Source organism: Chryseobacterium sp. KLBC 52 (genome assembly GCF_003347605.1).
In the GTDB taxonomy this organism is placed as follows: domain Bacteria; phylum Bacteroidota; class Bacteroidia; order Flavobacteriales; family Weeksellaceae; genus Chryseobacterium.
The window spans coordinates 1-115,343 of record NZ_QDFZ01000018.1; the positions used below are offsets into that span (position 1 = coordinate 1).

At 36.6% G+C, this 115,343-nt stretch carries 106 protein-coding genes and 1 tRNA gene (1 of these 107 running past the window's edge); 40 read left to right on the plus strand and 67 right to left on the minus strand.

The genetic code is table 11. The features are described 5' to 3' along the window. Nucleotides 1–1,252: 1,252 nt before the first annotated feature. From DDF69_RS17670 to DDF69_RS17700, 7 genes are all read right to left on the minus strand, one after another. A complete protein-coding gene (locus tag DDF69_RS17670) occupies nucleotides 1,253–1,579 on the minus strand; it encodes a VanZ family protein (RefSeq protein ID WP_317048659.1) in 327 nt (108 codons plus the stop codon). 25 nt (nucleotides 1,580–1,604) lie between these two features. After that, nucleotides 1,605–1,982: a glycine cleavage system protein GcvH gene (gene gcvH / locus DDF69_RS17675; RefSeq protein WP_047098621.1), complete on the minus strand. Its 378-nt coding sequence runs from the start codon at nucleotides 1,980–1,982 to the stop codon at nucleotides 1,605–1,607. A 107-nt stretch (nucleotides 1,983–2,089) separates the two neighbouring features. Further along, on the minus strand, nucleotides 2,090–9,121 hold the full coding sequence (sprA, locus tag DDF69_RS17680) for a cell surface protein SprA (RefSeq protein WP_114821944.1): 7,032 nt from the start codon (nucleotides 9,119–9,121) through the stop codon (nucleotides 2,090–2,092). 57 nt (nucleotides 9,122–9,178) lie between these two features. Continuing rightward, entirely contained in the window at nucleotides 9,179–9,763 is a 585-nt protein-coding gene (gene ruvA, locus DDF69_RS17685; protein ID WP_114821945.1) for a Holliday junction branch migration protein RuvA, read from the minus strand. A gap of 228 nt (nucleotides 9,764–9,991) precedes the next feature. Beyond that, a complete protein-coding gene (locus tag DDF69_RS17690) occupies nucleotides 9,992–12,277 on the minus strand; it encodes an NADP-dependent malic enzyme (RefSeq protein WP_114821946.1) in 2,286 nt (761 codons plus the stop codon). Between the two features lie 16 nt (nucleotides 12,278–12,293). Further along, nucleotides 12,294–13,145, minus strand: a complete 852-nt coding sequence (locus DDF69_RS17695) for an ATPase (protein WP_114821947.1) — start codon at nucleotides 13,143–13,145, stop codon at nucleotides 12,294–12,296. A gap of 85 nt (nucleotides 13,146–13,230) precedes the next feature. Continuing rightward, the gene (locus tag DDF69_RS17700; protein WP_062672483.1) at nucleotides 13,231–13,494 is read right to left on the minus strand and encodes a hypothetical protein; all 264 of its coding nucleotides are present in this window, start codon (nucleotides 13,492–13,494) and stop codon (nucleotides 13,231–13,233) included. Between the two features lie 355 nt (nucleotides 13,495–13,849). Between DDF69_RS17700 and DDF69_RS17705 the strand changes: the two genes are divergently transcribed. The 7 genes from DDF69_RS17705 to DDF69_RS17740 all read left to right on the plus strand — a co-directional run bounded on the left by DDF69_RS17705 (nucleotide 13,850) and on the right by DDF69_RS17740 (nucleotide 24,182). After that, on the plus strand, nucleotides 13,850–14,308 hold the full coding sequence (locus DDF69_RS17705; protein ID WP_114821948.1) for a GtrA family protein: 459 nt from the start codon (nucleotides 13,850–13,852) through the stop codon (nucleotides 14,306–14,308). Between the two features lie 3 nt (nucleotides 14,309–14,311). Next, a complete protein-coding gene (locus tag DDF69_RS17710) occupies nucleotides 14,312–15,049 on the plus strand; it encodes a lysophospholipid acyltransferase family protein (protein WP_114821949.1) in 738 nt (245 codons plus the stop codon). A 30-nt stretch (nucleotides 15,050–15,079) separates the two neighbouring features. Beyond that, nucleotides 15,080–16,525, plus strand: coding sequence for an MFS transporter (locus tag DDF69_RS17715; protein ID WP_114821950.1), 1,446 nt, complete (start codon nucleotides 15,080–15,082; stop codon nucleotides 16,523–16,525). 94 nt (nucleotides 16,526–16,619) lie between these two features. Further along, nucleotides 16,620–17,576, plus strand: coding sequence for a DUF3810 domain-containing protein (locus tag DDF69_RS17720; RefSeq protein WP_410494294.1), 957 nt, complete (start codon nucleotides 16,620–16,622; stop codon nucleotides 17,574–17,576). 1,234 nt (nucleotides 17,577–18,810) lie between these two features. Continuing rightward, on the plus strand, nucleotides 18,811–20,325 hold the full coding sequence (locus DDF69_RS17730; protein WP_114821953.1) for a vitamin K epoxide reductase family protein: 1,515 nt from the start codon (nucleotides 18,811–18,813) through the stop codon (nucleotides 20,323–20,325). 190 nt (nucleotides 20,326–20,515) lie between these two features. After that, a complete protein-coding gene (locus DDF69_RS17735) occupies nucleotides 20,516–22,711 on the plus strand; it encodes a peptidase domain-containing ABC transporter (RefSeq protein WP_114821954.1) in 2,196 nt (731 codons plus the stop codon). A gap of 172 nt (nucleotides 22,712–22,883) precedes the next feature. Next, on the plus strand, nucleotides 22,884–24,182 hold the full coding sequence (locus tag DDF69_RS17740) for an HlyD family secretion protein (protein ID WP_114821955.1): 1,299 nt from the start codon (nucleotides 22,884–22,886) through the stop codon (nucleotides 24,180–24,182). Between the two features lie 417 nt (nucleotides 24,183–24,599). Here the strand turns inward: DDF69_RS17740 and DDF69_RS17745 are convergent. The 7 genes from DDF69_RS17745 to greA form a co-directional block, all read right to left on the minus strand. After that, nucleotides 24,600–24,673: transfer RNA gene (locus DDF69_RS17745), tRNA-Met, on the minus strand. Nucleotides 24,674–24,717: 44 nt separating this feature from the next. After that, nucleotides 24,718–26,010 (minus strand): TlpA family protein disulfide reductase, encoded by a 1,293-nt coding sequence (locus tag DDF69_RS17750; protein WP_114821956.1) that lies wholly within the window; start codon nucleotides 26,008–26,010, stop codon nucleotides 24,718–24,720. A gap of 61 nt (nucleotides 26,011–26,071) precedes the next feature. Further along, a complete protein-coding gene (locus DDF69_RS17755) occupies nucleotides 26,072–26,293 on the minus strand; it encodes a signal peptidase (RefSeq protein WP_082001925.1) in 222 nt (73 codons plus the stop codon). Nucleotides 26,294–26,298: 5 nt separating this feature from the next. Further along, a complete protein-coding gene (locus tag DDF69_RS17760) occupies nucleotides 26,299–28,275 on the minus strand; it encodes a T9SS type A sorting domain-containing protein (protein ID WP_114821957.1) in 1,977 nt (658 codons plus the stop codon). Between the two features lie 74 nt (nucleotides 28,276–28,349). Beyond that, nucleotides 28,350–29,537 carry an ATP-dependent Clp protease ATP-binding subunit ClpX gene (gene clpX, locus DDF69_RS17765; RefSeq protein ID WP_114821958.1) on the minus strand — a complete coding sequence of 396 codons (1,188 nt, stop codon included), beginning with the start codon at nucleotides 29,535–29,537 and terminating at the stop codon, nucleotides 28,350–28,352. 68 nt (nucleotides 29,538–29,605) lie between these two features. Then, nucleotides 29,606–29,995, minus strand: coding sequence for an HIT family protein (locus tag DDF69_RS17770; protein WP_047429226.1), 390 nt, complete (start codon nucleotides 29,993–29,995; stop codon nucleotides 29,606–29,608). A 57-nt stretch (nucleotides 29,996–30,052) separates the two neighbouring features. Further along, a complete protein-coding gene (gene greA, locus DDF69_RS17775; protein WP_034695856.1) occupies nucleotides 30,053–30,523 on the minus strand; it encodes a transcription elongation factor GreA in 471 nt (156 codons plus the stop codon). Between the two features lie 109 nt (nucleotides 30,524–30,632). Between greA and DDF69_RS17780 the strand changes: the two genes are divergently transcribed. The 3 genes from DDF69_RS17780 (at nucleotide 30,633) to DDF69_RS17790 (ending at nucleotide 33,474) form a co-directional block, all read left to right on the plus strand. Continuing rightward, nucleotides 30,633–31,088, plus strand: a complete 456-nt coding sequence (locus DDF69_RS17780) for a hypothetical protein (protein ID WP_114821959.1) — start codon at nucleotides 30,633–30,635, stop codon at nucleotides 31,086–31,088. A gap of 9 nt (nucleotides 31,089–31,097) precedes the next feature. Then, a complete protein-coding gene (gene dtd / locus DDF69_RS17785; protein WP_114821960.1) occupies nucleotides 31,098–31,547 on the plus strand; it encodes a D-aminoacyl-tRNA deacylase in 450 nt (149 codons plus the stop codon). A gap of 268 nt (nucleotides 31,548–31,815) precedes the next feature. Next, nucleotides 31,816–33,474: a S8 family peptidase gene (locus DDF69_RS17790; RefSeq protein WP_114821961.1), complete on the plus strand. Its 1,659-nt coding sequence runs from the start codon at nucleotides 31,816–31,818 to the stop codon at nucleotides 33,472–33,474. Nucleotides 33,475–33,556: 82 nt separating this feature from the next. On the opposite strand, the gene DDF69_RS17795 is transcribed toward DDF69_RS17790, so the two are convergent. From DDF69_RS17795 to DDF69_RS17860, 14 genes are all read right to left on the minus strand, one after another. Further along, nucleotides 33,557–34,069: a hypothetical protein gene (locus tag DDF69_RS17795; protein ID WP_047383035.1), complete on the minus strand. Its 513-nt coding sequence runs from the start codon at nucleotides 34,067–34,069 to the stop codon at nucleotides 33,557–33,559. A gap of 60 nt (nucleotides 34,070–34,129) precedes the next feature. After that, the gene (locus DDF69_RS17800; RefSeq protein WP_114821962.1) at nucleotides 34,130–34,669 is read right to left on the minus strand and encodes a hypothetical protein; all 540 of its coding nucleotides are present in this window, start codon (nucleotides 34,667–34,669) and stop codon (nucleotides 34,130–34,132) included. Between the two features lie 54 nt (nucleotides 34,670–34,723). Further along, a complete protein-coding gene (locus DDF69_RS17805) occupies nucleotides 34,724–35,428 on the minus strand; it encodes a DUF1361 domain-containing protein (RefSeq protein WP_114821963.1) in 705 nt (234 codons plus the stop codon). Nucleotides 35,429–35,434: 6 nt separating this feature from the next. Continuing rightward, the gene (locus tag DDF69_RS17810; RefSeq protein WP_114821964.1) at nucleotides 35,435–36,805 is read right to left on the minus strand and encodes a DUF4173 domain-containing protein; all 1,371 of its coding nucleotides are present in this window, start codon (nucleotides 36,803–36,805) and stop codon (nucleotides 35,435–35,437) included. A gap of 44 nt (nucleotides 36,806–36,849) precedes the next feature. Beyond that, a complete protein-coding gene (locus DDF69_RS17815; RefSeq protein WP_114821965.1) occupies nucleotides 36,850–37,164 on the minus strand; it encodes a hypothetical protein in 315 nt (104 codons plus the stop codon). Between the two features lie 12 nt (nucleotides 37,165–37,176). Beyond that, nucleotides 37,177–37,662 carry a Coq4 family protein gene (locus DDF69_RS17820; protein ID WP_114821966.1) on the minus strand — a complete coding sequence of 162 codons (486 nt, stop codon included), beginning with the start codon at nucleotides 37,660–37,662 and terminating at the stop codon, nucleotides 37,177–37,179. 25 nt (nucleotides 37,663–37,687) lie between these two features. Next, on the minus strand, nucleotides 37,688–37,984 hold the full coding sequence (locus DDF69_RS17825) for a hypothetical protein (RefSeq protein WP_114821967.1): 297 nt from the start codon (nucleotides 37,982–37,984) through the stop codon (nucleotides 37,688–37,690). A gap of 30 nt (nucleotides 37,985–38,014) precedes the next feature. Beyond that, nucleotides 38,015–38,305, minus strand: coding sequence for a hypothetical protein (locus tag DDF69_RS17830; RefSeq protein WP_114821968.1), 291 nt, complete (start codon nucleotides 38,303–38,305; stop codon nucleotides 38,015–38,017). A 64-nt stretch (nucleotides 38,306–38,369) separates the two neighbouring features. Next, nucleotides 38,370–38,660 carry a winged helix-turn-helix domain-containing protein gene (locus DDF69_RS17835; RefSeq protein ID WP_114821969.1) on the minus strand — a complete coding sequence of 97 codons (291 nt, stop codon included), beginning with the start codon at nucleotides 38,658–38,660 and terminating at the stop codon, nucleotides 38,370–38,372. A 94-nt stretch (nucleotides 38,661–38,754) separates the two neighbouring features. Further along, nucleotides 38,755–39,339 (minus strand): hypothetical protein, encoded by a 585-nt coding sequence (locus DDF69_RS17840; protein WP_162800960.1) that lies wholly within the window; start codon nucleotides 39,337–39,339, stop codon nucleotides 38,755–38,757. A 35-nt stretch (nucleotides 39,340–39,374) separates the two neighbouring features. Further along, a complete protein-coding gene (locus DDF69_RS17845; protein ID WP_114821971.1) occupies nucleotides 39,375–39,992 on the minus strand; it encodes a hypothetical protein in 618 nt (205 codons plus the stop codon). 160 nt (nucleotides 39,993–40,152) lie between these two features. Then, nucleotides 40,153–41,655, minus strand: a complete 1,503-nt coding sequence (locus DDF69_RS17850) for a RagB/SusD family nutrient uptake outer membrane protein (RefSeq protein WP_114822035.1) — start codon at nucleotides 41,653–41,655, stop codon at nucleotides 40,153–40,155. A gap of 10 nt (nucleotides 41,656–41,665) precedes the next feature. Further along, a complete protein-coding gene (locus tag DDF69_RS17855; RefSeq protein ID WP_228412037.1) occupies nucleotides 41,666–44,635 on the minus strand; it encodes a SusC/RagA family TonB-linked outer membrane protein in 2,970 nt (989 codons plus the stop codon). A 441-nt stretch (nucleotides 44,636–45,076) separates the two neighbouring features. After that, complete coding sequence (locus tag DDF69_RS17860; protein ID WP_114821973.1) at nucleotides 45,077–45,841, minus strand: enoyl-CoA hydratase/isomerase family protein; 765 nt, start codon at nucleotides 45,839–45,841, stop codon at nucleotides 45,077–45,079. A gap of 256 nt (nucleotides 45,842–46,097) precedes the next feature. Here DDF69_RS17860 and DDF69_RS17865 point away from each other — a divergent pair, with 256 nt between their 5' ends. Both DDF69_RS17865 and DDF69_RS17870 read left to right on the plus strand, forming a co-directional pair. After that, complete coding sequence (locus tag DDF69_RS17865; RefSeq protein WP_114821974.1) at nucleotides 46,098–46,649, plus strand: phage tail protein; 552 nt, start codon at nucleotides 46,098–46,100, stop codon at nucleotides 46,647–46,649. Nucleotides 46,650–46,685: 36 nt separating this feature from the next. After that, nucleotides 46,686–47,507 carry a T9SS type A sorting domain-containing protein gene (locus DDF69_RS17870; protein WP_114821975.1) on the plus strand — a complete coding sequence of 274 codons (822 nt, stop codon included), beginning with the start codon at nucleotides 46,686–46,688 and terminating at the stop codon, nucleotides 47,505–47,507. 82 nt (nucleotides 47,508–47,589) lie between these two features. Here the strand turns inward: DDF69_RS17870 and DDF69_RS17875 are convergent, their stop codons facing one another. Together DDF69_RS17875 and DDF69_RS17880 are read right to left on the minus strand one after the other, a co-directional pair. Further along, entirely contained in the window at nucleotides 47,590–48,276 is a 687-nt protein-coding gene (locus DDF69_RS17875) for an SMUG2 DNA glycosylase family protein (protein ID WP_114821976.1), read from the minus strand. A 2-nt stretch (nucleotides 48,277–48,278) separates the two neighbouring features. Beyond that, on the minus strand, nucleotides 48,279–49,049 hold the full coding sequence (locus tag DDF69_RS17880) for a DUF4241 domain-containing protein (RefSeq protein ID WP_114821977.1): 771 nt from the start codon (nucleotides 49,047–49,049) through the stop codon (nucleotides 48,279–48,281). A gap of 234 nt (nucleotides 49,050–49,283) precedes the next feature. Between DDF69_RS17880 and DDF69_RS17885 the strand changes: the two genes are divergently transcribed. Beyond that, complete coding sequence (locus tag DDF69_RS17885; RefSeq protein ID WP_114821978.1) at nucleotides 49,284–49,961, plus strand: CPBP family intramembrane glutamic endopeptidase; 678 nt, start codon at nucleotides 49,284–49,286, stop codon at nucleotides 49,959–49,961. A gap of 58 nt (nucleotides 49,962–50,019) precedes the next feature. Here DDF69_RS17885 and DDF69_RS22120 read toward each other — a convergent pair whose 3' ends face one another. The 20 genes from DDF69_RS22120 to DDF69_RS17985 form a co-directional block, all read right to left on the minus strand. After that, nucleotides 50,020–50,181 (minus strand): bacteriocin-like protein, encoded by a 162-nt coding sequence (locus DDF69_RS22120; protein WP_156121380.1) that lies wholly within the window; start codon nucleotides 50,179–50,181, stop codon nucleotides 50,020–50,022. 281 nt (nucleotides 50,182–50,462) lie between these two features. Next, on the minus strand, nucleotides 50,463–50,969 hold the full coding sequence (locus DDF69_RS17890) for a transposase (RefSeq protein ID WP_228412038.1): 507 nt from the start codon (nucleotides 50,967–50,969) through the stop codon (nucleotides 50,463–50,465). Between the two features lie 138 nt (nucleotides 50,970–51,107). Then, a complete protein-coding gene (gene paaZ / locus DDF69_RS17895; protein WP_114821979.1) occupies nucleotides 51,108–53,603 on the minus strand; it encodes a phenylacetic acid degradation bifunctional protein PaaZ in 2,496 nt (831 codons plus the stop codon). Nucleotides 53,604–53,712: 109 nt separating this feature from the next. Beyond that, nucleotides 53,713–54,540: an alpha/beta hydrolase gene (locus DDF69_RS17900; RefSeq protein WP_114821980.1), complete on the minus strand. Its 828-nt coding sequence runs from the start codon at nucleotides 54,538–54,540 to the stop codon at nucleotides 53,713–53,715. Nucleotides 54,541–54,598: 58 nt separating this feature from the next. Beyond that, complete coding sequence (locus DDF69_RS17905) at nucleotides 54,599–55,177, minus strand: transposase (RefSeq protein WP_114821981.1); 579 nt, start codon at nucleotides 55,175–55,177, stop codon at nucleotides 54,599–54,601. 88 nt (nucleotides 55,178–55,265) lie between these two features. Beyond that, entirely contained in the window at nucleotides 55,266–55,859 is a 594-nt protein-coding gene (locus tag DDF69_RS17910; RefSeq protein ID WP_114821982.1) for a transferase hexapeptide repeat family protein, read from the minus strand. 96 nt (nucleotides 55,860–55,955) lie between these two features. Beyond that, nucleotides 55,956–57,161, minus strand: a complete 1,206-nt coding sequence (gene pcaF / locus DDF69_RS17915) for a 3-oxoadipyl-CoA thiolase (protein ID WP_114821983.1) — start codon at nucleotides 57,159–57,161, stop codon at nucleotides 55,956–55,958. 111 nt (nucleotides 57,162–57,272) lie between these two features. Then, nucleotides 57,273–57,686: a PaaI family thioesterase gene (locus tag DDF69_RS17920; protein ID WP_114821984.1), complete on the minus strand. Its 414-nt coding sequence runs from the start codon at nucleotides 57,684–57,686 to the stop codon at nucleotides 57,273–57,275. Between the two features lie 9 nt (nucleotides 57,687–57,695). Then, nucleotides 57,696–58,004: a hypothetical protein gene (locus tag DDF69_RS17925; protein ID WP_114821985.1), complete on the minus strand. Its 309-nt coding sequence runs from the start codon at nucleotides 58,002–58,004 to the stop codon at nucleotides 57,696–57,698. Between the two features lie 270 nt (nucleotides 58,005–58,274). Beyond that, entirely contained in the window at nucleotides 58,275–59,408 is a 1,134-nt protein-coding gene (locus tag DDF69_RS17935) for a 3-hydroxyacyl-CoA dehydrogenase NAD-binding domain-containing protein (protein ID WP_114821987.1), read from the minus strand. Between the two features lie 79 nt (nucleotides 59,409–59,487). Further along, nucleotides 59,488–60,288 carry an enoyl-CoA hydratase/isomerase family protein gene (locus tag DDF69_RS17940; protein ID WP_114821988.1) on the minus strand — a complete coding sequence of 267 codons (801 nt, stop codon included), beginning with the start codon at nucleotides 60,286–60,288 and terminating at the stop codon, nucleotides 59,488–59,490. A 142-nt stretch (nucleotides 60,289–60,430) separates the two neighbouring features. Further along, entirely contained in the window at nucleotides 60,431–60,895 is a 465-nt protein-coding gene (paaD, locus tag DDF69_RS17945; protein WP_034695803.1) for a 1,2-phenylacetyl-CoA epoxidase subunit PaaD, read from the minus strand. 3 nt (nucleotides 60,896–60,898) lie between these two features. Then, nucleotides 60,899–61,708, minus strand: a complete 810-nt coding sequence (locus DDF69_RS17950) for an alpha/beta hydrolase (protein ID WP_114821989.1) — start codon at nucleotides 61,706–61,708, stop codon at nucleotides 60,899–60,901. A 6-nt stretch (nucleotides 61,709–61,714) separates the two neighbouring features. Next, nucleotides 61,715–62,464: a 1,2-phenylacetyl-CoA epoxidase subunit PaaC gene (gene paaC / locus DDF69_RS17955; RefSeq protein WP_114821990.1), complete on the minus strand. Its 750-nt coding sequence runs from the start codon at nucleotides 62,462–62,464 to the stop codon at nucleotides 61,715–61,717. A gap of 101 nt (nucleotides 62,465–62,565) precedes the next feature. Beyond that, nucleotides 62,566–62,847 carry a 1,2-phenylacetyl-CoA epoxidase subunit PaaB gene (gene paaB / locus DDF69_RS17960; RefSeq protein ID WP_062672207.1) on the minus strand — a complete coding sequence of 94 codons (282 nt, stop codon included), beginning with the start codon at nucleotides 62,845–62,847 and terminating at the stop codon, nucleotides 62,566–62,568. Nucleotides 62,848–62,863: 16 nt separating this feature from the next. Continuing rightward, nucleotides 62,864–63,466: a hypothetical protein gene (locus DDF69_RS17965; protein ID WP_114821991.1), complete on the minus strand. Its 603-nt coding sequence runs from the start codon at nucleotides 63,464–63,466 to the stop codon at nucleotides 62,864–62,866. Between the two features lie 7 nt (nucleotides 63,467–63,473). Then, nucleotides 63,474–64,412: a 1,2-phenylacetyl-CoA epoxidase subunit PaaA gene (gene paaA, locus DDF69_RS17970; protein ID WP_062672210.1), complete on the minus strand. Its 939-nt coding sequence runs from the start codon at nucleotides 64,410–64,412 to the stop codon at nucleotides 63,474–63,476. Nucleotides 64,413–64,526: 114 nt separating this feature from the next. After that, nucleotides 64,527–65,612 (minus strand): 2Fe-2S iron-sulfur cluster-binding protein, encoded by a 1,086-nt coding sequence (locus tag DDF69_RS17975; protein ID WP_114821992.1) that lies wholly within the window; start codon nucleotides 65,610–65,612, stop codon nucleotides 64,527–64,529. Continuing rightward, complete coding sequence (locus tag DDF69_RS17980; protein WP_114821993.1) at nucleotides 65,612–66,928, minus strand: phenylacetate--CoA ligase family protein; 1,317 nt, start codon at nucleotides 66,926–66,928, stop codon at nucleotides 65,612–65,614. Before DDF69_RS17980 ends, DDF69_RS17975 begins: the two co-directional genes overlap by 1 nt. Before the next feature lie 243 nt (nucleotides 66,929–67,171). Next, complete coding sequence (locus tag DDF69_RS17985; protein WP_114821994.1) at nucleotides 67,172–67,750, minus strand: TetR/AcrR family transcriptional regulator; 579 nt, start codon at nucleotides 67,748–67,750, stop codon at nucleotides 67,172–67,174. A gap of 371 nt (nucleotides 67,751–68,121) precedes the next feature. On the opposite strand from DDF69_RS17985, the gene clpB reads away from it, so the two are divergent. From clpB to DDF69_RS18025, 9 genes are all read left to right on the plus strand, one after another. Beyond that, on the plus strand, nucleotides 68,122–70,716 hold the full coding sequence (gene clpB, locus DDF69_RS17990) for an ATP-dependent chaperone ClpB (RefSeq protein WP_114821995.1): 2,595 nt from the start codon (nucleotides 68,122–68,124) through the stop codon (nucleotides 70,714–70,716). Between the two features lie 137 nt (nucleotides 70,717–70,853). Beyond that, the gene (locus tag DDF69_RS22125) at nucleotides 70,854–71,006 is read left to right on the plus strand and encodes a hypothetical protein (protein WP_162800961.1); all 153 of its coding nucleotides are present in this window, start codon (nucleotides 70,854–70,856) and stop codon (nucleotides 71,004–71,006) included. A gap of 203 nt (nucleotides 71,007–71,209) precedes the next feature. Further along, nucleotides 71,210–71,749, plus strand: a complete 540-nt coding sequence (locus tag DDF69_RS17995) for a hypothetical protein (RefSeq protein ID WP_114821996.1) — start codon at nucleotides 71,210–71,212, stop codon at nucleotides 71,747–71,749. Nucleotides 71,750–71,802: 53 nt separating this feature from the next. After that, nucleotides 71,803–72,417, plus strand: coding sequence for a hypothetical protein (locus DDF69_RS18000; protein WP_228412039.1), 615 nt, complete (start codon nucleotides 71,803–71,805; stop codon nucleotides 72,415–72,417). Between the two features lie 107 nt (nucleotides 72,418–72,524). Then, nucleotides 72,525–73,181, plus strand: a complete 657-nt coding sequence (locus DDF69_RS18005) for a sensor histidine kinase (protein WP_228412040.1) — start codon at nucleotides 72,525–72,527, stop codon at nucleotides 73,179–73,181. Beyond that, entirely contained in the window at nucleotides 73,178–73,819 is a 642-nt protein-coding gene (locus tag DDF69_RS18010) for a response regulator transcription factor (protein WP_114821999.1), read from the plus strand. The genes DDF69_RS18005 and DDF69_RS18010 overlap by 4 nt, the downstream gene beginning before the upstream one ends. Nucleotides 73,820–74,068: 249 nt before the next feature. Further along, entirely contained in the window at nucleotides 74,069–75,073 is a 1,005-nt protein-coding gene (locus DDF69_RS18015) for a zinc metalloprotease (RefSeq protein WP_114822000.1), read from the plus strand. A gap of 391 nt (nucleotides 75,074–75,464) precedes the next feature. Further along, complete coding sequence (locus DDF69_RS18020; RefSeq protein WP_114822001.1) at nucleotides 75,465–76,478, plus strand: zinc metalloprotease; 1,014 nt, start codon at nucleotides 75,465–75,467, stop codon at nucleotides 76,476–76,478. 108 nt (nucleotides 76,479–76,586) lie between these two features. Then, nucleotides 76,587–77,996 carry a phosphatase PAP2 family protein gene (locus DDF69_RS18025; RefSeq protein WP_114822002.1) on the plus strand — a complete coding sequence of 470 codons (1,410 nt, stop codon included), beginning with the start codon at nucleotides 76,587–76,589 and terminating at the stop codon, nucleotides 77,994–77,996. A gap of 190 nt (nucleotides 77,997–78,186) precedes the next feature. Here the strand turns inward: DDF69_RS18025 and DDF69_RS18030 are convergent, their stop codons facing one another. Further along, on the minus strand, nucleotides 78,187–80,052 hold the full coding sequence (locus DDF69_RS18030; protein WP_114822036.1) for a M1 family metallopeptidase: 1,866 nt from the start codon (nucleotides 80,050–80,052) through the stop codon (nucleotides 78,187–78,189). Between the two features lie 106 nt (nucleotides 80,053–80,158). Next, nucleotides 80,159–82,528 (minus strand): outer membrane beta-barrel family protein, encoded by a 2,370-nt coding sequence (locus tag DDF69_RS18035; RefSeq protein ID WP_114822003.1) that lies wholly within the window; start codon nucleotides 82,526–82,528, stop codon nucleotides 80,159–80,161. Nucleotides 82,529–82,764: 236 nt separating this feature from the next. Here DDF69_RS18035 and DDF69_RS18040 point away from each other — a divergent pair, with 236 nt between their 5' ends. Next, a complete protein-coding gene (locus DDF69_RS18040) occupies nucleotides 82,765–84,087 on the plus strand; it encodes a sensor histidine kinase (RefSeq protein ID WP_114822004.1) in 1,323 nt (440 codons plus the stop codon). Next, nucleotides 84,077–84,763, plus strand: a complete 687-nt coding sequence (locus DDF69_RS18045) for a response regulator transcription factor (RefSeq protein ID WP_114822005.1) — start codon at nucleotides 84,077–84,079, stop codon at nucleotides 84,761–84,763. Before DDF69_RS18040 ends, DDF69_RS18045 begins: the two co-directional genes overlap by 11 nt. Before the next feature lie 4 nt (nucleotides 84,764–84,767). Here the strand turns inward: DDF69_RS18045 and DDF69_RS18050 are convergent, their stop codons facing one another. From DDF69_RS18050 to DDF69_RS18090, 9 genes are all read right to left on the minus strand, one after another. Next, nucleotides 84,768–85,595 (minus strand): endonuclease/exonuclease/phosphatase family protein, encoded by an 828-nt coding sequence (locus tag DDF69_RS18050; RefSeq protein WP_114822006.1) that lies wholly within the window; start codon nucleotides 85,593–85,595, stop codon nucleotides 84,768–84,770. Between the two features lie 66 nt (nucleotides 85,596–85,661). Continuing rightward, complete coding sequence (locus DDF69_RS18055) at nucleotides 85,662–85,865, minus strand: hypothetical protein (RefSeq protein WP_114822007.1); 204 nt, start codon at nucleotides 85,863–85,865, stop codon at nucleotides 85,662–85,664. Further along, entirely contained in the window at nucleotides 85,862–87,124 is a 1,263-nt protein-coding gene (locus DDF69_RS18060) for a S8 family peptidase (protein ID WP_114822008.1), read from the minus strand. The genes DDF69_RS18055 and DDF69_RS18060 overlap by 4 nt, the downstream gene beginning before the upstream one ends. 11 nt (nucleotides 87,125–87,135) lie before the next feature. Next, the gene (locus tag DDF69_RS18065; RefSeq protein WP_114822009.1) at nucleotides 87,136–87,714 is read right to left on the minus strand and encodes a hypothetical protein; all 579 of its coding nucleotides are present in this window, start codon (nucleotides 87,712–87,714) and stop codon (nucleotides 87,136–87,138) included. Continuing rightward, the gene (locus tag DDF69_RS18070; RefSeq protein WP_114822010.1) at nucleotides 87,714–88,409 is read right to left on the minus strand and encodes a hypothetical protein; all 696 of its coding nucleotides are present in this window, start codon (nucleotides 88,407–88,409) and stop codon (nucleotides 87,714–87,716) included. The genes DDF69_RS18065 and DDF69_RS18070 overlap by 1 nt, the downstream gene beginning before the upstream one ends. A 15-nt stretch (nucleotides 88,410–88,424) precedes the next feature. Further along, nucleotides 88,425–89,312 (minus strand): DUF2589 domain-containing protein, encoded by an 888-nt coding sequence (locus DDF69_RS18075; protein ID WP_202971506.1) that lies wholly within the window; start codon nucleotides 89,310–89,312, stop codon nucleotides 88,425–88,427. Between the two features lie 518 nt (nucleotides 89,313–89,830). Then, nucleotides 89,831–91,771: a M1 family metallopeptidase gene (locus DDF69_RS18080; protein ID WP_114822011.1), complete on the minus strand. Its 1,941-nt coding sequence runs from the start codon at nucleotides 91,769–91,771 to the stop codon at nucleotides 89,831–89,833. A gap of 84 nt (nucleotides 91,772–91,855) precedes the next feature. After that, nucleotides 91,856–92,737, minus strand: coding sequence for an SDR family oxidoreductase (locus DDF69_RS18085; protein ID WP_034695744.1), 882 nt, complete (start codon nucleotides 92,735–92,737; stop codon nucleotides 91,856–91,858). Nucleotides 92,738–92,912: 175 nt separating this feature from the next. Beyond that, entirely contained in the window at nucleotides 92,913–93,323 is a 411-nt protein-coding gene (locus DDF69_RS18090) for a DUF1573 domain-containing protein (protein WP_114822012.1), read from the minus strand. 159 nt (nucleotides 93,324–93,482) lie between these two features. Between DDF69_RS18090 and DDF69_RS18095 the strand changes: the two genes are divergently transcribed. From DDF69_RS18095 to DDF69_RS18105, 3 genes are all read left to right on the plus strand, one after another. Then, nucleotides 93,483–94,736, plus strand: a complete 1,254-nt coding sequence (locus DDF69_RS18095; RefSeq protein WP_114822013.1) for a sensor histidine kinase — start codon at nucleotides 93,483–93,485, stop codon at nucleotides 94,734–94,736. Between the two features lie 12 nt (nucleotides 94,737–94,748). Next, nucleotides 94,749–95,432: a response regulator transcription factor gene (locus DDF69_RS18100; protein ID WP_114822014.1), complete on the plus strand. Its 684-nt coding sequence runs from the start codon at nucleotides 94,749–94,751 to the stop codon at nucleotides 95,430–95,432. Nucleotides 95,433–95,508: 76 nt separating this feature from the next. Further along, nucleotides 95,509–97,806, plus strand: coding sequence for a GH92 family glycosyl hydrolase (locus DDF69_RS18105; RefSeq protein WP_114822015.1), 2,298 nt, complete (start codon nucleotides 95,509–95,511; stop codon nucleotides 97,804–97,806). Between the two features lie 181 nt (nucleotides 97,807–97,987). Here DDF69_RS18105 and DDF69_RS18110 read toward each other — a convergent pair whose 3' ends face one another. Further along, a complete protein-coding gene (locus tag DDF69_RS18110) occupies nucleotides 97,988–99,325 on the minus strand; it encodes a dihydroorotase (protein ID WP_114822016.1) in 1,338 nt (445 codons plus the stop codon). Between the two features lie 101 nt (nucleotides 99,326–99,426). Here DDF69_RS18110 and DDF69_RS18115 point away from each other — a divergent pair, with 101 nt between their 5' ends. The 8 genes from DDF69_RS18115 (at nucleotide 99,427) to ribA (ending at nucleotide 106,476) form a co-directional block, all read left to right on the plus strand. Continuing rightward, nucleotides 99,427–100,854, plus strand: a complete 1,428-nt coding sequence (locus DDF69_RS18115; RefSeq protein WP_114822017.1) for an oligosaccharide flippase family protein — start codon at nucleotides 99,427–99,429, stop codon at nucleotides 100,852–100,854. Nucleotides 100,855–101,007: 153 nt separating this feature from the next. Continuing rightward, entirely contained in the window at nucleotides 101,008–102,024 is a 1,017-nt protein-coding gene (locus tag DDF69_RS18120) for a sugar phosphate nucleotidyltransferase (protein ID WP_114822018.1), read from the plus strand. Nucleotides 102,025–102,127: 103 nt separating this feature from the next. Next, complete coding sequence (locus DDF69_RS18125; RefSeq protein ID WP_114822019.1) at nucleotides 102,128–102,973, plus strand: DUF4292 domain-containing protein; 846 nt, start codon at nucleotides 102,128–102,130, stop codon at nucleotides 102,971–102,973. After that, entirely contained in the window at nucleotides 102,970–104,532 is a 1,563-nt protein-coding gene (locus DDF69_RS18130) for a murein hydrolase activator EnvC family protein (protein WP_114822020.1), read from the plus strand. Before DDF69_RS18125 ends, DDF69_RS18130 begins: the two co-directional genes overlap by 4 nt. A gap of 31 nt (nucleotides 104,533–104,563) precedes the next feature. Further along, nucleotides 104,564–104,776 carry a twin-arginine translocase TatA/TatE family subunit gene (locus tag DDF69_RS18135; RefSeq protein WP_076596910.1) on the plus strand — a complete coding sequence of 71 codons (213 nt, stop codon included), beginning with the start codon at nucleotides 104,564–104,566 and terminating at the stop codon, nucleotides 104,774–104,776. A gap of 15 nt (nucleotides 104,777–104,791) precedes the next feature. Then, nucleotides 104,792–105,406, plus strand: coding sequence for a DUF4254 domain-containing protein (locus DDF69_RS18140; protein WP_114822021.1), 615 nt, complete (start codon nucleotides 104,792–104,794; stop codon nucleotides 105,404–105,406). Next, nucleotides 105,403–105,861, plus strand: coding sequence for a hypothetical protein (locus tag DDF69_RS18145; protein ID WP_114822022.1), 459 nt, complete (start codon nucleotides 105,403–105,405; stop codon nucleotides 105,859–105,861). Before DDF69_RS18140 ends, DDF69_RS18145 begins: the two co-directional genes overlap by 4 nt. Before the next feature lie 18 nt (nucleotides 105,862–105,879). Continuing rightward, complete coding sequence (gene ribA / locus DDF69_RS18150) at nucleotides 105,880–106,476, plus strand: GTP cyclohydrolase II (RefSeq protein ID WP_034695719.1); 597 nt, start codon at nucleotides 105,880–105,882, stop codon at nucleotides 106,474–106,476. Between the two features lie 237 nt (nucleotides 106,477–106,713). On the opposite strand, the gene DDF69_RS18155 is transcribed toward ribA, so the two are convergent. After that, nucleotides 106,714–107,262: a hypothetical protein gene (locus tag DDF69_RS18155; protein WP_114822023.1), complete on the minus strand. Its 549-nt coding sequence runs from the start codon at nucleotides 107,260–107,262 to the stop codon at nucleotides 106,714–106,716. A gap of 115 nt (nucleotides 107,263–107,377) precedes the next feature. Here DDF69_RS18155 and DDF69_RS18160 point away from each other — a divergent pair, with 115 nt between their 5' ends. The 5 genes from DDF69_RS18160 to DDF69_RS18180 all read left to right on the plus strand — a co-directional run bounded on the left by DDF69_RS18160 (nucleotide 107,378) and on the right by DDF69_RS18180 (nucleotide 112,371). Then, a complete protein-coding gene (locus DDF69_RS18160) occupies nucleotides 107,378–109,081 on the plus strand; it encodes a glycoside hydrolase family 3 protein (protein WP_114822024.1) in 1,704 nt (567 codons plus the stop codon). A 26-nt stretch (nucleotides 109,082–109,107) separates the two neighbouring features. Next, nucleotides 109,108–110,256, plus strand: coding sequence for an N-acetyl-alpha-D-glucosaminyl L-malate synthase BshA (gene bshA / locus DDF69_RS18165; protein WP_079240311.1), 1,149 nt, complete (start codon nucleotides 109,108–109,110; stop codon nucleotides 110,254–110,256). A gap of 27 nt (nucleotides 110,257–110,283) precedes the next feature. After that, the gene (locus tag DDF69_RS18170) at nucleotides 110,284–111,540 is read left to right on the plus strand and encodes a DUF2851 family protein (protein WP_114822025.1); all 1,257 of its coding nucleotides are present in this window, start codon (nucleotides 110,284–110,286) and stop codon (nucleotides 111,538–111,540) included. Between the two features lie 93 nt (nucleotides 111,541–111,633). Further along, nucleotides 111,634–111,855, plus strand: a complete 222-nt coding sequence (locus DDF69_RS18175; protein ID WP_034695702.1) for a PspC family transcriptional regulator — start codon at nucleotides 111,634–111,636, stop codon at nucleotides 111,853–111,855. A 3-nt stretch (nucleotides 111,856–111,858) separates the two neighbouring features. Further along, nucleotides 111,859–112,371 (plus strand): GNAT family N-acetyltransferase, encoded by a 513-nt coding sequence (locus tag DDF69_RS18180; RefSeq protein WP_114822026.1) that lies wholly within the window; start codon nucleotides 111,859–111,861, stop codon nucleotides 112,369–112,371. A 53-nt stretch (nucleotides 112,372–112,424) separates the two neighbouring features. Here the strand turns inward: DDF69_RS18180 and DDF69_RS18185 are convergent, their stop codons facing one another. From DDF69_RS18185 to DDF69_RS18200, 4 genes are all read right to left on the minus strand, one after another. Then, nucleotides 112,425–113,159 carry an SIMPL domain-containing protein gene (locus DDF69_RS18185; RefSeq protein WP_114822027.1) on the minus strand — a complete coding sequence of 245 codons (735 nt, stop codon included), beginning with the start codon at nucleotides 113,157–113,159 and terminating at the stop codon, nucleotides 112,425–112,427. A gap of 79 nt (nucleotides 113,160–113,238) precedes the next feature. Next, nucleotides 113,239–114,051 (minus strand): carboxypeptidase regulatory-like domain-containing protein, encoded by an 813-nt coding sequence (locus DDF69_RS18190; RefSeq protein ID WP_228412041.1) that lies wholly within the window; start codon nucleotides 114,049–114,051, stop codon nucleotides 113,239–113,241. Between the two features lie 15 nt (nucleotides 114,052–114,066). Further along, on the minus strand, nucleotides 114,067–114,873 hold the full coding sequence (locus tag DDF69_RS18195) for a hypothetical protein (protein ID WP_114822028.1): 807 nt from the start codon (nucleotides 114,871–114,873) through the stop codon (nucleotides 114,067–114,069). 1 nt (nucleotide 114,874) lies between these two features. Next, a protein-coding gene (locus DDF69_RS18200) for a carboxypeptidase-like regulatory domain-containing protein (protein WP_114822029.1) crosses the window boundary here: on the minus strand, nucleotides 114,875–115,343 show its 3' portion. 278 nt of this gene lie beyond the right edge of the window; the window shows 469 of its 747 coding nt (coding positions 279–747); its start codon lies off the right edge, out of view — the gene reads right to left on this strand; its stop codon occupies nucleotides 114,875–114,877.

A 115,343-nucleotide genomic window follows, 5' to 3' on the forward strand; every position in this document is an offset into this window, starting at 1 on the left:
CTAAAGGCTCTTCTGCGCTGCTGAATGTCTTTCGTTTTTCAGTGGGGCAAAGGTAGAAACTTCATATACTCTACGCAAGTTTATTTAACATAAATTTCATATTCGGAGCGGATTTTACCCTAATCAACTGGAAGGCAGGGTGAAAAATTTTAAACATTTGTTTGGAGGATGGGGTGAGAGCGTGGGAGGGTTGGAGAGTTTGAGCGTTGGAGAGGGTGAAAAGGGATGATTCGGGGTGCGGGATGCGGGGTTTTGGGGTGATGATTGCCCACTGATCTCGCAGATTGACACAGGGAAGATGTTCTTATTATATACATTTATACTATATGGAACGATAAGGGTTGGAGAGTTTCTGTGTTGGAGAGGGTGAAAAGGGATGATTCAGGGTGCGGGATGCGGGGTTTGGGGTGATGATTGCCCACAGATCTCGCAGATTGACACAGAGAAGATGTTTGCTTTTATATTATATATAGAATGGGAAGAATGGGAAATGCTAAAGAATATATTTATATATAATATAGAGTGATAAGATTTAACTCGTATACGATAATTAATTACAATGCTTCGACTCGGCTCAGCATGACACGGCTAATACTAACTGCTAAAAGGCCTTAGACATTATACTGTTATTTTAATTCCTTTAAGACTCTTGTAAAGAAGTTGGGATTCCTGCGGAATGACACAATAGGAATAGAGATTTGTACTCAATACCCNGCCTTAGACATTATACTGTTATTTTAATTCCTTTAAGACTCTTGTAAAGAAGTTGGGATTCCTCCGGAATAACACAAGGGAAATGGAGGTATGTTCGTAACTAACCACTTTCTATAGAAATCAGAAATATGGAGAACGCAATACGAATGTTACTACTCTACCCGACAACCCGAAACCCGAAACTCAATAACCCGAGAACCTCATCATTCATCATTCATCATTCATCATTCATCATTCATCATTCATCATTCATCATTTACAGCTCCTCCCCTAGCCCTGATAGTAATGGTTACCCCGCAGCTTGGGTTGGAGGGTGGGTGGGTTCAGGAGACCCTTCGACTTCGCTCAGGGTGACAGCGTGGGAGTGCGCGGGCGCGAGGAGTATGAATGGATAGCAGGATAAAGCTCCTGATTATTGGGTTGGAGAGTTGGAGGGTTGGAGAGTGATAGAGTTTGGGGTGGTGAGTATTTAAGTCCTTATATAATATAAATATATAAGAAAGGCTTGAAATACGATGGTTGTTTTTTCAACGATGGGTTAAAAGAAACGTTTGATTAATAGCTTATAGGTATAATATCCTAAGAGACATCCAATGGTATCTGCCACGATGTCTAAAGTTTCCATAGATCTGCCTAATCCCATTTCTTCCTGTAAAATTTCGGTGAGGAAAGCATAGAGCAGGATAATCTGAAAAAAGTATGAGAATTTTATTTTGGGAAATGCAGCAACGAAAGAGAAACCCAAAGCTGCAAATATACTAACATGCAATACCTTGTCGATACCGCTGAACATGAACCAATATTCATGGTTTTCTTCTCCTGGCTTGAGAAGCATATAAGTAAGAAATGCCCAATAAATGGGCAGTATCTTACTAAATATTTTTGAAATCTTATCCAATGATTGCTTTGTAATCATCTGCAGAAAGTAACTCTGACTGATCTGCTCCATCAGCAATTTCCAATTTGATGATCCATCCGTCTCCATAAGGATCTGTATTTAACAGTTCAGGCTGATCTTCTAATTCTGAATTAAACTCGATAACTTTTCCTGAGATAGGTAAGAATAGATCTGAAACAGTTTTTACAGCTTCTACACTTCCGAAAACGTCTCCTCCATTAAGATCATCATCTACAGTATCTACATCAACGTAAACGATGTCTCCAAGTTCTCCTTGTGCGAAGTCTGTAATACCGATTGTAGCAACGTTACCTTCGATCTTGATCCATTCGTGATCTTTCGTGTACTTTAATTCTGATGGTGTGTTCATTTTTAAATTTTTATTTTGTACAAATGTATTCAAAAATATAGTAGTTTCAAATATTGGATATAAAAAAAGTCCCTCAAAACTGAAGGACTTTTATGTTTGTATTATTTTTAGAATCCACCTCCGGAATCTCCGAATGTAAATGTGGCTGAGATACCTGCTCTGATTGTAGACAGCGGGAATGCTGTGGAGATCTTATACTTTGAGGTCATCTGTTCATAGAATACTCTCAGATTCAGATTCTCGGAGACATTGTAGTCTGCTGAAAGTTTGATGTTCATCAATCTTTGTCCTCCGGTAACCTGAGCATCATTCAACAGGATATTCATAATGGATGTTTTACTGTCTCTTAATGAAATATCTCCTCTGATATTAAGGTCGCTTCCTTTTCCTCTTGTTCCTCTTCCCCGGATATTGGCTGTTCCCAGTCTGAAGTTTCGTACAATATACCCCAGTCTTACTACATATTCTGTATTGGCATCTTCGGTAAGCGTCTGGTTGACTAATCCCAGTACCATCATTCTGGTTCTGTTGTACTGTATTCCGAACTGCATATTGTTTCTCATGGTAACGTCTACTCCGATAAGTGGTGAGAAAGATTCTACATATCCAACCTGTGCGAATGTATACGGGTTGATCTTATCACCTCCATCCTTGATCACATTACCTGCATTATCTACCGTCTGATAGTATCCTTTCGGGTTTCCATGATAATCTACATTGCTTTGAATACCAGTTGCTGTATAGGTAGCGGTATAAGCATGTAAGATATCAAACTTTGAGAACTGTCCGCTGATCATCGGAATATTTTTTAATCCTGAATAGGTAATTCTCCAGTTTGGCAACGGGAATCCTGCTTTTTTAGGATTAGACATCGGGGTTACAGATTTCCCTTCCATCGCTGCTCTAAAGGCAGGGATCAATACATAGGCATTTCCAATACTATAGTGCTGAGCAAATCCATTGTTATCCAATACTGCTCCCGGACCTCCAAGCTGTTGAGAAAGAGCTCTTGCGTTTTCTCTGATCGCCTGGTACACGGCCTGCCCATCTTTAAATGATGTACTGAGAAGTGTTGTTGTATTGGAATATGTTATCATTTCGCTGGCGAATGTAAAATCCGGATCAGGAACTCCACCATTGGTATAATTAAATCCTGTATGCGAGAAGTTACTGTTGAAGGTATGCAGCACATTAAGATCGACTCTCAGGTCATTCATAGGCATCACCTGTAGATCTGCTCTCAGCTCTTTGGTCGACATTCTTACATACGGATCTGTCATATAATTGGATTCACTCACCCATCCGTTTTCCATTACTGTTCTTCTGATATCTGCCTGTGATCCTAAAAGGAACCCAAGTGTAGGACCTCCCAATGTCTGTCCGTATCCATACCAGTTTGGCGCTGATATTAATCCCGGAAGTACTGTTCCATTCGTTTCGTTATAACTTACGTTTAGCTGTTTGAAAGAAGTTAAGAAGAATGCAGCACTTTGAAGTGGCGTAAGTTTATTCTTAAATTTATATTTCTTATATCGGTATCTGTTCTTCTCCCATTGTTTTGAATACACATTATTCAGAGAGTCCATCTCCTGTCTTCGTTTCTGAAGTTTGGCATTAATATTTTTGAAATAGTTAAACTGGCCAAAGAACTTAGGAAGATCAGCAGAAGCTGTTGCCTGAATCACATTGGTATTCTGTCCCACAGATCCTAAACTTGCGGTCTGATTTGTATTGGGGTCTGTAAATCCAAGCAATGATGTAGATCTCGCCGCCCAGTTATAGGTAAATCCGTATCCCACTTCAGCATCAATGAAATCCAGATAAGGCAGATACTGGAATGGCAGTTTATAATTCAGCTGTGCTCTGTGATTATACAATACCGGTCGTCCTGCTCTGAATACATTTCCGAAGATCGATTTGCTGTCCATCGAATTTACATCCAGATTGTCATTCAACGTTCTGGTTGCGGAGTTGATTTCCAGTTTTAATGATTTTGTAAAATTGAATCCTAATCCATACTGCCATCCAAAGAAGAAGTTTCTGTTTCTGATGGCATCGAAATTACTATTCATATCACCATTAAGGATCGCTTCCACATTTCTGAACTCAAGCTCGTTGTAGTTTCTGTCGATTTCAGTTCTGAAAGAGATTCTTGTAGGAATTGGATTAATATTGAATTCCTTTACCCATCTCAGATACTTCGTAGATTTTGCCGTGTCACTGATCATCTTGTTGAAAGGTTTCAGTACCCACGGTTTAAAGGTGTAATTATAATCAATATACCCTCTCAGATACTGTCTGTAGTTTCTCTTGGTATAGATATCCCTAAAGTAGTCATCGTTATAAACTGCAGTTACTGATACGTTTTCAATATCATAAAATTTAGGCTTTTTATTTGGATTTACTCTTTCCTTATGCATGTTAACGACTCCTATACTTCTCTGTTGAGTATAGGTTCTCGCTACTTTTTTCAATTGCTCTTTGTTTGGTGCCTTATTGAATTCTACGTCGGTATCCAGAGGATTGTACTTTGGATCTTCAATAGTCTGCGAGTAAGAATAGTTTAAAGGAATTTTCACCCCTGTTTTTTCCGGAAGGAATTTATCTACATTGATTGCGGTATTGATACTGAATGCCGACTGAGTAGATTGTGTTCTTTCCGCCGGCTTTGAATCGATATTTCCGAAACCAACCGATGTATAAGAGGCATTGGCATTCACTGTTGCCAGGTCTCCCATATTAAAGTTTAGGCTGGCATTTCCTGCGTATCCGCCATCATTCTCAATTTCAGAAAGACGGATTTCGTTAACCCAAAGAACTCTTGTTATGGTAGAGTTTGTTCTTGGATCTGCATTTCGTACCCCAATCATAATGGTGGTAATATTTCCTAAACTAGGTCTACCTTTGATATAAATATTTTTATAAGGTTCCTGATATCCTGTGTCAACGGTTCTATTTGTAATAGCAACACCAGATTTGTCTCTTCTGATTTTAGCATCTACAAAGTTCTGAACATCAAAATCAACTTCATTTTCCATTGGCCAGATCTCCATAGGAGCTGTTGCTGTAGTAGGAGTCATTCTTAAAGATGATTCATACTCGTAATAGTTATCAGTGGCATCGCTTCCGAAACGGATAAAGAATTTGGTATTCTCATCCAATCCAATCACTCTGTTCAATGGATCATGAGCGTGTACAAACAGCTTCAGCTTTTTGTATCTTCTCATATCCAATGTTGTATTTTTGAATACTCCTCTTGCCTCAGTTTTAAGGTCTTTCACTTTCATGTAAAGTGATGCTTCATTCTGTCTCTGCGCTCCTGCATTTCCACTCAATACCTGTCTGTCAATTCCCGGAGGCAATACATATGGAGGTTGGTTCAAAGCATTTTCTTCAATATTTACACTTCCTATTTCAAAGTTTGGATCTGTCACAGTTCCGGTTCCTTCGTCGGAATTAGGAACATTTACACTGGCAATTTTACTGGTATATTTTCTCCAGTCTGATCTTACAAGATCCATTGTTCCGAATCTTAAGGTAGACGTTTGGTCAAATCCTGCCAGCATTAATCTTGCAAATCTTACGTTGTTCAATACTGCATCTTCGTGTGTTCCTTCAGCTGGATCATAATTCGCTACAGGAATTCTGAACAGGTACCATTTAACATCTGAAGTCTGCCCGTTCTGGAAAGTTGCTTTTACTGTTTTAACATCTACAATATTGTTTGACCCAAGTGACAAACTTGGCTGGTCAAGCTTTATAACATATTGGTTATAGTTTTCAGTCTGATCAAGGTTGTAATCTTTATTGATATCTTCCGCATCCGGAGTTTGAGAAGCTACATTCAGAGAGTTTGCTTCTGAGTTTCCTTCAGGGTTTCTGAAATATTTGTATCGTTCCACAACAGAAGCAGCCTGGCTTCCTGTAAATTTATCAGAAAGATAGAATACGAAGTCATCCACTGCAGGGTCAGCAATATTGGTTACCGGGTTTACAAAAGTATTTCCGAATCTCATTGCTTCCTGGTCAGAAGTAAGACCATCATATCCGGCATCCTGTGTTTTTCTTTCATCTCCTTCTGTAGAGAATGCATATAAAATTGGTGGTTGCTTTGGTTGTGTTCCCCAATTTGAATTCGTTGTAGAAGAAGGATTACCTGGAGTTGGAAGTCCGTTTTCATACTGCATTTTTCCATCTTTCAGAACATCTTCAGAAACGTTCCCTAAGTGAAGTAAAAGTTTTGGATCGGTACCCAGTGTTTTACCATCGGCATATGGGTCCATCATCCAGAATTCAACGTATTCAATATTTGAAGTAACAAAGTTCGGAACACTGATTGATCTCATAATCCCTGCCCATCTGCTTTGTGGTTGTTCTGCCAATGGGTTTACGTTGTAAGGTCCTTTTTCCTTAGGGAAATAAGAGATATCGAAAGTATTCGTAAAGGTTTGTTCTCCTGCTACGAAATCCCGGTTGTTGTAGATCTCTGAATATTGTACTCTTCTGGAAGCGTGGTTGGATACAGACTGTGGTGTAATTCCTGAAGGAGCTTTTCCTCCAACGTTCCAGAATCTAGGGTCGATGTTATACCATGTTAATAATCCTCTTCCATATCCGCTTGTAATATCATCATTTGCCGGTACTGTATTAAACGGCGGCAATGTATTTTTTTCCGGTTTTGAAGCAAGGCTCCATGCTGCCGGTTCTTTTAATGATATTTTAGAAGTTGTTTGTTCAAAGTCGTCAATGTAAGATTGATTATTTGTTCCTTTATTCAATCCAGGCAATAAGTAGGCTGCTTCCATCTTAAAGTTTAAGTTGGATGGAGCTTCCGTTTTTACCATAGGAAGTTTGTTGGTCAATCTTGTAAGATAAGGGGCCTGATTGTTGTACATCAGGTTGATCCCTGCCATGGTATTGTTTACCGCTTCCTGTCCGAAGTTTACTTTCTGGGTCAGTGGAGATTCTGAGTAATTGATTACTGTTCCTCCTAAGATAAAGTTTTCACTGAATCTTCTTTCTAAGTTTAATCCTAAGAATCTTTTTCTTTGGGTATTAAAGGTCAACTGGTTTTCCAGTGAAATATTGATGGCCTGTCCGGACTGTTTTACATTTTCATTAATGATCGTAACCGTACCCAGCATATAATCTACGGTATAGTCTACACCTTCCGTAAGCTGTACTCCGTTTGCTGCCACTTTTACTGATCCCTGAGGGACGTTTACAGCTCCTAAAGAAATACCTTGTCCCTGAACACCTTTATAACGGCCTTCCATGGTATATCTTTGTGAAAGGTTACTGGAGATCGCCTGTTGTTTTTGTTTGGTATAAAGATCCTGAAAAACGTATTGAGGATCACTTGTACCCAATTTTGATTCCAGATATTTACCGAAAGGCTGCACTTTGGTAAAGATGACTCTTCCTGTTTCAGGCCTGATGGTAATCCCGTTCACAAAGTCGAAAATACCGTCTCCTTTACTTCCATCTTTATTATTCTGGATATCGCCGTTCATATTGAGGCGGTCCCAGTTAAATAATTTCAATAAGTTCTGATCTTTCACAGGAGTATCAGGAAGATAATTTACTTTACCCCCTGTTTTTGGATCTCTGTAATATACATTAAGGATAAAGCCATCGGGAGCTACCTGTCCTGCATCGATAGAATAGATATTCTTCATCATCAGATCCCACATGGGAGACTGCGTGTTCACCTTATTGTTTACTCTCAACACTTTGGTAATCAGTACCGGGCTTTCTTCAGAAAATTCCCCAACTTTGTATACTTTATTACTTCCGTTAACTGTATAGGAGTAGGAAACGGCTAATAGCTGCTGATCATTAAGTTTCTGATTTAATGAAATATATCCCAGTTGCGGCTGATAGGTAAATTCGTTAGCATTCAGTTTTCTTGCCTTTGTATTGTAAATGAACTGCTCTCCGTTATCATAAGGAGTGGGATCACCAGGAAGCACTTGTCCCTGGAAAATAGTCCCATAATTCTTTCCTACTTCTCTGGTTCCTGCTACCGATGAAACAGCATCATAAAGACCGTTCAGAGAGTTATCAGGCAACGTAATTCCTCCTGGACCTTCACCAAGGTCTCTGATCCCGATAATACTTTTCTGATACGCCAGGTTGCTGTTCCCCTGATCCAATACCCAGACTTCCATTCTTGTAATATTGATGGTTGAGTTGACCTGCGGATAATTAAGTAAGGCATCATCATATTTGTTCAGGAAATAATGTCCTAAAAAGAAGTGCTGGTTCTCTTCATAGTCAATGGCATTGACTTTAAAATTGTTCATCACACCACCACCCTGTACGACAATATTACGAGCCTCTCCCTGCTGCTGGGAAAGGACTACGGTTCCAAATGTTTTTCCTAACTGGAATTCTGTTTTCACCCCGAACAGTGATTGGGAACCTCGGATAAGACTGGTTGAAAGCGGCATGTTTACATTACCAAATTCAACTCTTTTGATGATTTTATCTTCTCCTCCTTCGTTGGGTTTATCTACATTTCCAAGACCTTTACTCTGAAGATCTTTCCAGCTTCCTTTTGCCTGCCAGACAAGGTTCATTCTGTTTTCAAAAGCAAAACCACTCTGAGTGTCATAATTGGCCTTCAACTGAAGGTTTTCCCCTACTTTTCCTAATAATCCCAGCTGAATTCTCTGATCGATATCAAAGGTAAAACTGGTCCTGTTTTGAGGCAGGATCATTGGGTTATCTATTTTCTGATAAAGTCCTGCAAAATCCAGAGATGCATATCCTGAAGGGATGATTTCAATTTTGTTACCTCCGAAAATGGTTTCGAAAAGTTTGTTATTGATCATCACAGAAGGGATAAGCCCTTTTCTCCTTGCATCTGATTTATCTTTTCTGAAAAGAAGATTGTACTTATCAGATTTGTCCTTATAGTAAGCTCTGGTCTGGCTGGCAAGCATATATTCTTTATACTCTTCCGGAGACATGGCTGTAGGCGGACCTGTAATGGTATTTCCAATTTTGGGATACACATAGTACATCCCGGTTTTAATGTCGTAATAGGCTTCATACCTCGTAGGGTCAGCCACTTCATATTGTTTTCTTATGATCGCTGTGTCTTTCTGCGCCTGTGCAAAAGCACTGACAGACATACACAGGAACGACAGGAACAAAAATATGTTAAGATGCTTAATATTCGCCACCAAATGTTAAATGTTTTTTAAGATTTGTTTAACCAATTCTTCTACCGAGATGCTTGGATTTTGTTTTATAATTTTATCCGCAATCTTCTCGCTCGTTCGTTTAGGAATGCCTAAAACTTCTAATGCAGATAACGATTCTTCCTTGATTTTATTATCCACCATCACAGAAATGTTCGCGTTTGGATCGCTGTATTTCTGTACTTTATCTTTAAGATCTACAATAATTCTTTCGGCAGTTTTTGCACCAATTCCCTTTGCTTTTTGGATCAGTGCACTGTTTCCGGAAAGTATGGCAGAAGCAATCTCATCAAGACTCAATGTTGACAGCAGTATCAGTGCTGAAACAGCTCCCACTCCATTAACGCTTATTAACAGATTGAACATTTCTTTTTCTGAACGTGTGTTAAATCCAAAGAGAAGATGAGCATCTTCACGAATGATCTGCTGAATAAATAGAAAGGTCTGCTGATTCAAAACCAGCGTCTGTGAGGTCATCAAACTGATTCCCACATAGTAACCAACTCCTTGAACATTGATGACAGCGTAGGTAGGCGTAAGTTCTTGAACAGTGCCTTGTAAAGAAAATATCATTATTAATTTTTAAAACTCCCAAATATAGCAATTTAAACTAATTAATGTTTTCATTTGATGTAGGAATGATTTTTAACTTAAATTTTAAATGAGAATTCAAGGAATTAACAGAAAAACAAAAGACTCCAAAATATGGAGTCTTTTTACTATCTGAACACGGTTTACAGTGTCATTTTTTAAATAAGAGGGATGGATTACTGATTTACAGTTACCCTTCAAATCTTTGTATTATTTCTTCTCTCTTCTTTGAGCATCAAGTACAGCAATGGTAGCAAGGTTTACAATCTCATCAACGCTTGAACGCATCTGAAGTACGTGTACCGGCTGTTTTAATCCCATTAAGATAGGTCCGATTACCTGGGCAACTTTCATTCCTCTCAGGATTTTGTAAGAAAGGTTTGCACTTTCCAGATTCGGGAAGATGAATGTGTTGGCAGGTGTAGTTCCTAATTTTGAGAATGGGTAATCGCTCAGGTGGTCTGCATTCATTGCAAAATCCGGCTGGATTTCACCATCCACAACCATTTTAGGGAATTTCTCATGAAGGATACTTACTGCTTTTGCCACTTTTTTAGAAGTTTCAGAGATGGCAGCAAAGTTTTCAAATCCAAGCATTGCAATTCTTGGTTCAATCGCAAAAGATTTTACTGTAAATTCTGCCATTTTAGCAATATTCACAAGATCTTCTGCTGTAGGGTTTTGATTGATAGAAGTATCTGCGAAGAAAATAGGTTTCTTTTCAGACAGAATCATCATCATTGCCGCTACTTTGTCTACTCCTTTATCTTTTTCGATCACTTCTAAAACAGGACGCAAAACGGAAGTATAGTTTTTAGAGAATCCTACGATAAGTCCATCGGTATCACCATGCTTCAGCATCAAAGGTCCGAAATAGTCTCTCTGACGTACATATCTTTTCGCTTTGTACTCGTTCATTCCTTTTCTCTGACGAAGTTTCCAAAGTGTTTCTCTGTATTTTTTTCTGTTTTCTTTCTGATCGTCATCACTTGGATCAATGATCGGAACATCCAGAGTAATTCCGTAACGCTCCATTTGCTCCTTGATGTATTTTTTATCTCCTAAAAGACTTGGGTAAGCAATTCCTTCTTCATAAAGAATCTGAGCCGCTTTCAATACATTGTATTCTTCAGCATTTCCAAGGGTAATTCTTTTCGGATTGGATTTCGCACGGCTCTGCATCATTCTTACCAATCTTTCATCTCTACCCATTCTGTCTAAAAGCTGGTGCTCGTATTCGTCAAAATCCGTAATGGTTTTTCTCGCAACACCACTTTCAATAGCTGCTTTAGCAACAGCGCTTGATACTTTTGTGATCAGTCTGTTATCAAATGGCTTTGGAATGAAGTATTCTCTTCCGAACTGAAGATTCTGAACATTGTATGCCAAAATTACAGCTTCCGGTACCGGTTCTTTTGCAAGATCAGCAATAGCGTGTACCGCTGCCAGTTTCATGGCTTCATTAATTCCTGTAGCCTGCACATCCAATGCTCCACGGAAGATATAAGGGAATCCCAATACGTTGTTTACCTGGTTAGGATAATCACTTCTTCCTGTTGCCATGATCACATCTTTACGAGTCTCAAGAGCAAGATCATAAGCAATTTCCGGATCAGGGTTGGCAAGAGCAAATACGATAGGGTTTTCATTCATGCTCTGTAACATCTCAGGAGTCATTACGTTTCCTTTTGACAATCCTACAAAAACATCAGATCCTTTTACAGCATCTTCTAATGTCTCAATATCTGTATGAGCGATGAAATCTAATTTTTCAGGAGTAAGGTTTTCTCTTTTATGATTGATTACGCCTTTACTGTCACACATCAGGACGTTTTCTTTTTTCAGTCCTAATGAAATATAAAGCTTGGTACATGCAATGGCTGCAGCACCCGCTCCGTTCACCACCATTTTCACTTTATCAATATCTTTATTGGCAATCTGCAGAGAGTTGATCAATGCAGCTGCGGAGATAATGGCTGTTCCGTGCTGGTCATCGTGCATCAAAGGAATATTCAATTCCTCTTTCAGTCTTTGTTCTATATAAAAAGCTTCAGGCGCTTTAATATCTTCCAGGTTGATCCCTCCGAAAGTAGGAGCAATTCCTTTTACAATTTCAATAAATTTATCCGGATCTTTTTCATCGATCTCAATATCAAAAACGTTGATATCTGCAAAGATCTTGAATAAAAGTCCTTTCCCTTCCATTACCGGTTTTGAAGCCTCAGCACCGATGTCTCCCAGTCCAAGTACGGCAGTACCGTTAGAAATTACTGCTACCAGGTTTCCTTTTCCTGTATAATCATATACAGTTTCCGGCTTATCATGAATTTCCATACAAGGAACTGCTACTCCCGGAGAGTAAGCCAATGACAAATCTCTTTGAGAAGAGTGCGGCTTTGATGGGATCACTTCAATTTTTCCTTTGGGTTCTGCTTTATGATAATCTAGCGCTGCCTGGCTAAAGTTCTTTTCGTCACGATTGTTGTTACTTGACATAAAATTTTGTTTTTTGTTAAAGTATGTATTTAATGTGGTAATCTACTAAGCTTTCAATTGGTTTCTGCACAACATGTCCCACATTTAAATTAAGTTCTGCAGCTACAGAACGTAGTGTATTTTCATAATAATAAGCGATGGAACCGATAAAATTGATTTCAGCGTCATTCGCTTCCTCATAAGGAAGAACCTGATATTCGAAGAAACTTTTCATTTCTTCAAAAACCATGTCTTTGAAATAAGGATGATCTTTTCTTTCGATTACAAATTTGGTAAAATTTGCCAGATAGGCATTTGGTCTCGGCGTATGATACATATTTTTCAATGCATCTTCTACGGTAAGCTGATAATCTGCTTCAAATTCTTTATGAAGATCTGCAGGCAGTTTTTTCATAAAATATCTGCGCACCAATTGCTTTCCGATAGCACTTCCGCTTCCTTCATCCCCGATCAGGAATCCTAGTGAAGGCAGTTCTATCTTTACATTTTTACCATCAAAAAAACAGGAGTTTGATCCTGTACCCAGAATGCACACGATAGCAGGCTTCCCACTGTATGCCGCATAAGCCGCAGCCATCAGGTCTTCCTTCACAATAATCTCTGCTTTTCCAAAAACCTTCTTCAACTCTTCTTCTATGGTCTCGCAGTTTTTTTTCACACCGCATCCGGAACCATAAAAAAAGACTTTGGTAATTGAATTTTTAACCGATATCAGATTGCTATTCTTCTGAATTTCAGGAGCGATAAGTTCTCTGTTGATAAAATTCGGATTAAAACCGATGGTTTCTGTTTTCAGAAAAACTTTCTTAAAGTCATCAAGTATTACCCAATCCGATTTAGTAGAACCACTATCTACAATAGCAACCATATTTTAGATTTTAATTTAAGGGTGCTAAATTATGAATTTATCTTCAATTAGCGTTTAAAAACAACTTGGAAGCTGTCTAAAATCATTAATGTTTGATTTGTGTTTTTTTTTCGTTGAATTGTATAAGCCAATCTTCTATTTCATCTTCCAGATAAGAAGTCTGTAATACCATTGCATTGATAAAATCATCCGGTACGGGTTCTCCGCTGGAGTTTTCAAGATTCCACAATTCGTCTGACATATTTTCATACTCTGAATACACTCTTTTGAAGCGGGAATTTTCTTTCTCAAGAGCCTCAATATTTTTCTGTTGAAGCTGGAATTTTCTGTATTTGTTTTGACGTTTCATACAAATATTATTAAAAATTGGGTCATAAAATGTTGGAGTATATGCGCTTAACCAGGCACTACAAGATAGAAAAAACCATCAACACAAGGAGTTGAAAATGAATTTATTATCAGGTCTTAATTACATCATTCTGAATATTAAAATTAGAAATAATTTTTATTAAAAAAAATATTTTAACAACTTTTTTCAGTGTTTAACATATAGTTATAAATTTGCATATTCATATTGTGAAGCCATATAATTATTGGGATTTTAAAACGGCTATTAACAGAAGGGATCCGCTAAAGTGTTTACCTGCTGAGATATCAATCCGCTCATTGTGCTATCCGATATGTACAACCATTATACTCATTACATGAAAGAAATACTCTTACGCCAGAAACAGGTTTTGTTCTTCATCATTGCAGGAGGACTGAGTGCCATTGTAGAAATAGGAAGCTTTAAGATCTTCAGTACCTATCTTCCGCACTTCTTTTTAAAAGAAACCAACTTCTATGGAGTACACTACCCTTTAAGTAACATTTTTTCCACAAGCTGCGGGATTATTACCAATTATTTTCTGAGCATCTGGTTTGTGTTTGAAAGAGGAAAACATTCAAAGAGAAAAGAGTTTGCTTATTTTATGGTGGTTTCCTTTTTTTCAACATTACTCAGCTTAGGTTTTTTCCAGATATTCTACAGTTTCATATTTAAAGATAATATCAATTTATTTTTTTATACCTTGAGCCCGGAAATGATCAGCAAAATTGCAGCAATATTGCTGGTTTCCATTCTGAATTATTCGATAAAGAAGAAAGTAATTTTTAACGGTTAAGCTGTGGCAAAAATTTTAAATTATCTCTGGAGATTCTGGTTGCTTCTGTTGGCATTTTTTCTGACAGTCAGTATCGGAATCCCGGTTTACATTTTATCTTTTAATAAAAAGCATTACAAATACGGTTACAAACTCGTCAGAATCTGGTGTTTCGGCATGTTTTACGGAATGGGCTTCAGATATGATCTGATTAAGCTTTCCACACAGGAAAAAGACAAAAATATACCTTATGTTTTTATTTCCAACCATACTTCCATTATGGACATTATGCTTGTCTGCATTCTCTTCCCTGATCACCCGATATGTTTTGTAGGAAAAAAAGAACTGGTAAAAATTCCGATTTTCGGAACTATATATAAAAGAATATGTGTAATGGTAGACAGAGCAAGTGCAAGAAGCCGTGCCGATGTTTACCGAAGATGTGCCGAGAAGATGGAGGAAGGTAACAGTATTGCGATTTTTCCTGAAGGCGGTGTGCCGGACGACACTTCTGTTATTCTGGATGATTTTAAGGACGGAGCTTTTATGCTGTCTTCAAAACATCATTCTCCTATAGCTGTTTATACCTTTGTGGGACTCAAGGAAATGTTCCCTTTTGAAAACTCAAAAGGCTTCCCCGGAAGAGTAAAGGTATATTTTAATGGAATCATTGAGCCTACAGATTCGCCAAAAGACTTAAAGGCAGAGGCTTATGAGAAAATAAAAAAAACCTTAATCAGGTATTCCGTTGAAAGGAAATAGTTATATTTGTTTGTGAAATCTATAATAAATATGTCAAATTATTCTAAACAAACCAATTGGGCTCAATTCATTCCATTGGTTACTGTATTCTTCTTTTGGGGATTTGTAGCAGCCAGTAATGATATTCTGATCCCAGTTTTTCAAAAAGCCTTCAATCTGTCTCAAACTGAGAGTATGCTGGTACAGATATGTTTCTATGTAGCATATACTGTAGGTTCTTTAATTTATATGCTTGTGTCAAAGAGCCTGAAACAGGATTTGATCAACAAAATCGGGTACAAAAACGGCCTTATAGTAGGACTTTTGATTTCCGCACTGGGAACCCTGTTGTTCTACCCTGCTGCCAATATGCATTCTTTCCCTTTAATGATCTCCGGATTATTTATTGTAGGTTTAGGATTTTCCCTTCAACAGATTGTTGCCAATCCGTTAGCTATTGAAGTAGGTCCTACGGAAACAGGATCTCAGAGATTGACAATGGCTGGAGGGATCAACAATTTAGGAACGACTATCGGACCGCTTATCGTTGCATTTGCTATTTTTGGTTCTGCAAGCGCTGCCAATACGGAAGCGAGTATAGAAAGTGTAAAAGTACCTTACCTTATATTAGGAGCAGCTTTTGCTTTGGTAGCTTTAATGCTTAAATTCTCTTCCCTTCCTGCTGTAACGCCAACGAATACTGAGAATACAGATGATGTAACTCCGGGAGAACACAGAACTTCGGCTTTCCAGTATCCTCAATTGGTAATGGGAATGATCGCCATATTCGTATATGTAGGAGTGGAAGTTTCTACTGCAAGTAACCTTCCTGCTTATATGGAAAAAAATCTAGGATTTGAAACAAAAGATGTAGCTCCTTACATCTCTTTATACTGGGCATCATTAATGATTGGCCGTTGGACAGGTGCTGTAGAAGCATTTGACGTGAATGCCGGATTTAAAAAGATCTTAAGATTCTTAGCTCCTTATCTTGCATTTGGTGTGTTTTTATTCGTGAATGCATTGGCCAAGCATGACCTTTCTCCTTTCTATGTATATGGATTCATCATCATTGCGATGATTATCTGTGATATTTTAAGTAAAGGAAACCCGGCAAGAATGCTTTTAATCTTCTCTCTGGCAGGGATCACCGCTTTACTTATAGGAATGTTCACTACAGGAATGGTATCTGTGTATGCATTTACCAGCGTAGGACTTTTCTGCTCTACTTTATGGCCTTGTATTTTCGCATTGGCAATCAACGGACTTGGAAAGCACACTAACCAAGGTTCAGGATACCTTATCATGATGATTATGGGTGGAGGTATTGTGAGCTTTATACAGGGGTATATTGCGGATATTACCAATATTCATTTCAGTTATATCGTAGGGGTAATTTGTTTTGCTTATCTTGCGTTCTATGCGATCCGTGTGAGTGGTATTCTGAAATCTCAGGGTATTGATCTGGATAAAGTATCTAAAGGTAATGGTCATTAATACTACAACAAACATATATAAGAAAAAGAGATTTTGGGCAGGTGTATTACTTGCCCAATTTCTTTTGTTTTATGGATTCTCAAAATCCAAAGTGATGATTTCTTTTTTTGAAAGTTTTTTTGAATTTCAGAAAGGGACTCATCAGACACTGTTCAGCTGGATTCCGTTTTCTGTTGGAGATTTGATGTATATTCTATTGGGAATATTCCTTTTATACTATTTGATTACTTCATTCAGTAAACAGCGAAGAAATGATTCTCTGATAAGGATTCTTATTATTATAAATGTTTTTTATTTTATTTATCAAATCCTCTGGGGCATGCTGTATTTCCAGACTCCGATTATTAAAAAACTTTCCAGCCAGAAGGAACCCAATATAAATAAGGCAAAAAAATTAGCCCTCGTTTATCTTGAAAAATGCAAGGCAACAAGACAGTCTGTACACGAAGACAGAAACGGCGTATTTGTCATCACCAACCTTACCTCTATACAAAAGGAAATTCTGGATCAGCAGACAAAATTGCCCTCTTATATTTCGGATAAAAAAGCACCTCAAATTCTGGATATCAAGCCAAGTTTATTCAAAAGTGTTATGAGTTTTACAGGAATTCTTGGATATTATAATCCTTTTACAGCCGAAGCTCAGTATAACAGTGAATTACCCCATACATTCATCCCCTTTACAACGGCTCATGAAAGTTCTCATCAGCTGGGTTTTGCCAGAGAGCAGGAAGCTAATTTTGTGGGGTATTTAATAGGCATTCATTCCGGTAATCAGGAGTTAAGATACAGCACTGAGCTTTTCACTTTAAAAAGCCTTTTAAGATTTATTGTGGAAGAAGACCCTCAGTTTGTAAAGAATGTTCTCCTTCAATATTCGCCTGCTATGAAAAGAGACCGTGCTTATGAAAAAAGCTTTGTTTTTCAGCATCAGGGATGGCTGGATGACTTCTTTGGATTTACCAATAATCTGTTTCTGAAAAGTAATCAACAAGAAGGCTCTGTTACCTATTCTTACTTTATTGATCTGCTCTTAAATTATGAATCATAAATAAAAAAAGAATCGTATCAGGCGATACGATTCTAAAAACACAAATGATGAAAAAAAATTTATTACCTTGACTTGTTCCCTCATTCAAGGCGATGTAAAAGTACAACATATTTTATAAATACAAAAACATTTCTATCCTTTTTTAAAACTTTATGAAAACTTTATGATTTTTTAAGTTTTTTTGAGTTCATTTCAGCTTGTTACAAATTACATAAAATAGCGACATTCAATAAACAAAACAAGGTTAAAACGCAGTACAAGCTATAAAAAAACTACAAAACAAAACATTTGTTTAAATAAAAAATATCGCTTTTACACTCTTTTTTCCAATTTTAAAAAATGGAGTTATCATCCGTATTTTATATGATATTTCTAAAAATTCAACTTCAAAAACATCATGAGATGATAAGCAAAAAAGAACGTATTTTTAAAATCCGAACGATTTATTGTCTCAAAATAGGATTTTATACAGTTGTTATTATACCATTTTATCTTCAAAAGCTTTTTACATCATTTATTTTGAAAAAAAATCCCGATCCGAATTAAATTCTTGTGTTGCGTAAAAAGCGGAATTCTGCTCAAACTGTGCCAGCCAATTTAATCTAATTTCTCCTTAACAATCAATAAAAGCACCTCCCAGGCCTTATGTACGTGTTTTTCCAAAAGCATAAGTTACACTCTGTTACGTTTGCATCTTTTCCCTCAAATAAAACATAAATATCAGATAATCAAAACATTATACGAAAAAATTGCGAGTAGCGGATCACAAATAATCCAAAATTGGTCAATTCCGGCATCCTTTTCTTGTGTCATAAAAGCTACAGATGCATCTTTGCTTCAGGTAAAAACACGAAATATACTTTTTTAAAGCAAGGCGTCTGTTACTCCCACAGGTAAAATTTAATGTAAAACTTAACCATGAGAACTTTATAATGCCCGCCTGTGGGAAACCGCCTTCTTTCAATAAACAATAGATTGTATAACCTCTATATTGGTGTTAAAACTTTAGTAAGATCAGGAAACAACATAAATAAATTGCGTTGAACAGGAGATAGAATTTATCATTTATACTATAGCACTACAGGGGTAGGATCTTCTTACAGGCTCTTAATTCCACAAAATAAAATACTGAGGATCAAATAAAATCTACCAACACCCATTTATATCTCACTAATAAAGGAAAATTTTTTTTGTATATTTAAAACATCTGTGTATTTTAGATAAAAATATTAATATGATTTTTGACAAACTAATTAACCACCTAAAACTCGATAAACAGGAATTTATTTTCCAGTTCAATTCCCATCCCAATTACCCATCTGCACTGGCATTCAGTGATACTCTTAACTTTATGGGGGTAAAAAATGATGCTTATGAACTTGACAAAGAATATTGGGATGAACTTCCGGAAGAGTTTATTGCTATTGTGGAAAACTCATTTTCATTGGTGAAAAAGTCAGGAAGCAATTATTCAGTATATTCAGAAAAAGCAAAGACTTTCGGTAAGGAAGAACTTTACAATAAATCAACAGATTTCGTATTGCTGTTCGAGAAAACGGAAAATGCAGAAAACAAACTGGCCTTCAATTTCAAACCGGTTCTTTATCTCATTTTTGCGGCTGTTATAGCTTATTCTTTTCTTAGTCAATCTATTTACGAAGCTATATTCAATATTCTTTCATTAGCAGGCGTTTATATTTCCCTGGAAATTTTCAATCAGAAATTCGGGAATACCTCTACTGTTATTGGAAGTATATGTGGAGGCGGAGGCACTGCAGCAAGTCAGACTGCCAACTCATGTGATAAGATTATCAAACAGGACAAAACCAGTATTCTGGGATTAAAATTTGCAGACTTTTCTCTGATTTATTTTGCTGGACTTGCTATATTAGGATTGTTCTTACCAGCTACAGCTTATATTGTAAAAGGTTTTACATTCGTTTCTGTACTCGCCATCGGATATTCTCTGTACATCCAGGCATTTGTAGAAAAAACATTTTGTAGAGTATGCCTTTTGATTATTTCAATTCTTGTAGGACAAATTGTAATAAGCAGCTTATTTTTTGAGAATCTTTCTTTCAGCGTTGGTGCACTTTTACTGACTGTCATTCTTTGGGCTCTTGTATTTTCTGCAGTTATTTATTTCAACACGCTACTTGAGCAAAAAGAAACACTTCAAAAATCAAATGCGAAAAATCTACGCTTCAAAAGAAATTATGAGCTTTTCAAAAATCAGATGGAGCAAAATCCAAAAATAGAATTCCAGGATACTGAAACTTTTGCTGTTGGAAAAAGAGATGCCAAGCTTCGTATTTCTATCGTTTCCAATCCATACTGTGGTTTCTGTAAAGATGCACATAAGCTTGTTGAAGGTCTTCTGGAAAAATATCCTGAGCATATTTCATTACAGATGAGATTCAATTACAGCCCGGACAGAGCTCCTGAAAATTACACTCAGCTTATCTCAGATTTAACTCATATCTATCATAACAAACCCGAAAAAGAATTTTTACATGCTGTAGAAGAATGGTTTGAAACGAAAGATGAAAGCAAAATCAATGCACTATCCGGAGGAAACGTAAATTCAGAAAATCTGAATCCATTGGTAGAGATGTCCATAGAAAACAGTAACGCAGGATTAAGCTTTACTCCCATCTTCATCATCAATGGATATCAGTTTCCTGACAAGTACGATCGTGAAGATATTTTATTCTTTATTGATGAATTAATAGAAGATGATGAGATCTAGTAAATAAATCTCATTCATTTAAAAATTTCACTATCTTAGGAAAAACAAAATAACCATCTGAAAAGATGTAAAAGAGTAGAAAAACGGTGATTAATGGGACTATTTCCTGTTTACCATTTCATTGAATTATAATTGAATTAAAGCAAAAATGTCGTCATTTATTGACGGCATTTTATAATGAGTAGTAGTTTTGAAAAAAAAGTTTCCTTTTTACAAGCAACCAGATACCAAAGACTGTGGGCCTACATGCCTCAGAATTGTCAGTAAGTATTATGGTAAAAGTATATCCCTGCAGCAGATTCGTAACCTTTCCGAAACAACACGTGAAGGAAGCAGCCTTCTTGGCCTGAGCGATGCCGCCGAAAATCTTGGGTTCCGCTCAATGGGAGTCCAGATTGATTTTAATACCCTCAAGGAAGAAGTTCCTTTTCCATGTGTAGCACACTGGAATAAAAACCATTTTGTTGTTGTCTATAAAATCGACAAAAACAACAAAGTCTATATTTCAGATCCCAGCTATGGACTGATTACTTATACCAAAGAAGAATTCATCAAGTCCTGGATTGGAGAAAATGCCAACGAAAATACAGAAGAAGGAATTGTTCTGATTCTTGAAACAACGCCTGCATTCTTCCAGACAGAGTTTGACGCTGAAGAGAGTAAGGCAAGCTTTACCTTCTTATCCAAATATCTTCTCAAGTATAAAACACTTGTGATACAATTAGCCATCGGGTTATTGGGAGGAAGTTTACTTTCCCTGATATTCCCTTTTCTTACCCAAAGTATCGTAGATGTCGGGATTCAGAATCAGGATATTAATTTTATCTATGTAGTTTTACTTGCTCAGATCATGCTATTTCTGGGAAGAATGGGAATTGAGACCATCCGAAGCTGGATCCTTCTTCACCTTTCTGCAAGAATCAACATTTCGATTATCTCCGATTTCTTTATCAAATTGATGAAACTTCCGATAAGTTTCTTTGATACCAGAATGACAGGAGATATCATGCAAAGAATTAATGACCACCACAGAATTGAGCAGCTTCTTACAAGCTCTTCACTAAATACATTATTCTCATTGGTCAACCTTATTATTTTCAGTATTGTATTATTATTTTATGACTACAGGCTTTTCATCGTCTATCTTGTAGGAGCCGTATTATATATTGGCTGGATCAGTTTTTTCTTAAAAAAGAGAAAAGAGCTTGATTATAAAAGATTCTCTCAGGTATCTCAGGAACAGAGTAAAGTCATTGAGCTTATCAACGGTATGCAGGAAATCAAAATGCATAATGCTGAGAAGCAAAAACGATGGGACTGGGAATTTCTACAGGTAAAACTTTTTAAGATCCGGATAAAATCTCTTTCATTGGAACAATGGCAGTCTGTTGGAGGAAACTTCATCAATCAGATGAAAGATATTCTGGTGAGTTTCCTTTCTGCAAAACTTGTTTTAAGTGGAAATCTTACTTTGGGGATGATGCTTTCTGTTCAGTACATTATTGGACAGCTAAACAGCCCGCTTCTTCAGCTTATCGACTTTATCAAGCAGACTCAGGATGCTAAGATTTCGCTTGAAAGATTAGGAGAAATCCATGATAAAGATGATGAAGAAGATAAAAATGAACAGTATGTCACAGATGTTCCGAAGCAAGATATCGAAATCAAAGATATGTCATTCAGGTATATCGGTTCTGACGTTCCGGTTTTTGAAAACCTGAACCTTACGATTCCTTATCAGCAGACCACAGCTATTGTAGGAGCCAGCGGAAGCGGAAAAACCACTTTATTGAAACTGTTGATGAAATTCTATGATCCGGACCAGGGTGAAATCAGAATCGGAAATACCAATATGAAAAATATTTCTCCGAGATACTGGAGAGATCATTGTGGAGTTGTAATGCAGGAAGGATATGTATTTAATGATACCATCGCCAATAATATTGCGGTAGGTGAAGATCATATAGATAAACAAAAACTGAGACGTGCTGTAGAGATAGCCAATATCAAAGATTTTATTGAAAGCCTTCCTTTAAGTTATAATACTAAGATCGGAAATGAAGGAGTTGGTGTCAGTGGTGGTCAGAAACAGAGACTTTTCATTGCAAGAGCTGTTTACAAATCTCCTGAATATATTTTATTTGATGAAGCTACCTCTGCACTGGATGCCAATAATGAGAAAGTGATTATGGAAAATCTTGAACAGTTCTTTAAAGGTAAAACAGCAGTGGTGATTGCCCACAGACTTTCAACGGTAAGACATGCTGATAAAATCATTGTACTGGATCAGGGAAAAGTAGTTGAAGAAGGAAGCCATGCCGACCTGGTAGATTTAAGAGGGGAATATTACAGACTTGTAAGAAATCAGCTTGAATTAGGCAGCTAATGGTATTTAGTAGAATTCGAAAAGCTTAAATAAAAGACTAATATTAATAATGAAAAATCTAAAATACCCGCCTGATGCAAATACTTCAGCACCGGAATGGGTATGATGGAAACTTTCCATTTATTTAAATTATATTCTCCCTGAAATATTGGAGAAATTTTACCTCAGAACAATGAAAGAAGACGTTTTAGACAATATTGAACTTCGCTCAGAGAGCGTACAGGATATTCTGACCCAGCCACCTCACTGGATGATCCGATGGGGAAATACTGTGATATTTGTGATCCTCCTGTTGATCCTCTTTATGAGCTACATTATAAAATATCCGGAATTTGTACCGGCTCCTATTATTGTAACTTCTCAGAACCCTCCTGAGAAAATAGAAGCACGAACCAGCTCCAAAATTGAAAAAATATTCATAAAAGACCATCAGGAAGTTAAAAAGAATGATGTTCTGATGGTGATGCAATCTGCAGCTAACTATAAAGATATTTTAGAGCTTAAAAAACTGGTAGACTCTATCACCCCTGATAAATTGTATACCTTCCCTATTGCTGAGGCTTCAAGATTTAAACTGGGTGAATTGCAGGGTGAATATAACAGTTTTGCAAAAGCATTTCAGGATGAAGCGCTTTTCACAAGACTGCAGCCTTATGCTCCTGAAAACCTGGCCGCTAATCAAAGCATTTCAGAATATAAAATAAGAATTGCTACTTTGAAACAGCAGAAGAACCTGGAATCTATAAAATATGATCTGACAAAGAAAAACTTCAACAGATCTCAGGAATTATTCAACCAGGGGGTTATTTCCGCCATGGAACTTGAAAACGAAAAGATCAAATATCTTCAGGCTCAGCAAAACCTTGAGAATATTAAAATCTCCATATCCCAAATGGATGAAGGAATTTCCAATCTGAATAAGACCAAAAGCGGAACTGCCATTAATACAGAAAAAGACAGAATTACATACTCTTCACAAACTCTACAACTTCTTGAACAGCTGCGAAAATCTTTAAAACAGTGGGAACTGAACTATCTTGTTATCTCATCCACTGATGGTGTTGCCAGTTTCCAGCAGTTCTTTGGCGAGAACCAGTTTGTAAAGGTAGGTGAACCCATCCTTTCTATTCTTCCTAAAAATAAAGAACAATTAGTGGGCAGAATGTCTGTTCCTACCACGAATTCAGGAAAAATAACACCAGGCGAGAAAGTATTGATTAAACTGGATAACTACCGATTCCAGGAATATGGTATCATCGAAGGAAAGGTACAGAACATCTCTCTGATTCCTGATGATAAAGGAAATTATTATGTAGATGTAATTTTACCAAAAGGATTAAAAACAAGCTACAACAAAACGCTTACATTCGATAAAGAGCTTAGAGGCAGCGCAGAAATTGTAACACAGGATCTGCGGTTGATTGAAAGATTCTTCTATCAGATCAGAAAGCTGCTTGGATACCAGGTTTAATAAGCTTTATTAAAAAATTAACCCCGTTTTACAAATTGTAAAACGGGGTTTTTATTATTTATTTTTAAAATTCCGAGTCATCTGATAATGTTTTGCAGAAGTTCAATCAATCTCATTCGTTTAAACTGCCTGTTACAGCCACAAACTACCTAAGTAAAGGGTTTTATTGCAAAAAATATGATCATTCAAAAAAAGGCAAGAAAACGACGAATATGAGGACAATCATAGCATTAGTTGATCATGAAAATTAAACGAACATTATAATGAAGCAGAAAAAGTATAATTATTCCCTTAATATTCCATCAGAAGAAGGAAATCGTGAAAAAGTAAAATCTAGGTGAAAGAATTAAAAGATAAAGGAGCAACTCTTATAAAAGTAAAAACCGCAATCATTAAATCAATGATTGCGGTTTATTGTAGCGAAGACGGGAATTGAACCCGTGACCTCAGGGTTATGAATCCTGCGCTCTAACCAACTGAGCTACCTCGCCGTTTTGGTGGTGCAAATATAGAAAATATTTCTTTACCTCCAAAATTATTTTACCTTAAAATATTCTAAAACATCTCCAACATGATCTGGTTTGCTGATTATCTTATTGTTAGCATCCAAAATAAAATACGTCGGAGTTGCATGAATATTGTACAAATCTGTGTAAGTACTGTTCCATCCTCTCAATTCTGAATCATTCACCCAAGGAAATGCAGCAATTTTTTGAGTATATGAATTCTTATCTACATCTAAAGACAGCCCTACAATCTGAATATTTTTTGATTTCAGATCATTGTATTTTTCCAAAAGTTTCGGAAGTTCACTTTCACAGTGTGAACATGTGGATGACCAGAAGACAACAACCTTTTTATCTGCTTTAATATCGTGTAATGATTTTGCAGTGGTATTAACAGGTGACTGGAACTTATAATTAGGGAAAACTGCTCCCATTTCAATGTTGGCGTTCGATTTTAATGTAGAAGCAAGCCTGTCAGTGATGGTACATTTAAGATTTTTGGCAAGAGACAGATATTTGCTCTTGTATTCATCCATCTGATAGACATCAAAAATATCAATCAATTCAGACAAAACAGTCTGCCCTCTTGGCGTTTCTACTTTTAGACGGTCTAACAACTTATCTACAGAAGCCGTAACATTGGTATTCCCTCCTGAATTCAGATAAGCTACCAATACAGGTCTCAATAATGATGAGCTTTCCAGCATATCATTTGATTTGTCCAGAAAGTTGATTATTTCTTCCTGATCTACTTTTTTCACGGAATCGGGTGAGTTGGAAAGAAACTTGCTGTAATTCGTATTATAATAAGTAATAAACGGGTGTTGTGTAGCATCAATAGAACTTGAAGCACCAGAAAGTCTCTCAATTTCTGCTTTCAGAGCTTTTCCAAAATCCGTATTGTCTTTGTAATATTCTTTGATCTGTGCCAAAGCCGGCAAAATAAGTTCTTTTTTTTGTGAGCCTTCCTGTTGTTTACTCATCAGATTATTGGCTTCATCCAGATAAGCAACATCCTTTACTTTATTGTTCTGAATATCCAGTTTAAAGTTGACATCTTTATTTTCAGAAATAAAGCTTACGGTATTATTAGAACCCGGAAAATAAACTTTCATCATCCCCATATAATGGCTTGGATATTTAAAAGTCCATATACTATTCTTACTTTGTTCTTTAGTAACAATAATATCTTTTGATCCGTTTAAGGTATATAGAATAGCATCCTTATCTTTAAAGTCTGCCGGAGTCTGAATTGTAACAGTAAATTGAGCCTGCAAAGCCAATGCAGCCAAAACCGCTGATAGCGTATAAATCTTTTTCATAAAGTAAAAATAAAAAAACTCCCCGACTAATCAGAGAGTTTAATATTATTTTAATAAAATTTTATGCTTTTACGCTCTTGTACTTTTTTGTAAAGTAAACAATAAATCCTATTGCTACGATACCCAGTACATATACATACATATCAATTGGTGAGGCAGGTGACCCGGTACCGTTTCCTCCGTTACCTCCTCCTCCCGGGATTGCTGGTTGTGGTGGAGCGGCATTTGCCAGAGATATAGCAAACAGGAAAAATGCCAAGACTAGTTTATTAATAGTTTTCATGTGGTTTATTTTAAGATTTTAGTGTTAACAGTTTCTCCCTTATCAGAAACGATTTTTACAACATATGAATTTTTAACTGAGCCATCTAGCTCGATTACAAAATCTCTGGATGTTTCAACCGCTTTTTTAGAGATTACCAGTTTACCGCTCATATCATAAACTTGAATGTCCGCTTTTTTCCATTTTGGATCGAATCTAACAATGTAATTTGTAATAGACGGATCATAAACAACAAGTGTTCTTGAAACACCAGGAGCTGTTTTATCCACACCTAAAGTAATATTACTTGGTTCACCATAGTACAAGTTAGCTTCTTCATTTGTTACCGCTACAACATCTCCCTGTTTAGCCTGTACCAAATTTCCATTTTCTGCCTGATAGTAGAAACCAATTCCTGAAGATAACTGGTGTGTACCAGCAGGAATAAGTTCTGCATTTTCTCTGATCTCAAACTTATAAGATTTAACCTGGTCAAGTTTATAGTTAACTAACTTAACATTTTTACCTTGGAAGTTATTCTCATTAGCTTCGTTAATATATAACCAATAGTTAGTATAATTATTATCATACCCACCATTTAGTGCTTCTTCGTAAGTACCAATGATTCTAGTACCCGCTGAACTTTGAACTGTTGTAGCTGTAGAAACCTGGTGTCCTGTTGTAAATGATGGAGAAACCACGTAATACGTTCTGGAAATCTCATTACCATTAGCATCAAGACCAATTACCCCAAGCTGTTTCACTGTACTATTTGTACCCTTACCAGCCATTTTAGCTGCATTTACACCATTTGGAGTACCTGCTGTTCTTGCGGTTGATTTGAATCTTCTCAGTGTATTAAAGTCTAAAGTCTGAGCTGTATTGTCTCTTAACTTTATTTTAAACGACTGCATAGGTTTGATAACCATTTTATCTAAGTTCACATCTCCAACTGCCGGAGCTACTCCGTCACCTGTAGCCACATAAGTAACAACCTGTGCTCCTGTAGCATAAGTAGAACCTCCAGGAAGTGTAACAACAGTACCCGGATTATATTCAATACCCCAGATATTTTTTACTGCATTTCCGTCTGATCCTGTAACACTTTCAGTATATCCGATATTAGATAAATCTAGGTTGGTAAGGAAAGGGTTACCGAATTGATAGAAGTTTTGGCCGAATGTTCCGGACCATGGCGTTGTAGTAAATTCAAAGGAATCATCAAGATAAGTGTTATACTTTTCATTGTAAGAATTCACAGCATTACCTCCAGCTCCGAATACAACATTAGAAGGTCCCACGTTAGATTTCCCGGCATTCTGTAATGATACAGCTCCAGCTAACGGAGCATATGGTTTTCCATTAATATTGAAAACCGTTCCTGTTGCAGGTGTGCTTGGATTCCAGTCATTGTTGGACACTTTCAGCATATAATATCCCGGACCGTCAGTAGTAGTAGATGCTAAATTTGTAAAATGTGCAGAAACTGCATTGGCGTTATCCCACTTTAGAATTGGATTGCTGTATCTTCCAGTATTGAAAGTCTTACCAACTTCAGTAGATAAAGAACTTAAAGCCTTACCAGAGAAAGGTAAAGCGACTTGCTGGAAATAATTACCACTTCCATTACTTGTAGTTCGGTATTCTTTGGTTACAATACCTGTAATGTTGGACTGGGATAGTCCATCGATGTACAGCTGGCCATACGTGGAAGTAGCAAAAGAAGCAGGGGTATTAAGTCTTAAGATGATATTTCCGCCATCAGTCTTATCAGCACCGCTGGCATCAATTGTTTTTAAGAGATCCGTACCAGATCCTACAACCATGATATTTCCATGCACGTCCAAAAGGCCATTACCCTTTGTTTGTACACCTCCACCGCTATAAACTAGGGTGCCTTCGCTCACATACATATTAGCATTAGTGTCAACATGACATAGTATCTGCGCCTGAACAGAGTAACTAATTGCTAAAAGACCTATAGCAAATAAACTTTTTCTCATTGTATAAATTATTTGTGTGTTAATACAATCTTCACCCGCAAAGGTATTATTATTTTTCTTAAAAAAAAAATTTTTTATCTATTAATCAAAACATTATCTTCAGTTAAGATGATATCTTTCTCCTCTCCTATTGAAAACATATAGTCTTCTAGAACTTTTTCGGTAGTCCCTCTAAGGCCTCTTGCACCGAGTCCTTTTTCAATAGTTTCCTCTACTATTTTTTCAATAGCTCCGTCTGTAATAACCAAATTTGTGCCATCCATTTTAAAAAGTTCCACAAATTGATTCACGATAGAGTTTTTAGGTTCCTTCATGATTCTTACCAGCGTTTCTTTTGTGAGTTTATCGAGGTAAGTGATGATTGGAAATCTTCCTAAAAGTTCCGGAATTAAACCGAAAGTACGAAGATCAATTGCATTAATATTTGTTAATATATATTCGTCTTCGTCTGTTTTATTTATTTTTTCGGAGCTGAAGCCGATTGCCTGCTTGTTCATTCTTCTTTCGATGATTTCTTTGATCCCATCAAAAGCTCCTCCCGCAATAAATAAAATGTTTTGAGTGTTGACCTGGATATATTTCTGATCCGGGTGTTTTCTTCCTCCTTGTGGCGGAACATTCACAATACTTCCTTCCAGCAGCTTTAACAATCCCTGCTGTACACCTTCTCCTGAAACATCTCTTGTAATACTTGGATTATCTGATTTTCTGGCAATCTTGTCGATTTCATCAATAAAAACAATTCCTTTTTCAGCCTTTTCCACATCGTAATCTGCCACCATCAGAAGTCTAGAAAGAATACTTTCAACGTCTTCTCCTACATATCCTGCCTCGGTTAAAATAGTAGCATCCACGATACAGAAAGGAACATTTAGCTCTCTTGCAATAGTTTTTGCCAGAAGGGTTTTACCAGTTCCGGTTTCCCCGATCATGATGATGTTTGACTTTTCAAGCTCTACTTCTCTGTTTTCGTCCTGAGCGTGAAGCAATCTTTTATAATGGTTATACACAGCAATGGAAAGCTGCTTTTTTGCCTGATCCTGTCCGATCACATACTGATCAAGGAATTCTTTGATCTCTTTGGGCTTTTTAAGCTCTTCCATACTATCAGCAGGTGAATATCCTGTTTTTGATGCACCATCTTTTACGATAGCATGCGCCTGCTCTATACAATTTTCACAAATAAAACCATTCTGGCCAGAAATCAGCATCTGTACTTCATTTCTTTTTCTGCCACAGAAAGAACATTGGTTGGAATTCATATGATATAATATATATGTATATGTTAAAGAAAATCGTAAAAAATTACTTTTTTACGATTTTCTGGTTGTTAAGAATTAATAATTGAGTGTTGAATCTCTGTATATTCTTCGTTCGTTAATTTTAATCTTTCATTTCTGAAATTCATGTCTTCCATCTTATTTAAAGGAATCAGATGGATGTGTGCATGAGGAACTTCAAGTCCTACCACTGCTACTCCTACTCTTACACATGGAACTGCAGTTTTGATCTTCTTGGCTACCTCTTGGGCAAATCCCCAAAGGTTTTTGTATTCTTCACTTTCAAGATCAAAAATCAAATCCACTTCTTTTTTGGGTACTACTAAAGTATGTCCCTTCACCAAAGGCATTGCGTCTAAGAATGCAATAAAGTTTTCATTTTCTGCAATCTTATAAGAGGGAATTTCGCCATTAATGATTTTTGTGAATATAGTGCTCATTTTATCGGAAGTTTGGGTTAGATATTTAGAAGTTCAGAAATAGAAAGGAATATCAGACTATAAAGAGATGTCTAATACTTCAAAAGACAGTTTGTTTCCGTTGGGTAAAGTAATTTCAGCAATTTCGCCAATAGCTTTTCCTAACAAACCTTTTGCGATAGGAGTGTTCACAGAAATCTTTCCTGTCTTCAGGTCGCTTTCGTTATCCGGTACCAATGTAAATACCTGTTCCTGCTTGGTAGCATTATTTTTAAGTTTCACTGTTGTTAAGATTGAAACTTTTGAAGTATCTAATTGGCTTTCGTCTATAATTTTAGAGGTAGAGATTACATCTTTCAGCTTGGAAATTCTCATTTCAAGCATCCCCTGAGCCTCTTTAGCCGCATCGTATTCTGCATTTTCCGATAAATCTCCTTTATCTCTTGCTTCTGCGATCTGCTGAGTAATTTTTGGTCTCTCCACAGTTTCCAACTGTTCCAGCTCAGCTTTCATTTTCTCTAGGCCCTCCTTAGTAACATAGCTTGCCATAATTTTCAAAATTTAGTTTTAGTATAAAAAAATAATCCGACATTTGCCGGACAATGTTTTCGTGTTGTAATCGTTTAATTTTTACAAATATATAAAAATTTAAATTGAAATGAAAAAAACTTTTTCAATCTTATCCATTTTCATTCTATTGATTTTCAGCAATTTAACCATAAACTCTTGTGGAAGCAGAGAAGATACGGTGAACTGCTTCCCCAATGTTCCCATCAATGTATCGCTTAATTTAAACCTTCCTGCTTATTACGCTTTAAACAATATCAACGGCTGGATTTATGTGAACGAGCAGCAGTCGGGAACCAGAGGATTGATTATTGTACGAACAGCCAACGGATTTAAAGTGTACGACAGAAATGCCCCGCATATATGTCCTGGTAACAATACAACTCTTGAGGTAAAAGATAATATTGCCATTGTATGTCCTGAAGATAATACCAGATGGATTTTAAGTACGGGGCAGCCGGAATCAGGCGCAAAAACTTCCCTGCCGCCTAAAACTTATCCTTACAATTACGACGCTGCAAGTAAAATTTTAAATGTTTATTATTAAAAATACAAGATGAAGATCGTTATACAAAGAGTCTCCGAAGCCAGTGTAAAAGTGGACGGAAAAATTGTTGGAGAAATCGGGAAAGGACTTATGCTGCTGACAGGTATTGATGAAAACGATGAAAAGACGGATGCGGACTGGCTTGTACAGAAGGTTTTAAACCTGAGAATCTTTGGAGATGAAGATGACAAGTTAAATCTTTCTGTAAAAGATATTTCAGGAGAAATCCTTTGCATCAGTCAGTTTACACTGATTGCAGATTATAAAAAAGGCAACAGGCCTTCTTTCATAAAGGCAGCAAAACCGGATAAAGCTATACCGCTTTTTGATTATTTTAAAGAAGAAATAGCCAAATCGGGATTAAAAACAGAAAGCGGAATTTTCGGAGCAGATATGAAAGTTTCCCTGGTCAATGACGGACCGGTTACCATTGTGATGGATTCTATCACCAAAAGCTAAGCAGAGAAAAACAAATGTGTAAAATACACTCGGTACGCTTCAATTTATGAAGCGTATTTTTTTTGATATACGGGTATTAAATAATCTTTTTTAAACGTGACAGGTTTTGAAAACCTGTCACGTTTATTTTCGTAAGTAAAGAAATCCTTTACACAAAAGGAAAGAGTGAAAATTTTAAAATTAAATTCACAAAAATGTGATTTGTTTTTATTTTATTGTTATTTTTGATGTAAATCAAAACTGATTCACAACCATTTAACAAAATTATATGAAAACAAAAATCAATCTTTTCGCATTTTTTGCGTTCTGTTCTACATTGTCTTTCGGACAGGACAGCCAGCCCAAAATGGCTAACGATCACAATTCAATTATTTACGTCTGCTTTTCAAAAGGCATCAATTCTGAAAAAACGGCTTTCAGCAGAAATGCTGACCTGGAAAGATTTTCAAGAGAAAACCACATTTCATTTAAGTATGATCTGGATTTTACGGACAGCAAACTCGATGAGATGGCCAGAAGCAGCAAAGCCATCGGTAATTCCGGAGAGTCTGTGGAAAAGCTGAAAAGAATTTATAAGGCTGACATTCCCCTTCAAAACAAAGAAGCTTCAGAAAAAATCATCCACACTCTTGAAAAATTTCCTGAGATAGAATATGTATCTGTAATGAGTGCCGAGCCTATCGAACCACCTTTGGTAAATGCTTTTGTGGCCACTCCTGATCTGGAAAGCCTGCAGACCTATCTGAATGACAATCCGGGAATCAACGCCAAATATGCATGGTCAAGAGGAATCACAGGACAAAATATCCGTGTGCGTGATGTAGAATATGGTTTCTATAAAACTCATGAAATGCTGTCTAACCAAAACTCTATACAACTTGAACCCGGCTATTCTCCGAATGCTGGATTGGCTAATAACAATTACCGCGACCATGGAACTGCTGTAGTAAGTATTTTAGGTTCTATAAAAGACAATATAGGGCTTACAGGAGCTGCTTACAGTGCTTCTGAAATAAAAGGATATATGGAATGGACGACGGTGGGATACAACCGAGCTTCTGCGGTGAGCAGATCTATCAATGCATCTCAGGCCGGAGATATTATATTATACGAAATGCAGACTGGTGGAAAAGACGGTCAGTATTGTCCTGCGGAATATGATAAAGTAATCTGGGATCTTACAAAAGCTGCTACTGATTCAGGAATTATTATCATTGCAGCGGCCGGTAATGGAAATCAGAATCTTGATGACCCGTTTTATGCGACCTACCTTGCAAGAGGAAACAGTGGAGCTATTATTGTAGGGGCCGGATCTCCTAACACTACCCATTCAAAATTAAGCTTCAGTACTTTTGGAAACAGAGTGGATGTTCAGGGTTGGGGAAGCAGTGTGATGGCAGCAGGGTATGGATCTTATGCGAAATATGACAATGATAACAACAGAACTTATAATTATTTCAGCGGTACAAGTTCTGCAACACCGGTGGTTTCATCTGCAGCTATTTTGATCCAGTCTTTCTATCGTCAGACTACAGGTCAGTATTTAACACCTTCAGCAATGAAAAACCTATTAATTTCAACGGGGATTCCTCAGGGAGGAACTGTGACTGGCCAAAAGATTGGTCCTCTTCCTAATGTGAAGAATGCTATCCTTCAGTTAGAAAGTAATTTTGCAGCACCTGTTAAGACTTTACCTTCATTGGAAGTTAAAATTTATCCCAATCCATCAAGCAGTTTCATTGCCATTACAAGCAGTGAAAATAAAAAGCTGGATGTAGAGATTATTAATCTTCAGGGGCGTACGGTGCTTAAAAATTCTGTTGTACCCAATGAAAAAATTGATATTTCACAACTTCCAACAGGGCAGTACATCATCAATATTTATGAGGGCCAGAGAAGAGTTGTTGAAAAATTAACCAAACTCTAAATACAAGATTTTTTATACATTTTACTTCAAACCCTCTTTCAGTAAACTGAAAGAGGGTTTTTGCTATCAAATTATATTGATTTTATTTTGCAGGAACGCTGCTGAAATTAAGCGCTACCTTGATATTCATATCTGAAGAAGTCTGATTCTTCAATTCATAAACGGTTCTTACCGTTAATCCTGAGCTTTTTACAATTTCATCCAGGAATCCGGTATCATTAAGATCCAGATTTAAACTGGAAGAATTGGTCGAGATATTAGAGCGTGAAGCAATCAATCTCTCCCCCGTTCCGTTGGATGAAACGTATATTTTTACGGTTTTGAATGCGCTCAGATTTCCCCCTGAAGGAGACGCCACGGAGATTTTTGCATCTGAAATTCTTACATCTTTAATCTTCGCATTGTTATTTCCTCCGAACCATGTCTGTACATTGGTAGCTGTTGCAGTGGAAGAAACTTCTTTGTCTGCAGGAACTCCCGTAGACACCAAAACATTTGTTGTGTAGGGAAATGTATTCTGAACCAGCGACTGTACGGTTCCGCAACTTACGAGTACAGCTGAGGCGGCCATTGCTGTTAGAACTATATTTTTCATAATTTTAAATTTTAAACTTAAAGATTTAGTTTGCAGAAATTGTACCAAATTGATTCGGTATTATTCCACGGTTACTGTGAAACTTCCTTTGGTATTTCCCGAAGCCATGTTACTTTTTCCGATAATTAACCATACTTCGCCATTTCCGGGTGTATCATAAGTAATTTCTCTTCCAAAAGGTCCGTCATAGTTCCCGTTGGGAAGTCTGATTTGATTGAAACGGATATTGAAATCTTTCTCTTTTGTTGATATTTTCGCTTTGATATTGGGACGGTCGTACCGGGTCAGTTTTAAAATCAAATCCTGATCGTCTTTTGTAAATTCTTCTCCAATGGTAAAAGGTAACTGATTGGCGTCTGCAGTTCTTATAATCTGGCCGTCTTTTTCATCTCTCATTACGCCTTTGCGCAATACTTCTTTAGTGGCCGGAGCATTGTTAATAATTGAATCTTTTTTCCTTAATGCTACAGAATCTTTTTTTACCACAGAGTCCGGCATTTCTGTTACCACTGTAGAGTCCTTCTCCGGAACGTTTGTCACAGCAGGTTCTTTTTTACAGGCAACAATAATCAAAGGAATTAACAATAAGCTTTTTTTCATAATAATTAATTTTAAGAATGGATCAACATGTATGATGCTGCGCTCATTGAAATGCTAAAATTGTTCCAATCCGTTTAATGATTTATTTTCCGGCTGCAATTCTTTTTCGGGATGTGTTCCCGCCCATTTGAATGTAAAGTATATCAAGTTGAGCATTATTCCCATCAAAAGAGTAACACCCCATGTTTTGGTATATTCCATGGGATAGATAAATCTCACCACAATATCCGAGAACAGACCAAAGGGATTATTGAGAACATCCCAGCTATTCCATCTCAAAAACCGGCCGAGATAGACTCCGAAGCTGCTCATGAAAAGAAAGAGGACAACGACCCCGCTGATGATAGTTCTATTCATATAATCAGAAAGTCTTTTTTCAATATCATTAAGACTTATAAAACCACTGATCAGCCCTGTCCAGGCATAGGAAAGAATCACAATGAGGTCATACCAGATCGGTATCTCATTCCTTACTCTGAGGTGAAAAAGATCTGTAAGAATGTAGGGAGAATTGGGAAAGAACAATATCCAGACTATTATAATAAAGATCAGTGAAGTTTTGCTTTTGATACTAAAGGCAAGAATAAAAGAACTTAGTAATAAAGGAATCCATGCCAGAAAAAGATTCCAGTTGAGAAACAAAAACACTTTTGTATCGCTGATATAATATCTGAAAGCTGAAAGGCTGAAACAGAATAGGGTCATCAGTATTAACAATACATTAATTTTAAATCTTGAGGATTCCATTACATTTTTCATGATATTTTATTTGATGGTCTGATAATATAAGATCCTGGAAAGGAATGTTTTGAATGTTTCGTTTTTCACTTTATCCTGTACGGTCTTTTTAAGTTTCTGGTCATTTTTTTCATCCGCATATTTCAGCAGTGCTTTTTCACTGAAGTTGATAGACGTTACATGATAGTTGACCGCAAAATCCTTTCGTTTCATATTCTGAGAAGTAATAAAACCACCCCAGTTGAAGTAACTGCACACAAGGACAGCTCCATAAAAATACCAGATCATTGTATTAACAAGGAAAATATTTCTTTTTTGCTTTTGAATTTTAATAAAAGTCAACGCCAGACCAACTAATGATAAAAGCAGGAAAGCAAATACACCAAGTCTTTTATAGGTAAATCCATAATTAATAATATACTCATAGTTTTTAAGGGCAGCGGAAACCACAAGAACAGCATTGAGGAAAATCCAGATTTTGGCTAAAATTTTCAACAAACCTGCTTTTGGATCAAAATTAAATCCGGATTTAAAGTAGAACATGATCACCAGAATTGCCATTATAATAGACATGATTACAGCATTCACCCTTTCATGGGTTTCTTCGGAAAGCTGAACCGGTGTTTTTAAGGCTTCATAAAATTGTTCATAATTATAGGTAATAATAAAGAACACCAATAAGACATTCAATAAGACAAAAGAGATTACTCCACTCATTCTTTCTGTATCAAGATCAAGAAAAGAATAAGTAGCCTTGGGAATTCTGGAATCTTTACTAAACTCATTATCCAGGACATGATTGTTTTTGTAGATAAGCTTTTCCACCGCATAGTTCCAGTAATTAAAGGCGATAAAAAACCCTAAAACCGAGAGACAGAATACCTGCCAGATATTAAGATCCAGCTCATAATCTGTAAAAAGAGCAGCAAAATGATCACTTCCTGCAGAGTAAATTCCAAAGAAAACAGAAACCAGCACCAGCGGGATCAAGATGAAAGCGAATGTCTTTTGCCATAATCCTGGAATATTCTTCTTAGGCAGCCATTCATCAAAGCTGAAAAAACGGCAGAATGAAGTACAGCAGTTTACGATAAAAACCGGAATTAAAAAGAGAATCTTCAACCTCTTGTTCTTCGATTTATATCCCAGCAAAAGCAGCGAGCTTACCACCGCAATAAAGGATGGAAAATCTCCGAACCAGGCAAATGCAATACTGGACAGGATACTTGTTCCAAAAAGTGCATACAATGTTCTTGTTTTATTCTTTTCCGGTGTTCTAAACAGTGTTAATACGGCATAGACAATTCCAAGAATTCCAAGATTCAGCCCAACATCCTGATCATAAAAGACGATGACAAAGAGAAGGGCTGTAAGAAATATATAATGATGTGTTTTCATGAGGTCAATTATTTGAAGATTGAAAATTTAAAGAATTGAAAGATTTAATGTGGCCAGGTATTGAGATTATCAAAAATTAAGAATAGGGTGAGGTAGAGAAAAGTAATAGGAATATTAAGCAGCAATAGAAGAACAGAATTTCCGTTTCTTTTCTTTTCGGAAACATCACTCAGGTATTCCATCAACTCATATAAAGTGATCAACAGGTTCGTTACAGCAGCAATCACAACGTAATAAAACCCGAATATGATCAGAAATTCAGCTCTTGTGATCCAAAATAAAAGCAACAAAGAGGTACCCAGCAAAAAGGAAATTAAAAATGTTTTTTCTCCCAGCGCACTGAATTTTATTTTTCCCATTATCTTTGGTTTTTAATGAAGAACTACTGTTTCTTTCTGTTGAATAAAGTCTTTCACATGTTCATAATTCTGCCATAGCAATTCTTCAAAGTCCCAATGATGAAAGGTTCTCATATTTTGTCCCTTTTTATAAGCTTTGATATAAATTTTCACATATTCAGGGAGAATAATTGTTCCTAATATGACAGCTGCCAGAAGATGCGCATTGAGTTTACCGTTTCCAAGGAGCAGATACTGCATGGCAATTTCATCTTCGAAGTTGGTTCCACAGCCGGTAATCAGGTGGTGAACATCATGGTTTTCCATCTTTGGGATCATAGAGAAGCCGTGTTTCCTGTAAAATTCTCCCAGTTTTCGGCCTAAGGAATCTTCCTGAAACTCCAGTAGCTGTTTTTCATTGAACTGCCACTGTCTTTTTTTCTTTTTGAAATATTTTCTGTATAATTTTTGAGTTTTATCGTATACAAAAAGCAGGAATCGAACGCGTATTTTTTTCATAATAGTATTGATATATTTATAGATATTAATTGAGATACCCCAAGCCTATAACAGCATAAGTAAATGCGATGGGAATATTGGCTGTCAAAATAAGTATGGCTATCATACATTCTTTAAATCTTGATGTATTTATAACACCATAGGTCAAAAACCCCAATATGCATAATAAATTGACTGGCACTCCGAAAACGATTAGCAAATACCCTGCTCCTGCAAACCAGCTATCTTTTGTAATAAGAGCTCCTAAAAGACAAAGAGTTCCAATTGAAAAAAATATTCCGAATACTGCCTTGCCCAGGTTTATTATTTCTGAATCTTTCATAAGTATTTAGGATTAATCACAAACCAAATTTTAGCTTCCGGCAAACGGACTTCCGAAAATCCCTACTGCCAACTCAAGCCATATCAATGCTATAGCCAACAAAATGAAAATACATATCATCACTTTCTGACTTTGTTTTATAATTCTGTTTCTGACCAGATTGATGAGAAAAGCGGTTGTAAAAAGCAAAGCTGCTGCAATCAGAAAATCGGATCCTGACCAGTTTACTTCTTTAGACACTAGATTTCCAACCCATGGGATACTGAGTAAAGCCAGTGGAAGGGCATAAATTGCGAGTGTTTTTTGTTTTTGTGTTATCATTTTATTTAATTTAAATCTAAAAAGTACTTTGTAATTCAAAGTTAATTTTCAAAAAAATATAGGACTATCGCCCCAATAATTTTTCCAGTGCATTCAAATGTTCCTTAAAAGCCTGTCTTCCACTTTGGGTAACGCGGTAAGAGGTTTTAGGCTTTTTGCCTACAAATTCTTTTTTCACTTCTATATAACCAGCTTTCTCCAATGCATTGCTGTGGCTTGCCAGATTTCCATCGGTTATTTCGAGCAGGTTTTTCATTTCGGAAAAATCAACCCAGTCGTTAACCATAAGAACGGACATAATACCCAGTCTTACACGGCTTTCGAATTCTTTATTGAGCTGATTTATTTTGATCATTTTACTTTATCTTATCTATTCTGGAACAGTCAAAATCTGACTATCTTTTATTTTCTTTACTTCTCTATCAATTCGGCCTGATGTAATTTTATACCTAAAAAATTAATATTAACTTCCATATGTACACCGCTCCAATACTGATAATAAGAGATAACAACATTATCAACAAAGGCCAATAGCCCATAATAGCATTTTTCTTTTCTGAATAAAACTCAGTTGCGTCTACCAGATTGAGTTTTTTATTTACATGTAAGGCACTTAGCTCTTTCTCTGTTTGAAAAGTTTTTACCTCATTTGTTTGTAAATCCACGAAAAAATATTCGTTTTCAAATGTTTTTCCAAAAACGTAATTACCCAATTCTTCTATTTTAGTCACTTGCGAAACCAATGTCAGCCCACTTCCGGTATTAATGCTCGCTTGTTCAGGCAAATCAATAAATAACAGCTGATGAGCATTTTTCAAAGGAACATACCAGGCATCACCTATTCCAACATCCACTTTCTTATTATTAGACACCATGGACAAACCGATAATTCCAACAATATAAAACGTGTACAAAGCTGCAAAAGGAGCTATTAATGCTAATATTATTTTCCGTCTTCTATTTTCTTTTTTGCTGATAAAATAAGTAAAAGTACCACTTATCACCGCAAAGATAAAACTGAGAACAGCAATCATAAAAAGGTGTATAATTATGACGAAACCAATTCCCATTACTTATACTTCTTATGCATGATCAATCCATACACAATATGCAGGACACCAAAACCAATAGCCCAGAACAGCAATCCCCATCCTAAAAAGAACAAAGAAACAAGTCCCAAAATAATCTCAAGATATCCTAAATACTTTACATCCGTTAATGTATATCGTTCTGCGGCTACCAAAGCCAATCCATAAAAAATAAGCGTAGCCGGAGCAATGAAAACAAAAAGATGATGATAAAGAAGCGCGAGACAAAAGATTCCTCCTGCTACCAAAGGCACTGCAAAGGTAATCAAAAGTCGCTTTGTCGTGGCATCCCAGATCTTCAAACCTTTCTTTTTGCTTTTATGGGCGGTAAAAATATAACCACTAAGGACAGCTACAAACAAAATTGCAATCCCAATCAGAACAAGTTCCTTAACCAAGGCAGGCCCCAGAATATTTCTGTCCCCATCAAAATAACTGATTCCTTCTCTCTGAAAAACAAAATACACATATACAGCTCCAATAATAGCCGTTAAACCTGCAACAACTCCGGATAAACCACTTAGCGAAATAAATCTGGAGGACCGTTCCATCATAGAACGGATATGGGATAAGTCTTCGTGATAGTTTTTTGAATCCATAAAAAGAACTTTGAATTACAAAGTTATAATTTATTTTGAATGTACCAACTCTTTATTTTAAATTTTGATAATATTTTTTACAGAAAACCTCATCGTTTACTAAAAAAAAGAGAACCCTACTAAAGCAGGATTCTCAATCATATATTAAAATCTGTACGTGTTACAATGGATTCTGAACAATCAATGGGTTGGCATTGATCTCAGCTCTTGGAATCAGGAATTCCCAACGTAAATCTGTATTAGCTACTGTCATTAAGTTATTGGTTACCACAGAAGAATGGTTGGCACCTGTTCTATCTAAACCTTGATTTAGTCTCTTAAGATCCAGGAATCTGAAACCTTCGCCCCAGAATTCTAGTCTTCTGCTGTCAAGAATTTCTGTAATATAAGCAGCACCTGTTGTAGCAGCACCTGCATAAGATGGATTTCTGTTTTTCGCAAATACATTGAAAACGGCTTTAGAACCGGCTTCATTTCCGGATCTTGCTAAAGCTTCCGCTTCAATAAGGTACATTTCTGCAGATCTCATGTAAGGAACATCTACTCTACTGTCTGCCTGACTTGCTGCAAGAAATTTCTGGCTTGTATAGGGGAATTTCGAATATGTTGAAGGTAAAGCAAGTGCCGTGTGCGCACCTGACGGATCAAAATTCCTGGTTCTTACATCACTAGATGGAAATGAAAGTAATAATTTACTGTTGATCGCTTTTGGAGCCTGACGAATATTCGTAGAGTTAAAGTTCCTTGACATATATGCTCCAAAATTTGAAAATGTATCTCCCTGATCTGCGACAATGGTTGCTCCCCACATCCACTCTCCATTGCCTGCCAAATTATTAAAGCCGGCATTATAGGTAGCATTATCCATCAATGGAAATCCAGCACGAGCTGATTGAGCAGCAGTTACCGCTGCGGGATAATTCCCTTGCGTCAATGCAATTCGAGCCTTTAATCCAAAAATAACTTTATCATTAAAATGTGATTTTGTAGCTCTGGAAACCCCAGCCAATCTGCTTGCCGCCTCATCAAGATCCTTATTGATCTGGGTATACACTTCTTCTACTGTATTTCTGGCTAAAGGAATTTCGTTTGCTACTAATCTGATAGGAACACCAAGTTGAGTATTATTAGTACCAGGCACGTACCTTTTACCATAAATCTGAACCAGCATATAATAACAGAAAGCCCTGAATGCATATGCTTCACCAATTGCTGTTTTGATAGTAGCGGCATCAGCTGCAGTAGGTGCAGGAACAGAAGGACCGTTAGCAATAACCATATTTGCATTTCTGATCAATGCATAATAAAACTGGTAAGGATAAAGATCATTGGAGGCATTATCATTTACCTGATCCTGCCATCTTACTGCTGAGACATACCAGCCATTTCCTGTAGACGGAAAGACAAGGTCATCTCCCAGAGCATCCATTATAATCATAATTCCACCCTGACCATTCTGTCCCTGATCACTTTGTCTGTAATACATATCTCTATGCATTCCATTTATTATGGCCATAAGGTTAGCTGAACTTGAATACGCTGCTTCTTCAGAAGCCGCAGTAGTAGGATCTGTTTCCAGATAATCACTTTCACATGAGACCATTCCTGTAAAGACTGAAAGCACAACAGCCCATTTTATATATTGTTTCGCGATATTTTTCATAATTAATTTTTTAAAAAGATACATTAAATCCAATTGTTACCACTCTGGCCGGAGTATATCTGTTTGATGCAGTACCGTTGAATGCCTGAGCAGGTTCCAGTCCTTTTCTTGCTGTTTTACTCCACAAATTTTCACCAGACACAAGAATCCTTAATCCTGAAACTCCAAGCTGAGATAAAGTTTCCGGACTAAAGCTATAACTTAAAGTTGCTTGTCTGAATGTAAGAAAATCTGAGCTTACCAGCCATCTTGACGAAGCTGCATTTGAACTGGTATATGTTGATGTACTCAAAGCAGGGACATCAGTGATCTGCCCAGGCGTTGTCCATCTGTCGAGAATATCCGTACTTAAAGCTCCACCCTGTGAGTAGCTGGACATCAGAGCAGCATAGTTGGAATCATACGTTTTTCCTCCTAACTGATAGGTAAACATTGCAGATAATGACCATTGTTTATAGGAAATTGTTGTTCCGAAACTTCCAAACAAATCAGGAATTGCTGTTCCGGAATAATCATACTTCGCTTTATTGAAATTGGTAGTAACCTTTTCGCCGTTCACGGTTCTGATATCAGCAGCTGTTGTATTCGCATAGGCATCAGCTACCAGGAATAATGGAGAACCATCAGCCGGATCTACACCGTACCATTGTCTTAACCAATAATCATACACTGAGTGCCCTACAGAAATCTTTTTAGTTCCGTTAATAATTTCCGTTATCCCGTTGGAAAGTTCTGTAATCTGGTTTTTAAGTGTTGATGCATTGGCATTGATATTCCAAACAAAATTTTGCGTTTTAATAACGTCTGCATTAATACTGAATTCAAAGCCACGATTATACATTGTCCCCACATTTCTACTGATCGTATTATCAGGAACTCCGGCAGAAACCGGAAGAGGAACCGGGAAAATAAGATCTTCAGTCACTCTGTTATAATATTCTACAGATCCTGTAATTCTATTATTCAAAAATCCGAAATCAACCCCTACATCGGTTTGCTTGTTAGCCTCCCAGGTAATCGAAGGATCTGCCAGAAACCCAAATAAAATCCCGGGTTCCTGAGCATTATTATATCCTAAAGTATAAGTACTTTTATACATATAATAACTGTCTGTTCTGTCATTTCCTACTTCACCATAAGAACCTCTCAACTTTAATTCACTGATAAGATTAGAATTACTTAAGAACTCTTCTCCTTTCAGTCTCCATCCCGCACCAATTGACCAGAATGAATCCCATCTTACATCTTTGGCAAATCTGGATGAACCATCCCAACGGATAGATCCTGAAAGCAGATATTTTGATTTGTAGTCATAGTTTAATCTTGAAAAGACACCTTCTTTTCTGTAATTGTCTGTACGTGAAGTAAGCGTTGACGGAGTAACAAAGTTAACCAGCTCGTCATTATCATCTACGATCTGGCCTTTTTTATATCCATACAGGTACTCGTACATGAATTTATAATTTTCATGCCCTAAAAGGAATTCAAAATTATGGTCTCCAAATTTTCTTTTATAATTCAGGAGCTGGTTCCAGGTAAAGGTTTGCTCTGTAAAGCTATACTTTTCTGCCGAACCTCCGGGAGCAGCGTCACCAATAATTTTATTTCCGTAGGTACTTCTTCTGTTGTTTCTGATATCATACCCTGCGTTGGTAGACAAAGTAAGATAGGGATCTACTTTGATTTCTGCATAGGCTCTGGAAATAATATAATAATTTTTAGAGAGATCTTTGTTTAAAAGTGTTTCCTGGATTACATTTCTTCCAGCCGCTGCATCAGCGCCTCTGGCACTTCCTGCATCATACACAATATTCCCTGCCGCATCATAAAGGGTAGCGAATGTATTAGGATCATGAGCATAGGGGCTATAGATCGGCCCCATCGTTCTTGTCCATCTGTATGGGTTGATATAAGCAGAATTGTTATCCACCCCTTCTACCGAATTGTTTCCATTGGAAGAGACTCCACTGATACTTGTTCCTAATTTCAGCCAGCTTTTAACCTGCGAATCTACTTTTAATCTCGCTGTAAATCTTTCAAAATCAGATTTGATAAGATATCCGGTTTCGTTGGTATATCCTACGGAAGAAAAATATGTTGTAGTATTACTTCCTCCACTGTAATTCAATTCGTAGTTCTGTCTGAATCCTGTATTCATCAAAGGTTTCTGCCAGTCTAAATCTGTATATTTCAATTTAGCGTTTGGGTTTAATACTCCATCAATAACTAACTGATGAGGATCAACGTCAAATACATTCGTTTTTAGAACCCCTGGTCCGAATGCAGTATTTCCAGTAACCAAAACTATAGAAGCATAATTATTAGCAGCAGCGAGCCCTAATGAGGGATTAGATGCAAATCTTCCATTTCTTAGTGACTCCCAAATAAGCGGATAATATTGGTAAACATTCACTCTGTCATATTCCGGGATCGATCTTCCTACCGCTCCGGTACTCATGCTGAAATTAAAAGAATCTTTTCCTTTTTTCCCGGATTTTGTAGTAATGAGAACCACACCATTAGCAGCTGCAGAACCATACAGAGAGGTAGAAGCAGCATCTTTAAGGATATTGAATGATGCGATATCATTGGGATTAATTGCCGCAAGAGATCCGGTATATATAGTCCCGTCTACTACGTATAAAGGATTTGTTGTAATTCCGTAAGAACCTATTCCACGGATCTGAATACTTGGCGAGCTTCCCGGCTGCCCTGTACCCGTACTTACTTTAACACCGGCACTGGCACCGTCCAGCGCCTGCCCGATACTTGTTATCGGACGGTCAGCAAATTGTTTTGCTTTAACTTCTGTATTGGAGCCAACCATTGTTTCTCTTTTCTGGCTTCCATAAGCAACCACCACAATTTCATCAATCTTAGTATCCTGAGGTATGGTGTCACGTTTAGCCTTTTGGGCTTCTACCATGTGACCTCCTACAAAGAACAGCACAGCAGTACTTAATATTAATTTCATTTTCATATTTAACACATTTTAACAGTATGAACGCAAATATATGTAATAAAAAATGATAAAAAACCAATAAAAAAGAACTTTAATTGAATTCAAAACAATTGATTAATAATTTTAATAAATTATTAATTATCAATTAAAAAAATAAGTTAAAATTCAATTATATGAGTTTAATAAAAATTAAACAATTATTTAAAATAAGTTAAAACACTGTCGATAATATATTAAAATCAATATTTATTTATACTAAAAACATTAAAAACATACAATAAACTAATAATAATTCAATTCCTAAACGCGAGTAAAATATACTATCATTTCTATTTTTTTAAAAAAATCAAACAAGCTGTATAAAAAGACAATAAGGCATAAAAAAACCGTAGAAAACAATTATTCTACGGATCACATCCGGATCAGAATCCAGTTATCTTCCAGCCATTAAAAAACAAATTACTTTGCCCTTAGTCTTTCTTTAATGGACTCAATATTTTTCTTTGCAGAATCTTCAAGAATAAGACTGGCACTCATATGAATTCTTGCCGGCATCAGCTCATTGAAGTGGTCAGTTCCTTCCCATGAAACTTTTTTAATTAGTGCTAGAGCATCGCTGCTTCTAGATGCTAAAGTCTGTAAAAACTTTTCTAACTTTTCATCCATTTCCGCAATAGTATCTGAAACGGAATGATAAACATTATGCTGCTCAGCCCATTCTGCAGATCTGAAGTCTGCGTCTATTGCCATTGCCGAGAATTGTGACTTCCCTATTTTTCTTTCCACATAAGGCCCAATTACAAAAGGTCCGATTCCAAGATTGATTTCAGTAAGTGCCAGCGCTGAATCTTTAGTAGCAAAACAATAATCTGCTCCGCAGGCAATTCCGACTCCTCCCCCGGTAGTTTTCCCCTGAACTCGTACCACTACGATTTTACCGCAGTTTCTCATTGCATTTAAAACTTTAGCGAAACCTCCGAAAAATTTCGTAGAAGCTTCCAGTTCCTCAATGGCTAAAAGCTCGTCAAAACTTGCTCCTGCACAAAACGCTTTCTCACCTGCACTTTTTACTAAAATAGCTTTCACCTCATCTTTTGCTCCTTCTTCAAGAATGGTTTCTGCAAGTTTTTCTAAAATTGCTCCCGGAAGAGAGTTGCTTTTGAGTGTTCCGAAACTGATTTCGGCAATATTATTTTTAATTTCTGATGCTACAAATTCGCTCATTTTTCTTTTTATTGGATTCTTACAAAAATACGAAATACAGCTCGTTCAGAGAAACTTAAAGGACAAATTTTCTTTTGAAACCTGCATATTCCCTCACATTTATTACGTAGAAATACGGAGTTTTTAATTTGGTATTTTCTACTCTAGCACCACCCTGTTATTAATCGTTCCTTTGAACTGAGCATAAATAATCAAAAGGCGGATTCTGAAAAGCCTGCAAGAGAGTAAGAAATTTAAAAACAAAAAACATATTATCATGGACGAGTACATTGGAATTGTAAAATTATTTGCAGGAAATTTCGCACCTAGAGGCTGGATGTTTTGCGACGGAAGTCTGATAAGCATTTCAAGAAATTCTGCCTTATTCTCTATTTTAGGAACAACTTATGGCGGAGACGGTATTACTACTTTCGCTCTCCCTAACTTAAAAGGACGAATGGCTTTAGGAGCAGGAAATGTAAATGCCAACCAGTTTTATCCTTTGGGAGTAGTGTCCGGAACTACACAAAATACACTTTTAGCATCCAATCTTCCAAGTGTAGGAGCAGGATTTCAGCTTAAGGTAGCCAATAAAAATGCCAATTCATCTACTCCCATGGCCACTTCAACAATCGCTATCTCAGGAACACAAGTGGGAAGAGATTTCAATGCAGTACCTAGTTTCGTGAATGATGCTAACCCTGATACGATTATTAATAATCAAAGTATTGCCTTCATAGGACAAAATCTGCCTGTGAATAACATGCCACCATACCTGGGTTTAAATTATATCATTTGTGTTGAAGGTATTTACCCACCAAGAGATTAATATCTATACAATAACCTAACATTTAAAACAAATATCATGAAAAGCACTACTTTTTTAACCATCTGTAGTCTGCTCATTTCAATTTTCTCATTCGGGCAGACCAGTACAGAACAATTTGAGACAGAATCGAACGGGAGTACAAGCTTCACCGATAACGGAGTCATTTTCAATATCATTTCACATGTAAGTGTTTTTGACATTCAGGGGAATTTCCCGGGAACCGGCTGGAGTGGAACATCAAATGATAACCGATACATTGATAACTCCAACGATACTCAATCTCCGCCATCATTCAGTATAAAGACTACTTCCAATTTATTTAAAGTAAACAGATTCTGGATGTATCTTTCTGCTTTGAACCTGGATCTTAACGTAGCAGGAACACTTACTGTAACCGGAAAATTAAGCGGAGTAACAAAATTTACGCAAACAAAAACTACCGGATTTGCAACCAGCTTAGGCAGCACCAATGGATATACTTTGATTGATCTCACCAACTTAAATGGTCAGAATTACTCAAACATTGTGATTGATGAGTTACAAATCACTGCAAACGGAGCTTTCCGATATGTAGGTTTTGATGCCTTTACCTGGGTAAAAGACAGTAATCTTGTATTGGGTACTTCGGAAACTAAAAGCATAAAAAAAGACCTGACTGTTTATCCTAATCCAACCAACGGACCTATTTCTATTACTACAGAAAAAGCCAGTGAAGCCAAAATCTACAACATGGATGGTAAAATGCTGAAAACTATACCAACTCAAAAGGGAAATAATGAAATCAATATTTCAGAGCTTCCAAAAGGAGTTTATATTATTAAAACAGCTACAGAATCTACCAAGATTATTAAAAACTAATTGTAAGAAATTTCACAAGTTCCATATTCCCACAAAGATTCTAATTCATGAATGACAAATCCCTTTCGACGAAGGGATTTTGTCATTTTTTTAAGGCTAAAATGTACTTGTCTATATAAAGCTGTTTTTCTTTCAATTTGTACTGCTGGATATATCTTGGATGTTCCAACACCGTCATTTTATCGAACAATTTTGCTTCTTTATTTAATTTTGAAATAAAATCAGCATTCTTCTTACCCAGAATAAAAACCTCTGATGTATCGAGAGTAAGACTGATATGCTTTTTCAGAGATTCGACCATAAAGTCTTTTACAGCTTCGAAAAGTTTTTTATCATCATAGTAATTAGCATTAAGCCATCCGTTTTTTGTTTTCCTTACGATCGCAAGCGGAAATGGGGAATTGATATAAATATCTTCATAAAAAAGATCAGCTCCACCATAGCCTTCGATCATATCGTACATAAATACGGAAGAAATTTCATGAGTACGGGCAGATTCCATTTTGATTCCGCAGACACTTTCCAATCTTTTGGTATCGGTAAACGGAACTCCGGTTACTCCAGCCCCATGACGGCTTGGATTGATTCCAATGATAAATTTTCTTTGGGACGAATCATTATAATATTTATGATAAAACTTTTGCATTACCATTAATGTTTCAGGATTTTCCAGATACGGATTCAGAACATCAAAACCTTCAGGTAAATTACCTGTATAGTTCAGGTTTTTATTGAACGTAATAACATGGTCTGCAAAAGTTGTATTCATATTTAGTTTTTAGAAAAAATAAAATTTTCAGGCTGATCGTTTTCATCATCATCTTCTTCATCATCGTCACTTAAAGCCAATTCAATATCAATAAATTGAATATATAAACCACATAGCTCTCCATTGTCATCATAAGCAAAATAAACAGGATAACTGCCGTCACCAAAGCCGCTGGCAAACATCGGAATCTGATAGCTGGTACCTGGAACCATCCAGTTGATCCAGTCTCCTGCTTCTCTCTGATTGTTAGGATAATCTTTATAGCTTTGTGAGAAAAGCCCTGCAAAATAATCGTCATAAACATTGTCGACATTTATTTCATCAACAAATTGATCTACAAAAGGAAGCACTTCTTTATCTGCAATACAACCTAAACCGGCATCCACCTCAAAGCCAAAAAAATCTTCGTCAGTCACTCCTTCCAGTTCTTCAATTCCAACCAATGCTTCTCTATAAATAACAGGTTTTTCTTTGGTAAATTCAACTTTTACTACAGCATATCTATCTCCCCAATCTTCAGACTTTACTACAGCAATAGAGACAGGAAAATTGCCTTTCGGAGCCTGAATAAAATAAGGCGATTGATTGGCATTCAGACATACCAATGGATCTCTTACCACCACTTTTCCGGAGGGAAGAGAAACATTTCCAATTTTCATGGTCTCCATTTTCAGCCCCATAATTTCATCAGAAGTAAAATAGGTTTCCAGATCTGTAGGGCAAACCAGAATATCCTTTACTTCTTCCCATTTTTGCATCCAGTTTTCGTTCATTGCTCTCGATTTTATGATTGAATTTTAAAATTAGTACTTTTTTGCAAGAGAAAGAAGAAGTTGAAATTAAGAATCTCTTACAACTTAATTATTCACTTCAATAAATTGCTGATCAAAAAGAAACTGAATCATCATATTTTATCATCCCATTTCCAGGTTTTAATTCATATTATTTTTTTTATTAAATTCGTTTTCAATGAAATAGCAACTTCAGCCAACTAAAACTTTTAACCTATGATCGGAATTATCATTGAGCTTATCATTTCATGGCTTCTCCTTAAGTTTATAGCAAAACAAGATCTTTCTGTTTTAGGATTCAAGCCTAACCCAACCAGGCTGGTTCATTGGAGTACTGGTTTTCTTTTGGCTGCTGCCATTTGCAGCCTTTATCATATCATGACAACATCCTTTATCAATAATAGCTGGATTTTGAATAAACAGTTAACATTCTCTGCTGCATTAATGAGCTCATGGTGGGTTATAAAATCTGTATTGTTTGAAGAATTACTTTTCAGAGGAGCATTGCTTTATCTTGCTATAGAAAAATGGGGAATGACAAAAGCCTGCCTTTTATCTGCTGCCTGCTTCGGAATCTATCATTGGTTTTCTTATAATGCATTCGGAAATCCTTTTCAAATGGGAATTATTTTTGGGATAACCGGCATCTTTGGGTGGATGCTGGCCGTATCTTTTGCTAAAACTCAATCTCTATATCTTCCAACAGGTCTCCATCTGGGCTGGAATTTGTTTAATATTATTGTATTTTCAAACGGTCCGTTGGGCCAGCAAATCTTCATGAAAGCCAATATAAACCATCTGGAAGGAATTCCTTCACTGCTTATCTTTTTGTTTCAGATATTGGCTTTACCACTTTTAATGTATGGATATTTTAAAATTAGGAGCAGATCATAAAAATAAAGCTGCAAACCATGGGACTTGCAGCTTTATGTATGTTTTAAGTTTAAAAAATCTAAGAATCAGCACATATATAACATGCTCTGGCAATATCAGGCCATCTACCAGGAAGACAGCAGCTTCCGGGAGGACAAGGATTAAGGGCACAAGACCAGTTTGGTCCAGAACCTTTAAGAGATCTCAACTCATGTCTTGAAAGTTTTTTTAAGTTTTTCATAGCGGTTTGTTTTGATGTTCTCTCCTACTCTATATGCTTTTCGGATTTCGCCTATTAAAGTTAGTAATTTTAAACAAAAACAAAATAACTAACTGAAATAAAATACATTACAACCAACCAACATCCTTGTCAAGGTTTAAAACCTTGACAAGGGTAAGCTGGACTTTTAAACTAAAATTCGCCATCAAAATCAATGTCTCTTTGATGTGACAATACAAAATTTTCTTTATCATCAAATAATTCAATAATCTCATCTCTTTTCAATAAAGTTTTTGATTTACTTAGAATGGTTTGATAGGAGGAAAATTTATATTTGTAAACTGCCTGATTGAATGATTTTGTGGATTTTGATGAATATAAATTATACTATTAATTAAATATTTATCTGATGTAATCAACTTTCTTTTAAAAGGAGATTCAATAAGAGCACCATGTCTTTTATTTTCTTTATTAAAAGCCTGGGAATAAGAATTGAAAATCCGGGCAAATTGTTTTGAGAAAATATTCTGAGGAGAATGAAGACCATTTTTTAAAGCCTCTCCAAAATTTTGATCTACAATAAAGCTACTCAGTTCTAAATCGGACTTTATCTTAATCAAAAGATGAAAATGATTAGGCATCAGACAATAGGCATATACATCACATACAGGAATAAGAAATTCGCTCACTTTATTGATAAAGTACAAATAATTCCGATCTGATTTAAATATAGCTTCACCATTAATACCACGATTATAAATGTGGTAAAAACAATCTGCTTCAATTGGAGCTGTTCTAATATCTACCATTTCACTTTGTGTTTTTAAACTTTGAAAATATAAAATAATATTACCCTTGTCAAGGTTTAAAACCTTGACAAGGGTAATCGTCCATTAAAAAATCCCTTTCAATTACTGAAAGGGATTTCAAACTTATATTTTCATTAATTAAATCAATCCAAACTGTTGGAAGTGGTGCGTAAAATGCTTTTTGTGCATCAGTTCCCACATTTCTTTATTCAGTTTTCCGAAAACATAATTCATGTGTTCTGCCTGTGGATTTTCTTTATAATAGATCACAAACTTTTTCAGGTTATCCATGAATGATAATTTTGCGGCTTCCAGATTCTTGTGTGTTAGTTCAGGAAGTGAACCGTCCTTCGGAAGGAATGGAGCTGTAAATTCTTTTGGCATTGCTCTGTGGTTGTAAAGAGAGTCCTGCCATTTTTCAAGATTTTCCTCCGGAGTAAAACATTTTTCTGCTTCGGGCTCTCCAAAGCTCACCAATACCGCTTGCTCTAAATGCTCGATCATCTGTTGTGGAGACATTTTTCCCCAAAGAGAAGGTGTTGTTTCTGTTAATCCGTTCAATATTTTCTGAACGTTTTTCACATTCAGATCAATGAAAGGAGATTGTTTTGCCACCAATGTTAAAATTGTTGCTACGCAAACTACCTCATCTCTTTGATTCACTACTTCAACCAACCATTTTACAACACCGGAAGGTATATTTCTTCCTTTTACGCCTCTGTTGATTTTTTCTTTTGCTGTTAAATAAACAGTAATAGTATCTCCGGCGTATACAGGCTTGAAGAAGCTACAGTCTTCCAATCCGTAATTGGCAATAACAGGTCCTTTTTTACCTGAAACAAATAATCCTGCTGCTGCTGAAAGGATGAAATATCCGTGAGCAACAGTTTTATCGAAGATCGTACCTGTTAAACTTGTAGCATCCGTATGCGCATAGAAATGATCCCATGAAACATTGGAGAAGTTAACGATATCCGCGTCAGTAACCGTTCTTCCTGCTGTTTCCAAAGAATCTCCTACTTCTACTTCCTCAAAATATTTCTGGAAAGGATGTTTATCTGAGAATTTTTTCTCTGCTCCCTGCTGGTAGATCTTAGTAATTGCTTTCAACACATCCGGTGATCCCTGAATTGCTGTTTTCTGCAGGAAGAAATGAAGACCGCTCAGTCCGCCCATTTCCTCTCCTCCACCAGCTCTACCAGGACCTCCATGCATTAATGTCGGAAGCGGTGAACCGTGACCAGTGCTTTCTTTGGCGTTATCTCTGTTCAATACAAAGATTCTTCCGTGTTGGGAAGCCATTTTCCATGAAGTTTCTGCGATAAAGTTCTCGTCATGAGAAATAATAGATCCTACCAAACTTCCTTTTCCTCTTTTTGCCAATGCAGCTGCTTCTTCAGCATCTTTATACGGCATTAATGTAGATACCGGTCCGAAAGCTTCTACATCGTGAGAGATATTTTTTTCAAAAGGCTTGTCGTTCAGGAATAATTTCGGGCTCATAAATGCTCCATTTTCATAGTTGGCATCTACAAGCTCGTGTTTTCCGTCATAAACAAGTTCTGTTTCTGATTTTAATAGATTTACTTTTCTTAAAACTTCTTCATACTGCTGTCTTCCTACCAAAGATCCCATTTTGGTTTCTCTGCTTAATGGGTTTCCGATTTTTGTTTGATCCAAAGCTTTAGACAAAGCATTCTGAACGTCACCGATTAAGTGCTCAGGAACAATGATTCTTCTGATTGCAGTACACTTCTGCCCTGCTTTTGTTGTCATTTCGTTACGAACTTCTTTGATGAATAGATCGAATTCCGGAGTTCCGGGCTTTGCTTCCAATCCAAGAATTGAACAGTTTAATGAATCTGCTTCCATGTTGAAACGAACCGCATTTCCTGCAATAGATGGCAGTGATTTTAATTTTCTTCCTGTATTGGCTGAACCTGTGAACAATACAGAATCTCCATCCTGTACATAATCTAAGATATTTCCTGGTTCTCCGCACACTAACTGCACAGCTCCTTCAGGCAAGACTCCACTTTCAATCATATCCTGAAATACCGCATTGGTAAGATAAGATCCGAAAGGAGATGGTTTTACAATAGAAGGAACTCCAGCCAATAAGGAAGTGGATAGTTTTTCCAACATTCCCCATACCGGAAAGTTATAAGCATTGATCTGTACAGAAACTCCTTCACTAGGTGTCAGAATGTGAGTTCCTAAGAAAGTTCCGTTAGCAGAAATTTTCTGAGTGTCTCCATCTACCCAAAATGAAGTATTGGGAAGCATTCTTTTTGCCAATCCGGAATAGGTAAAGAAAGTTCCGAAACCTCCTTCAATATCCACCCAAGAATCTACGTGGGTAGCCCCTGTTTTGTATGATAAATCGTAGTATTTTTTCTTTCTTTCTAACAGATAAAGAGCTACTTTTTTCAGCATTTCTCCACGATCGTAGAAAGTCATTGAAGAAAGGTTTTTATATCCTACGGTTCTTCCGTAGTCAAGAGCTTGTTCAAAATTAAGCCCTTCTGTATCGGAAACAGCTACCTGTTCTCCTGTAACGGCATTGTACAAAGGAACTCCGCTTCCGGTACCATCTACCCATTGTCCGTAGATATAGTTTTTTAACTTTTCCATATAGTTTTTTACTTTTTGCTTTGATTAATCTTTTTAATAATTTCATCTAAACCTTATAGGTCTTTGAGACCTATAAGGTTTAGATCCATATTATTATTTCAGTTACAAATTATTTCGGTTCCTGATAAGGAAACATTTTCACCAATCCTTCATATAAACTTCTGTGAAGAATGGTTGCATGATTGTCTGTTTCCATCATTTTATATTCCAATGTCCAGTTTTTCTTTCCTGCTTTTTTCAAAACATCATAGAAAGCTTCTGCGTCTTTTACCATCACCGGATGTTCACCTTTCCCTACAGAAACATAAACGAATTTTTTAGTATCCGCAGATTTTGAAAGCAGTTGTGGAGCCTGTTTTAAAAGACTTTCGTCATCCCACCACAAACTTGGGCTGATGATAAAATAGTTATTGAACATTTCCGGCTTTTTTAAAAGGATTTCTGTTGCCAAAAGTCCTCCCAAAGACTGACCGAAAAGGTATTTATCTGTAGTTTTAAACTGACTTTCCACATAAGGTTTTAGTTCTTTTTCAACGAATGCAATAAACTTATCAGAATGTCCTGTTGTAGGATAGTCTTTCTGTAAGTCTTTTAAGTCCGTATGAAAGGTAAAATCTCTTTTTCGGTCTACATTAGCAACTCCCACCACAATGGTTTCCGGCATGGAATACATCTGATTAAAGAATTGTACTAGTCCTGTAACGTGAATAAAATCTTCGTTCATACTTCCATCCAATAAATAGATCACCGGGTATGATTTTGTTTTATCATATCCCTGTGGAAGATAAATATTCAGCGTTCTGTCTTCATTTAATGTTTTGGACTTAATGGTCCTCACTTCTCCTATTGTAAGCGGTTTTGTCGTAACAGTCTGTGCTGATAACGTACAGCCCACCGCCAACATTATGCTGCATGCAAGCGCAATTTTTTTAATCATATTTATTTTTGTTAAACCTAACGGGTTTTAAAAACCCGTTAGGTTTGATTATTAGCAATTATTCAAAATTTAAAAAGTCATATTCAACAGTAGACTGATGATAATTTCTAAAAACTTCTACCGAATCAAAATACTGCATGATCTCCTTTCTATTCAATTTACTTTCTTTTTCAGGATTCAAATATGAATTATACGAAGAATGCTTCCATTGATCAATTTTATTTACAAATCCGTGATTAACCGGATTATTATGGATATAATGGAGAACCTTCAATAAATATTTCTCATCAGATATTTTCTTTCGTTTTACCACATTCAGAAAAAGTGCTCCTTTTCTATTATATTTTTTGTTATAAGCTTTAGCATAAGCATTCAATAAATTACCAAAATGCTTCATTAAAAACTGATGTCCATTTTCACTATTCACATCATCAAAATTCTTAAATCTTAACAACAAATGAAAATGATTAGGTAACAGACAATAAGCATAAATATCAGCGACCTGAAGAATATATTTTTCTATCTTTTCCAGAAAAAATTGATAATTTGAGGGTTCACGAAAAATCACTTCAGTCCCATTTACATGAGAGAAAATGTGATAGGTACCTTCAAATTCAAAATTTTCTGTATTAATCATTCTTTTTAAATCTGGTATTTAATTTAAACCCAACGGGTTTTAAAAACCCGTTGGGTTTGATTATCAGCAATTATTTTAAAAATTCATACTATTTTATATCATCCCAGATACTGTAATCCACAATTTTAGTTGGGATCTGCTGAACATATTCTGTAAAAGGTTCGCAAGGCAGAATAGCTTCTTTTCCTTCTCTTGCCAGCTCCTGATATAATTTTGTTCCTTCTGTTTTCCAGTGAATCATTTCGTCAGAAACATCACGGATAATTTTTGCTGGGCTTCCTACCACCAGTTTTCTTGGTTCACATCTGAAATTGGCTGGTACAAAAGCTAGTGCTCCGACGATACTTTCATCACCTATATAGGCTTTGTCCATTACCACGGAGTTCATTCCGATCAGACAGTTTTTTCCGATGTGTCCGGAATGAATAATCGCGCCATGTCCGATGTGTGCTGATTCTTCAAGGATCGTTTCTATATTCGGGAAAACGTGAAGGGTACAGTTTTCCTGTACATTAGCTCCGTCTTTAATGATAATTTTCCCCCAGTCACCGCGAATTACTGCATTGGGACCAATATATACTTCTTCACCTATTTCTACATTCCCGATAATGACTGCCTGCGGATGAATGTAGGCAGAGGCCTTTATAATGGGACGAATCCCGTGGTATGAGTAGATGTTCATATTTTTTAATTTGAAAATCTGAGAATGGGATAATTAGAAAATTAAGAATGTCTTTAAACATTTTCAAATTCTTAAATTACCTCATTTTCAAATTCATTATACTTTTTCAATGACCATTGCATATCCTTGTCCAACACCGATACAAAGGGTACACAATGCATATTTTTTATCCTGCTTCTGAAGTTCCATTGCTGCAGAACCTACGATTCTTGCTCCGGAAACTCCCAGTGGATGACCGATGGCAATTGCACCTCCGTTCGGGTTTATTCTTGCATCGTCATCTTTCAACCCTAAGCTTCTTGTTACAGCCAGTGCCTGTGCTGCAAATGCTTCGTTTAATTCGATGATATCCATATCTTCCAGGGAAAGGTTTAATCTTTTCAATAGCTTTTGGGTAGCTTCTACAGGTCCGATTCCCATGATTCTTGGCTCTACACCAGCTACGGAAGATCCCAGAATTTTTGCTTTGGGTTTCAACCCATATTTTTTAACAGCTTCTTCGCTTGCTAAAATCAAAGCAGCAGCTCCGTCATTCATTCCTGACGCATTTCCAGCCGTTACTGTTCCTTCTTTTCTGAAAGCCGGACGAAGTTTTGCCAAACCTTCCATAGATGAAGCAGGCTTAATGAATTCATCTTTTTCAAAAATGATTGGGTCTCCTTTTCTCTGAGGAATTTCAACTTTTACAATTTCTTCTGCCAGTCTTCCGCTTTCCTGAGCTTTTGTCGCTTTCTGCTGAGACCAAAGGGCAAATTTATCCTGATCTTCTCTGTTGATCTTGTGGATATCTGCTAAGTTTTCAGCAGTTTCTCCCATTCCGTCAACGCCATATAATTCTTTCATTTTTGGGTTGATGAAACGCCATCCGAAAGTGGTATCGAACATCTGGCTGTCTCTACCGAAAGCTGCGCTAGGTTTTGACATTACATAAGGAGAACGCGTCATATGCTCTACTCCTCCTGCAATATAAATTTCTCCTTCTCCTGCAGCAATGGAACGAAATGCATTCGCTACTGCGGACATCCCTGAAGCACATAGTCTGTTGACAGTTTCTCCTCCAATTTTGTAAGGAAGACCAGCTAATAAAAGTCCCATTCTGGCAACATTTCTGTTATCCTCACCCGCCTGATTGGCACATCCGAAAATAACATCCTCAATTTCCTCAACAGGAACTTCAGGATTCCTAGCTACTACTTCTTTAATAACAATAGCAGCAAGATCATCGGCTCTTACTTCTGATAATCCTCCCTGTAGTTTTGAGATGGGAGTTCTGACATAGTCTATGATGTATACGTTGTTCATAATTTTAATTTGAAAATGAGTCAATTTGAGAATTTGAAAAATTCAGGCAAGTAAAGAATTAATGGAGTACAATAATTTTCAAATCACCTCATTCTCAAATTTCCAAATTCTTTATAATTCTGTTACTTTTTTTCCTATTTTGTAAACTGTTCCTACAAATTTTGCAATCAGTTCTTTGTTTTGATTGGTAATCTGAATGTCATAAACAGCTGTTTTTCTCGTATCATTTACCAAGATACTTTCTGCTCTGAAAACATCGCCTTCTTTTCCTGCTTTGGTAAAATTGATGATACAGTTCAATGCCACTGCAGCATCTCCTTTATTGTTGGAAGAAAATGCCAGTGCAGAGTCTGCAAAAGCAAAGGTAACTCCGCCATGAACTGTTTTCAGTCCGTTCAGCATGTCCTTCTTAATTGGCATTTCTATTAAACAGTAATTTTCTTTTACTTCAATCATCTTGATATTCATCCACTGGGAAAAATAATCCTGATTGAACATATAATCTGCTACTTGTCTTGGATTCATTTCTGTTAATTATATGTTTATTATTTCTTCATACAGCTCATCAGATAATCTGTCGTAAACACTCATGGTTTTCCCAAGAATAATCTGCCCGTATGAAAGGTTTTCTGAGTCTGATGAATCTTCAGAGGGATAAGATTCGTCTAAATCAATTCCATTTTCGCTGGCTAATCTTTTGATCAGCTCTTTATATTTTTCATTAAACTTTCCTAAAAGCTCAAGTCTTTCCTGCTCATCAACGGAGGAAGCTTCCTGAGTTAAATACTGTTTCTCAATTAAAAGTCTGATCTCCAGCTCTGCCCTGAATTCATCTATATTCATGAAAATTTATCTCTTTTTCCATTTACTTCATTAAAAATCTTTTGCTGGGATTTTTGACATAATATTTACCATCTTTATCGAACCCCCATACATTTGAGATCTCTCTTAATTGAAATAAATCATAATCTCTTTTATGGATTTTGATTTTGTTCAACCTTCTTAATTTTCGATTGGCATCTCTTTTATTTTCCTTTTCTGTCACTGCAGTTGTAACTCCTGTTATGGGAGTTTTCCTCCTTGACCTACTCATAATAAATATGCTGTTAATCTTTATAGTTTTCTCAGTAAAGGACTTTGTCTGTATCTTTCTTCCTGATATTCTTCATAAAGGCTCTGAAGGGTTTCGGAGATTTTTGCATACCCGATTTCTTTCCCCCAGCTTAATAATCCTTTTGGATAGTTGACGCCTTTCTGCATTGCCAGCTCGATATCTTCATCATTGGCAACTCCTAATCTTTTGGCTTCAACAGCTTCATTGATCAGCATTGAAATGATTCTTAAAAAGATCTGTTGATATAAAGCTTCGTCTTTCTGAGCTACAGGTTTTTCTGCTCCTTCGCTGTAATCGTAGAACCCTTTTCCTGTTTTTCTTCCGTGAAGTTTGGCTTCAGACATTCTTTGCTGTAGTAAAGACGGTTTGTATTTCGGATCGTAGAAATAATCTTTGTAAACTGTAGTTGTTACTGCAAAGTTGACATCCACTCCAATAAGGTCCATCAGTTCGAAAGGTCCCATTTTGAAGTTCCCCAATGTTTTCATAGCATCATCTACCTGTTCCGGTGTGGCGATGTTTTCTTCAACAATTCTCAGGCCTTCTCCATAATAAGGTCTGGCGATTCTATTGACGATGAATCCTGGAATATCTTTGGCAATAACAGGAGTCTTTCCCCATTCTTTCATGAGGTTGTAGATTTTTTCTGCTAATGTTTTTTCTGTTAATAAGGATGGAATGACTTCCACTAAAGGCATTAATGGAGCCGGATTGAAGAAGTGAATTCCGATGAAACGCTCCGGCTTCTTGAGTTCTGCACCCAGAGAGGTGATAGAAATAGATGAGGTATTGGAACTGAGAACACAACTTTCAGAAACATAGTTTTCAAGCTCTGTAAACACTTTGGTTTTGATCTCTTTGTTTTCGATAATGGCTTCTATAATCAGCTCACAATCTTTGAAATCTTTCAATTCCGTAGCAATGGAAATATTAGCTAAAATTTCAGTCATTTTGTCTCCTGAAATTTTTTGTTTATCAACCAATTTGGTCAAGGTTTTTTCCAAACCTACTGTTGCCGTTTCTACTTGTTTTGCGTTGGCGTCGTAAACCCATACTTTGCATCCGTTCGTTGCGGCTACTTGTGCAATGCCGATTCCCATGGTTCCGGCACCGATAATTCCAATATTTTTCATTTTTTTAGATGTTAGAAGCTAGAAATTAGAAGTTAGATTATTGACTAACATCTAACTTCTAAAATCTAATATCTATGATTTATCTTCCTTTATAATTAGGTTTTCTTTTCTGTAAAAAGGCGTTTACTCCTTCAATGAAATCTTCTGTTTCTGCAGCTTCCTGCTGAAGATCACCTTCCAATTCAAGCTGTTCTTTCAACGTGTTGTTATAAGAATTGGCAAATGCTTTTTTCGTAAGCTTGATGGCTGCTGTCGGCATGTTTGCCATTCTTTCAAGGATTTCCATAGATTTCGGAACAAATTCTTCTTCAGTGAACACTTCTGCTACAAGGCCATGCGCTTTGGATTCTTCTGCAGATAATTTTTTACCTGTAAATGCTAAATAATTGGCCAATTGTCTACCTAGAAGTTTCGGTAAGAAGTAAGTTCCTCCTGTATCAGGAATCAAACCGATATTTGAAAATGCCTGAGCAAAATATGCTTTCTCATTCGCTAGAACGAAGTCAGAGATTAACGCCAACATTGCTCCAGCTCCTACTGCAGGACCGTTTACTAAAGCAATAACCGGTTTTTTGCAACGGGTAACTTCCATTACCAATGGATTGTAATAGTCTACCACAATTTTTCTGATGATGTCATGATCATGGTGTTCTTTGCCTACTACAAAAGCTTCGTCCAGATTCTGACCTGAGCAGAATGCTCTTCCTCTTCCGGAAATAGCAACACATCTTACCGTTTCGTCTTCGCTGCACTCTTTAACAAAGTCTCTGAGATCTGATAAAGCCGGCTTAGTAAGGGCGTTCATCGTGTCTGGTTGATTAAGATATGCGATTTTCAGCTTTCCGTCAAAATGCGTTTCAATATCAAGTTGTGTATACATAGTTTTTATTAATTTATTATTTAACAACGCACTAATTTAACAATATAAATTAATGTAACCGTCTAATAATTTAACATTCTAACAATTCCTTCGTTATGCTTTGCATAGCCGTAAAGTTTGTGGTGGATTGATGAATAACTCATCAATGACATTTAAAATAATCAAAAGGTTCCAGGCAGTCTAAACACTGGTAAGATGCCTTACACAAAGTAGAACCAAATCTGCTGATCTGCTTGGTATGCTCGGAACCACAGCGCGGACATTTTTTCGGTTTGCCGATGTGGTGTTCGTCTGCTCCTTTTTCCGGAGGTGTAATTCCGTAAACACGGAGTTTTTCTCTCGCTTCATCAGTAATCCAGTCTGTTGTCCAGATCGGAAACATCTTGGTTACCACTTTCGCATCCCATCCGTTTTCTTTCATCATTTTGATAATATCCTCCTCAATGGTAAACATGGCAGGACAAGCGGAATAGGTAGGTGTAATGATCACCTCACAGGTATTTTCACCTGTAATCTGTGCATCTCTTACAATTCCTAATTCCACAATATCAATGACCGGAATTTCCGGATCAGGAATGGTTTTTAATAAATCTAAAAGCTGATTCATATTTTATTTTTTATCAGAATCAAGAATGGCTTTCATTGCATTCTGATAATCCAAATTATCTGTTATTCCGTTGTGATACTGATCTTTTAATATAATCAGACGATCACCTTTTTTAAAGTTATTTTTAAGCTTTAAAGAGGTTTTATAGTTAATAACCTCATCTTTATCACCATGAAAAATAACGACGGGCGATTGAACGGTTTTTAAATATTCACCAGTCTCAAAATTATATTTCAGTAAAAACTTTGGAAGGAATGAGAATTTCTGACTCATTTCATCTTCTATACTGTAATACGGCGCCTGTAAAATCAATAATCCTGCATTATGCATGGATGCTAATTTTGCGGCTAATCCCGTTCCTACGGAATATCCTAAAATAATAATTTTGTTTTCCGGATATCTTTTTAAAAGTTCTTTATAAGCATTTTCAACATCCGAAAAAAGCTGGTCTTTACTATTAATTTTATCTTCACTTTTTCCGTAACCACGGTAATCAAGTATCAAAGTATCATAATTCATACTTCGATAGAGCTGAGCGACTTCTCCCCAGCTTTTTATTGATCCTCCGTTTCCATGAAGATAAAAGATGACTCCTTTTGGATTTTGAGCTTTGAATAAAACAGAACTCAAATGTTTTCCATCTTGCGTTTTGATGGGTACTTCTTCAAAATCACCATCAAATGTAAACTTGTAATTTTCCGGTAATTTTTCAGGATAAAAAATAATTTTCTCCTGATAGAAATAAATCCCAACACATAGTATCACATAGGCTGAAAGAAAAAAAGCCAATATCCCAAGAAGCAACTTCTTCATAATTTATTACCAGGTACAGCCAGGATACGCTCTCTGCATATACTGAAGCTCACAAAGAATAAATCCGAAATATTCTGTGTGATATCCTGTTCTTGATTTTGGCTGCATAAAAGCATTTTCAGGATATTCTAAACCGAAGTCTGCAAAATCTTTCTTGGTAACAGCAAGGAATTCTTCGTAAAGAGCATCTGAATTGGGAGCAATATTTAAAACAACCAGGTCATCTTCACCTTCAGTTTTAGCAAAAAGACCTTTCGTATATTCCCAGATATTTTCAATGGCTTTTACCAAACGTCCACGGCTTTCTTCCGTTCCCTGAGCAAAGATCTTCATCCATGAAGACGCATGAGTGTAGTGATATCTTACTTCTTTCAATGATTTTTGAGCAATGGCAGCCAATTCTTCATTAGCAGAGTTTGATAATGCCTCATACATCAGTTTCTGATAGACAGACAATACATATACTTTAAGAATAGTCTGTGCATAATCTTCATTAGGAAGTTCTACCCAGTGTGCATTCACATATTCATGCTCGTATCTTAAAAATGCGATATCATCTTCACTTTTACCGTTGTCAATCACTCTTGAAGCGTAAACGTAAAAGTTATTCGCCTGACCTAGTTCATCCAACGCAATATTCGTCAATGCAATATCTTCCTCTAAGTAAGGACCTTCACCGCACCACGCAGACAAACGCTGCCCCATAATGAAACTGTCGTCTGCTAGTTTTAATAAATAATTATATAATGGGTTCATTGTTTAATCAATTTAAAGACGGATAGATGATAGATGGATAGAAAATAGACAAGTAAACCTTAAGGTCTTTTATCTATCTGTCTATTATCTCAAAAGTCTTATTACATATTTTTTACGTCGTTTGGAATCTCGTAGAAGGTTGGGTGACGGTAAAGTTTGTCATCAGCCGGATCAAAGAATGCTTCTTTATCCACACCTTCTGAAGTCACAATATATTTACTTGGAACTACCCAAACAGAAGTTCCTTCTTTTCTTCTTGTATAAACGTCTCTTGCGTTCTGCAAAGCCATTTCTGCTGTTGGTGCCTGTACAATTCCAACGTGTTTGTGAGATAATCCCGGTTTAGTCTGAATAAACACTTCCCACATATCTAATTGACTCATTATCTATTTTTATTTTTTAATTTAATTTGATATTGAAGTTATCTTCAACATATTTTAAAATTTTCATGAAACTTTCATATTCATCAATCCCTGGGTACTTATCTAAATAGACTTGGGGATTAAGATAATGAAACTCATTCTGTCTATTATAAGACTTATATTTCACTAAGAAATCTGCACCATCTAAGACACTCATCTCCTGCGACATTAAAACATAATCTTTTTCATCTTCATCAAAAATAACTTTTCGTTTTGATTTTTTATAATTAAAAAATGTTTCTTTCGGAAGATCTCCAATATTTAATGCTTCAAGATTTAAAAAGACTTCTTTTAATGGAATTTTTGATTTTGGCTTTGTTACAATAGGAGGAATTGATTGAAATTCATCTTCACTTATCTTTTTTGGAAAAAACCATTGTACTAATTCGACATTCCATTTTTTATTTTCGTTAAGATAAATTCTAAAAACTTTTCCACTGTTTGTAATTCCATTACCAACGTAAATTCTTACTTCATTTTCTCTGTCAAGTTTTAAAGGTATGTTTGCAAGTATATCAACACTTTGACCTTTAAAAAAAGAAACAGCCAATAATAAAAATATCTGAAGTAAGGTTTTCACTGATTTTCTAGTTTACTTTTTCGTTCTGTTTTTCTGCAAAAGCCGCCGCAGCTTCTTTTACCCAAGCATTCTCTCTTTGCGCTTTTCTCTTCGTTTCGATACGCTTTTTGTTGCAAGGTCCGTTTCCTTTTAAGATTTCCATGAATTCATCCCACGGAAGTTCTCCGAAATCATAATGCTGTCTTTCCTCATTCCATTTTAGATCTTTATCAGGAATGGTTAATCCCAGGAACTCAGCCTGAGAAACAGTAACATCGATAAATCTCTGACGAAGACTGTCGTTACTTTCTCTTTTTACTCTGTAATTCATAGAGATTTTGGAGTTGGGTGAACTGTCATCATTAGGTCCGAACATCATCAGAGCTGGCCACCAGAAACGGTTTAATGAAGCCTGAGCCATTTCTTTCTGTTGTTTTGTACCACGGCACAATGCCATAAGAATTTCGTATCCTTGTCTTTGGTGGAATGATTCTTCCTTACAGATTTTCACCATCGCTCTTGAATAAGGACCGTAAGAATTCCCCATCAGCATTACCTGGTTCATAATCGCAGCACCGTCTACTAACCAACCGATGGCACCGATATCTGCCCAGCTTAAGGTAGGATAGTTGAAAATACTTGAATATTTTGCTTTTCCTTCCAGCATATCATCATAAGTAGCATCTCTGTCTGCTCTGATACTTCCGTCACCTAACGTTTCAGTGGCAGAATAAAGATATAAGCCGTGGCCTGCCTCATCCTGAACTTTAGCTAAAAGAGCCATTTTTCTTCTCAATGAAGGCGCTCTGGAAATCCAGTTGGCTTCCGGCAACATTCCTACAATTTCAGAATGCGCGTGCTGTGAAATCTGACGAACCAATAATTTTCTGTAATCATCCGGCATTACATCTTTTGGTTCTACTTTATTTTCTTCGTGAACGTATTGAACAAATTTTTCTAAGTCCATCTTTTTTGAATTTGAAAATTAAATAATTTGAGAATTTGAGAATTAGGCGATTGGGAAATTTAAATATGATAATAGCATTTTCAAATTAGCCCATTTTCTCATTTTCAAATTGTCTTAAACATCATAATTAAGCATCACCACATTGGTTGTAGGGTGACATTGGCAGGTAAGAACGAAGCCTCTGGCTACTTCTTCTTCGGTAAGCGCATAGTTCTTCTCCATGAAAACTTCTCCTTCCAGAACCTGTGCTTTACACGTACAGCAAACGCCTCCCTTACATGCGAAAGGAACCGGAAGCTGATCTTTCAATGCTTTATCTAAGATACTCTCTTTTTTAGAATTAAGGTGGAACGAATATTCATCATCATCAATGATTACCGTTACCATACTTTCAATATTGGCAATGGCCTTGAATTCATCACTCATTTCCTCCGTATTTTCTTCATCCGGAGCGGTGAAATATTCAAATAAAACCTGAATAGCAGGTACTTTTTTGTCTTTTTTCAGATAGTCTGCAATCCCCTTAATCATTTCTGAAGGTCCGCAAATAAAATAAGTAGCTTCTTTTACATCAATATCTGTATATCTTTCAAACAGCTGCTCTAATTTTTCTGACGAAATTCTTCCTTCAAAAACAGGATCTTCGTGTTTCTCACGGCTTACCAGGTAAATCACTTTCAGTCTTCCGTTGAAATGCTCTACAAGTTTATCAATCTCTGCCTTTCTTAAAACATGATTCATGCTTCTGTTGCTGTAGAACAAATAGGCATTTGAATTCGGTTCCTGATAAAGACTTTCTTTAATATTGGATAATACAGGAGTAATTCCGCTTCCTGCAGCCAGACCAACATAAGTTTTTACGTTTGTCGGGTGATAAGAAGTATTGAAACCACCCATCGGAGGCATTACTTCCAGCACTTCATCCATATGAAGGTGTTCATTGAAATAGCCTGATACTTTTCCGCCTTCAAGCAACTTCACCAATACTTCCAGCGTATTGCCCTTTTCACTTGGAGCATTACAGATAGAGTAAGAACGTCTTTCTTCATTTCCGTTGATCATCATTCGGAAATTCAGATACTGTCCCTGCTTGAACCTGAACTTATCTTTCAGTTCTTCAGGGATTTCTACCGCCACATTCACTGCTTCGGAAGTATCTTTCTGAACTTTAACTGTTTTAAGTTTATAAAATGAATTCATTATTTTTTAAGTATTCTATTAATTTTTCCACCTTCGCACTTCGGCAGGCTGTCCTGAGCATGAACTTTTACTTTCGTAGTGATTCCTACCCTCTTTTTTATTTCGTTTTCTATGTTTTTCCCAAAGTTGCCGACAAAATTAAAATAATCATCGGTATTGGCTTCTATTTTTTGAGATTTTACCAATTCATCATCTATTTCTACATCAATATCCAAAGCGATACACATATGTTCTTTTTCTACGGGGGTTAAATAGTAGTTCGGAACCACTCCTTTTACATAAGAAAAAGCATCTTCAATCTGGCTTGGATATACGTTTACCCCTCTTACGATCAGCATGTCATCAGCTCTTCCAACGATAGGTTTCATTTTCACCATGGTTCTTCTGGCATTTTCATCGTAGTAAAGACTTGTAATATCATTCGTCCAGTAGCGTAAAAGCGGCATTGCTTTTTTGGTTAAAGTAGTGATCACCAAAACGCCTTCTTCTCCAAAAGGAACCGGCTGTTTGGTAACCGGATCTAAAATCTCAGGATAAAAATGATCTTCCCAGATATAAGCTCCTCCTTTCTCTTCAAAATCCTCCATGGAAACTCCCGGACCGATAATTTCACTTAATCCATAGATATTGGTTGCATGAACGCCTAATTTTTCTTCAATATGACCTCTGATAATCTCCGTCCATGGTTCTGAACCTAGTACTGCATATTTAAGACTGATCTCTTCTGCAGTAATTCCTCTTCTGGCAAATTCATCCGCAATCGTTAAAGCATATGACGGTGAACAACAGATCACTTCTGGTTTGAAATCTACAATCAGATCTACCTGTCTTGACGTCATTCCTCCGGAAATAGGAAGAACACTCATCCCCAACATTTCAGCTCCGTAATGAAGGCCTAAACCTCCTGTAAAAATTCCGTAACCATAAGCGTTGTGCAACTGCATTCCAGGTCTTGCTCCTGCAGCATGTAAAGATCTTGCCACCACTTCACTGAAAAGGTCCACATCTTCTTTAGTATATCCTACCACAGTCGGCTTCCCTGTTGTTCCGCTTGAGCAGTGAATACGCTGAAGCTCATTTTTAGGAACAGAAAATAATCCGAAAGGATAGTTATCTCTTAAATCCTGTTTGTAAGTAATAGGAAGTTTAGCGATATCTTCAATCGACCTTATACCCTGCGGAGATATTTGTAATTCATCAAATTTCTTTTTATAAAATTCCGACTTCTCTCCCAAATAGTTGATCAGGCTGATCAACCGGTCGGATTGAAGCTGTCTCAACTGACCCAGCTCCAGATATTCAACTGAAAAATCCATAAAACTAACTAACATTTGTTAGGTGTAAATTTAAAAAGATTTTGCTAGCTGGCAAAATTTTTATGACTTTTGTCATATTTTGAATGATTCTAAATAAGAAAAATTATTAAAATTATGCCCAATGTCATTCTGAACGGAACGAATGTGTAGTGAAGAATCTTTTAAAAATCTAACAATCTGTAACGAGATTCTTCCCTTCGTCAGAAATCGAAGATTCGACGTAGTCAATGACAAACGAAGTGGTTATTTTTTCTGATTTCCAAGCAGGCCAAAAAGAATCTTTTCTCTGATCTCATCGGTAATTTCATCCGTAGAATCACTACTTCTTTTGAACCAGAAATAGGAATTATTTAAGGTATGAAGGATAAATCTTGTGGTGAATGATGGTGATTTCAGTTCCCATTTTTCGGCTTTGTAAATCTCGGAAATCAGTTTCTCAACTTCCTGCTGATAGTTTTTTCTTAATTCTACAAATTCGGGAAGTCTTTCTTCAAGGTGTTTCCATTCATTGGAATAAATATGGGTAACATCACGGTTTTTAAGAACAACAGAAAGATGTTTATCCAATAGCAGATTCAGCTTTTCCTTTGGAGCAATAGCTGTACTTTTCACCTCCTGAAGCTCATCGAAAAACTCCTGTGCAATACCAAAACAAATCCATTCCAGAATTTCTTCCTTTGAACGGATATGTGCATACAGCGATGCTGCCTTGATATTCAGTTTCGTTGCCAGGTCTCTTACTGAGCTCCCCATATACCCTTTCTCTTTGAAAAGTTCTACAGCTACGTCTAATATTTTTTTCTGTTTTTCTTTTAGTTCCATCTGGTAAAATGCAAAAGTAATTATTCTGAATTAAACTGTTCATTTTTTGAACATAAAAAGAAAAAAGACCTGCGAACCGTAGTTTAGATATTCTGTTAATTGGTCTTGTTATGACTTTTTGTTCATGATTTCCAAGAAATAATTACGAAATCGGAAATTTTGTCAAGTTAAATTTCCGTTAAAAATACAATATCCGGAAAATTTGTCCTATTTTTTTGTAAATTTAATAATTGAACAGTTTTTGCGATACAGTCATCGAATAAATGATTAAATAATTGATGGCATTAAGAAACTAAGCCTCAAAATTTGGTTTCTTGATGTTTTTTAAAAACTAAACTTTAAACAAACCATTACCAAAAATATATAAAAATATGAACTTAAACCAATATACTGTAAAATCACAGGAAGCCATCCAGGCAGCACAACAGGTTGCTATGGAACTGGGCAATCAAAGTATCGAACCTCAACATCTCCTTGAAGGAATCTTCCAGGTGGATGAAAATATATCGCCTTTCTTATTAAAAAAATCTGAAGCAGATGCTAATTTAGTAAGAGAGCGCAACCGTGAGAATTTAGAAAAACTTCCAAAAGTACAGGGAGGAAATATTTATCTTTCACAATCTGCCAACAAAGTATTGCTGGATGCACCCAACATTGCCAAGAAGATGGGTGACGAATATGTAACGATTGAACATTTATGGCTATCTCTTTTGGAAACTACTTCTGAAGTATCCAAAATGCTGAAAGATATGGGCGTAACCAAAAACCTGTTGGAAGGCGCTATCAAAGAATTAAGAAAAGGAAGTAAAGCAACTTCTGCAAGCTCAGAGGAAACGTATCAGTCTTTAAATAAATATGCGAAAAATTTCAACGAGTTAGCAGCTGAAGGAAAACTGGATCCTGTAATCGGGCGTGATGAAGAGATCAGAAGGGTTTTACAGATCCTTTCCAGAAGAACTAAAAACAATCCAATCCTTATTGGAGAACCTGGTGTAGGTAAAACAGCTATTGCTGAGGGAATTGCTCACAGAATTATCAGTGGCGACGTTCCTGAAAACCTGATGGATAAAACGTTATTCTCATTGGATATGGGCGCTTTGATCGCCGGAGCCAAATACAAAGGTGAATTTGAAGAGCGTCTGAAATCCGTTGTGAATGAGGTGATCAAGTCTGATGGACAGATCATCCTTTTCATCGACGAGATCCACACTTTGGTAGGAGCCGGAGGCGGTGAAGGAGCAATGGATGCTGCCAATATCTTAAAGCCTGCTTTAGCAAGAGGAGAATTAAGAGCGATTGGTGCCACTACATTGAATGAATACCAAAAGTATTTTGAAAAAGATAAAGCGTTGGAAAGACGTTTCCAGAAAGTAATGGTGGAAGAACCGGATACAGAATCTGCAATTTCTATCCTTCGTGGTATTAAAGATAAATATGAAGCGCACCACAAGGTAAGAATCAAAGATGAGGCAATTATTGCCGCGGTGGAAATGTCTCAAAGATATATTTCAGACCGTTTCTTACCGGATAAAGCCATCGATCTTATTGATGAAGCTTCTGCAAAACTGAGAATGGAAATCAATTCCAAGCCGGAAGAGCTGGACGTTCTGGACAGAAGACTGATGCAGCTGGAAATTGAACTGGCAGCCATCTCAAGGGAAGGCAATCAGACCAAAATTGATCACCTTAAAGAAGATATTGCTAAAATTTCTGAACAGAGAAATGAGATCAATGCGAAATGGCTGAAAGAAAAACAGAAAAGTGAAGATCTTACCCAGATCAAAAAAGATATAGAATCCCTGAAACACGAGGCAGAAAGAGCTTCCAGAGCAGGAGATTATGCAAAAGTAGCGGAAATCCAATACGGAAAACTTCGTGAAAAAGAAGAAGAACTAGCCAAAGTAGAGCTGGAAATGCAGAATCATCAGAATGAACTGATCAAAGAAGAGGTTACTGCAGAAAATATTTCTGAAGTGATTGCGAAATGGACCGGTATTCCTGTTACCAAATTGCTGCAATCAGAAAGAGACAAGCTATTGAATCTTGAATCTGAACTCCATCACAGAGTGGTTGGGCAGGATGAAGCGATTCAGGCAGTTGCAGATGCGATCAGAAGAAACAGAGCCGGTTTAAGTGATGATAAAAAGCCAATCGGATCTTTCTTATTCCTGGGAACAACCGGAGTCGGTAAAACCGAGTTGGCAAAGGCATTGGCGGAATTCTTATTCGATGATGAAAACAATATGACAAGAATTGATATGAGTGAATATCAGGAACGTCACAGTGTTTCAAGATTGGTGGGAGCGCCTCCAGGCTATGTAGGATATGATGAAGGGGGACAACTGACTGAAGCGGTTAGAAGAAGACCTTATTCCGTAGTGCTTCTCGATGAGATTGAAAAAGCACACCCTGATGTTTTCAACACGTTACTTCAGGTTCTGGATGATGGACGTCTGACAGATAATAAGGGACGAGTGGTGAATTTTAAAAATTCTATCATCATCATGACTTCGAATTTAGGATCACATCTGATTCAGGAGAATTTTGAGAATCTTACGGAAGAAAATCAGGATGAAATTGTGGATAAAACAAAAGATGAAGTTTTTGATCTTTTAAAACAGACGCTGCGTCCGGAATTCCTGAACAGAATTGATGAAATTGTACTCTTCCAGCCTTTAAGAAAAAAAGAGATCGGAAAAATCGTTCAGTACCAATTGAGAGGATTCAATGAAATGTTATCTAAACGAAACATTATTATGACTTTCACTCAGGATGCGGTAGATTATCTGATGGATAAAGGATATGATCCTGCCTTCGGAGCAAGACCATTGAAAAGAGTGATCCAACAGGAAGTTCTCAACAAGTTGTCTAAAGAAATTCTTGCAGGAAATGTAAATGACGGAGACAGAATCACTTTGGATTACTTTGTAGAAACAGGATTAGTTTTCCGACCTACCGAACAATAAAATAGTTTTTTTCATATACATTATTTTTGTGAATAAGTGCTGTAGAATAATCTGCAGCACTTATTTTTTTAACTATTTTTCTTATTTAAGTGAAATAAACTTATATTTACTATACTAATAACTAAAACAGAATCAGCATGAAAAAGCTAAAAAGAAATGATTTGAAAAAAATCGATGGCGGTCTTATCGCTCCCATCATTATGTGTGATGAAAACATGAATTGCCCTGCCAATTTATGCTGTACATCAGGATACATATGCAGGGACTGGAGAAAGTATCCATGTATTTAAAGAAAAACGGAGAAGCAGAATTTCTCCGTTTTTTTTATTGAATGAACCAAAGCCTTATCAGCTCTGAATTGTTATTTTTTTTCACACAATCCGTAAAAACACGGTAAAAATAACAGTGGAATTCCCAATTAAGGAATAGATTTTCTAGAATATTTTTTACGAGATTTGCATATTAATTGAGTTTTACCGCAAAACACTAAGCTATGAATACAGAATCAAACAATCCATTACAGCCCGGGACTATGTCAAACAGTCTTATCCAGGCTCTGATCGACAATTATCGTCAAAACCACTTAAGCGCAATCAACACTACTTTAGGAATACAAGATGCGCATTCTATTTGGTTTGACCTTCCGAAATTAAAAAATTTCATTGCAAAAATCGAAGAAGAAGCGGCAAAAGTAGATCCTGCTACCTCTGCGGAAGATCTGGGAATCCGGTTTTATTATGCTTCTTATCCTAAAACTGAAAACTGGGATATCATGGCATCTCATCCGGTACCTCAGGAATATGCTGAAAAGCACACATTGGTTTTAATTCCTACCATGAAAAAGACAAATGAAACCGGAGTAGCCTATGATTCTGATTTTAATACTCTTCAAGCACACGGGGAAGGCAAAGCATTTGGACTAAGCACAGCAAAAAGTAAAAGTGCAGCTTACAAACATGATGATGACGGAACAGTAGGAGAAAACAGCGGAACGCTTATTCCTCCGGCTCCCCCTATGGGCACTTCCTATTAATTACCATTCTTAAACGCTGTATGACTGAAATTCAGAAAATTTTTTCATCATTTATGTATTGGGGAGAAGCCTTTGCTGCTTTAATCTCCCTGATTTATTATAACCGTGTAAAAAAACAACCCTGGAAGTATCTTGCCATTTATCTCATTATTATTTTCCTGTGTGAGTCAGCTGTAAAATGGGGCGAGAAACCACTTAAAATAGACAGAATAAATTTTTACAACTACTTCGTAATTCCATTGCAGTTTATATTTTTTTATTGGCTGTATGCAAAAGAGTCTCTGAAAAAGGTAAAACTTTTTTACATTCTGACGGGTATATATATTTTAACCTATATCCTCAGGGGGCTTTTTTTCCCCGAAAAGAAAGTCATTTTTTCTTTCAATTACAATGTTGGCTGTTTACTTTTAATGGGTCTCGTGATTATGGAGTATTATAAACAGGTTAATTCATCCGAGATTCTTAATTTCAGTAAAAACAGAATGTTTTATATTAATCTTGGAATTACGCTTTTTTATATTGCCAATCAGCCATTTATGACATTTAACTCTCTCCTCTGGAAATATATAGACATCTGGGACATTTATTTTATCTATTTTCAGGTTTCAGGAGCAGTGATGTATATTTTATTTGCAAGTTCATTTATATGGGGAAAACAGAACTCTTAATCACCATTATCTCATTCAATATCTTTTTTTTGATGTTTGTGATAGCCGTATTTATATACATCCGGAATTACAGACAGAGGAAAAGAGAATATTTAAATGAGATTGAGATGAAAACCGAACTTCATCAAAGAGAACTTCTGTCTACCCAGCTGGAAATACAGCAGGCTACCATGCAGCAGATCGGCCGGGAGCTGCACGACAATATTGGACAGAAACTTACCCTCGTAAGTCTTTATGTACAGCAGATGCTTTATGAGAATAAGGTACCGGAAGCAAATGAAAGAATTGATCAGGTTTCACAGATTATCAACCAGTCCCTGCAGGATCTTAGAAGCTTGTCCAAAACATTGACAGATGACAATATCAACCAGAAGGAAATTGTAACTTTGATACAGGAAGAAGTGGATAATACCAATTCCTTCAAAAAATGTCATGTAAGTTTTGAACACAATTTTAAACAACTGGATTTAGGCTTTGTTCATAAAAATGTTCTTCTGAGAATTACTCAGGAGTTTATTCAGAACAGTATAAAACATTCCCATTGTAAAAATATTTTTATAAGTCTGAACACTTCAGAAGACACTCTTTGGGAGCTTGATATCCGTGATGATGGAATCGGGTTTGATACTTCACAGATCAAATCCAACGGAATAGGGCTCACGAATATGAAAAACAGGGCTCAAATTATAGGAGCGAATTTTCGTATGGAAAGTAAGGAAAATATGGGAACACAAATCAATATTATCTTAAAAAAACAGTCATGAAAAAAACGATTGTCATTGTTGACGACCATATACTTATAGCAAAAGCTCTTGAAGGGATTATCGGCAACTTCAGCGAGTTTGAAGTAATCTATGTAAGTGAAAACGGCAAAGATCTCATCCAGAAATTTGAAGAAGGCCATCCCATTCCTGATATTATTCTTTTAGATATCAGTATGCCGATTATGGATGGTTTTGAAACCGCAGCCTGGCTTACCAAAAACCATCCCGATATTAAAATCATGGCCCTCAGTATGCAGGGAGATGACAACAGTGTTATTAAAATGATCAGGAGCGGAGCCAAAGGTTATCTTCTGAAAAACACCCACCCTAGAGATCTGGAAACAGCACTTACACGCCTCAATACGGACGGCTTTTTTTATCCGGATTGGGCTTCCAAAATCATATTTTCCAACCTGAATAAAGAGACAGAAACTGAAATTGCCATAAGAATTTCCGACAGAGAAAAAGAATTTCTGAAATACACGGTAACGGAACTCAGCTATAAGGAAATTGCAGACAGAATGTGCTGCAGCCCCAGAACAGTAGAAAGCTATCGTGACCAGCTATGTGAAAAACTGGATCTTAAGACGCGTGTAGGACTTGCAGTTTTTGCCATTAAAAATGGTTTCGCAAATTAGATTTTCACCATGAAAAAATTCTTTAAAATTAAAATTTAAACGAAAAGTATTCACAGAAAATAATTAAAAACTAAGATCACATTAGTAGATTAATTAAAATTAATTAAAATTCAACGCATTTCTAAAATCATTAAATTAAAACCAACAACATTCGGAAATATTTAACACAATCGTAAACAAATACGAAAATCATTTGCATATTAATTTTAAATAATATAATTTCACATCCTCAACCTAAATGATTTTGATATGAAAAAACTATTATTTGGAGCTTTTATGCTCACAGTAATGGCTGCATGTAACAATGACAGCATTACCAATCAAAATGAAAACACAACTGACGAAGCTGCAATTTCTGCTGGCTTAGCTCAAAGAGGCTGTGCTTCTGAGGAAATCAGACAGGAAGCATTGAAAAAAAGCCCTGAACTTCAACAAAGATTCGCGGCATTAGAAAGCAATACAGAAAAATTCGCCAATGATGTGAAATTCGGAAAAGTTCTTGCTGATGGTACTGTAGAAATCCCTGTTGTCGTAAACGTCATTTACAAAACTACAGCTGAAAACGTTTCTGATGCAAGAATTGCAGAGCAGATTGCGGTATTGAATGCAGATTATTCAGGCACCAACAGTGATGCCAATAAAATCCCGACTGAATTCCAAACCGTAAGTTCAGGTGATACAAAAGTAAAATTCAGATTGGTAAATACCGTTAGAAAATCCACTTCAAAAACAAGCTGGGCAACTAATGATGATATGAAAAAAGCATCCAAAGGAGGAATTGATGCTACTAATCCTACCAATTATTTAAACTTATGGGTTGTAGGCAAAATGACCAGCCAGGGCCGTACTATTCTTGGATACGCGACTTTCCCTGAATCTGCAGGTTTATGGAATGATGGTGTTGTAATTGCAGCTCCATATTTTGGAAAGACAGGAGCTTCTTCTCCTTTCAACCTGGGAAGAACTGCAACACATGAGGTAGGTCACTATCTGAACTTAAGACATATCTGGGGAGATGCCAATTGTGGAAATGACCAGGTAAGTGATACCCCTACACAAACTACTGCTAATTATGGGAAACCTTCTTACCCACTCTATAATACTTGCAGTGGCGTACAAAGATCTGTAATGTTTATGAACTATATGGATTATGTAGATGATGCGGCCATGTTTATGTTCTCTGCAGGACAAAAAACAAGAATGCAGTCTGTAGTAGCTTCTTCTGGCGCAAGATCCGGATTGAGAGTGTATTAAAATTAAAATATTTTTACATATGTAAAGTCTGTCTCAGGTTTGAGACAGACTTTTTTTGTATCTGCACTCATTTTCAGCACACAAATGAAAATATTGAAATCAAAGGTTCTGAATTCGTTTTAAAAACAATATTACTGAGATTTATTATAAAAAATATTCTATAAAAAATATAAAAATGATAAAATTATTTACCAATAAAATACACTTGAATGTGAAATATAAAATAAATAATAGAATTTAACTAAAATTCAATACATTTTAAAATTAATTGATTTTAATTCAATCAAATTGACTAAAAATTAAGTATTCATTAAATATTTACAGAAATAATTTGCATATTAATTTTAAATGATATAATTTCACGCCCTCAACCAAATTATATTATAACGATATGAAAAAATTCCTATTTGGAGCCCTGATTCTGGGCCTTATGTCGGCATGCAACAACGACAGCTTAACCAACCAAAACGAGACTTCTCCGGATCAGGATAACACTGTTCCGAGCGCTCTTAAAAGAGGTTGTCCGTCAGAAGAAATCAGACAGGCAATGCTTCTGAAAAACCCTGCACTCAAACAAAAAATGGCTGATATTGAATTCAGTACTGAAAAGTTTGCAGAAAATCTTAAAGTGGGAAAAGTTCTTGCCGATGGAACTGTTGAAATCCCGGTTGTTTTTAACGTCATTTACAACACTTCCGCTCAAAATGTTTCCGATGCAAGAATCGCAGAACAAATTGCAGTCCTTAATGCCGATTATGGTGCTACCAACTCTGATATCAACAAAATCCCTGTTGCATTCCAGCCAGTCGCAGCGGGTGATGTAAAGATCCGTTTCAAACTAGTCGCTACCAACCGTAAGCAGAGCACAAAAACAGGCTGGAGATCTGATCTGGAACAAATGAAAAAAGCCAGTACCGGAGGTATTGATGCTACTGATGTCAATAAAAATATGAATATCTGGGTAGTTAATTCAATTCTTGACGAAAACAACCAACCTGGAACTCTAGGCTACGCATATTACCCTGAAAATGCAGGACAATGGTATGATGGTCTTGTAATAGGCTATCAGTATATAGGTAAAACAGGTGCTTCTGCCCCGTTCAATTTAGGAAGAACTGTAACGCATGAAGTAGGACATTACCTGAATCTTCCACACCTTTGGGGATCATCCGATGCTGGATGCCAGACAGATTACTCCAATGATACTCCTACATCTCCCGGCCCTAACTACGGAAACCCTACCTACCCTCTAAACAGAGTTTGTGGTGGTGTAAGCCGTTCTCAGATGTTCATGAACTATATGGATTATGTAGATGACAAATCTATGGTGATGTTTTCTGCCAACCAGAAAACAAGAATGCAGGCTGTGGTAGCTGCTTCCGGACCAAGAGCGGGGTTAAGATAACCAATAACCTCAGTTCAAATATTATAAAAACATTAAAATAGTCTATCTCAATTTTTGGGATAGATTTTTTTAATATTTTTACGCGATTTAAATTTCAACACCACTAAGATGAAAAAAATAGCATTAGCATCAGGAATACTATTGCATTTATACTGTATTAAAGCTCAGGATACGATCCAAATTAAAACACAGGATACGATACCCTCCAGAAATCTCAAAGAAGACCTGGCAATGATCAGTTCAGGAAATTCTATTCAGCAGAAAACTCCTTTTTTCAAAAAAGAATGGGTAAAAAAATCGGTAGCTCCGGCTCTTCTTTTTACTGCAGCTGCTGCAACATGGGGAGAAAAAGAAAATATACGTGAAGTAAGAAACCGATATCTGCCCAACTTCAAAGTAAAATATGATGATTATCTTCAATATGCTCCTGCTGCAGCTGTTTACGGATTAAAACTGGCAGGCGTAAAGGGCCGTAATAATTTGGGACGGGCAACTTTATCTTATGGTACCAGTTTAGCCATCATGGCGATTTTAGTCAATTCCATTAAATATACTGCAAAAGTGGAACGTCCGGATGGATCCAAAAATAACTCTTTTCCCTCAGGACATGCGGCAATGGCTTTTACCAATGCCAGTTTTCTACATAAAGAATATGGTTTGGTAAATCCTGCCTACAGTATTGCAGGATATGGTTCAGCCACTCTTACAGGGCTTGGGCGAAATTTAAACAACAGACACTGGGTTCCGGATATTCTGGCTGGTGCAGGTATCGGAATTATATCAACGGAACTGGGATATTTCTTTATTGACAAAATTTATAAAAACAAGGGTGATAATTTAAGTATTTTATCCAGGATACAGGGTAACAATTATCCATCTTTTCTCTCTTTAAAAATGGGAACTGCGTTGGGCACCACTAACTTCCTGAGGGAATCTGAACTGGATGATAAAAAACAAATTGGTTTTGAGGGAGGATTGGAAGGAGCTTACTTCTTTTCAAAAAAATGGGGTGTGGGTGCAGATGTGTCTTTCAGCAGCTTCCCGATTAAATCTCAAAGAATAACATTTGATGACGAACAGGATTTTGGCAATCACGAAATCAAAACACAATCCATGGGATTCCTTTCTGCAGGTATTGGACCTTATTTTTCTCATGAATTATCAGATAAATGGCAGCTTACTGTAAAGGTAACCGGAGGATATGCTGCAACAGCAAGTGGAAAAGTATTTTTAAAAGGAAACGATATTGATGCTCCCAACAATGAACTTCAGATCGCCAGATACAAACCCAAACCGGCTTTCCGCTGGAATACAGGAGCTTCCATGACCTATAAGTTCAATCCGGGATTAGGCCTTACTTTCTATACAGATTATAATAAAATCAACTCTACAATTCAATATTCCTTCAGCGATGAGATCAAGGAAAGTGAAGAACTGGATCAGGAACTGAACAACCTGATTGCTAAGGAAAAAATCAGTTATATTACATTAGGCTTAAGATTAACTGCCTACTTTTAAAAATACAAAAGAGGCTGTCTCAAAAGTGTCATTCTGAACACAGACTGAAAGTCTGCGAACGAAGTTCATAAATATAGTGAAGAATCTCAATTGACTATTAATAAGATTCTTCCTTCGTCAGAAATCGAAGATTCGACGTAGTCAATGACAAAAGCCAATTATTTGACTTTTGGAACAGCCTCTTTTACTTTTATAGGTTTTTACGGTTGTCATCCGGAGTATAATCCATAAAGATATCTCCGTCCAGCTGTACAGATTTTACTTTTTTCTTAATAGGAATAACAAGATCGGTCAGTTTCTGATCTTTTTCCCACACTGAAGGTGAAAAATGCAGCCTTTCCGTAGTACCGTCATCATAAGACAATATTGCATCAAACGGAATGGCAAAACCTCCTACATTCGCTACGTTGATGGTAAGCATGTCATTCATCTGGGATGCTCCTGTTACTTTTAAGTCAATATAATTATTGGTATAAAACCAATTGTGGAAAAACCAGTTCAGGTTTTTTCCTGATCCTGTATTCATAGAATTAAAATAATCCCATGGAACCGGATGTTTCCCATTCCAGTTGTCCATATAATGGTGCAATGCTTTTTTGAAGAGTTCATCTCCCAGATAATCTTTCAAAGCCAGATAAGACAATGAAGATTTTACATAAGAGTTGTTTCCGTATCCGGCACCGCTCACCTGTGTACTCATCGTGATCACCGGTTGATCCTGCTCTGCAGAAGGATCATTGATCCATTTTTTAACACGGAAGTTTTTATAAAATTCTTTAGCTGCCGCCTCACCGTTTTCATCAATTCCTATAAGATATTCCAGCGTGGTCGCCCAGCCTTCATCCATAAATGCATATCTTGTTTCATTGATTCCCATATAGAAAGGGAAATAAGTATGGGCAATCTCATGATCTGCCGTCAACCTGGCATCATTAAGATCATCAGGAATACTGGTATCATTAATCATCATAGGATATTCCATATCTGCATATCCCTGAATAGCCGTCATTACATTGTAAGGGTATTCTACTCCCGGCCAGTTTTTTGAAAACCAATCCAGGTTATAGCGCATCCAGTCTACATAATGTTCAAAATCTTTTGCTCCGTTTTTATATCCTGCCTGAACACTGGCTCTTTTTGTTTTTAACTGAACACTGGCAGCATCCCACACATAATGGTTACTCATCGCAAAACAAAAATCTGTAATATGATTTGCTTTAAATTTCCAGACATTCCACTTGTTCTGCTTTGTTACTTTTCCGGACTTCATTTCCTGTTCTGTGGCAATATGCATCAGCTTATCGCTTTTCAGGGAGGCTTTATATCTTTTTAAATATTGAGGCTGAAGTACAGCTTCCGGATTCAGAAAATCTCCGGTTGCCCAAACTACATAATTTTTTGGTGCGGTGATAGCAAAACTGTAATCATTGAAATCATTGTAAAATTCCTGTCTGTCCGAATGCTGAAGCATATCCCATCCATTGTAATCATCGTACACAGAAATTCTTGGAAAAGAGTAGGCCACATAGAAGGTTTCAGGATCAATCTGTCCTTCTCTTCCACTCTGAACCGACAATGGATATTCCCACTCTATTTTAACCTCAGCTTTTGACTTAGATTTGAGTGCTGATTTTAATTTTACTTTTTCAACAGTACTCCAATCATCACTGTTGATCTCATATTTTACATTGTTTACAGTAAAAGACTTAATTTTCAATCCGGATGAAAGAAAATCTTTGGATACAAATCCCGATCTTGGCGACTGTGGCTTGTGAAGGTTATTCACAAATCGGATAGCCAGTTCATTCAGGTTATCCGGACTGTTGTTGGTATAAACAATAGTTTCTTTTCCTGAAACTATTTTTGTAGCAGCATCTACTTTCACCTCTACATTATATACTCCTTTATTCTGCCAGTAGTTTTTTCCTGGCGCTCCGGAGATATCACGTGTTCCTCTCTCGTACGCTTTTTTGATATTCCTCGGCATATACAATTCCTGAGCTGACAATTGCAGTAAAGAAACTGCGATCAGCATTCCGGAAAAAATTTTCTTCATAGCGATCTTTTTAAAGATAGGCATCAAAAATAGCGAAAATGTACCATCAGACGGCTATTCTTTCAAGATAATATTTCACTGCAATCAACTTTTATATTAAAATATTCTACAACCGATCCTGTTCGGCGGTCTTCTTAATGGTTTTTGCATTTTTAACCGATTGATTTCCAAAGTTGAATTTCAATGAAAATGTCACTCCCTGAGTATCGGAATAATCAAGAAAATAATTATCCTGATTTGCATATTTTGTGCTGACCTTCTGCTCTGTGGATCTGAAAATATCGCTAAAAACAAGACTGGCTTCCAGTTTTTTACCAAAGAATTTTCTATTCATTACAAAATAGGCTGACCATAGAGAAGATATTCTGAAGGTTCCCTGTATACCGGGAGAATAGTAGCGGTGTCCCATTTCCATTTTCCAGTCGCTGTTTTTATCCAGCGTAAAGCTTGTTGAGATGTTTGAAACCCAGTTCCAGACTTTATTTTTATACAACATTCCATCAATTCCTATGAAATAATTCTCGTTGTGCTCAAGATTTTCAGAAAGGATAATATTCCACCAGGATTTCACCTGGAAATTTTTGTATAAGCTGATTCCGAAAGCTTCTCCTTTCTCAATATTGGTAAAATAATAAATCAAACTGTTGGTACTTGGCTCCTGATAAGAGATTTCCATGGACGGATATATTTCTTTTCTGTAGTATACATCCAGATTCCAGTCTTTCCAGGAATAAGTAAGATTGAGGTTATGGGTAATGGTGGCTTTTAATTTTGGGTCTCCCTGATAATAGGAAAAAAGATTATAATAAGATTTTGCAGGATTCAGCCATGAATAAGAAGGTCTACTGATTCTTTTCCCATAGGAGAACCCAAATTCCTGTTTGTTTTCTGTGGTATATTGTGCATAAAACGTGGGAAAGAATTTCCAATAGTTACTTTTATTCAATTCATAAGGTTCTGAGACTTCCCCTTCAAGATTGGTCATTTCTGCACGAAGTCCACCTTTGAAGCTCCATTTCCCGATATTGTAGGCTAATGATGAATACAGGGCAAAATTGTGTTCTTTATAATCAAAAATACTGCTCTTTTCCGGCCGGTATTGTAATACCCCGTTCTCATTATCGGAGAAATCAAGTTGGCTGATTGTCTTTACAAAACTATATTTCGTACCGGATTCTATTTCCAGCTTATCCCCTTTCCACTGATAATCAAATTGAGTGGAATACAGCTGAACATCGGCTTTATTCTGTGTGAGGAAATTATCTTCTTTCGGTGGCTGTCCGGCAAAGTTCAGGTATGTAATTACATTCTGGTATTTATCCACATTATTTCCGGTAAAATAATTGATCCATGAAAGACTGCTTTTCTTATTCAGCTTACGATCTATCTGAAAACTTACCGAGTTATTGATGGAACGGGAACGGTGATCATTGATCGTCGTATAATCAGATTCCACTATATCCTGCTGGTTATAGATCAATGTAGGAACATGATAAGTTCCGAAGGATTTTGGAGAAAAATACCCTGAGTAGTTGAGGCTTAGATTGGTCAGGCTGTCCAGTTCATATTCCGCATTAAAATTCAGGGTATTCTGGTTATTGTTTTTATCCTTCCTGTTCATAGTACTTACCCATCGGGTTTGGCTTTCCGGATAGTTTACATAGTCTGTTCCTTCCCGGTAGTACGTTCCCAGCCCTTTATAATAGCTTCCCATTAAAGAAAGTTTATCTTTTTTGTAATATTGAGAGAGACCAAAAACGCCTTTTGCATATTGTGTCTGCACGTATTTGGATGAAAGAATACCGCGGTAGCCTTCAATTTTATTCTTTTTCAGAACGATATTCAATACTGCGCTTCCTGAAGCTTCATATTTGGCAGGCGGATTGGTAATCACTTCCACAGATTTCACTTCATCTCCCTGTGTATTTTCCAGAAGATTTTTAAGCTCATCCCCTGTCAGCATTACTTTTTTATCATTAATTGTCACCAGAATTCCTATACTTCCCTTTACACTCAGTACACTGTTGTTGATGGTAACACTGGGTGTATTTTTTAGAATTTCCCAGGCATTGAGTGAGGAAATATTACTGTTTTCCACATTAAATTCCAGACGGTCTACCTTTCTTTTCACTAAAGGTTTACGTTTCGTCATTACCACCCCTTCTATTTCCTGAGATTCTTTTTTAAGAATGATATTCAGAGATTCAGACTCTTTTAAATCCACTTTTTTCTCAAATAAAGAATATCCCTGATTTTTAATGACCAGTTTTATATTTTCCTCTGAAATATCTTCCAGTACAAATTTCCCATTATCATCTGTTTTTAATTCTTTGATTAATGTATTCTGAGCATTATACACTTCCACCTTTAGAGAGGAAAGCTTTTCGTTTTCGGTATTCATCACTGTTCCTCCGGCTTTTTGTTTCTGGGCAAGAATCAAGATGGGAAAACACAAAAGAAAAAGAATTTTATACATGGTTATTTTTTTATCTTCTCCAACAAAAACTATTGTTCTGTTCTATGGGGACAAAATTCTGTATTGACTGGAAAAAACACGGTTAACAGAAGGTTAATGATGGGTTAATGTCTTTTATGGTATCAAAACATCCAGATCCAAACGGATGGATGAAGCTGTTCAAAACTATGGTTAATGGAAGGTTAATAACAAAATAATCATTTCCGGAAAATGACTAAAGTTTTATCTTTGTTTTAATGATAGCCAAGAGTAAAATTCTCATCCCGGTTTTTGCCGCTCTATTCCTGCTTTTATTGGGAATCCAGGTTTATTTTATGTATAAAACCTACCAGGTAAAAGAGAGGGATATCTACAGATCTGTGAATGATGGGCTTACCAATTACACAGACAATCTTGAAGACATCCAGGAGGCTAAAGAAAGAAATGATGATTCTCTTCAGGAAATCATTATACAGTATCATAATAAGGAGATCAACAAAAAAGATTTTCTCCGTTATTTCATAGAAAACAGGAAATCTGCCAGAGAAAGACTGATTCATTATATCGACAGCCGTTACCAAAAAGACGGTTACGAAATCTCCGCAAGAATACGGTATCTTTCCATTGTCCACCTTCCGGACAGCTCAAAAGTAATTACCGAACCTATTGTTATTTTTGAAACGCAGGATAAGCTAAAAAATCCACGCATTGCCAGTAACGGAAGCTGGGAAACCTCAACCACCAAAAGAAATGATACAGATAAAGGTCATATTGAAAAAAAGAATACCTTTCTTGTAAAAACCCAGACAGATTTTGAAATCCGAAATATAAAAAGTATTGTTTTCAAAGAGCTTACCTTATTGATTATCTGCTGCATTATTCTTCTTTCAGGAGTTCTTCTGCTTTATATTTTCACGATCAGAAATCTTATTCAGCAGCAGAAACAGGTGGAAGTTCTCCACAACATTGTGGATAACATTTCGCATGAGTTTAAAACGCCTATCGCTACTTTAAAAATAGCTTCGAAAGCATTAAAAAAAGAGTGGAATCCTGAAACGCTTCCTCTTATTGACAGGCAGATTTCACGCCTTGAAAGCCTGATGTTTCAGCTTCATAAAGATGAAATCCCAGACGAAATGACCGCTATACAACCTGAAGACTGGAACTTTTTTATTCAGGATTTATCTGTTACTTATTCAGACATTGATTTTAACCTTGAAAATACAGTTTCACAAAAGCTTCCTTTTGATAAAAACCTGATGGAAACGGTCATTAAAAACCTTTGTGAAAACAGTGTAAAATATGGAGCATCGGTTATTACAATAGATGTCCGTAACCGTTCTCAACAATTAGAATTTGAAGTTTCCGACAATGGTCAGGGCATGGAAACAAAAGAACTGAACAATATCTTCGAAAAATTCTACAGAATACAGAATAACAATATTCACAATAGCAAAGGGCTTGGGCTGGGACTTTATTTCGTTAAAAAAATCATTACAAACTATGGTGGAAAAATAGAAGTTTCCAGCCAGCTTCATACAGGCAGTACTTTTAAAATATCAATTCCTTATGAAAACTAAAATCCTTCTGGCAGAAGATGATCCGGATTTCGGAATGATTCTTAAGCAGTATCTTGAATTGGAAGATTTTGAAGTCAGTTGGTTTCAGAATCCGGAAGATATCGTACCATTGGTTCAGGCTGATTTTCCCTTTCAGATAGGAATTCTGGATGTGATGATGCCCAATATAGATGGTTTCTCGCTGGCGAAAATGATTATCAAAGAAAGAAGTAATTTCCCATTGTTATTTTTAACGGCTAAAAATCAAAAAATTGACCGGTTGACCGGATTGAAAATAGGTGCCGACGATTATATTGCGAAACCCTGTGATCCTGAAGAACTTGTTTTACGAATTAAAAATATTCTAAAGAGAACACTTCCCGCCGTTACGGAAAGCCAGATAAAAATAGGAGAATTTTCACTGGACACCACTAAACTTCTGTTGTCACATCCTAACGGAAACAACCGTCTGACCATACGAGAGCAAGAGCTTTTGCTGTATCTTCTGAAACATAACCGATCCATCATTACAAGGGATAATATTCTGGATAATCTCTGGGAAACCAATGATTATTTTACAGGAAGAAGTCTGGATGTTTTTATCAGCAGGCTTCGTAAATATTTCAACAGTGATCCCCAAATAAAAATCCAATCCCTGAGAGGAATTGGATTTGAAATTGATTTTCCAACCAATTGATTTTTTATAGGGATAGATTCACAATCACCGGAAAATGGTCTGACGGATACAAGAGGTTTTCTCTTCTGTCATTGATGTGTCGGTGAGATCTTATTTTAAAACCTTGTGTAAAAATATAATCGATTCTGTCTTTTGGAACTTCATTCACATTGAAGCCTGTGAAAGTTCCTACCGGGCCATAATGCTTGGTTTCTGAGTGATAAAAAGTATCTTTCATATTTTGGGAAAGAATTTTAATCGGTTCTGAATCATCTGTCAGGTTAAAATCTCCGCTTAGTGTCACCGGAAGATTCTTTGGATTCAGTTCTTTGATTTTTTTCAGGATCAATTCGGAAGATTTTACTCTTGCTACATTTCCAATGTGATCAAAATGAAGATTCATAGCCAGAAATTCTTTCTTCGATTTTTTATCTTTAAATACGGCATAGGTACAGATTCTGTTCAGTGCTGCATCCCAGCCTTTTGAAGGTTTTTCCGGAGTTTCAGATAACCAGAACGTCCCGGATTTTACAATTTCCAGTTTGGTTGTATCATAAAAGATGGCAGAAAACTCTCCTTTTTCTTTACCGTCATCTCTTCCTACTCCGATATAGTCATAGTTTTTTAAACCTGCTTTAATATCTTTCATCTGCTCCGGAAGTGCTTCCTGTACTCCGAAATAATCAGGATGATAGTACGTCAATAAATCGGCAACGTCCTGTTTTCTTTTTGGCCAGGCATTATCTTTATCCGACTCTACATTCAGTCTGATATTAAAACTCATTACGGTAAGGTCTTGTGAGAATCCTAATGCAAAAAACATCAGAAACACCATTGAAAATCTGAAATTCATATGTTATTTTATCATTAAGAGACAAAAATAAAACTTCTCTGCGACAGAAAAGCCTTATTGATGTGATTATATTGTTAAATTATCTTTTTCTTCTTCTATAGATATAAAATACTCCTGAAATTCAGACACCAAAATGGAAATATCACTTTCTAGCTTTACAACACCAATGGTTTTGTAGTGAGCAGCCAGCTTTATGTCTTTGCTTTTGAGGAGAACTTCAAGCTTTTTTAAATTTATATCTTTCTTTAAAACTGCGAGGTAAGTGATCATAAGTATATCTGTACTAAACCGTTTCCAATATCTCTGTATTTTATGCCTTCAATAGGTCTTGCTTTGCTTTCAATCAGTTCCCAGATCTCTTTTGCTGATTTATCGGGAAACTGTTCCATATACAAAGCGGCAAGCCCGGAAACATGGGGTGCTGCCATACTTGTACCGCTCATGCTGTAGTACAAATTACTTTTATTTTTTGCATTTTTAGGATACGAACTGATAATGTCAACTCCCGGAGCACAGACATTGATACTTCCTCCTGTGGACGGATTGAGGCCGGCATTTGAAAATCTCGCGATCTTCATCTGAGCATCAATGGCTCCTACGGCCATAATTGATTTTGAATTGGCCGGCATTGAAACAGGCTGCGGAATCTGCGGTCTGTTACTGTCATTTCCAGCCGCGGCTATAATAAGACAGTTATTTTCCAATGCTCTTTCCCCAATGGTTTCAAAAAGAACGGAAGGCTGATCATCTAGCCTCACCGGAGATGCCAGTGAAAGGGATAGTATTCTGAATTTTTTCGTAATTGCCCAGTCTATCGCATCAATGACACTGCTGGTAGTTCCTCTTCCATTGTCTGCGAGCACTTTTGCTATTTTCAGGTTGCAGTCTCTGGCAATTCCGTACCGCTTTCCGTTATCACTTCTTGTATTTCCTGTAGCTACTCCTGCGCAGTGTGTACCATGTCCGTTGGGATCTCTGCTCCAGTCTTCACCATCTATGAAAGATTTTCCTTCAATTTCTTCAGCTGAAAAATCCGGGTGAGAAGTTTCAAGGCCGGTATCGAGAATACAGACATCAATTCCTTTTCCTGTATAGTTCGCATTTTCCAGTCCGATTGCTTTTAATCCCCATTCCATTTCAATGAATGATTTTTGAGGCAAAGGTTTGCTGGTGATATATTTTTCAAGTTCTGAAATTTTTTCTGAGAGTCCAGCAGACTGTTTTTTGAGTTCATTAATCAATTGCAATTCATCTGCAGGAAAAAATTCCCTCTCTTTTTCGTAGTATACAATAGAGTTTGACTCATCTTTCACGGCACTTTTCAATTGATCTTCATCCATATTATCCACCACAAGAACTCCCAGGTTTTTGTAAAGCACACCATTGTCCTGATCAATGATTTCATAAGAACGGTTTTCTTTGGAGAGAAATTCTGAAGAGGTGATATTCACTTCCAGTTCTTTCTCTATTTTTTTGAGTGCTGTTTTCTGCTGATTCTGCAACAGAACGATATATCTTCCGGTTTCCATAATAATCTTTTTTAAATTAATTTCAGAAATACCTTTTCCAGAATAAGAAAAATATCCTCCGGAATAATGGTCAGTCTGAGTTTTTTATTAATTCCTGATATGGCTGTATTCTGCTCAACCAGTGAAGTCCAGAAACGTTCAATTTTGGGAACGGAATTCATGTCTTTCAACTTTTCATCGTCCAGAATACCGTTCTGATATAATGAGACAATGATTCCTGAAATAAGTTCTTCCGCATCCTCAAGTTTTTTATTTTCCCTGGCATAAATTTCCATGAGAATACCATAAATACTTTCCATTCCGTTGAATGAGAATCCTCCGAGTATTTCCCTTCTCCCATTCATTATTTTCTCCATTTTTATAGGATTAAAACCTTTTTTAACGGTGGAAATCATATTCATAATTTTCAACACCTCAGATTCGTGGCTGGTGTTTCCTTTAGTACGGAAATATTCCAGAACTTCGTTGAGAAATGCATCAAACCTGGCATCAAAGTCAAATGATTTTGACAGGTATAAAGCCTGAACCTCATTGAACTGTTCCAGCAATTCTTTGATTTTCTGTACCGTAAAGTGAATAAGTTCCTGCATTACTCAAAAGTTATCTGTTCTATCTCGTTGCCGTCTTTATCTTTATAGGACACAATCCTGATTCCTTCCTCCTCCATTTCTACATGAAGGTTGATGAATAGTTTATCTTTATCTTCTGCTGCACTGGTGTTAGGATCTATGTAAATGCTGTTCAGTTTTGCATTCACCAACGTATATTTATTCAAAAGAACCTTTGAAAAAATTTCTTTCAGTTCATCAGTTTCTTCTTCTGTTCCTTCCTGAGGTCGGAATATTCCGGAATTAAGAAGCTGCATTTTCTTTCTGAGATCCAGTTTAAGAACTTCAGTGGCTGGGAGCTGTCCGAATTTCTGATCATTTTTTTCCAGTTTACTGAACAGGGTTTTAAACTCTTCAGTTTGAATCTGCCTTTTATTTATTTCAGGAATATTAAATTTCTTCTCCTTATTCACCAGACGGATTCTTTCATTTATTTCTGTCACAAACTGATCTTCATTCAGTTTAAAATTATACTTAGAATCTGAATCTATATCTGTGATTTTGATCGGAATATCCATCTTTACACTGGGCAGCGCATAACGCGGAACCTTGAAATATTTAAGGTATTCATGACGGGCGTACTCTTTGGCAATAAGAACCGCATTTTCGTCTGCTTTTTTACGAGCCTGAATTATCTCGTTGTTGAGATAATCCAGGTAATCTGATAGTTTTATCATCTTTCGTAAAATCTGTTATTGTGAAAGAAGTCCAAGCACTTTCTCAAGCCCTGCAGGCATTTCATCATTGGTGGCACGTACTTTTACCCCAAGAGAATATTCTTTTTCCACTTTGATTCCTGTACTGGAAGTTCTCTTATAAGATACATCCACTTTAAATTTTACAGGTCCCCATCCACCTGATACTCCGGCATTGATCCCGAATTCATCACTTACGTCTTTTGTGTATGTAGAATTAAGCTTAACATTAAAGTCTACTTCACAGGTTTCAATCCTGAAACTCGGAACATTCAGTAGCGCAATAAAAGGCACTGAAATTTCTACATCATTCGGAATCGTTTTTGGGTTGGTAGCACTTACCGGCTCATCTTCTTTAAAATCCGGGTTCGGAATATTTTTTTTGTATTTGAATTCTGCCATTCTCAGTTTTTTAGGACTGGCAGCATTGGCTGGATCTGTAAGTTCGAACCCAACTTCATTGATGAAATTTACGGTGGCAATAGAGGCATTAGACTGTGCTTTTACACAGGCATCCAACGGTCCGCCAATAATAGTTGCAAAGTCAATACTTCCCAATTCTGCGGCAAAATCTGCGCTGGCTGCATCAGAAGTTCTGAAAATTTCTTCATCAGCAGCTATTTTACCTGCAATCATTTTCATAATTTCTGAAGATGCACCGGAGAAAGATTTTTCCCATTTTTCATCATAGCTTTTTTTGAATTCGTCTACGATGGCTAATAATTCTTTATTCGTCAATGAACTCAGTTCTGAAGTTTCAACTCCCGATACCTTTTCATAGACTGCCGGGGTAAGAACTTTTTCTACTCCTGATAAAAGGTCAATTAACTCATTTTTTGTTTTTTTGGCGTGGCTTGCTTCAAGCACCGATTTTAATGTTTCCATGTTTTTTGTTTTGATTAATATTGTGAGACAAAATTATATCACTGACTACCAAAACATTGTAGGGAAACCCCTCTACTTATCCCGGAAAAACACCCTAAAAATAAAAAGCCTGAACTTACTGTGGTAAGTTCAGGCTTTTGTAATGCATATAGCAAATATTTATTTTATAGACGCAAAGATCATATTAACTATTATTATTCTTAAGGAAGCTAAGAAAGCAACAAAGTTGCTGATGAAGCTGTATGGATATGCTTACGCTTAGAAAGAATCAATAAAGTTGATTCCATCTTTGCTCCCTTAAAAATTCAGCATTAAATTTTAATCTTTGCGTTAAATTTAAAGGTAATTATATACAATTTTACATTAATCTGCTATCTTACTTATTATTATCACTCTGTCATTCTGAATGTAACGGAGTGAAATGAAAGAATCCAGGTTTTATGTGAGATTCTTCCTTCGTCAGAATGACAATGGCGTAAAATTGTATATAGTCGGCAATTTAAATAGATTCAACGTTTCTATGCCGGCGTTTTACTGTTGTTTTCCAGATTAACATCCGGGACAACAGAATCCGGATCCAGTTTTACCTCATCAATTTCCTTGCTGGAATCTACCTTGAATGTCCATTCAGTATTTCTTTTCCAAACTTCAACAGGAATTTTCATTGTCTGCGCAGTTCCATCTTTGAATTTGATCTGTACAGTTGTAGGCATTGGCAGCTGGCCAATATTTTCAACCGTAATCTGAACTCCGTTTTTAAAGTTTCCGTTTACATATTGTACGTTCTTAACTGACTGATCAATTTTCCATTTATTAAAGAACCATCCTCTCCAGAACCAGTTCAGTTCTTCTCCGGAAACGTTTTCCATTGTATGGAAGAAGTCCCATGGCGTCGGATGTTTAAATGCCCAACGGTCAATATAGGTTCTGAATGCTTTATCAAATTTTTCAGGGCCCAGAATTGTTTCTCTTAAAACTTCCAATCCTGTTCCCGGCTTATAGTAAGCCAAAGCTCCGATACTTCTTTCTTTCATATTATCAGGTCCTACCATTACAGGCTCAAGATTATCAGTTAACAAATACGTTCCTGATCGTGCCAGATTCGGTTTACGGTAATATTCTCCTTTATTGAAAGCTTCAGTTGAAAGTCCGTTAATGAATGTATTGAATCCTTCATCCATCCAGGCAAATAATCTCTCATTAGATCCTACGATCATAGGAAACCAGTTGTGTCCGAACTCGTGGTCGGTAACGCCCCAAAGATCTTCCCCTTTGGAATCCATATGGCAGAAAACAATTCCCGGATATTCCATTCCACCTTCATTCCCTGCAACATTGGTGGCCGCCGGATAGGTATATTCATACCATTTTTTGGAATAATGTTCTATAGCTGCTTTTGTGTATTCTGTAGATCTACCCCATGCTTTATCACCGGCACTCTCCGCAGGATAAGCTGAAATAGCCAGAGATTTTTTTCCACTAGGTAAATTGATTTTTGCAGCATCTAAAATAAATCCTGCAGAAGATGCCCATGCAAAATCTCTTGTCTGATTAATTTTAAATTTCCAGGTTTTTGTTCCTGAAGTTTTATTTTTACCGATTTCAGACTCAGGACGGATCATTACCGTTTTATCGCTGTTTCTGGCCTCGTTCCATCTGCTGATTTCTTCTTTGCTGTACACTTCTTTCTCATTCAGAAGTTCTCCGGATGCCACTACATACTGATTGGCAGGCACTGTAATATTGGCTGTAATATTCCCGTATTCCAAATAAAACTCTGAAGCTCCAAGGTAAGGTAGCGTATTCCATCCCATGACATCATCATATACACACATTCTCGGATACCACTGTGCGATAGTAAATATTTTACCGTTTTTAGTATCCTGAATTCCCATTCTGTCTGACCCATAATCAGGAGAAATAAATGAATATTCAATTTCTATTTTTGCAACTCCACCATTGGCTTTTAATTCCTTTGGAAGATCAATCTGCATTCTCGTATCACTAATGGTATATTTTACTTCTTTTTTACCGTCAAGTTTAACTGATTTAATGGTATAGCCACCATTAAACTCTTCTCCATGAGCTCCATTTCGGCTTCCAGAAAGCGGAACTACCCCATTTCCTCTGGAATCTTTTGCAAACAGGTTCTGATCCAGCTGCAGCCACAGAAAACCTAATTTGTCAGGGCTGTTATTGGTATAGGTAATTTCTGCTGTACCTGTAATCTCTTTTTTATCTTCATTCAGACTGACATTCAGATGATAATCTGCTGAATTCTGCCAATAAGCATGTCCCGGCTGTCCGCTTGCAGAGCGGGTTGCTGTACCTGTCTGCGGATAAAAGAACGGCTTAAATGCTTCTACGTAATCATATTTCGGAGTTTGCTGCGCATAGGCAGATCCTGAGAACAGAACCACGGCAAGCGTCGAAACAAGGGTTGGAAGTTTAAAATTCATTTGAAAAAGTATTATTTAGTGTATAGGTAAAAAAAACTCCCGGATTTGTTACACATCCGGGAGTTTTTTTAATATAAGTTTAATTTAATTCGATTTTTTTGCTTTAATCATCGCTTCTAACGCATCCCACATTTCTTTAGGAATTGCTTCAAGCATATTGAACTCTCCAGCTCCCTGAAGCCATTCTCCACCATCAATGGTTACCACTTCCCCATTCATATACGCTGAATAATCGGAAACCAGATAAGCCGCAAGGTTGGCAAGCTCCTGATGTTCTCCTACTCTTCTCAACGGAACTTTTTTCTTCATATCAAATTTTTCCTGAAGGTCTCCCGGAAGAAGTCTGTCCCAAGCTCCTTTCGTTGGGAAAGGTCCTGGCGCAATGGCATTGAAACGGATTCCATATTTTGCCCATTCTACCGCTAATGATCTTGTCATCGCCAGCACTCCGGCTTTTGCACAGGCAGATGGTACTACGTAGGCAGAACCCGTCCATGCATAGGTTGTTACAATATTCAGTACAGTTCCCGGAGTTTTAGAATCGATCCAGTGTTTTCCTACGGAAAGGGTACAGTTTTTTGTTCCTTTTAAAACAATATCAAGGATAGAGTCAAAAGCAGAGTGAGTCAGTTTTTCGGTGGGAGAGATAAAGTTTCCGGCAGCATTATTCAATAAAATATCAATCTTTCCGAATTCTTTCAACGTTGCTTCTTTCATCGCTTCCACCTCATCCCAGTTTCTTACATCACAAGCTACACAAAGCACTTTACCTCCGGTTTCCTCTTCCAGTTCCTTAGCTGTTCCCTGTAATTTTTCCAGATTTCTGGAAGTAATCACTACTTTGGCACCCAGTTCAAGAAAGTATTTGGTCATCGCTTTTCCAAGGCCGCTTCCACCTCCTGTTACAATTGCTACTTTATCTTTTAGTGCACCTTCGCGCAGCATAGGTTGTGTATATAGACTCATAAAATATTTTTTCTTAAAAATACTAAATATTGAAATGCAATCCTTTAAAATGGGTTGATAAATAATGCTACAAATAATTGTTCCTTATATTATTCTTAAAATAGATCAACTATGTAAAAAGAAAATAGCCTGATAACAATTACCAGGCTATTTTTTCATTTGTTAAAACAATGTATTAAGAAGCTACCACTCCTTTGAAAGAAAGTGTCTTAGGAGTTTTGCTGTCACTGGTAGTAACGTTTACCGTCTTCATAAATGGTCCAACTGCCGCCGCATTATAGCTGGCTTCCACAAATCCTTTTTTTCCAGGCTGGATAGGTGTTTTTGTATAATCCGCAGTGGTACATCCGCAAGAAGGCGCTACATTCTGGATAATGATTGGTTTTGAGCTTGTATTCGTAAACTCAAATCTGATCAATTTCGGTTTTCCCTGAGGAATATTTCCCACATCAATAGATTCTGATTTCCATTTAATAGCATCTGCAACCATTTTTACAATGGATGGAGCGTCTGTAGTCAATACATTAGCATAAAAAGGAGAGAATGCCAACACGGCCAAAAGAGCTGTAATTTTTAGTTTTTTCATGAGTATACATTTTAATATTTGAAACTGATTATTTTCTTTCGATATAGCAAATGTAAAGCAGACTGTGATTACAACTTGTTAACCGCTGTCTAACATTTGTTAATGAGTTGTTAATGATAAAAGATAAATAGATATTTTTGGATAATATTGTTTCAGGAAATGAAAATAAAAAGGCTCAATATTATCATCACACTGGGGTTCATTGCTATTATCGGAATTTTAATAGCACAATTGATGTGGACGATACAGGCTTATAATCTTGAAGATAAAAAGTTTAACCAAAAGGTCAATATTGCCTTAATGGAAGTTGCAGAAAAGCTCTCCGGAGGAAAAACATTCTATACCGAAAATCCTGTACAGAATATTGCCAATGACTATTATGTGGTGAATATCAACAATGAATTTCACCCCGTAGTGCTTGAATATTATCTGAAGACAGAATTTACCCGTTTTCAGATCAATACAGATTATGTGTATGCATTATACAATTGCCACAGCGATAAAATGATCTATGGAAAATACATGACCTCGCATCAGGAAAGCCCCAGCAATAAGGTGATCAATTTTCCGAAGCATAAAAATCTGATCTATTACTTTTCCATCCGCTTCCCGGACAAAACCACTTATCTGATCAGTTCATTGCGATTCTGGTATCTGCTTACATTTGCCCTTATCATTATTCTTTTGGTGTATGTATATTCTATTTATACGATCATCCAGCAGAAGAAGTTTTCGGAGTTGCAGCGTGATTTTATCAATAATATGACTCATGAGTTCAAGACTCCTTTATCCTCCATACTTTTAGCTTCGGAAGCGCTTAATAAACAGGAAATGGTACAGGAAAACTCTAAACTACAGACCTATACTTCCATTATTATCAATCAAAGTCACAAGCTCAATAGCCATATCGAGAAAATATTGAATATTGCGAAGAACGATGCGGCCGGGCTTTCATTAAAACCTCAAAAAATTCTGCTTCTTCCTTTTATTCAGGAAATTGCAGACAATGTGCAGCATAAAAACAAGGACCTCAGCATTGAGATCGATATTGAAAACAGTACTTCCGTAATGGCAGATGAATTTCACTTTACCAATATCATTTACAACCTGCTGGATAATTCCATCAAGTATTGTGAAACAAATCCTGTGATCAAAATTTCAGCCTATAAAGATTCAAAAGGCTTATATTTAAAGTTTAAAGACAACGGAATGGGAATTCCCGCTAAAAATATTCCTCATATTTTTGAAAAATTTTATCGGGTACATACCAAAAGAAGCGAAGAAGTAAATGGTTTCGGACTGGGATTATTTTATGTAAAAAAAGTCGTTCAACAGCATCACTGGAAAATTTCTGTGGAGAATAATGAGGACAAAGGAATTACTACAACACTCTTCTTCCCGTTTTCAAATTAATCATGTATAAGTATGGAGAAATCTAAAATTTTATATGCCGAAGATGACAAAACAATAGCTTTTCTGGTGGAAGACAGCCTGGAAAGTTATTATGATATCAGTTGTTATTCTGATGGTGAATCTGCATGGGAAGCATTTAACAGTCAGGATTTCGATATTTGTCTGCTGGATATCATGATGCCCGGCATGAACGGATTTGAGGTAGCACAGCGAATCCGTAGTAAAAATGCTGAGGTTCCGATTATTTTTATCTCTGCAAAAGCTTTAAAAGAAGACAGAATCAAAGGCCTTAAAATAGGGGCTGATGATTATCTGGTAAAGCCTTTCAGTATTGAAGAACTGATGCTGAAAATTGAAGTTTTCCTTAAGCGCACAAAGAAAACAGATACTTCTCTGCTCAAATATAAAGTTGGGAAATATGATTTTGATCCTAAAAATTACACCCTCCAAGGCATAGAAAACAGTGTTACCCTTACCCAAAGAGAATCTGATCTCCTTTTATATTTTATCCGCCACAAAAACCTGGTAGTCAAAAGACAGGAAATTCTGAGGGCCATCTGGGGAGATGATGATTATTTTATGGGACGAAGCCTCGATGTATTTATTTCCCGATTACGAAAAGTACTGGCTGAAGAGCAAAATGTTTTAATAGAAAACCTCCACGGAATAGGTTTCCGATTTTCTGAAAAAGAATAAATAGCCCTTAATTACTTTAAAACACAACAGCAAATGATGATTTTAATTAATTTTAAACTTTGAAAATTGATCATTAATGAAAAATCACAGATCTACTGTTTTTCTATTTCTTTTATGTGTAAGTACACAGTTTAAGGCTCAAAAATTTGAAAAATTAATCCAATATGTCAACCCACTTATCGGAACCGAAAAGATGGGACATACGTATCCGGGAGCCACTGTTCCTTTTGGTGCCGTACAGCTAAGCCCTGAAACAGACTCCATCTCATATGAACTTAACGGAAAGTATAATGGTGAGGTGTATAAATACTGCGCCGGCTACCGTTATGAAGATAAAACCATTGTAGGTTTCAGCTCTACCCATTTCAGCGGAACAGGACATTCTGATCTGGGAGATTTTCTGGTGATGCCTACCGTAGGAAAACTTCAGTTAAATCCCGGAACAGCAGCTAATCCTGAAAGCGGCTACAGAAGCAGATTTTCACACCAGAACGAAACAGCAGAAGCCGGATATTACAAAGTAAAACTGGATGATCACAATATCCTTGCAGAACTGACGGCAACACCAAGAGTAGGAATTCACCGTTATACTTTCCCGAAATCTGACCAGTCTCATATTATTCTGGATCTGATGGCCGGTATTTATAATTATGACGGTAAAAATGTCTGGACATACGTTCGTGTAGAAAACGGAAATACCATCACAGGCTACCGGCAGACCAACGGCTGGGCAAGAACCAGGACGGTTTATTTCGCCATGAAGTTTTCAAAACCTTTTAAATCTTACGGCCAGCAAAATTTCGATGAAAAGCAAGTTTATAAAGGGTTTTGGCGAAAATTTGACCAAAATCAGAATTTCCCGGAAATCGCAGGCAAGAACCTGAAAATGTATTTTGATTTTGATACCAATGAAAATGAAGCTATTGAAGTAAAATTGGCCATTTCTCCGGTAAGCCAGGCCAATGCCCTGGAAAATCTGGAAAAAGAAGCAGGAAATATAACCTTCGATCAGGCTAAAATACAAGCCCAGGACAACTGGAATAAGGAATTAAATAAAATTGTTATAAAAGGCTCGGACACAGAAAAAACGAATTTCTATACAGCAATGTATCATACCTTCATTAATCCTACCACTTATATGGACGTTAATGGAGAATATAAAGGGTTGGATCAGAATGTTCACAAAGCGGATGGCTTTACCAATTATACAACGTTCTCTCTTTGGGATACTTACCGTACACTCCATCCATTTTTTAATATCATCCAGCCTAAACGAAATGGCGACATGGTAAAATCAATGATGGCTCATTACAATCAGTTTTCTATGAAAATGCTGCCGATCTGGTCACATTACGCCAATGACAACTGGTGTATGAGCGGTTATCACAGTGTAAGTGTAGTGGCTGATGCTATTATTAAAGGAAATTATACGGGTGATCCTGAAGAAGCTTTGAAAGCATGTATAGAAACAGCTAATAAAAGAAATTATGAAGGCATCGGACAATACATTGATCTTGGATATATTCCTGCCGAGAAAAATGGGACTTCAGTTTCCAATACATTAGAATATGCCTATGATGACTGGGCGATTGCTCAACTGGCAAAGTATTTAAACAAAACAGAAATTTATAATCAGTTTATCAAACGATCTGAAAACTGGAAAAATAATTTTGACAAAACCATCGGGTTTATGCGTCCACGTCTGGCAGATGGAAGCTTTAAGAAAGATTTTGATGTGCTAAGTACTCATGGACAAGGTTTTATTGAAGGTAACTCGTGGAACTACAGTTTCTTTGTTCCACAAAATCCTGATGAGCTGATCACGATGATGGGTGGAAAGAAGAAATTTGCATCCAAACTGGACGAACTGTTCACCATGCATTTACCTGATGAATTCTTTGCAGACACTGAAGATATTACGAGGGAAGGAATTATCGGTGGATATGTTCACGGAAATGAACCTGCTCACCATGTTGCTTATTTCTACAACTGGGCCGGACAGCCATGGAAAGCACAGGCACAAATCCGTCGTATTCTGGAAATGCAATACAAAGCAACACCGGACGGGCTGGGCGGAAATGATGATGCCGGGCAAATGAGTGCATGGTATATTTTAAGTTCATTAGGTTTTTATCCTGTAGCTCCCTGTTCTGAAGATTATGCTATCGGCAGCCCTGCGATTGATAACGCTGTATTGAATCTGGAAAACGGAAAAACTTTTGAAATCGAAGCGATCAATCAAAGTCCGAAAAATGTATATATACAGAAGGTTCTTTTGAATGGAAAAGAGATTAAAAACTTTACATTGAAGCATTCTGATATTATGAATGGCGGGAAACTTACTTTTTATATGGGGAGTAAAGCGAAGAAATAAATAATGAATAAATCTATTCTCGCAGATAATACGGATTGAGCAGATGATTGGGTAAAAAAATCTGCGTAATCTCCTACATCTGCGAGAACTAAGAATAAGTTTTGGCTGAAGCCAATGGAAGATATAAAATAAGAGAGCGGGCTAAAGCCCGCTCCTATTGATTTATCCTAATAATATTTTATTAATCTCTTGGTTCAAAAAGCAATCTTTCTCCGAATTTTCCCTCAGCAATTGTACCATTATCATAAACCAGATGTCCATTGACAAAAGTATGGGTAACTTTAGAGTGGAAATTCATTCCTTCCAGTGGACTCCAGCCACATTTGTATAGTAAATTGTCTTTGGAAACCGTCCAATCCTGATTTAAATCTACTAAAACAAGATCCGCTTTATACCCTTCTCTTACAAAACCTCTTTTTTCAACTTTGAAAAGGATTGCTGGATTATGAGCCATCTTTTCAACGATTTTCTCAAGCGATATTTTACCGTTCTTATAGTTTTCAAGCATCACCACCAGTGAATGCTGCACCAAAGGTGCTCCTGAAGGGCATTTTGTATATACATTATTTTTCTCTTCTGCAGTATGTGGCGCATGATCTGTAGCAATCACATCAATTCTGTCATCCAATAATGCTTCCCAAAGGGCATCTTTATCTTTCTGGGTTTTTACCGCCGGATTCCATTTGATAAGACCTCCTCTTGTTTCATAATCCTCATTGGTAAAAGTAAGGTGATGAACACAAACCTCAGCAGTAATTTTTTTATCTTTTAAGGGAATATCATTTCGGAAAAGTTCCATTTCCTTTGCTGTTGAAAGATGGAAAACGTGAAGTCTAGCTCCCGTTTTTTTGGCAAGTTCAATAGCTTTGGATGAAGACTTATAACATGCTTCTTCACTTCTGATCAGGTGATGGAATTTTACAGGTATATCATCCCCGTATTCATCCATATATTTCTGAGTATTGGCTCTGATGGTAGCTTCATCTTCACAGTGAACGGCAATCAGCATTTTGGTATTACTGAAAATATTCTCCAGTGTTTCCGGATTATCCACAAGCATATTTCCTGTAGATGAACCTAAAAACAACTTAATTCCGGGAACATTTCTAGGATTTGTTTTCAAAACTTCCTCCAGATTATCATTCGTTCCGCCCATCATAAAACCGTAGTTGGCATATGCCTTTTGAGAAGCAATCTCATATTTATCTGCCAGTAACTCCTGGGTAACTGCATTGGGAACAGTATTGGGCTGATCTATAAAACTGGTTATTCCACCAGCTATGGCAGATCTTGATTCGCTTTCAATGTCTCCTTTATGGGTAAGTCCCGGCTCACGGAAATGCACCTGGTCATCTATTACTCCGGGAAGAAGATACTTTCCTGAGCCATCTATAACCTGATCCGCATCTTCAGAAATACCTGCCGCTATTTTAGAAATCAAATCATTTTCTATCAGGATATCACTTTCAAAGACTTTTCCTTCGTTAACGATATTTACGTTTTTTATAAGAACTTTCATTTCAATTTATTTCGCTGTAAAATTAAGATTTTAAGTTTTAATTCACCCCAAAATCGCAAAACGAATGCTTAAAGTTTTACATTTGCAAAAAAAATTCGGCTTTGTACAAGAAACTATTAGGACAAACAATCATCTACGGAGTAGGAGCAATAGCGCCAAGAATCATTCTATTTATCCTTAATCCACTTTTGATCTATAAGATTCCCAATGAAGGTTTTGCGATTTTCACCCAGCTTTATGCGTGGATCTCATTTGTGAACATTATCCTTTCTTTTGGTTTTGAAACAGCATATTTCAGATTTTCAGCCGAAGAGGATAATGAGAAAAAAACCTTCAATACCTCATTCTGGTTTTTATTTTCTACGTCCACTCTTTTCCTTGCATTGTGCTATTTGTTCAATCAACCGATTGCTGATTATGCAGGATACCACGATAACCCTGAATACATCAGATGGTTTGCCCTGATTGCCTTTTTTGATAATCTGTTGGTGATTCCTTTTGCATGGCTGCGTTTCCATAATAAACCCATTAAATATTCTGCTGTAAGAATTGTTCAGTCTATATTTCAGGCTGTTTTTACCGCAGCTTTATTCTTTTGGATTCCGGCAGGTATATCAAAAAGCATGGGATTAGACCAAAATGTTGACTATCCTTTCTTTAGTAACCTGGCAGGAAGTGCGCTGGGCTTCTTATTATTATTTCCTATCATATTAAAGGTAAGATTCCAGTTTGTAACCTCTTTGTTTAAGCGCATGATCAAATATTCCTTTCCGCTGATGCTGGCAGGTTTTGCTTTTATGATTAATGAAAATTTTGATAAGTCTATCCAGAGAAATCATATTTCAGATGAAGAAGCCGGAGCTTATGGAGGATGCTATAAACTTGCTGTACTGATGACATTATTTGTTACCGCTTACAGAATGGGTATTGAACCTTTCTTCTTTAAACAAATGGATAAAGGAGATGCGAAAAAAACTTACGCCAAAGTTGCAGAATATTTTGCCTTTTTCGCCTGTGCTGTAGCATTGGGAATCATTGCGAATATATCATGGCTGAAAACAGTTTTTATTCCTAATAAGTCTTATTGGATCGCTATAGATATTATTCCGATTATTGTTATTGCCAATCTTTGCTTTGGAATATACTATAACTTTTCAACATGGTATAAGGTAACAGACAGAACCAGTATGGGAACTGTCATTTCATGGCTCGGAGCAGGAATTAATATAGGACTTAATCTCCTTGCTTTAAATTACTATCACAGCATGATAGGATCTGCATGGGCTACTTTTGGTGCTTACGTTGTTATGATGATCGTTTCCTATCTCTTAGGTCAAAAATATTATCCTATTCCCTACAGAATGAAGAAAATGTCTTTCTTTCTATTGCTGCTTGGTATCTTCAGTTTCATCATTGTAAAGTTTCTCAATTATAATATTATTACCAGTAATTTACTCTTTTTGATCTTTACAGGAATTTTGATTTATTCTGAAAAAAACCTGATTTTATCAAGAATCAGGAAGAATTAAACTTTGGTCTTTATTTTGCTTGTACACCAACCTATTGTTAATTTAAACAATTATTTAAAAAGATATAAATCATACTTTTCCAAAGGTTTTAATTATTATCTTTAACCTAAATATCAAAAACAACTAACAAAACATCTTTTATACATATAATTTATGAAAATTATTGTGCCTATGGCTGGACGTGGTTCCAGATTACGTCCACATACACTGACAGTTCCAAAACCTCTTATTCCTATTGCTGGAAAACCGATCGTTCAGAGATTGGTAGAGGATATTGCTAAAGTTGCAGGAGAAAATATTGAAGAGGTAGCTTTTATCATCGGAGATTTTGGCCCTGAGATCGAAAGATCCCTTATTCAGATTGCTGAAAAGCTGGGAGCAAAAGGAAGCATATATTATCAAAACGATCCTCTTGGAACCGCTCATGCCATTAAATGTGCGGAACAGTCTATGCAGGGTGATATCGTTATTGCTTTTGCAGACACTCTTTTCCGTGCAGACTTCCAGTTGGACAAAAATTCTGACGGAGTAATCTGGGTGAAAAGTGTTGAAGATCCATCGGCTTTCGGGGTTGTAAAACTGGATAATTACGGTTTCATTACCGACTTTGTTGAAAAGCCAACAACGTACGTTTCGGATCTTGCCATTATTGGTATTTATTATTTCAACAGCGCTGAAAAGCTGATGGAAGAAATCAATTATATCATGGATAATGATATTAAAAATGGTGGTGAATATCAATTGACAACAGCTCTTGAAAACCTTAGAGCTAAAGGAGCGAAATTTACCCTTGGAAAAGTAAACGACTGGATGGATTGCGGTAACAAAAATGCTACAGTAGAAACCAACAGCAAAATCCTTGAATATGAAAAAGAGGAAATGAAGAATTATCCGGCTTCGGCTGTGATTGAAAACTCTCTGATTATTCAACCTTGCTTTATTGGAGAAAATGTGAAAATATCCAATTCAAAAGTAGGCCCTGGAGTTTCATTAGGAAACAACACAACTGTTGTAAACTCTAATATCGAAAACTCTCTTATTCAGGAAAATACAAGAATCAACCATGGAAATCTTTCCAATTCTATGATCGGTAATTCTGCACAGTATTTCGGAGTTGCCAGAGAAATTTCTTTAGGAGATTATTCCGTTTTAGATTTTTTATCTAAATAAGAATAGAAAATATTTATATAAACATCATATCATCAAGCCACACAAAAGATTTTGTGTGGTTTGGCGTTAATATTGCAACGTATTTTTAATTAAAGATAAATACATGAAAAACTGGATCCCTTTTCTTTTACTGATTCTTGCCCTATCATCCTGTAAGACCCGTAACACTGCTCAAAGTGGTACAGATCAGACCCGTGACAGCATTAATACTACAAAAGATGAAGGAAGCCCAAAAGATGTCAATGAACCGGTGCGGGATAAGCTCACTTTTTACGAACATGTATTGATCCCACCAAAATTTGATCAAATCAAAATAGACAGCAAAGTAAGGGTAGAGACCGGAAGCTATGTTCCTACACTGGATGCAACCATTTATATTGAAAATGATAAAAAGGTGTGGATGAATCTCAGAGCCTTGTTCATCAATGCAGCAAGAGGTATTGCTACACCGGAAGGGATAAAAGGACAGGATAAAATCAATAAAACCTATATAGATTCCGACTTTGATTATCTTAATAATATGCTGAATGTTAATTTCATTGATTATAAATCATTGGAAAAAATATTGCTGGGAAGAACTTTCGTAAAAATTAACGACAGACAGTTTGACCTGACACAAAATGCACAGGGATTTAAAATGATTTCCAATACCAACCAGAAAATAGTAACGGATGAAAAAAACAGAGAGTATAAAGTGGCTCTCCAGTATGATACAAATTACGATTTACTCGCTGTCAATTTAAAAGATATTCTATCGTCAGACGAACTGGAGGTTTCTTACAGTGACTGGAATGAATACGAAGGAATTCGCCTTCCAAAAAATGTTAAAATAATTATAAAAGGCTCAAAATCTAGTCAGATTTTACTGGAAAATACGAAATTTGACTTTTCGAGGATGGAAACACCTTATTCTGTACCATCCAGTTATAAGAAAATTGAGATTAAATGATTAGAAAATTTAGCTTTTTAATAGGTGTTTTGATGTTCGGACTGCACCATGGACAGCAGACCAAAGAACAGCTGCAAAAGCAGAATGCCGAACTTAAAAAACAAATTGCACAAATAAATACCGATTTAGCCAAAACCAGAAGTGAATCTAAACTTTCCGTAGCCTATCTCTCTAATGTCAACCAAAAATTGGTTTTAAGAGAAAAGGTTTATAATAATACGCAGAAAGAAAAAAGATTCATTGAAGATGATATCTATTTACGTCAGCTGGAAATCAACCGTCAGAATAAAGAACTGGCTGTTTTAAGAAAAAACTATGCTGAAGTTTTGGTGAATGCTTATAAAAACAAAGGAGTACAGAACAAAGTAACGTTTATACTTTCTGCTAAAAATTTAGGAGAAGCCATACGAAGAGTTCAATATCTGAAGCAATACTCGGACTACCAGGATAAAAAAGCAGCTGAAATCACAGATGCCGCTAATCTCATCAAAAAAACCATCGCTCAGAAACAAAACTCTGTAAAAGCGAAGGAAACTCTATTGGTTAACCAACAAAAAGACCTGGCAACCATCAATGCCGAGAGAGCTCAAAAGGAGCAATTGGTTGCTGATTTCAAGAAAAACGAATCTAAACTGACCGCTGAACTTAAGCAAAAACAAGTTCAGTCTAAAGCATTGGAAGGACAGATCAGAGCTATTATTGCAGAAGAAATAAGAATTGCCAAAGCAGAAGAAGAAGCCAGAAAGAAAGCGGAAGCAGAAAAAATACGTTTGGCAAAACTAGCTGCTGAAAGAGAAAAAGCAAGAATTGAAGCGGAAGCCAAGGCAAGAGCAGAGGCCCTTGAAAGGGAAAGAAGACTTGCAGAAGCAGAAGCCAAAAGAGCAGCAGATCTTGCAGCAAAAAGAGCGGAAGAAGAAAGAAAACGTAATGAAGAAGCAGCAAAAGCAGAAGCCAATGCCAGAGATGAAGCCAGAAGAGTAGCCGCTAAAAAAGCTTCGGATGAGGCCAATGCAAGAGCTAAAGAAGCCGCTGATAAATTGGCGGCGGCAAGAGCAGCAGAAGCAGCTCTTACAAAAAGAAAAGAAGAGGAGAAAAAGGCAGCAGAGACCAAAGCCATGACAAGCTACGGAGTTTCCACCGCTACAGGAAGCAGTTTTGCAGATAACAGAGGAAGACTTGGTTATCCTGCAGACAGAGCCGGACAAATCACTCACCGTTTCGGAAGACAGCCACACCCTGTTTTCAAAAATATTACTGAAGAAAATAACGGGATTAAAATTTCCGTTCCTTCAGGTACACGCGCAAAATCAGTGTTCCCGGGATCAGTATCTTCAGTTCTCGCCAACAATGACGGAACAAAGACTGTGATCATCAAACACGGAAGTTATTTTACCATTTATTCCAACTTAGGAAATGTAAGCGTTTCCAAAGGACAGCAGGTTTCATCAGGAACTCCGGTAGGTACAATAGCTCAGGATTTTGATGGCGCTTATACCCTTGATTTCCAAGTATGGAACGGAAGTACACCAGTTGATCCATTAGGTTGGATTTCATATTAAAAAAAGTGTAACTTTGCAAAAATTTTAAGAGATGAATACACTAACAATACTTGCCTTATCTTGGCAGCACATCCTTATCGTAGCAATACTTTTGGTATTACTTTTTGGAGGAAAGAAAATTCCGGAATTAATGAGAGGAGTAGGTTCAGGAATCAAGGAATTTAAAGATGCAGTAAAAGAAGAAGATAAACCTGGTTCTGAAAATAAATCGGCATCCAACAATAACAATTCTTCCAGCAACTAAAATTCCGCAGAATTAATGAAATTTACCGAGACTGCATGGAAAGTCTTCAATCAAGCTATTGAAGACTATCACGTGTCTGATGACGTTAACACTCTAATTAATAACCCGTTCGAAAAAGATAGTTTGGAACGGATTTTGTATGCAAAGAACTGGATTGATACCGTTCAATGGCATTTGGAAGATATAATTAGAGATGAAAATATTGATCCGGCAGACGCTCTTCAACTGAAGAGAACAATAGACGCCTCCAATCAGAAAAGAACTGATCTGGTAGAATATATTGACAGCTGGTTTCTTAATAAGTTTGAAAATATAACTCCTAAACCTGAAGCAAAAATAAATACAGAAACTCCCGCTTGGGCAGTAGACAGGCTATCAATTCTTGCATTAAAGGTTTATCATATGTCGTTAGAAGCTAATAGAGAATCGGCTTCTGAAGAACACAGAAACAACTGCCAGGCTAAACTGGATGTTCTGCTTACTCAGAAAGAAGACCTATCAACTTCTATAGATCAGTTGCTTACTGATATTGAAAACGGTAACGTTAAGATGAAAGTGTACAAACAAATGAAAATGTACAACGATGAAAGTCTTAACCCAATCCTTTATCAAAAAGGGCAACAAAAATGAAACGACTATTTTTCTTTGGAGTACTTATCATATTAACATCTTCCTGCGCATCGGAGAAGCTCAATCTTTCTCCGTTGTCAAATAATTTTTACAGTGATGCTAAAGGGTCTGATTCAGACAGAAGCTCTAAGAAGAATTTTAATATCAATATCAAACAGAATGTAAATGCTTCTGAAATTTCAAACATGATCTCTACTTTTCCCAAGTTTAAAAACAATGGATTAAATGACGAGATCACCAGCTTGAAATACAGTCTTCAGAATTATTTATATGCTATTGATGCCAGCAATTCTGCAGGAAAAGGCAGAGCCCTTAAAAGCTTCGAAAAATCATACAAAAAAATTCAAAAGCTAAGGCAAAATCTTGACAGAGACGACGATGAAGTGCTGAACAGATATCTGGTGCGTTTAAAAACCAATATTTCTGTTATTGAAGATACTTTGCCAGGAAGTTAAAAACTAATTGAACTATCAATGATTAAAATTCAGGCGGAAGCCAATGTTCCCACAGAGCACGGCACTTTCCGAATGATCGCTTTCTCCGAAAACGAAAACGACTGGATGCCGCATATGGCCATTGTTGCTGAAAATACAGATTTTTCAAAACCGGTCAATGTTCGTTTCCATTCAGAATGTATTACCGGAGAAGTTTTCCATTCAAAAAAATGTGAATGCGGCCAACAATTGGATGCTGCAATGAAATATATCCATGAAAACGGTGGGATTATCATCTACCTTCGCCAGGAAGGAAGGAACATCGGGATCATCAATAAACTGAAGGCATACTCCCTGCAGGAAAAAGGTCTGGACACTGTACAGGCTAATCTTGAACTGGGACTTCCTGCGGACGACAGAAACTTTGGCGTAGCCATTGAAATCCTGAATCTATTGGATGTAAAAGATATCAACCTTCTCACCAATAATCCTGAAAAGGTAAAATATGTTGTAGACAGCAATATTCACCTTAATTCAAGAGTACCGCTACAGATTCCTGCCAATGAAATAAGCAAAGGTTATCTGCAGACAAAAAAAGACTTTTTTGGACATCTTCTGGATGACAATGATAACTAAATAAAAGAAAAGCCTCAGAAATTTCTGAGGCTTTTTATTGACCTTTTCGGGCTCATACAAACCACAAATTACCTTCTGAATATCTGGTTCGGGAAGAGATTATATTGAGTCAAAAAACACTTCATAAAACGCTTAATTTCTCAATATCTTCCTTACCTTTAATAATAAATCAAAAGCCCCGGAAGATATTCTCCCGGGACTTTTTTAATTATAAAAAACTGAAAAGATATTTCTAAATTATTTAGTCTTGATTTTAGACTCGTCGATATTATAATATTTGATTACACTCTTATAATCATTATAATCTACACCAGTACCTTTAGCCATTTTTGCACCACCTGTTCCTGTTCCGTTTGCAGGAAGAATAAGAACTCTGAATTTTTTATTCTGATAGTATGATGGGTTAGCTGTTAAGCTGAATGTATTGCTGGAATTAATATTAATGGTAGCAGCATATTTACTGAATTCATAAATATAATCTACAGCATCATTATTGGCATTCCCTACATAATAAGTATATGGTAAAAGCTTCCATACTGGAGAATCTCCATCCATTCCAATCTGCATATAGATAAGCACCATATCAGATTGTATCAATGGCTTGTTAAAATCATCACTCCATCTGTAAAGATTGTCATTAACTCTTGTAAAAGTAGGAGATATATCAAATGATTGGTTTATGGTATCGTAATCTGTTCCCTGTACTACAGTATCATCACTATTATCACAGCTATAAGCAGTAAAACCTACAGCCCCCAGGAATAAGAAAAGAAGTATTTTTTTCATTTTTAGTAAAGTTTAGTTATTATTTATATTGCGTATTCAAATCATATACCAAAAATTTCAAAAACTTTGTTTTCCTCACTTTTTTAATTGTATTTTTGTTCTTATTCAAAAAGTCATGAAGAAATTATTATACACTTCACTCTTTATTGCTGCATTGATAAGCCCTAAGGTGAAAGCCCAGTATCAGCCAAAAAATGCTACTAAGGAAGAGGTAAAAAAAGCTCAGGAATGGGTTGATAAAACCTATAAAAATCTTTCTCAGGATGAAAAACTAGGACAGCTTTTTATTGTGGCATTGTATACCAACAGAGGAGAAGAGTATATCAGCGAGATAAGAAATATCGTTACGAATGATAAAATAGGCGGTCTGATTTTAATGCAGGATGATGCAGCTAGGGAAATAAACCTGGTGAATGAATTTCAGCAAAAGTCTAAAGTTCCTTTGATGATCGGTATGGACGCAGAATGGGGAATATACCAGAGAATTGCCACCGCTCACAAATTTCCATGGGCCATGACATTAGGTGCTATTCAGGATAAAAATCTTGTGTATCAGATGGCTGCAAAAATTGCAGAGGATTGCAAAAGAATGGGAATCAACTGGGATTTTGCCCCTGTAGTGGATGTCAATACCAACCCTGATAATCCGATTATCGGGAACAGAAGCTTCGGCTCTGAAGTGAATAATGTAATCACCTCTGCCCTATCCTACTCCAATGGTCTTCAGGATAATAATATCTTAGCTGCGATTAAACACTTCCCGGGTCACGGAGATACCAGCACAGATTCTCACCTTGATCTCCCTGTAGTTTCTCACAATATTGACAGACTTAACACCGTGGAACTGGCACCATTTAAGGCATTAATGAATAAAGGAATCGGAGGGATAATGGTTGCCCACCTATATGTTCCAAGCTTAGAATCAGAAAAAGGAATTCCCGCTTCTGTTTCTAAAAATATTATTACAGGATTACTGAAAGATAAGCTGGGTTACAAAGGTTTAATCATCACTGATGCATTAAATATGGGCGCTGTAGCCAATAAATACCAACCTGGTGAACTGGATGCAATGGCCTTTAAAGCAGGAAATGATATCATGCTTTTCTCACAAGGTGTTTCTGAAGGTAAAAAACTGATTCAGAAAGCAATTGATAAAGGAGAAATTTCTCAATCCAGAGTAGAGGAAAGTGTGAAAAAAATCCTTTTAACCAAATATTTCCTTGGATTAACTCAATATACTCCTAAAAATCCTGAAAATATCAATACTGACTTGAATAATAATTCTCATACCCAATTGGTACAGAATCTTTATTCCAATGCACTGACTTTATTAAAAGACGAAAAGAAATTACTGCCTCTTACAGGAAAACAGATTTATTATGTTCCTCTTGAAGAAGCTCCTTACCAGACTTTCGCCAACAGATTGGGAAATAATATTATCATTAAAAAAGCTGGGGAAATTAAAACTATTCCGGCAGGATCTACAGTTATCGTAGGTTTCCATAAAGATAATTCTACGGCTTATAAACCTTATAAAATTTCAGCAGAATCTAAAAGAGTACTTTCTGATCTTACCAAAAATCAAAATGTCATTCTGAATGTATTCGGAAGTGCTTATGCCTTAAAGGATATTGACATCTCAAAAGTTTCAACCGTTCTCGTTTCGTATGAAAACAATGATGATTCTATGAATGCAACTGCGGATGCTTTCAACGGAAAAACAAAAATATGGGGAAAACTTCCGGTACTGGTTAATGATCAGTTGAAACCAGGAATGGGTATAGATCTTCCTATGACAACCTCAACAAAAACCAAATAATACAAAATTAAAACAACAATAATCTAATGAAAATAGGCATACTTTGCTATCCCACCTATGGAGGAAGCGGAATTGTAGCAACAGAATTAGGAATGTCCCTTGCCAATAAAGGATATGAAGTACATTTCATCAGTTCTGCACTTCCTGCAAGATTAGATATCACCAACCCGAATATTTTCTTTCACAGGGTAAATGTTCAGACGTATCCTCTTTTCCAGTATCAGCCTTATGATATTGCGTTAAGCTCTATGATTTACAGGGTTGTCAATCTTTACAAACTGGATCTTCTTCATGCACATTATGCCATTCCTTATGCATATGCTGCTTTTACGGCAAAACAAATGTTGAAGGAAGACAATAATGATATTCCGTTGGTCACTACGCTGCATGGCACAGATATTACCCTTGTAGGGCAGCACCCAAGTTATAAACACGCAGTAGAATTTTCGATCAATCAGTCTGATGCGATTACTTCAGTTTCTGAAAGTCTGAAAAAAGATACCCTTCAGTTTTTCAATATCAAAAAAGAAATTCAGGTGATTACCAACTTTATTGATAATTCTGAATTTGATGACTGCTCTGAGTGCCAGAGAACACAGTTTGCCAATCCTGATGAAAAAATTCTGATCCACGTATCCAACCTTCGTCCTGTAAAACGTGTAGACGAAGTGCTGCAGATCTTCAAAAATGTGGAAAGAAAAGTTAAATCCAAGCTGATCATCATTGGTGAAGGTCCTGATATGGAAAAAGTAAATCAGTTTCTGGAAGAAAACCCGGAACTTATCTCAAAAATCCGCCTTTTAGGAAAGGTGAATGATCTCTATAAAATCTTGCAGCTTTCAGATGTATTTCTTCTGCCTTCTGAACAGGAAAGTTTCGGTCTTGCAGCTTTGGAGGCTATGGCAGCTTATACGCCGGTCATCAGTTCCAATGCTGGAGGAATTCCTGAGGTGAATATTCAGGGAGAAACAGGATATTTGGCTGAAATTGGAAATGTGGAAGCCATGAGCAACTACACCATCAAGCTGTTGAGTAATGATGAACTTTTAGCCAAAATGAAGCAAAATGCGAAAGATCAGGCGATAAAATTCGATTTGAAAAACATTCTTCCTATCTATGAGAAAATGTATAGAACAACCATAGAAAATTTTAATAAGGAGCTGACGAAAGTATAATATTTCTATTATATTTACGTCACACTTATGACGGAAAAACTACTTCAATATCTTTGGAACTATAAGATTTTCAAACATTTTGACTTCAAGGATATTGAAGGAAATTCCGTTGAGATCATCCATTTCGGAAAATGGAATAAAAATGCAGGCCCTGATTTTCTTGATGCTAAAATCAAAATCAACGGCCTAGTTCTCGCAGGAAATATAGAACTGCACGTACGCTCTTCAGACTGGATCTTCCACAATCATTCCCCAGATCCCAATTACCACAATATCATTCTTCATGTGGTATTTCAGCACGACATAGAAATTCGTGAACTTACAGAAAAGCAGGTTCCAACATTGGAACTGCATAATTATATTGATGAAAATATCGTATGGAAATATGATAAACTTATTAATGGAGATGAATTTATTGCCTGCGAAAAGATTTTTGATCCGAAAAAAATACCCGTCAATTTTCATGAAGAGAGTATCCTGAAAAAACTGGATGAAAAATCTTCAGAGCTTGAACTGAACTTACATCTGTACAAGAATAACTTTGAAGCAGTGCTGTTTCACAGTTTTGCCTACTCATTTGGTTTAAAAGTAAATGCTTCAATTTTCCGGCAGATTGCAGAAAGTATAGATTACAGTATTGTCAATAAAATCCGTCAGAATCCTCTTCAGCTTGAAGCTTTATTATTCGGAATTTCAGGATGGCTTGAAAAACCACAGGACGGGCAGATGACAATATGGAAAAGAGAATTTGATTTCATTAAAGCTAAATTTTCCATTTCTGATTTAAAATTTCATCCTAAGTTTTTAAGATTAAGACCTCCCAATTTTCCAACCATCCGATTGTCTCAGCTAGCAGACCTTTACCGACATCAGAATTTGTTCTCAAAAATTATGGAAGCGAGAAGTGCAGAACAACTCTACACTATTTTCAAATCTATAAAAGCCTCTGAGTATTGGGATTTTCATTTTAATTTCGGAAGTATTTCCAAAATGCAGCCTAAAACATTGAGTAAAGATTTTGTAGATCTTCTCATTGTAAACACAGTAATTCCTTTACAATATGCTTATTACAGATACCATCAGGAAGATATTGCAGACGACATTATTGAGCTTTACATGACTGTTGCCGCAGAGAAAAACTCTATCATTACAAGCTGGAAAAAACTTGGATTACAGGTTACCAATGCCTTGGAAAGTCAAAGTCTTATTTATCATCATAAAACCTTTTGTGAGCCGAAAAACTGTTTATCCTGCGCTATCGGATTCAAACTTTTAAAAGAATAACGGGATCTGAACCGGTTATATCATTCAAAAAACTTTGTCAAAAAAATTCCTTAACTTTGAGTATTAGATTAACTCTTAAATAACAATCTGGAAATGCTGAGTAATATCCGTCATAAAATGGAAAGAGAATGGTTTGGTGTACTGACAAGAACAGGTGCCAAGCTGGGAATTCCTGTTTCTAAATTGAGAATTTTCTTCATCTACTCTACTTTTGCAACGGCTGGATTTTTCTTTCTGATCTACTTAGGATTGGCATTTACCCTTTGGATTAAAGATATTTTCATCACCAGAAGACCGAGTGTCTTTGATTTATAAATTATGGAATTTTTACCGATTACTTCTGCAGAAGATCATAGGGTTCAGGAAATCTATGCTTCATACACCACAACTTTTCCTGTAGACGAGCAAAGAGATAAAGATAAGTTTGAAAGTTTATTTTCAAATCCTTATGTAGAATTCATGTCTGTTATCCACGAATCGGAAGCTATTGGCTACCTCATCCTCTGGAAACTGAGTTCTTTTGTTTTTGTAGAGCATTTTGAAGTGTTTGAAGCATTCAGAAGTAAAAAATTAGGTTCTCATATCATGAATCATTTATCGGACAATTATCCACAGATTATCCTCGAAATTGAGCCTGCAGAGTTGAGTGAAGATGCTGCAAGACGTTATTCTTTTTATCAGAGAAATAATTTCAGCCTGATTGATACCACTCATGTACAGCCTAGCTATGGTGAAGGAAAAAAATCCTTGAACTTATGGCTGCTTGCTAACTACACTCCTGAAAATATAGAGGAAGCTAAAAAAGAAATTCATAAAATTATTTATGCTTAAAATATAAAACGCCGGGAAGCTATTCCGGCGTTTTTATTTTACTGATATTTATATTAATTTACTTCATACTCCAGTTTGATAGTAATACTGGCTTCTTTTTCTTTGGATGAAGTATTGAAAGTTCCACCGTAAGAGTAATCTTCATTGGAATTGGGTGCCGTAATCTGAATCACTCCCATCGTTGCCTTTTTCAGATTTCCCAGACTGCTTCCCGAGTTTTCAGCAATTTTCTCAGCACGTTCTTTTGCATCTTTTGTGGCGCTGGCAATCATTTCCTGTTTCACTGTAGCCAGTTTGGTGTAGAAATAGGCTGGTGAAGAAGAAGTGAATTCAATTCCCCTGTTGATAATTTCGGTAATATTTCTGGAAAGGTTTTCTATTTTTCCCACTTCTTTACTTTCAATAGAAACCTTTTGGGTAAGATTGTAACCAGAGAATTCCCCCTGAACATAGTTTCCGTTTGAATCATTATAGCTTCTGAACTGTTTCTGAATATCTACCGAAGAAAATACGATCTCTTTCTGTTGTATTCCTTTTGAAAGCAGATAGTCATTGATTACTTTTCTATCCATTGCCAGTTCATCATAGGCTGATTTCAGGTCTACATTATTTTTGGAAAAACTTCCGGACCAGGTGATCAGATCTGATGTAAACTGTTTTGTTCCTAATCCTGTTACGGAAATGGTATTTTCAGATTTATTTCTGTTTTTAATAGCATTTCCTAAAAAGCCAAGACCAATGATAAATCCCAGTGCTGCAATAGCTACTGCAAAAATGTTTTTATTCATAAAATTTGTGAATTTGGATTGTTACATTATATGGTATCAATTTCTATTCCAATATTTTAAGATTTTATTAACATTTGAATTACTTTTGATTCTCCTTTAGTCTTTCCATAAAAAGTGGTACGGTTTCTTCCAGCCTCAGCATGACACCGGAAAGATTTCTTGCTTTTACATAAGTTCGTACCTGAGGTTTTGCCAGAAATGAAAACTGAATAAATTCTGAAATTCTGTCACCAGGAATTCCGGCTTTGATAAAATATTCATCGTCTATTCTATCCCGAACCCAGGCAATATGTTCCTGAAGATCATCATACCTGTATTGTCTTTTCTGTCTTCTGGCTTTCCCGCTAATCAGATCATATACGCCCTGAACATTGAGGTTTCCTAAAAGTATTGGTAAAAGAACACTTTTCACTTCTGCCGGCTTCTCTCTCATTTTTCCTACCGGCTGCGGAAGGCCAACGGCATCTCTTACCTGCTCTCCTTTATCTACTTTGGCTACAATCCGGGAATCTGTTTCCAGATCTCCGGTGAGTTTTTTTACAATTTTTACTTCACCCACATCTCTCGGAATCTGGTGAAGTGTAATAAACAGAGGTAAGTTATTCCCATTGCTAAGAACCCTTCTGGAGACTCTGTTGAAATCTTCTTTTACAAATCTTAATTCATCGTTGGGATTGGCATCAATAGAAAATACACCTTCAGAATCGGAATATACTTTCTTATCAGTAGACATATTAATCACGATCACTTTAGTCAGATTTTCGCCATTGTCATCCACTATTCGTCCCGTTACTTTCTGCTGGGACATAACAAAAGTACTGCAAAGCAGCAGCAGGAAAAGAAAAGTATTTCTTTGCTTTAATGTTTCAATATTTTCAGTGATATAAGCCAACTTTTAATGTATATATTATTCCTGGATTCCTTCTAATTTATGGGTTTTACTATATTCTGCGAAGGCAACTTTAAGTTCATATTCAACGACACTTATACTAAAATCTTTCCGGTATCTTTTTGCCAATGAACGCGTTTTATCAGCATAAAGAAGAAATGCATCAATCTGTTCTTCATCCATTCCGTATCTTTTCAGGAAATTCAGGTTCACTTCATTTCGTACTCTCCTCAGGAAATCCTGAGTTTCATTATAATTCGCTTTGGTAACCTTCGGCTGCGCCAATTTCTTTACAGCATTAAATACACCAAACAAATTGACTTGTCCTGCATTGAAATCATGACCGGTAAAAGTCTTCGAAACAGTATTATTAGGTAACGGCTGATTCAATGGACTTCTCATATAATCCTCCATCTCTGATTTCAAGGCCTGAAGTTTTCTGGATTCATTATAGTGTTGATTATCTTTTGCCAGATTTCCGGTAGGTTTATACTTTATTTTAACCTCAGGAATTTGGATTTCTATTTTCCTCAGCATAATATGGAACGGAGCATTGATCTCTTCTTTGGTTATTTTTTTATCAACACGATAATATCCTTCTTTTACAAATCTGATCTCATCATTTTCTTTGGCTTCGATTTCAAAATTCCCGGCCATATCACTTAATGCGCTTTTATTCCCGGAGATATTTACAACGAGTACAGGTGCTAAATCCAATTCATCTCCGGTTATTACCTTCCCTGATACTTTTTGTTGTCCCCAAAATTTCGAAGCGATACAAAAAAGCACAAATAACAAAACCCTTTTGATATATTTTATTTCCATATTATCTTTGAGTTTGTGGAGCACGATAAGATGAAATTCTTGTCAGGACAAAACGCTGAAACCTGTACAGATCCGCCTCACTGCAGAATCCGTATTTCAGGATTTTTTTTCTTTCGAAGCCGCCTGCAAAAACATAGTAAATAAAATGGTCTATCAGAGGTTTCTCTATTTTAAGATTGGTAAAATAATCATCGCCAAGGCTTGCTCTGATATATTTCATTAAGTCTACATCATCCCATTTATCTTTAACTTTTCCTATAGAAAATCCCTCACCTTTCGGCTGTACAAACTCTCCGGGTCTTGCTGCTAATATTCTGGGATCTGATTTCTGAGCAATATACTGATCCATTTCTTTAATCAGTTTTTCAACCTTTTTTGGTTTATTATAAAGTTTTGAATCAATTTTAAGGTTTCCGGTAAGCCCTTGCTTTACTTCCACTTCAGGAATCTCAATAGTCTTGCGAACCATG

Excerpts from the sequence above, each read along its gene's own strand:
- DDF69_RS17820 (WP_114821966.1), bottom strand. The coding sequence starts at position 37,662 with ATGAAAAAAATACGCGTTCGATTCCTGCTTTTTGTATACGATAAAACT.
- DDF69_RS17975 (WP_114821992.1), bottom strand. The coding sequence starts at position 65,612 with ATGAATTCATTTTATAAACTTAAAACAGTTAAAGTTCAGAAAGATACT.
- DDF69_RS17810 (WP_114821964.1), bottom strand. The coding sequence starts at position 36,805 with ATGAAAACACATCATTATATATTTCTTACAGCCCTTCTCTTTGTCATC.
- DDF69_RS22125 (WP_162800961.1), top strand. The coding sequence starts at position 70,854 with ATGAAAAAGCTAAAAAGAAATGATTTGAAAAAAATCGATGGCGGTCTT.
- DDF69_RS18055 (WP_114822007.1), bottom strand. The coding sequence starts at position 85,865 with ATGATCACTTACCTCGCAGTTTTAAAGAAAGATATAAATTTAAAAAAG.
- DDF69_RS17770 (WP_047429226.1), bottom strand. The coding sequence starts at position 29,995 with ATGAGCACTATATTCACAAAAATCATTAATGGCGAAATTCCCTCTTAT.
- DDF69_RS17925 (WP_114821985.1), bottom strand. The coding sequence starts at position 58,004 with ATGAATATAGATGAATTCAGGGCAGAGCTGGAGATCAGACTTTTAATT.
- DDF69_RS18045 (WP_114822005.1), top strand. The coding sequence starts at position 84,077 with ATGAAAACTAAAATCCTTCTGGCAGAAGATGATCCGGATTTCGGAATG.
- ruvA (WP_114821945.1), bottom strand. The coding sequence starts at position 9,763 with ATGATATTTTCTTTACAAGGCACTGTTCAAGAACTTACGCCTACCTAC.
- paaC (WP_114821990.1), bottom strand. The coding sequence starts at position 62,464 with ATGAACCCATTATATAATTATTTATTAAAACTAGCAGACGACAGTTTC.
- DDF69_RS17885 (WP_114821978.1), top strand. The coding sequence starts at position 49,284 with ATGATCGGAATTATCATTGAGCTTATCATTTCATGGCTTCTCCTTAAG.
- DDF69_RS18160 (WP_114822024.1), top strand. The coding sequence starts at position 107,378 with ATGAAGAAATTATTATACACTTCACTCTTTATTGCTGCATTGATAAGC.
- DDF69_RS18000 (WP_228412039.1), top strand. The coding sequence starts at position 71,803 with ATGTATTGGGGAGAAGCCTTTGCTGCTTTAATCTCCCTGATTTATTAT.
- DDF69_RS18095 (WP_114822013.1), top strand. The coding sequence starts at position 93,483 with ATGAAAATAAAAAGGCTCAATATTATCATCACACTGGGGTTCATTGCT.
- DDF69_RS17790 (WP_114821961.1), top strand. The coding sequence starts at position 31,816 with ATGAAAACAAAAATCAATCTTTTCGCATTTTTTGCGTTCTGTTCTACA.
- DDF69_RS18030 (WP_114822036.1), bottom strand. The coding sequence starts at position 80,052 with ATGAAGAAAATTTTTTCCGGAATGCTGATCGCAGTTTCTTTACTGCAA.
- DDF69_RS17780 (WP_114821959.1), top strand. The coding sequence starts at position 30,633 with ATGAAAAAAACTTTTTCAATCTTATCCATTTTCATTCTATTGATTTTC.
- DDF69_RS18015 (WP_114822000.1), top strand. The coding sequence starts at position 74,069 with ATGAAAAAACTATTATTTGGAGCTTTTATGCTCACAGTAATGGCTGCA.
- DDF69_RS18035 (WP_114822003.1), bottom strand. The coding sequence starts at position 82,528 with ATGTATAAAATTCTTTTTCTTTTGTGTTTTCCCATCTTGATTCTTGCC.
- DDF69_RS18080 (WP_114822011.1), bottom strand. The coding sequence starts at position 91,771 with ATGAATTTTAAACTTCCAACCCTTGTTTCGACGCTTGCCGTGGTTCTG.
- DDF69_RS17755 (WP_082001925.1), bottom strand. The coding sequence starts at position 26,293 with ATGAAAACTATTAATAAACTAGTCTTGGCATTTTTCCTGTTTGCTATA.
- DDF69_RS17715 (WP_114821950.1), top strand. The coding sequence starts at position 15,080 with ATGTCAAATTATTCTAAACAAACCAATTGGGCTCAATTCATTCCATTG.
- DDF69_RS17845 (WP_114821971.1), bottom strand. The coding sequence starts at position 39,992 with ATGGATTCAAAAAACTATCACGAAGACTTATCCCATATCCGTTCTATG.
- paaB (WP_062672207.1), bottom strand. The coding sequence starts at position 62,847 with ATGAGTCAATTAGATATGTGGGAAGTGTTTATTCAGACTAAACCGGGA.
- DDF69_RS17740 (WP_114821955.1), top strand. The coding sequence starts at position 22,884 with ATGAAAGAAGACGTTTTAGACAATATTGAACTTCGCTCAGAGAGCGTA.
- DDF69_RS18135 (WP_076596910.1), top strand. The coding sequence starts at position 104,564 with ATGAATACACTAACAATACTTGCCTTATCTTGGCAGCACATCCTTATC.
- clpB (WP_114821995.1), top strand. The coding sequence starts at position 68,122 with ATGAACTTAAACCAATATACTGTAAAATCACAGGAAGCCATCCAGGCA.
- DDF69_RS17840 (WP_162800960.1), bottom strand. The coding sequence starts at position 39,339 with ATGATTGCTGTTCTCAGTTTTATCTTTGCGGTGATAAGTGGTACTTTT.
- paaZ (WP_114821979.1), bottom strand. The coding sequence starts at position 53,603 with ATGGAAAAGTTAAAAAACTATATCTACGGACAATGGGTAGATGGTACC.
- DDF69_RS18065 (WP_114822009.1), bottom strand. The coding sequence starts at position 87,714 with ATGCAGGAACTTATTCACTTTACGGTACAGAAAATCAAAGAATTGCTG.
- DDF69_RS18155 (WP_114822023.1), bottom strand. The coding sequence starts at position 107,262 with ATGAAAAAAATACTTCTTTTCTTATTCCTGGGGGCTGTAGGTTTTACT.
- paaA (WP_062672210.1), bottom strand. The coding sequence starts at position 64,412 with ATGGACTTAGAAAAATTTGTTCAATACGTTCACGAAGAAAATAAAGTA.
- DDF69_RS17800 (WP_114821962.1), bottom strand. The coding sequence starts at position 34,669 with ATGAAAAAAAGCTTATTGTTAATTCCTTTGATTATTGTTGCCTGTAAA.
- DDF69_RS17730 (WP_114821953.1), top strand. The coding sequence starts at position 18,811 with ATGATTTTTGACAAACTAATTAACCACCTAAAACTCGATAAACAGGAA.
- DDF69_RS18110 (WP_114822016.1), bottom strand. The coding sequence starts at position 99,325 with ATGAAAGTTCTTATAAAAAACGTAAATATCGTTAACGAAGGAAAAGTC.
- DDF69_RS17880 (WP_114821977.1), bottom strand. The coding sequence starts at position 49,049 with ATGAACGAAAACTGGATGCAAAAATGGGAAGAAGTAAAGGATATTCTG.
- DDF69_RS18100 (WP_114822014.1), top strand. The coding sequence starts at position 94,749 with ATGGAGAAATCTAAAATTTTATATGCCGAAGATGACAAAACAATAGCT.
- DDF69_RS17760 (WP_114821957.1), bottom strand. The coding sequence starts at position 28,275 with ATGAGAAAAAGTTTATTTGCTATAGGTCTTTTAGCAATTAGTTACTCT.
- DDF69_RS17865 (WP_114821974.1), top strand. The coding sequence starts at position 46,098 with ATGGACGAGTACATTGGAATTGTAAAATTATTTGCAGGAAATTTCGCA.
- DDF69_RS18140 (WP_114822021.1), top strand. The coding sequence starts at position 104,792 with ATGAAATTTACCGAGACTGCATGGAAAGTCTTCAATCAAGCTATTGAA.
- ribA (WP_034695719.1), top strand. The coding sequence starts at position 105,880 with ATGATTAAAATTCAGGCGGAAGCCAATGTTCCCACAGAGCACGGCACT.
- DDF69_RS18005 (WP_228412040.1), top strand. The coding sequence starts at position 72,525 with ATGAAAACCGAACTTCATCAAAGAGAACTTCTGTCTACCCAGCTGGAA.
- DDF69_RS17860 (WP_114821973.1), bottom strand. The coding sequence starts at position 45,841 with ATGAGCGAATTTGTAGCATCAGAAATTAAAAATAATATTGCCGAAATC.
- DDF69_RS18145 (WP_114822022.1), top strand. The coding sequence starts at position 105,403 with ATGAAACGACTATTTTTCTTTGGAGTACTTATCATATTAACATCTTCC.
- DDF69_RS17700 (WP_062672483.1), bottom strand. The coding sequence starts at position 13,494 with ATGAAACGTCAAAACAAATACAGAAAATTCCAGCTTCAACAGAAAAAT.
- DDF69_RS17890 (WP_228412038.1), bottom strand. The coding sequence starts at position 50,969 with ATGGTAGATATTAGAACAGCTCCAATTGAAGCAGATTGTTTTTACCAC.
- DDF69_RS17985 (WP_114821994.1), bottom strand. The coding sequence starts at position 67,750 with ATGGAACTAAAAGAAAAACAGAAAAAAATATTAGACGTAGCTGTAGAA.
- DDF69_RS17705 (WP_114821948.1), top strand. The coding sequence starts at position 13,850 with ATGAAAGAAATACTCTTACGCCAGAAACAGGTTTTGTTCTTCATCATT.
- DDF69_RS18070 (WP_114822010.1), bottom strand. The coding sequence starts at position 88,409 with ATGATAAAACTATCAGATTACCTGGATTATCTCAACAACGAGATAATT.
- DDF69_RS22120 (WP_156121380.1), bottom strand. The coding sequence starts at position 50,181 with ATGAAAAACTTAAAAAAACTTTCAAGACATGAGTTGAGATCTCTTAAA.
- DDF69_RS18175 (WP_034695702.1), top strand. The coding sequence starts at position 111,634 with ATGCTGAGTAATATCCGTCATAAAATGGAAAGAGAATGGTTTGGTGTA.
- DDF69_RS17825 (WP_114821967.1), bottom strand. The coding sequence starts at position 37,984 with ATGAAAGATTCAGAAATAATAAACCTGGGCAAGGCAGTATTCGGAATA.
- DDF69_RS17910 (WP_114821982.1), bottom strand. The coding sequence starts at position 55,859 with ATGAACATCTACTCATACCACGGGATTCGTCCCATTATAAAGGCCTCT.
- DDF69_RS18105 (WP_114822015.1), top strand. The coding sequence starts at position 95,509 with ATGAAAAATCACAGATCTACTGTTTTTCTATTTCTTTTATGTGTAAGT.
- DDF69_RS18040 (WP_114822004.1), top strand. The coding sequence starts at position 82,765 with ATGATAGCCAAGAGTAAAATTCTCATCCCGGTTTTTGCCGCTCTATTC.
- DDF69_RS17935 (WP_114821987.1), bottom strand. The coding sequence starts at position 59,408 with ATGAAAAATATTGGAATTATCGGTGCCGGAACCATGGGAATCGGCATT.
- DDF69_RS17830 (WP_114821968.1), bottom strand. The coding sequence starts at position 38,305 with ATGATAACACAAAAACAAAAAACACTCGCAATTTATGCCCTTCCACTG.
- DDF69_RS18195 (WP_114822028.1), bottom strand. The coding sequence starts at position 114,873 with ATGGAAATAAAATATATCAAAAGGGTTTTGTTATTTGTGCTTTTTTGT.
- DDF69_RS17980 (WP_114821993.1), bottom strand. The coding sequence starts at position 66,928 with ATGGATTTTTCAGTTGAATATCTGGAGCTGGGTCAGTTGAGACAGCTT.
- DDF69_RS18085 (WP_034695744.1), bottom strand. The coding sequence starts at position 92,737 with ATGAGTCTATATACACAACCTATGCTGCGCGAAGGTGCACTAAAAGAT.
- DDF69_RS17690 (WP_114821946.1), bottom strand. The coding sequence starts at position 12,277 with ATGTCAAGTAACAACAATCGTGACGAAAAGAACTTTAGCCAGGCAGCG.
- greA (WP_034695856.1), bottom strand. The coding sequence starts at position 30,523 with ATGGCAAGCTATGTTACTAAGGAGGGCCTAGAGAAAATGAAAGCTGAG.
- DDF69_RS18170 (WP_114822025.1), top strand. The coding sequence starts at position 110,284 with ATGACGGAAAAACTACTTCAATATCTTTGGAACTATAAGATTTTCAAA.
- DDF69_RS17720 (WP_410494294.1), top strand. The coding sequence starts at position 16,620 with ATGATTTCTTTTTTTGAAAGTTTTTTTGAATTTCAGAAAGGGACTCAT.
- DDF69_RS18075 (WP_202971506.1), bottom strand. The coding sequence starts at position 89,312 with ATGGAAACATTAAAATCGGTGCTTGAAGCAAGCCACGCCAAAAAAACA.
- DDF69_RS17995 (WP_114821996.1), top strand. The coding sequence starts at position 71,210 with ATGAATACAGAATCAAACAATCCATTACAGCCCGGGACTATGTCAAAC.
- DDF69_RS17920 (WP_114821984.1), bottom strand. The coding sequence starts at position 57,686 with ATGAATCCAAGACAAGTAGCAGATTATATGTTCAATCAGGATTATTTT.
- DDF69_RS18185 (WP_114822027.1), bottom strand. The coding sequence starts at position 113,159 with ATGAATAAAAACATTTTTGCAGTAGCTATTGCAGCACTGGGATTTATC.
- DDF69_RS17950 (WP_114821989.1), bottom strand. The coding sequence starts at position 61,708 with ATGAAGAAGTTGCTTCTTGGGATATTGGCTTTTTTTCTTTCAGCCTAT.
- DDF69_RS17855 (WP_228412037.1), bottom strand. The coding sequence starts at position 44,635 with ATGAAAATGAAATTAATATTAAGTACTGCTGTGCTGTTCTTTGTAGGA.
- dtd (WP_114821960.1), top strand. The coding sequence starts at position 31,098 with ATGAAGATCGTTATACAAAGAGTCTCCGAAGCCAGTGTAAAAGTGGAC.
- DDF69_RS17940 (WP_114821988.1), bottom strand. The coding sequence starts at position 60,288 with ATGTATACACAACTTGATATTGAAACGCATTTTGACGGAAAGCTGAAA.
- sprA (WP_114821944.1), bottom strand. The coding sequence starts at position 9,121 with ATGTCTGTCAGTGCTTTTGCACAGGCGCAGAAAGACACAGCGATCATA.
- gcvH (WP_047098621.1), bottom strand. The coding sequence starts at position 1,982 with ATGAACACACCATCAGAATTAAAGTACACGAAAGATCACGAATGGATC.
- DDF69_RS18010 (WP_114821999.1), top strand. The coding sequence starts at position 73,178 with ATGAAAAAAACGATTGTCATTGTTGACGACCATATACTTATAGCAAAA.
- DDF69_RS18125 (WP_114822019.1), top strand. The coding sequence starts at position 102,128 with ATGAAAAACTGGATCCCTTTTCTTTTACTGATTCTTGCCCTATCATCC.
- DDF69_RS18130 (WP_114822020.1), top strand. The coding sequence starts at position 102,970 with ATGATTAGAAAATTTAGCTTTTTAATAGGTGTTTTGATGTTCGGACTG.
- paaD (WP_034695803.1), bottom strand. The coding sequence starts at position 60,895 with ATGAATCAGCTTTTAGATTTATTAAAAACCATTCCTGATCCGGAAATT.
- DDF69_RS18180 (WP_114822026.1), top strand. The coding sequence starts at position 111,859 with ATGGAATTTTTACCGATTACTTCTGCAGAAGATCATAGGGTTCAGGAA.
- DDF69_RS18050 (WP_114822006.1), bottom strand. The coding sequence starts at position 85,595 with ATGAATTTCAGATTTTCAATGGTGTTTCTGATGTTTTTTGCATTAGGA.
- bshA (WP_079240311.1), top strand. The coding sequence starts at position 109,108 with ATGAAAATAGGCATACTTTGCTATCCCACCTATGGAGGAAGCGGAATT.
- DDF69_RS17835 (WP_114821969.1), bottom strand. The coding sequence starts at position 38,660 with ATGATCAAAATAAATCAGCTCAATAAAGAATTCGAAAGCCGTGTAAGA.
- DDF69_RS17795 (WP_047383035.1), bottom strand. The coding sequence starts at position 34,069 with ATGAAAAATATAGTTCTAACAGCAATGGCCGCCTCAGCTGTACTCGTA.
- pcaF (WP_114821983.1), bottom strand. The coding sequence starts at position 57,161 with ATGAACAACGTATACATCATAGACTATGTCAGAACTCCCATCTCAAAA.
- DDF69_RS18025 (WP_114822002.1), top strand. The coding sequence starts at position 76,587 with ATGAAAAAAATAGCATTAGCATCAGGAATACTATTGCATTTATACTGT.
- DDF69_RS17875 (WP_114821976.1), bottom strand. The coding sequence starts at position 48,276 with ATGAATACAACTTTTGCAGACCATGTTATTACGTTCAATAAAAACCTG.
- DDF69_RS17815 (WP_114821965.1), bottom strand. The coding sequence starts at position 37,164 with ATGGGAAAAATAAAATTCAGTGCGCTGGGAGAAAAAACATTTTTAATT.
- DDF69_RS18090 (WP_114822012.1), bottom strand. The coding sequence starts at position 93,323 with ATGAAAAAACTAAAAATTACAGCTCTTTTGGCCGTGTTGGCATTCTCT.
- DDF69_RS17805 (WP_114821963.1), bottom strand. The coding sequence starts at position 35,428 with ATGAAAAATGTAATGGAATCCTCAAGATTTAAAATTAATGTATTGTTA.
- DDF69_RS17900 (WP_114821980.1), bottom strand. The coding sequence starts at position 54,540 with ATGATTAAAAAAATTGCGCTTGCATGCAGCATAATGTTGGCGGTGGGC.
- DDF69_RS17695 (WP_114821947.1), bottom strand. The coding sequence starts at position 13,145 with ATGGTTGCTATTGTAGATAGTGGTTCTACTAAATCGGATTGGGTAATA.
- DDF69_RS17870 (WP_114821975.1), top strand. The coding sequence starts at position 46,686 with ATGAAAAGCACTACTTTTTTAACCATCTGTAGTCTGCTCATTTCAATT.
- clpX (WP_114821958.1), bottom strand. The coding sequence starts at position 29,537 with ATGAATTCCAACCAATGTTCTTTCTGTGGCAGAAAAAGAAATGAAGTA.
- DDF69_RS18060 (WP_114822008.1), bottom strand. The coding sequence starts at position 87,124 with ATGGAAACCGGAAGATATATCGTTCTGTTGCAGAATCAGCAGAAAACA.
- DDF69_RS18120 (WP_114822018.1), top strand. The coding sequence starts at position 101,008 with ATGAAAATTATTGTGCCTATGGCTGGACGTGGTTCCAGATTACGTCCA.
- DDF69_RS18020 (WP_114822001.1), top strand. The coding sequence starts at position 75,465 with ATGAAAAAATTCCTATTTGGAGCCCTGATTCTGGGCCTTATGTCGGCA.
- DDF69_RS17905 (WP_114821981.1), bottom strand. The coding sequence starts at position 55,177 with ATGATTAATACAGAAAATTTTGAATTTGAAGGTACCTATCACATTTTC.
- DDF69_RS17850 (WP_114822035.1), bottom strand. The coding sequence starts at position 41,655 with ATGAAAAATATCGCGAAACAATATATAAAATGGGCTGTTGTGCTTTCA.
- DDF69_RS17750 (WP_114821956.1), bottom strand. The coding sequence starts at position 26,010 with ATGAAAAAGATTTATACGCTATCAGCGGTTTTGGCTGCATTGGCTTTG.